General features: G+C 52.5%; 99 protein-coding genes and 1 pseudogene. 52 read left to right on the top strand and 48 right to left on the bottom strand.

Annotation, left to right across the window (positions count from 1 at the left end; genetic code table 11):
* Nucleotides 1-147 precede the first annotated feature (147 nt).
* Together OGV65_RS03955 and rpmE are read right to left on the bottom strand one after the other, a co-directional pair.
* The gene (locus OGV65_RS03955) at nt 148-1128 is read right to left on the bottom strand and encodes an IS5-like element ISKpn26 family transposase (RefSeq protein ID WP_000019445.1); all 981 of its coding nucleotides are present in this window, start codon (nt 1126-1128) and stop codon (nt 148-150) included.
* Between the two features lie 384 nt (nt 1129-1512).
* Entirely contained in the window at nt 1513-1725 is a 213-nt protein-coding gene (rpmE, locus tag OGV65_RS03950; RefSeq protein ID WP_008787040.1) for a 50S ribosomal protein L31, read from the bottom strand.
* A 257-nt stretch (nt 1726-1982) separates the two neighbouring features.
* On the opposite strand from rpmE, the gene priA reads away from it, so the two are divergent.
* From priA to rraA, 7 genes are all read left to right on the top strand, one after another.
* Nucleotides 1983-4181: a primosomal protein N' gene (priA, locus tag OGV65_RS03945; RefSeq protein WP_286454626.1), complete on the top strand. Its 2199-nt coding sequence runs from the start codon at nt 1983-1985 to the stop codon at nt 4179-4181.
* Between the two features lie 156 nt (nt 4182-4337).
* A complete protein-coding gene (cytR, locus tag OGV65_RS03940) occupies nt 4338-5363 on the top strand; it encodes a DNA-binding transcriptional regulator CytR (RefSeq protein WP_016157916.1) in 1026 nt (341 codons plus the stop codon).
* Nucleotides 5364-5456: 93 nt separating this feature from the next.
* A complete protein-coding gene (gene ftsN / locus OGV65_RS03935; protein ID WP_286454625.1) occupies nt 5457-6431 on the top strand; it encodes a cell division protein FtsN in 975 nt (324 codons plus the stop codon).
* 91 nt (nt 6432-6522) lie between these two features.
* Complete coding sequence (gene hslV / locus OGV65_RS03930) at nt 6523-7053, top strand: ATP-dependent protease subunit HslV (protein WP_003028805.1); 531 nt, start codon at nt 6523-6525, stop codon at nt 7051-7053.
* A gap of 9 nt (nt 7054-7062) precedes the next feature.
* A complete protein-coding gene (gene hslU / locus OGV65_RS03925) occupies nt 7063-8394 on the top strand; it encodes an ATP-dependent protease ATPase subunit HslU (protein ID WP_003028803.1) in 1332 nt (443 codons plus the stop codon).
* A 67-nt stretch (nt 8395-8461) separates the two neighbouring features.
* Nucleotides 8462-9391, top strand: coding sequence for a 1,4-dihydroxy-2-naphthoate polyprenyltransferase (menA, locus tag OGV65_RS03920; RefSeq protein WP_047497579.1), 930 nt, complete (start codon nt 8462-8464; stop codon nt 9389-9391).
* 92 nt (nt 9392-9483) lie between these two features.
* On the top strand, nt 9484-9969 hold the full coding sequence (rraA, locus tag OGV65_RS03915; protein WP_008787034.1) for a ribonuclease E activity regulator RraA: 486 nt from the start codon (nt 9484-9486) through the stop codon (nt 9967-9969).
* 221 nt (nt 9970-10190) lie between these two features.
* On the opposite strand, the gene zapB is transcribed toward rraA, so the two are convergent.
* Nucleotides 10191-10436 carry a septal ring assembly protein ZapB gene (zapB, locus tag OGV65_RS03910; RefSeq protein ID WP_019077914.1) on the bottom strand — a complete coding sequence of 82 codons (246 nt, stop codon included), beginning with the start codon at nt 10434-10436 and terminating at the stop codon, nt 10191-10193.
* Nucleotides 10437-10864: 428 nt separating this feature from the next.
* Between zapB and OGV65_RS03905 the strand changes: the two genes are divergently transcribed.
* The 4 genes from OGV65_RS03905 to fpr all read left to right on the top strand — a co-directional run bounded on the left by OGV65_RS03905 (nt 10865) and on the right by fpr (nt 15229).
* A complete protein-coding gene (locus tag OGV65_RS03905) occupies nt 10865-11710 on the top strand; it encodes an MIP/aquaporin family protein (RefSeq protein WP_016155255.1) in 846 nt (281 codons plus the stop codon).
* Nucleotides 11711-11732: 22 nt separating this feature from the next.
* Nucleotides 11733-13241, top strand: coding sequence for a glycerol kinase GlpK (gene glpK, locus OGV65_RS03900; protein WP_016155254.1), 1509 nt, complete (start codon nt 11733-11735; stop codon nt 13239-13241).
* Nucleotides 13242-13376: 135 nt separating this feature from the next.
* Nucleotides 13377-14387 (top strand): class II fructose-bisphosphatase, encoded by a 1011-nt coding sequence (glpX, locus tag OGV65_RS03895; RefSeq protein WP_016155253.1) that lies wholly within the window; start codon nt 13377-13379, stop codon nt 14385-14387.
* 95 nt (nt 14388-14482) lie between these two features.
* Nucleotides 14483-15229: a ferredoxin--NADP(+) reductase gene (gene fpr / locus OGV65_RS03890; protein ID WP_016157907.1), complete on the top strand. Its 747-nt coding sequence runs from the start codon at nt 14483-14485 to the stop codon at nt 15227-15229.
* A 38-nt stretch (nt 15230-15267) separates the two neighbouring features.
* On the opposite strand, the gene OGV65_RS03885 is transcribed toward fpr, so the two are convergent.
* Nucleotides 15268-15699 (bottom strand): DUF805 domain-containing protein, encoded by a 432-nt coding sequence (locus tag OGV65_RS03885; RefSeq protein ID WP_047497573.1) that lies wholly within the window; start codon nt 15697-15699, stop codon nt 15268-15270.
* A gap of 100 nt (nt 15700-15799) precedes the next feature.
* Here OGV65_RS03885 and OGV65_RS03880 point away from each other — a divergent pair, with 100 nt between their 5' ends.
* A complete protein-coding gene (locus OGV65_RS03880) occupies nt 15800-16396 on the top strand; it encodes a YiiQ family protein (RefSeq protein ID WP_016155250.1) in 597 nt (198 codons plus the stop codon).
* A 111-nt stretch (nt 16397-16507) separates the two neighbouring features.
* Complete coding sequence (tpiA, locus tag OGV65_RS03875; protein WP_003028783.1) at nt 16508-17275, top strand: triose-phosphate isomerase; 768 nt, start codon at nt 16508-16510, stop codon at nt 17273-17275.
* 81 nt (nt 17276-17356) lie between these two features.
* On the opposite strand, the gene OGV65_RS03870 is transcribed toward tpiA, so the two are convergent.
* From OGV65_RS03870 to cpxP, 6 genes are all read right to left on the bottom strand, one after another.
* A complete protein-coding gene (locus tag OGV65_RS03870) occupies nt 17357-18661 on the bottom strand; it encodes an SLC13 family permease (protein ID WP_141876152.1) in 1305 nt (434 codons plus the stop codon).
* Between the two features lie 73 nt (nt 18662-18734).
* Nucleotides 18735-19484, bottom strand: coding sequence for a CDP-diacylglycerol diphosphatase (locus tag OGV65_RS03865; protein WP_286454624.1), 750 nt, complete (start codon nt 19482-19484; stop codon nt 18735-18737).
* Between the two features lie 104 nt (nt 19485-19588).
* Complete coding sequence (gene sbp, locus OGV65_RS03860; RefSeq protein ID WP_016155247.1) at nt 19589-20578, bottom strand: sulfate/thiosulfate ABC transporter substrate-binding protein Sbp; 990 nt, start codon at nt 20576-20578, stop codon at nt 19589-19591.
* A 206-nt stretch (nt 20579-20784) separates the two neighbouring features.
* Nucleotides 20785-21747 (bottom strand): 6-phosphofructokinase, encoded by a 963-nt coding sequence (gene pfkA / locus OGV65_RS03855; RefSeq protein ID WP_003028778.1) that lies wholly within the window; start codon nt 21745-21747, stop codon nt 20785-20787.
* A gap of 185 nt (nt 21748-21932) precedes the next feature.
* Nucleotides 21933-22835 carry a CDF family cation-efflux transporter FieF gene (fieF, locus tag OGV65_RS03850; protein WP_016155246.1) on the bottom strand — a complete coding sequence of 301 codons (903 nt, stop codon included), beginning with the start codon at nt 22833-22835 and terminating at the stop codon, nt 21933-21935.
* A gap of 147 nt (nt 22836-22982) precedes the next feature.
* Nucleotides 22983-23483 carry a cell-envelope stress modulator CpxP gene (gene cpxP / locus OGV65_RS03845; RefSeq protein WP_016155211.1) on the bottom strand — a complete coding sequence of 167 codons (501 nt, stop codon included), beginning with the start codon at nt 23481-23483 and terminating at the stop codon, nt 22983-22985.
* Nucleotides 23484-23633: 150 nt separating this feature from the next.
* On the opposite strand from cpxP, the gene cpxR reads away from it, so the two are divergent.
* Nucleotides 23634-24332, top strand: coding sequence for an envelope stress response regulator transcription factor CpxR (gene cpxR, locus OGV65_RS03840; protein WP_006686193.1), 699 nt, complete (start codon nt 23634-23636; stop codon nt 24330-24332).
* Nucleotides 24329-25702, top strand: a complete 1374-nt coding sequence (gene cpxA / locus OGV65_RS03835) for an envelope stress sensor histidine kinase CpxA (RefSeq protein WP_016155210.1) — start codon at nt 24329-24331, stop codon at nt 25700-25702. Before cpxR ends, cpxA begins: the two co-directional genes overlap by 4 nt.
* 40 nt (nt 25703-25742) lie before the next feature.
* On the opposite strand, the gene OGV65_RS03830 is transcribed toward cpxA, so the two are convergent.
* From OGV65_RS03830 to yiiM, 4 genes are all read right to left on the bottom strand, one after another.
* Nucleotides 25743-26993: an MFS transporter gene (locus OGV65_RS03830; RefSeq protein ID WP_029139693.1), complete on the bottom strand. Its 1251-nt coding sequence runs from the start codon at nt 26991-26993 to the stop codon at nt 25743-25745.
* A 118-nt stretch (nt 26994-27111) separates the two neighbouring features.
* Nucleotides 27112-28068 (bottom strand): sugar phosphate isomerase/epimerase family protein, encoded by a 957-nt coding sequence (locus OGV65_RS03825; protein WP_141876150.1) that lies wholly within the window; start codon nt 28066-28068, stop codon nt 27112-27114.
* Between the two features lie 8 nt (nt 28069-28076).
* Complete coding sequence (locus OGV65_RS03820; RefSeq protein WP_019077919.1) at nt 28077-28781, bottom strand: GntR family transcriptional regulator; 705 nt, start codon at nt 28779-28781, stop codon at nt 28077-28079.
* Nucleotides 28782-29009: 228 nt separating this feature from the next.
* Nucleotides 29010-29684, bottom strand: coding sequence for a 6-hydroxyaminopurine reductase (yiiM, locus tag OGV65_RS03815; RefSeq protein ID WP_286454623.1), 675 nt, complete (start codon nt 29682-29684; stop codon nt 29010-29012).
* Nucleotides 29685-29836: 152 nt separating this feature from the next.
* Here yiiM and OGV65_RS03810 point away from each other — a divergent pair, with 152 nt between their 5' ends.
* Nucleotides 29837-30733: a dihydrodipicolinate synthase family protein gene (locus tag OGV65_RS03810; protein ID WP_016155205.1), complete on the top strand. Its 897-nt coding sequence runs from the start codon at nt 29837-29839 to the stop codon at nt 30731-30733.
* Between the two features lie 41 nt (nt 30734-30774).
* Here OGV65_RS03810 and kdgT read toward each other — a convergent pair whose 3' ends face one another.
* The gene (gene kdgT, locus OGV65_RS03805; RefSeq protein WP_016155204.1) at nt 30775-31758 is read right to left on the bottom strand and encodes a 2-keto-3-deoxygluconate transporter; all 984 of its coding nucleotides are present in this window, start codon (nt 31756-31758) and stop codon (nt 30775-30777) included.
* Nucleotides 31759-31993: 235 nt separating this feature from the next.
* Complete coding sequence (sodA, locus tag OGV65_RS03800; RefSeq protein WP_286454622.1) at nt 31994-32614, bottom strand: superoxide dismutase [Mn]; 621 nt, start codon at nt 32612-32614, stop codon at nt 31994-31996.
* Nucleotides 32615-32869: 255 nt separating this feature from the next.
* Between sodA and OGV65_RS03795 the strand changes: the two genes are divergently transcribed.
* Nucleotides 32870-34291: an L-fucose/L-arabinose isomerase family protein gene (locus OGV65_RS03795; RefSeq protein WP_019077921.1), complete on the top strand. Its 1422-nt coding sequence runs from the start codon at nt 32870-32872 to the stop codon at nt 34289-34291.
* 201 nt (nt 34292-34492) lie between these two features.
* Nucleotides 34493-35527, top strand: a complete 1035-nt coding sequence (gene rhaT / locus OGV65_RS03790; protein ID WP_016157897.1) for an L-rhamnose/proton symporter RhaT — start codon at nt 34493-34495, stop codon at nt 35525-35527.
* A 109-nt stretch (nt 35528-35636) separates the two neighbouring features.
* Here rhaT and OGV65_RS03785 read toward each other — a convergent pair whose 3' ends face one another.
* The 10 genes from OGV65_RS03785 to rhaS all read right to left on the bottom strand — a co-directional run bounded on the left by OGV65_RS03785 (nt 35637) and on the right by rhaS (nt 47504).
* Nucleotides 35637-36116: an Hcp family type VI secretion system effector gene (locus OGV65_RS03785; RefSeq protein WP_232585301.1), complete on the bottom strand. Its 480-nt coding sequence runs from the start codon at nt 36114-36116 to the stop codon at nt 35637-35639.
* A gap of 187 nt (nt 36117-36303) precedes the next feature.
* Complete coding sequence (locus OGV65_RS03780; RefSeq protein WP_286454621.1) at nt 36304-36993, bottom strand: hypothetical protein; 690 nt, start codon at nt 36991-36993, stop codon at nt 36304-36306.
* A gap of 317 nt (nt 36994-37310) precedes the next feature.
* Entirely contained in the window at nt 37311-38489 is a 1179-nt protein-coding gene (locus OGV65_RS03775; protein ID WP_286454620.1) for an MFS transporter, read from the bottom strand.
* Between the two features lie 3 nt (nt 38490-38492).
* A complete protein-coding gene (gene ptsP, locus OGV65_RS03770; protein ID WP_259688900.1) occupies nt 38493-40982 on the bottom strand; it encodes a phosphoenolpyruvate--protein phosphotransferase in 2490 nt (829 codons plus the stop codon).
* Between the two features lie 4 nt (nt 40983-40986).
* The gene (locus tag OGV65_RS03765) at nt 40987-43578 is read right to left on the bottom strand and encodes a glycoside hydrolase family 38 N-terminal domain-containing protein (RefSeq protein WP_286454619.1); all 2592 of its coding nucleotides are present in this window, start codon (nt 43576-43578) and stop codon (nt 40987-40989) included.
* Between the two features lie 87 nt (nt 43579-43665).
* On the bottom strand, nt 43666-44781 hold the full coding sequence (locus OGV65_RS03760; protein WP_047415600.1) for a PTS fructose transporter subunit IIC: 1116 nt from the start codon (nt 44779-44781) through the stop codon (nt 43666-43668).
* On the bottom strand, nt 44774-45088 hold the full coding sequence (locus OGV65_RS03755; protein ID WP_016157892.1) for a PTS fructose transporter subunit IIB: 315 nt from the start codon (nt 45086-45088) through the stop codon (nt 44774-44776). The genes OGV65_RS03760 and OGV65_RS03755 overlap by 8 nt, the downstream gene beginning before the upstream one ends.
* Complete coding sequence (locus OGV65_RS03750) at nt 45018-45479, bottom strand: hypothetical protein (protein WP_152607070.1); 462 nt, start codon at nt 45477-45479, stop codon at nt 45018-45020. Before OGV65_RS03750 ends, OGV65_RS03755 begins: the two co-directional genes overlap by 71 nt.
* A 222-nt stretch (nt 45480-45701) precedes the next feature.
* Complete coding sequence (rhaR, locus tag OGV65_RS03745) at nt 45702-46550, bottom strand: HTH-type transcriptional activator RhaR (RefSeq protein ID WP_049040553.1); 849 nt, start codon at nt 46548-46550, stop codon at nt 45702-45704.
* Between the two features lie 105 nt (nt 46551-46655).
* Complete coding sequence (gene rhaS / locus OGV65_RS03740; RefSeq protein WP_016157890.1) at nt 46656-47504, bottom strand: HTH-type transcriptional activator RhaS; 849 nt, start codon at nt 47502-47504, stop codon at nt 46656-46658.
* A gap of 300 nt (nt 47505-47804) precedes the next feature.
* Here rhaS and rhaB point away from each other — a divergent pair, with 300 nt between their 5' ends.
* The 5 genes from rhaB (at nt 47805) to rhaM (ending at nt 53087) form a co-directional block, all read left to right on the top strand.
* A complete protein-coding gene (rhaB, locus tag OGV65_RS03735; RefSeq protein ID WP_016155199.1) occupies nt 47805-49274 on the top strand; it encodes a rhamnulokinase in 1470 nt (489 codons plus the stop codon).
* A complete protein-coding gene (gene rhaA / locus OGV65_RS03730; protein ID WP_200014352.1) occupies nt 49271-50530 on the top strand; it encodes an L-rhamnose isomerase in 1260 nt (419 codons plus the stop codon). The genes rhaB and rhaA overlap by 4 nt, the downstream gene beginning before the upstream one ends.
* A gap of 143 nt (nt 50531-50673) precedes the next feature.
* Nucleotides 50674-51501, top strand: a complete 828-nt coding sequence (rhaD, locus tag OGV65_RS03725; RefSeq protein WP_016155197.1) for a rhamnulose-1-phosphate aldolase — start codon at nt 50674-50676, stop codon at nt 51499-51501.
* A gap of 126 nt (nt 51502-51627) precedes the next feature.
* The gene (gene fucO, locus OGV65_RS03720; protein WP_016155196.1) at nt 51628-52776 is read left to right on the top strand and encodes a lactaldehyde reductase; all 1149 of its coding nucleotides are present in this window, start codon (nt 51628-51630) and stop codon (nt 52774-52776) included.
* Entirely contained in the window at nt 52773-53087 is a 315-nt protein-coding gene (gene rhaM, locus OGV65_RS03715; protein WP_103767188.1) for an L-rhamnose mutarotase, read from the top strand. The genes fucO and rhaM overlap by 4 nt, the downstream gene beginning before the upstream one ends.
* Before the next feature lie 290 nt (nt 53088-53377).
* Here the strand turns inward: rhaM and OGV65_RS03710 are convergent, their stop codons facing one another.
* Complete coding sequence (locus OGV65_RS03710; protein ID WP_047497526.1) at nt 53378-54775, bottom strand: carbohydrate porin; 1398 nt, start codon at nt 54773-54775, stop codon at nt 53378-53380.
* Nucleotides 54776-55111: 336 nt separating this feature from the next.
* Nucleotides 55112-55660, bottom strand: a complete 549-nt coding sequence (locus tag OGV65_RS03705) for a helix-turn-helix domain-containing protein (RefSeq protein ID WP_016155192.1) — start codon at nt 55658-55660, stop codon at nt 55112-55114.
* A gap of 101 nt (nt 55661-55761) precedes the next feature.
* On the opposite strand from OGV65_RS03705, the gene OGV65_RS03700 reads away from it, so the two are divergent.
* The 6 genes from OGV65_RS03700 to OGV65_RS03675 all read left to right on the top strand — a co-directional run bounded on the left by OGV65_RS03700 (nt 55762) and on the right by OGV65_RS03675 (nt 61634).
* Nucleotides 55762-56421, top strand: a complete 660-nt coding sequence (locus OGV65_RS03700) for an AzlC family ABC transporter permease (protein ID WP_016155191.1) — start codon at nt 55762-55764, stop codon at nt 56419-56421.
* The gene (locus OGV65_RS03695) at nt 56421-56744 is read left to right on the top strand and encodes an AzlD domain-containing protein (protein ID WP_016157884.1); all 324 of its coding nucleotides are present in this window, start codon (nt 56421-56423) and stop codon (nt 56742-56744) included. The genes OGV65_RS03700 and OGV65_RS03695 overlap by 1 nt, the downstream gene beginning before the upstream one ends.
* A 182-nt stretch (nt 56745-56926) precedes the next feature.
* On the top strand, nt 56927-57373 hold the full coding sequence (locus OGV65_RS03690; RefSeq protein ID WP_286454618.1) for a PTS fructose transporter subunit IIA: 447 nt from the start codon (nt 56927-56929) through the stop codon (nt 57371-57373).
* Nucleotides 57374-57383: 10 nt separating this feature from the next.
* Nucleotides 57384-58829, top strand: coding sequence for a PTS fructose-like transporter subunit IIBC (locus tag OGV65_RS03685; RefSeq protein WP_049282349.1), 1446 nt, complete (start codon nt 57384-57386; stop codon nt 58827-58829).
* A complete protein-coding gene (locus OGV65_RS03680) occupies nt 58819-59889 on the top strand; it encodes an aminopeptidase (protein WP_049282348.1) in 1071 nt (356 codons plus the stop codon). Before OGV65_RS03685 ends, OGV65_RS03680 begins: the two co-directional genes overlap by 11 nt.
* Nucleotides 59889-61634 carry a putative frv operon regulatory protein gene (locus OGV65_RS03675; RefSeq protein ID WP_047497513.1) on the top strand — a complete coding sequence of 582 codons (1746 nt, stop codon included), beginning with the start codon at nt 59889-59891 and terminating at the stop codon, nt 61632-61634. Before OGV65_RS03680 ends, OGV65_RS03675 begins: the two co-directional genes overlap by 1 nt.
* Before the next feature lie 56 nt (nt 61635-61690).
* Here the strand turns inward: OGV65_RS03675 and OGV65_RS03670 are convergent, their stop codons facing one another.
* Both OGV65_RS03670 and fdhD read right to left on the bottom strand, forming a co-directional pair.
* On the bottom strand, nt 61691-61903 hold the full coding sequence (locus OGV65_RS03670; protein WP_275213070.1) for a YdgH/BhsA/McbA family protein: 213 nt from the start codon (nt 61901-61903) through the stop codon (nt 61691-61693).
* 128 nt (nt 61904-62031) lie between these two features.
* Entirely contained in the window at nt 62032-62868 is an 837-nt protein-coding gene (fdhD, locus tag OGV65_RS03665; RefSeq protein ID WP_049040549.1) for a formate dehydrogenase accessory sulfurtransferase FdhD, read from the bottom strand.
* A gap of 194 nt (nt 62869-63062) precedes the next feature.
* Between fdhD and fdnG the strand changes: the two genes are divergently transcribed.
* From fdnG to fdhE, 4 genes are read left to right on the top strand one after another with little or no spacing between them, the layout of a single operon-like run.
* Entirely contained in the window at nt 63063-66113 is a 3051-nt protein-coding gene (gene fdnG, locus OGV65_RS03660) for a formate dehydrogenase-N subunit alpha (protein ID WP_087121869.1), read from the top strand.
* Between the two features lie 12 nt (nt 66114-66125).
* Nucleotides 66126-67028 (top strand): formate dehydrogenase O subunit beta, encoded by a 903-nt coding sequence (gene fdoH / locus OGV65_RS03655; protein ID WP_016155183.1) that lies wholly within the window; start codon nt 66126-66128, stop codon nt 67026-67028.
* Nucleotides 67025-67660, top strand: coding sequence for a formate dehydrogenase cytochrome b556 subunit (gene fdoI / locus OGV65_RS03650; RefSeq protein WP_003028686.1), 636 nt, complete (start codon nt 67025-67027; stop codon nt 67658-67660). The genes fdoH and fdoI overlap by 4 nt, the downstream gene beginning before the upstream one ends.
* Nucleotides 67657-68586, top strand: a complete 930-nt coding sequence (fdhE, locus tag OGV65_RS03645) for a formate dehydrogenase accessory protein FdhE (RefSeq protein ID WP_003028685.1) — start codon at nt 67657-67659, stop codon at nt 68584-68586. The genes fdoI and fdhE overlap by 4 nt, the downstream gene beginning before the upstream one ends.
* A gap of 36 nt (nt 68587-68622) precedes the next feature.
* Here fdhE and OGV65_RS03640 read toward each other — a convergent pair whose 3' ends face one another.
* Together OGV65_RS03640 and OGV65_RS03635 are read right to left on the bottom strand one after the other, a co-directional pair.
* The gene (locus OGV65_RS03640; RefSeq protein ID WP_200080372.1) at nt 68623-68997 is read right to left on the bottom strand and encodes a type II toxin-antitoxin system VapC family toxin; all 375 of its coding nucleotides are present in this window, start codon (nt 68995-68997) and stop codon (nt 68623-68625) included.
* Nucleotides 68997-69239 (bottom strand): ribbon-helix-helix domain-containing protein, encoded by a 243-nt coding sequence (locus OGV65_RS03635; protein ID WP_016155181.1) that lies wholly within the window; start codon nt 69237-69239, stop codon nt 68997-68999. The genes OGV65_RS03640 and OGV65_RS03635 overlap by 1 nt, the downstream gene beginning before the upstream one ends.
* A 204-nt stretch (nt 69240-69443) precedes the next feature.
* Here OGV65_RS03635 and OGV65_RS03630 point away from each other — a divergent pair, with 204 nt between their 5' ends.
* From OGV65_RS03630 to OGV65_RS03620, 3 genes are all read left to right on the top strand, one after another.
* Entirely contained in the window at nt 69444-70373 is a 930-nt protein-coding gene (locus OGV65_RS03630; protein WP_286454617.1) for an alpha/beta hydrolase, read from the top strand.
* An 84-nt stretch (nt 70374-70457) separates the two neighbouring features.
* Nucleotides 70458-70769, top strand: a complete 312-nt coding sequence (locus OGV65_RS03625; RefSeq protein ID WP_019077936.1) for a type II toxin-antitoxin system HigB family toxin — start codon at nt 70458-70460, stop codon at nt 70767-70769.
* Entirely contained in the window at nt 70766-71218 is a 453-nt protein-coding gene (locus OGV65_RS03620) for a helix-turn-helix domain-containing protein (RefSeq protein WP_080859878.1), read from the top strand. The genes OGV65_RS03625 and OGV65_RS03620 overlap by 4 nt, the downstream gene beginning before the upstream one ends.
* A 17-nt stretch (nt 71219-71235) precedes the next feature.
* Here the strand turns inward: OGV65_RS03620 and fabY are convergent, their stop codons facing one another.
* The 6 genes from fabY to OGV65_RS03590 all read right to left on the bottom strand — a co-directional run bounded on the left by fabY (nt 71236) and on the right by OGV65_RS03590 (nt 75959).
* On the bottom strand, nt 71236-72177 hold the full coding sequence (fabY, locus tag OGV65_RS03615; protein ID WP_003825286.1) for a fatty acid biosynthesis protein FabY: 942 nt from the start codon (nt 72175-72177) through the stop codon (nt 71236-71238).
* 44 nt (nt 72178-72221) lie between these two features.
* Entirely contained in the window at nt 72222-72659 is a 438-nt protein-coding gene (gene dtd / locus OGV65_RS03610) for a D-aminoacyl-tRNA deacylase (protein ID WP_016157874.1), read from the bottom strand.
* Entirely contained in the window at nt 72656-73528 is an 873-nt protein-coding gene (locus tag OGV65_RS03605) for a virulence factor BrkB family protein (protein WP_019077938.1), read from the bottom strand. Before OGV65_RS03605 ends, dtd begins: the two co-directional genes overlap by 4 nt.
* A complete protein-coding gene (gene yihX / locus OGV65_RS03600) occupies nt 73522-74121 on the bottom strand; it encodes a glucose-1-phosphatase (protein ID WP_016155174.1) in 600 nt (199 codons plus the stop codon). Before yihX ends, OGV65_RS03605 begins: the two co-directional genes overlap by 7 nt.
* Before the next feature lie 104 nt (nt 74122-74225).
* Nucleotides 74226-75029 (bottom strand): DeoR/GlpR family DNA-binding transcription regulator, encoded by an 804-nt coding sequence (locus OGV65_RS03595; RefSeq protein ID WP_016155173.1) that lies wholly within the window; start codon nt 75027-75029, stop codon nt 74226-74228.
* Between the two features lie 33 nt (nt 75030-75062).
* The gene (locus OGV65_RS03590) at nt 75063-75959 is read right to left on the bottom strand and encodes a sugar kinase (protein ID WP_141876131.1); all 897 of its coding nucleotides are present in this window, start codon (nt 75957-75959) and stop codon (nt 75063-75065) included.
* Between the two features lie 166 nt (nt 75960-76125).
* Between OGV65_RS03590 and yihU the strand changes: the two genes are divergently transcribed.
* From yihU to ompL, 8 genes are all read left to right on the top strand, one after another.
* Nucleotides 76126-77016, top strand: coding sequence for a sulfolactaldehyde 3-reductase (gene yihU / locus OGV65_RS03585; protein ID WP_279266675.1), 891 nt, complete (start codon nt 76126-76128; stop codon nt 77014-77016).
* A gap of 19 nt (nt 77017-77035) precedes the next feature.
* Nucleotides 77036-77911, top strand: a complete 876-nt coding sequence (gene yihT / locus OGV65_RS03580) for a sulfofructosephosphate aldolase (RefSeq protein ID WP_286454616.1) — start codon at nt 77036-77038, stop codon at nt 77909-77911.
* 12 nt (nt 77912-77923) lie between these two features.
* Complete coding sequence (yihS, locus tag OGV65_RS03575) at nt 77924-79165, top strand: sulfoquinovose isomerase (protein WP_016155169.1); 1242 nt, start codon at nt 77924-77926, stop codon at nt 79163-79165.
* An 18-nt stretch (nt 79166-79183) separates the two neighbouring features.
* Nucleotides 79184-80026, top strand: coding sequence for an aldose-1-epimerase (locus OGV65_RS03570; RefSeq protein WP_286454615.1), 843 nt, complete (start codon nt 79184-79186; stop codon nt 80024-80026).
* A gap of 48 nt (nt 80027-80074) precedes the next feature.
* On the top strand, nt 80075-82111 hold the full coding sequence (locus OGV65_RS03565) for an alpha-glucosidase (protein WP_286454614.1): 2037 nt from the start codon (nt 80075-80077) through the stop codon (nt 82109-82111).
* Nucleotides 82112-82156: 45 nt separating this feature from the next.
* Nucleotides 82157-83539 carry an MFS transporter gene (locus tag OGV65_RS03560; protein ID WP_016155166.1) on the top strand — a complete coding sequence of 461 codons (1383 nt, stop codon included), beginning with the start codon at nt 82157-82159 and terminating at the stop codon, nt 83537-83539.
* A gap of 46 nt (nt 83540-83585) precedes the next feature.
* Nucleotides 83586-85007 carry an MFS transporter gene (locus OGV65_RS03555; RefSeq protein ID WP_016155165.1) on the top strand — a complete coding sequence of 474 codons (1422 nt, stop codon included), beginning with the start codon at nt 83586-83588 and terminating at the stop codon, nt 85005-85007.
* Between the two features lie 66 nt (nt 85008-85073).
* Entirely contained in the window at nt 85074-85766 is a 693-nt protein-coding gene (ompL, locus tag OGV65_RS03550; protein ID WP_286454613.1) for a porin OmpL, read from the top strand.
* A 69-nt stretch (nt 85767-85835) separates the two neighbouring features.
* On the opposite strand, the gene typA is transcribed toward ompL, so the two are convergent.
* A complete protein-coding gene (gene typA / locus OGV65_RS03545) occupies nt 85836-87659 on the bottom strand; it encodes a ribosome-dependent GTPase TypA (protein ID WP_008786988.1) in 1824 nt (607 codons plus the stop codon).
* A gap of 380 nt (nt 87660-88039) precedes the next feature.
* Between typA and glnA the strand changes: the two genes are divergently transcribed.
* The 4 genes from glnA (at nt 88040) to OGV65_RS03525 (ending at nt 92346) form a co-directional block, all read left to right on the top strand.
* Nucleotides 88040-89449, top strand: a complete 1410-nt coding sequence (gene glnA / locus OGV65_RS03540) for a glutamate--ammonia ligase (RefSeq protein WP_003028638.1) — start codon at nt 88040-88042, stop codon at nt 89447-89449.
* Nucleotides 89450-89652: 203 nt separating this feature from the next.
* Nucleotides 89653-90702, top strand: a complete 1050-nt coding sequence (glnL, locus tag OGV65_RS03535; protein ID WP_047497478.1) for a nitrogen regulation protein NR(II) — start codon at nt 89653-89655, stop codon at nt 90700-90702.
* Between the two features lie 11 nt (nt 90703-90713).
* Complete coding sequence (glnG, locus tag OGV65_RS03530; RefSeq protein ID WP_047357802.1) at nt 90714-92123, top strand: nitrogen regulation protein NR(I); 1410 nt, start codon at nt 90714-90716, stop codon at nt 92121-92123.
* A gap of 112 nt (nt 92124-92235) precedes the next feature.
* Complete coding sequence (locus OGV65_RS03525) at nt 92236-92346, top strand: YshB family small membrane protein (RefSeq protein WP_003028631.1); 111 nt, start codon at nt 92236-92238, stop codon at nt 92344-92346.
* An 87-nt stretch (nt 92347-92433) separates the two neighbouring features.
* On the opposite strand, the gene hemN is transcribed toward OGV65_RS03525, so the two are convergent.
* The 3 genes and pseudogenes from hemN to OGV65_RS03510 all read right to left on the bottom strand — a co-directional run bounded on the left by hemN (nt 92434) and on the right by OGV65_RS03510 (nt 94859).
* Complete coding sequence (gene hemN / locus OGV65_RS03520; RefSeq protein WP_049282322.1) at nt 92434-93807, bottom strand: oxygen-independent coproporphyrinogen III oxidase; 1374 nt, start codon at nt 93805-93807, stop codon at nt 92434-92436.
* 188 nt (nt 93808-93995) lie between these two features.
* The gene (yihI, locus tag OGV65_RS03515; RefSeq protein WP_019077947.1) at nt 93996-94505 is read right to left on the bottom strand and encodes a Der GTPase-activating protein YihI; all 510 of its coding nucleotides are present in this window, start codon (nt 94503-94505) and stop codon (nt 93996-93998) included.
* Between the two features lie 105 nt (nt 94506-94610).
* Nucleotides 94611-94859, bottom strand: a pseudogene (locus OGV65_RS03510) (hypothetical protein).
* Between the two features lie 209 nt (nt 94860-95068).
* On the opposite strand from OGV65_RS03510, the gene yihA reads away from it, so the two are divergent.
* Complete coding sequence (gene yihA / locus OGV65_RS03505; protein ID WP_005121851.1) at nt 95069-95701, top strand: ribosome biogenesis GTP-binding protein YihA/YsxC; 633 nt, start codon at nt 95069-95071, stop codon at nt 95699-95701.
* A gap of 119 nt (nt 95702-95820) precedes the next feature.
* Here yihA and spfP read toward each other — a convergent pair whose 3' ends face one another.
* The 3 genes from spfP to OGV65_RS03495 form a co-directional block, all read right to left on the bottom strand.
* A complete protein-coding gene (gene spfP, locus OGV65_RS25470; RefSeq protein ID WP_071892919.1) occupies nt 95821-95868 on the bottom strand; it encodes a small protein SpfP in 48 nt (15 codons plus the stop codon).
* A gap of 166 nt (nt 95869-96034) precedes the next feature.
* Nucleotides 96035-98821, bottom strand: a complete 2787-nt coding sequence (gene polA / locus OGV65_RS03500) for a DNA polymerase I (protein WP_235117420.1) — start codon at nt 98819-98821, stop codon at nt 96035-96037.
* A 215-nt stretch (nt 98822-99036) separates the two neighbouring features.
* Nucleotides 99037-99372 carry a hypothetical protein gene (locus OGV65_RS03495; protein ID WP_019077950.1) on the bottom strand — a complete coding sequence of 112 codons (336 nt, stop codon included), beginning with the start codon at nt 99370-99372 and terminating at the stop codon, nt 99037-99039.
* Between OGV65_RS03495 and yihG the strand changes: the two genes are divergently transcribed.
* The gene (gene yihG / locus OGV65_RS03490) at nt 99257-100126 is read left to right on the top strand and encodes a 1-acylglycerol-3-phosphate O-acyltransferase, YihG family (protein ID WP_235117441.1); all 870 of its coding nucleotides are present in this window, start codon (nt 99257-99259) and stop codon (nt 100124-100126) included. The two genes, OGV65_RS03495 and yihG, sit on opposite strands and share 116 nt — an antisense overlap.
* 13 nt (nt 100127-100139) lie before the next feature.
* On the opposite strand, the gene dsbA is transcribed toward yihG, so the two are convergent.
* From dsbA to OGV65_RS03475, 3 genes are all read right to left on the bottom strand, one after another.
* A complete protein-coding gene (dsbA, locus tag OGV65_RS03485; protein WP_016155156.1) occupies nt 100140-100763 on the bottom strand; it encodes a thiol:disulfide interchange protein DsbA in 624 nt (207 codons plus the stop codon).
* Nucleotides 100764-100779: 16 nt separating this feature from the next.
* Nucleotides 100780-101766 carry a serine/threonine protein kinase gene (locus tag OGV65_RS03480; RefSeq protein ID WP_235117419.1) on the bottom strand — a complete coding sequence of 329 codons (987 nt, stop codon included), beginning with the start codon at nt 101764-101766 and terminating at the stop codon, nt 100780-100782.
* 76 nt (nt 101767-101842) lie between these two features.
* The gene (locus OGV65_RS03475) at nt 101843-102112 is read right to left on the bottom strand and encodes a YihD family protein (protein ID WP_003028616.1); all 270 of its coding nucleotides are present in this window, start codon (nt 102110-102112) and stop codon (nt 101843-101845) included.
* A gap of 69 nt (nt 102113-102181) precedes the next feature.
* On the opposite strand from OGV65_RS03475, the gene mobA reads away from it, so the two are divergent.
* Complete coding sequence (mobA, locus tag OGV65_RS03470) at nt 102182-102766, top strand: molybdenum cofactor guanylyltransferase MobA (RefSeq protein WP_047357798.1); 585 nt, start codon at nt 102182-102184, stop codon at nt 102764-102766.
* Nucleotides 102748-103266 carry a molybdopterin-guanine dinucleotide biosynthesis protein MobB gene (mobB, locus tag OGV65_RS03465; protein ID WP_235117418.1) on the top strand — a complete coding sequence of 173 codons (519 nt, stop codon included), beginning with the start codon at nt 102748-102750 and terminating at the stop codon, nt 103264-103266. The genes mobA and mobB overlap by 19 nt, the downstream gene beginning before the upstream one ends.
* The last annotated feature ends 192 nt before the right edge of the window (nt 103267-103458 follow it).

Below are 103458 nucleotides of genomic sequence, written 5' to 3'. Positions count from 1 at the left end.
GGAAGGTGCGAATAAGCAGGTCATTTCTTCCCAAGCTGACTCGCTGATTAAAATTTCGCGGATCTGGGCCGATTTTTTTCCCGCAAACACATCGAATCAGCCTATTTAGGCTATTTTTTCCACCATTTCTGGCGTTATTTCCGGTTTTTACTGAGATCTCTCCCACTGACGTATCATTTGGTCCACCCGAAACAGGTTGGCCAGGGTGAATAACATCGCCAGTTGGTTATCGTTTTTCAGCAGCCCTTTGTATCTGGCTTTCACGAAGCCGAACTGCCGCTTGATGATGCGAAACGGGTGCTCCACCCTGGCACGGATGCTGGCTTTCATGTATTCGATGTTGATGGCCGTTTTGTTCTTGCGCGGATGCTGCTTCAAGGTTTTTACCTTGCCGGGACGCTCGGCGATCAGCCAGTCCACATCCACCTCGGCCAGCTCCTCGCGCTGTGGCGCTCCTTGGTAGCCGGCATCGGCTGAGACAAATTGCTCCTCTCCATGAAGCAGATTACCCAGCTGATTGAGGTCATGCTCGTTGGCCGCGGTGGTGACTAGGCTGTGGGTCAGGCCACTCTTGGCATCGACACCAATGTGGGCCTTCATGCCAAAGTGCCACTGATTGCCTTTCTTGGTCTGATGCATCTCCGGATCGCGTTGCTGCTCTTTGTTCTTGGTAGAGCTGGGGGCCTCAATGATGGTGGCATCCACCAAAGTGCCTTGGGTCATCATGACGCCTGCTTCGGCCAGCCAGCGATTGATGGTCTTGAACAATTGACGTGCCAGTTGATGCTGCTCGAGCAGGTGGCGGAAATTCATGATGGTGGTGCGATCCGGCAGGGCGCTATCCAGGGATAATCGGGCAAACAGGCGCATGGAGGCGATTTCGTACAGGGCATCTTCCATGGCACCGTCGCTCAGGTTGTACCAATGCTGCATGCAGTGAATACGCAGCATGGTCTCCAGCGGATAGGGCCGTCGGCCATTGCCCGCCTTGGGATAAAACGGCTCGATGACAGCGGTCATATTCTGCCATGGCAGAATCTGCTCCATGCGGGAGAGGAAAATCTCTTTTCGGGTCTGACGGCGCTTAGTGCTGAATTCACTATCGGCGAAGGTGAGTTGATGGCTCATGATGTCCCTCTGGGATGCGCTCCGGATGAATATGATGATCTCATATCAGGAACTTGTTCGCACCTTCCCTAGGAAATTGCCCATCTCGCTCCGTCCATAAATGAGGAAACGATGAAGGAATAAGAATAATTTTATATTTCCACGAAAGTGTATTTTAGAAAGAAGGAAGAAACCTTTGGTATTTTGCCAAAGATTGGCATAAGTGGCAAAAACAAGAAGATAAAAAGGACGCAGATCACCAGTTGAAACATTTTATCGTAAAAATAAAAACACTGTTTTATTTATTAAATAAAAGACATCATTCAATACATCAATACGAATTTCAGTCTGCAGGCACAGATACAAAAAAAGCGCCATAAGGCGCTTTTTTCTGACAGCTGAAACTTACTTGCTGCCTGGGATGCTGAAACGCTTGTTGAAGCGATCAACACGGCCACCGGTAGCAACATCACGCTGCTTGCCAGTATAGAACGGGTGGCACTGACCGCACACGTCCAGGTTCAGATCGTGACCGACGGTAGAGCGGATTTTCATGACGTTACCGCAAGAGCAGTTTGCAGTAATTTCTTCGTATTTCGGGTGAATATCTTTTTTCATGGGAAAACCTCGGTTTAAGGCCGCGTCGCTCTTCCAGCCCTAACGCCAGACACCACGCGATGTTAATTATTCCCCGTCACCTTTCACGCTGCATCAACAGCCTGAAACTCTCGGGTAATGGTCATTGTTTGACGCAATCAATTTGCATCAAAGGCGGCGAATCATACAGAAATTAACCTGCTCATGCAAACTGATCCGCATTCTACCCTTCACTAATGTGTATACTAACCCGCCAGATTTCAAGTCAGGATGATTCAATGCCCGTTGCGCACGTTGCCTTACCCGTTCCGCTACCTCGCACCTTTGACTACCTGCTGCCGGAAGGCATGAGCGCCAAAGCCGGGTGTCGTGTACGCGTGCCCTTTGGCAAGCAACAGGAGCGCGTGGGCATCGTTTTATCCGTCAGCGAGCACAGCGAACTGCCGCTGAGCGAATTGAAAGCCGTTCTCGAAGTGCTGGACAGCGAGCCGGTTTATTCGACCTCCGTCTGGCGTCTGCTGCTGTGGGCGGCTGACTATTATCACCATCCTATCGGCGACGTACTGTTTCACGCCATGCCGATTCTGCTGCGCCAGGGACGCCCGGCGACAAACGCGCCCATATGGTACTGGTTTGCCACTGAAGAAGGTCAGGTTATTGATCTCAACAGCCTTAAGCGCTCTCCCAAGCAACAGCAGGCGCTGGCTGCGCTACGCCAGGGAAAAATCTGGCGCGACCAGGTGGCTGAGCTCGAATTTAATGACGCCGCATTACAGGCGCTGCGGAAAAAAGGGCTGTGCGATCTGGCGAGCGAAACGCCTGGTTTTAGCGACTGGCGTACCCATTACGCGGTTTCCGGTGAGCGTCTTCGACTGAACACCGAGCAAGCCACCGCCGTCGGGGCGATTCACAGCGCCGCGGACAGTTTTAGCGCCTGGCTATTAGCGGGCGTGACGGGCTCAGGCAAAACAGAGGTCTATCTAAGCGTACTGGAAAATGTCCTGGCCCAGGGCAAGCAGGCGCTGGTGATGGTGCCGGAGATTGGCCTGACGCCGCAAACTATTGCCCGTTTTCGCGAACGCTTCAATGCGCCAGTCGAAGTCCTGCACTCCGGTTTGAACGACAGCGAACGTCTTTCGGCCTGGCTGAAAGCAAAAAATGGCGAAGCGGCGATTGTTATCGGCACACGCTCATCGCTGTTTACACCGTTTAAAAATCTCGGCGTGATTGTCATCGACGAAGAGCACGACAGCTCTTATAAACAGCAGGAAGGCTGGCGCTATCATGCGCGCGATCTCGCGGTTTATCGCGCCCACAGCGAGCAGATCCCGATTATTCTCGGCTCAGCCACTCCGGCTCTGGAAACGCTGTGCAACGTGCGACAGAAAAAATATCGCATGCTGCGCCTGACGCGTCGTGCCGGAAATGCGCGCCCCGCCACTCAGCACGTGCTGGATCTCAAAGGTCAGCAGGTGCAGGCCGGACTTGCCCCTGCGCTTATCACCCGTATGCGTCAGCACCTGCAGGCGGATAACCAGGTGATTCTGTTTTTGAACCGCCGGGGCTTTGCTCCTGCGCTGCTGTGCCATGACTGCGGCTGGATTGCCGAATGTCCGCGCTGCGATCACTACTACACGCTGCATCAGGCACAGCACCATTTACGCTGCCACCACTGCGACAGCCAGCGCCCAATACCACGTCAGTGCCCTTCCTGCGGCTCAACGCATATGGTTCCGGTTGGACTCGGCACCGAACAGCTTGAGCAGGCTCTGGCCCCTTTTTTCCCCGGTGTGCCAATCTCACGCATCGATCGCGACACCACCAGCCGTAAAGGGTCGCTGGAGCAGCATCTGGCGGAAGTACATCGCGGCGGCGCACGAATTCTGATCGGCACGCAAATGCTGGCCAAGGGCCACCACTTCCCGGACGTCACCCTGGTGGCGCTTCTGGACGTTGACGGCGCGCTGTTCTCTGCAGATTTCCGGTCGGCAGAACGCTTCGCCCAGCTTTACACGCAGGTCTCCGGGCGAGCAGGACGCGCCGGGAAACAGGGCGAAGTGGTGCTACAAACGCACCATCCTGAACATCCGCTGCTGCAAACTTTGCTGTACAAAGGTTATGACGCGTTTGCCGAGCAGGCGCTGGCCGAGCGACAAACGCTCCAGCTTCCACCGTGGACCAGCCATGTGATTGTGCGGGCAGAAGATCATAACAACCAGCATGCGCCTATGTTCTTACAACAGTTGCGAAATCTGATCCAGGCCAGTCCGCTTGCCGATGACAAACTGTGGGTGCTCGGCCCGGTTCCCGCCCTGGCCCCCAAGCGCGGCGGTCGCTATCGCTGGCAAATTTTGTTGCAACATCCGTCGCGAATTCGCCTGCAGCATATCGTCAGCGGCACACTGGCGCTGATCAATACGTTACCCGATGCACGTAAGGTTAAATGGGTGCTGGATGTCGATCCCATCGAGGGATAATCCCTCACGATGCGAGGCGGATCGTAAAATTAAAGATCCATCACACTTTTTATGAAAATTCTGTAACCGCTTCCATTAACTATCTGATAAAAATGTTTCAGATGAAGGCTATTCAAGGACGAGTCTGTGCCAGCAGCTCTCTGGCGAGGAGAAAGAGTGAAACCGAATAAGCAGGTTGCCGCCGCTACGATGAAAGATGTTGCTCTGAAGGCGAAAGTCTCAACGGCAACCGTATCCCGCGCGTTAATGAACCCGGACAAAGTCTCGCAGTCAACCCGTAACAAGGTTGAACAGGCTGCGCTGGAAGTGGGATATTTACCCCAATCAATGGGACGCAACGTTAAGCGTAATGAATCACGTACCATTCTGGTGATTGTCCCGGATATCTGCGATCCGTTTTTTAGCGAAGTGATTCGCGGCATAGAAGTGACCGCCGCTGAGCAGGGATATCTGGTGCTTATCGGCGACTGCGCCCACCAGAATCAGCAGGAAAAGACCTTCCTCAACCTCATTATCACCAAGCAGATCGATGGCATGGTGCTGCTCAGCTCGCGCCTGCCGTTTGATGCCAGCGTGGAAGAGCAGCGCAACTTGCCGCCGATGGTCATGTCCAACGAGTTCGCGCCAGAGCTGGAACTCCCCACCGTGCACATTGATAATCTCACCGCCGCCTTCAACGCGATGAACTATCTGCTGGAACTGGGGCATAAACGCATTGGCTGTATCGCCGGACCAGAGGATATGCCGCTGTGCCATTACCGTCTGCAAGGTTACGTTCAGGCATTGCGTCGCAGTGGAATTACGGTCGATCCGCATTTCATCGCGCGTGGTGACTTTACCTATGAAGCGGGAGCCAATGCGCTTAAGCAGCTCCTTGAGCTTCCACAGCCACCTACTGCGGTCTTTTGCCACAGCGATGTCATGGCGCTGGGGGCACTCTCTTACGCCAAACGTCAGGGTCTGAAGGTACCTGACGATTTATCCATCATTGGCTTTGATAATATTTCGCTCACGGAATTTTGTGATCCACCCCTGACAACCGTCGCACAGCCGCGTTTCGATATCGGACGTGAAGCTATGCTGTTACTGCTCGATCAACTACAAGGTCAGAACGTCAGCAGTGGCTCACGTTTACTGGACTGCGAGCTTATTATTCGGGGCACTACCCGGGCACTGACGTAAAGTAAAGTGCTTTCGGACTCCCCTGTCTGGTCAAAGGCCCGCCGCTTAAGTAACATGGCGGGCTGACGAACGAATAAATACAGCGAAACGATAGTGGCACAACGAGATTATGTACGTCGCGGCCAACCGGCACCTTCGCGGCGCAAGAAGAGCACATCACGGAAAAAACAACGCAATACGCCTGCGGTATCGCCCGCTATGGTTGCTATTGCTGCAGCCGTACTCGTGACCTTTATCGGTGGTCTGTACTTCATTACGCATCACAAGAAAGAAGAGTCCGAAACGCTGCAAAACCAGAAAGTCACCGGTAATGGCATCCCGCCAAAACCGGAAGAGCGCTGGCGATACATCAAAGAGCTGGAAAGCCGTCAGCCTGGCGTACGTGCGCCTACCGAACCGTCTGCAGGCGGCGAGGTACTGAACGCCGATCAGCTTACCAATGAGCAGCGCCAGTTGTTGGCGCAAATGCAGGCCGATATGCGCCAACAGCCAACGCAGCTCAACGAAGTACCGTGGAACGAACAAACTGCTGAACAACGCCAGCAAACGCTGCAGCGTCAACGTCAGGTGCAACAGCAGCAGTGGAATAACACCCAACAGCAGGCTCAACAGCCGCGCCAACGGGTAACAGAACAGCCGTACCAGCAGCAGCAAACGCGTACTGCGCAAGCCGCACCGGTACAGCAGCCGAAGGCGCAGCCAAAACCGGCGGCTCAACAGCCGTATCAGGATCTACTGCAAACACCTGCGCATACCACCGCCGCTCAACCGAAAACGCAGCCGGCCGTGCCGATAACAAATGAAACACAGCCACCAAAACAGACGGCGGAGAAAAAAGATGAACGCCGCTGGATGGTACAGTGCGGCTCATTTAAAGGCGCTGAGCAGGCAGAAACCGTGCGCGCGCAGTTGGCTTTTGAAGGCTTCAACTCACGTATTACCACCAATAACGGCTGGAATCGCGTGGTCATTGGTCCGGTCAAAGGCAAAGAGAATGCCGACAACACCATCAGCCGCCTGAAAGTTGCTGGTCACACAAACTGCATTCGACTCGCCACTGGGGGTTGAAACCCCCAAAATCCCCCCCATCTATACTTGCATTACGCCCCGCATACTGCGCGGGGCCTGTGTTTTGCATTTGTAACCAAGGGGTCTGCTCGTGACAACAATAGTAAGCGTACGCCGTAACGGCCATGTGGTAATCGCCGGTGATGGTCAGGCCACACTGGGTAACACCGTAATGAAAGGCAACGTGAAGAAAGTCCGCCGTCTGTACAACGACAAAGTCATCGCGGGCTTTGCGGGCGGTACTGCGGATGCATTCACGCTGTTTGAACTGTTTGAACGCAAGCTGGAAATGCACCAGGGTCACCTGGTGAAAGCTGCCGTTGAGCTGGCAAAAGACTGGCGTACCGACCGTATGCTGCGCAAACTCGAAGCGCTGCTGGCCGTTGCGGATGAAACTGCATCACTCATCATCACCGGTAACGGCGACGTCATCCAGCCAGAAAACGATCTGATTGCCATCGGCTCCGGCGGTCCCTACGCCCAGGCTGCTGCACGCGCTCTGCTGGAAAACACCGAGCTTGGCGCACGCGAGATTGCTGAGAAAGCGTTGGATATTGCAGGGGATATCTGCATTTATACCAACCACTTCCATACCATCGAAGAATTGAACTCCAAAGCGTAAGGATCCCCCATGTCTGAAATGACCCCACGCGAAATTGTCAGCGAACTGAACAAACACATCATCGGCCAGGATAACGCTAAACGTTCCGTGGCGATTGCCCTGCGTAACCGCTGGCGCCGCATGCAGCTCAACGAAGAGCTGCGCCATGAAGTTACGCCGAAAAACATTCTGATGATTGGCCCAACCGGCGTCGGTAAAACCGAAATCGCCCGTCGTCTGGCAAAACTGGCCAACGCGCCGTTCATCAAAGTTGAAGCAACGAAATTCACCGAAGTCGGCTATGTTGGTAAAGAAGTTGACTCTATCATCCGCGATCTGACCGATGCTGCCATCAAAATGGTCCGCGTTCAGGCCATCGAGAAAAACCGCTTCCGTGCCGAAGAGATGGCGGAAGAGCGCATTCTCGACGTGCTGATCCCACCAGCTAAAAATAACTGGGGACAGTCAGAGCAGCCGCAGGAACCTTCTGCAGCGCGTCAGGCGTTCCGTAAAAAACTGCGTGAAGGCCAGTTGGATGATAAAGAGATCGAAATCGATCTCGCGGCCGCACCGATGGGCGTTGAAATCATGGCGCCTCCGGGAATGGAAGAGATGACCAGCCAGCTACAGTCCATGTTCCAGAACCTGGGCGGTCAGAAGCAAAAACCGCGTAAGCTGAAAATCAAAGACGCGATGAAGCTGCTGATTGAAGAAGAAGCGGCCAAACTGGTGAATCCGGAAGAGCTGAAACAGGAAGCTATCGACGCCGTTGAGCAACACGGAATCGTGTTTATCGACGAAATCGACAAAATCTGTAAGCGCGGCGAATCCTCCGGCCCGGACGTGTCCCGTGAAGGCGTACAGCGCGACCTGCTGCCGCTGGTTGAAGGCTGCACGGTCTCCACTAAACACGGTATGGTGAAAACAGACCACATTCTGTTTATCGCCTCTGGCGCATTCCAGGTAGCGAAACCGTCTGACCTGATCCCGGAACTGCAGGGTCGTCTGCCGATTCGTGTCGAGCTGCAGGCGCTGACCACCAGCGATTTTGAGCGTATCCTTACCGAACCGAATGCCTCCATCACCGTCCAGTACAAAGCGCTGATGGCGACCGAAGGTGTGGACATCAACTTCACCGAATCGGGCATTAAACGCATTGCCGAAGCCGCCTGGCAGGTCAATGAAACCACCGAAAACATCGGTGCACGTCGTCTGCATACCGTTCTCGAGCGTCTGATGGAAGATATTTCCTATGATGCGAGCGATTTAAACGGCCAAAGCATCACAATTGATGCCGAATATGTGAGCAAACATCTGGATGCGCTGGTCGCAGATGAAGATCTGAGCCGTTTTATCCTATAATCGCGTTCAATGCATTTTCATCACTGTTGATGGGGCTGATAAAGCCCCATTTTTATTGGCGCTAAATATGACTGAACAACAAAAAATTAGCCGCTCACAAGCCTGGCTGGAAAGTTTACGACCTAAGACCTTACCGCTCGCCTTCGCGGCGATCATCGTCGGTACGGCATTAGCATGGTGGCAAGGATACTTCGATCCGCTGGTTGCTCTGTTGGCATTGATTACGGCAGGACTGCTGCAAATTCTGTCCAACCTCGCTAACGACTATGGCGATGCCGTCAAAGGCAGCGACAAGCCCGATCGCATTGGACCGCTGCGTGGTATGCAAAAAGGGGTTATCACCCAACAGCAGATGAAGCGTGCGCTGATCGTCACCGTGGTGTTGATTTGTCTGTCAGGTCTGGCCCTGGTTGCTGTGGCCTGCCACACGCTGGCGGATTTTGTCGGTTTCCTGGTACTTGGGGGCCTGTCGATTATCGCGGCGATCACCTACACCGTGGGTAATCGCCCTTACGGATATATCGGTCTGGGCGATATTTCCGTGCTGGTATTCTTTGGCTGGCTTAGCGTGATGGGAAGCTGGTATCTGCAGGCGCATACGCTGATTCCGGCGCTGATTCTGCCTGCCACCGCCTGTGGCCTGCTGGCAACTGCCGTGCTCAACGTCAACAACCTGCGCGATATCAACAGCGACAGAGAGAACGGCAAGAACACACTGGTAGTACGTTTAGGTGCCGTCAATGCCCGCCGCTACCATGCCTGCCTGCTGATGGGTACGCTGGTCTGCCTGGCGCTGTTTAACTTGTTTTCGCTACAAAGTCTGTGGGGATGGCTGTTTATCCTTGCCGCTCCGCTGCTTTTCAAACAGGCGCGTTACGTGATGCGCGAAATGGATCCTGCGGCAATGCGTCCGATGCTGGAACGCACCGTAAAAGCGGCGCTATTAACTAACTTGCTGTTTGTCGTTGGAATTTTCTTAAGTCAGTTGTCTCTTTAACTGACAAATATCAATTAACAATTGATGATTTTGCCAACAGTACACATAGCGCGATATACTAAAAATTCTCGCAGCAACTGAACGTTAAGCCTATGAAATACGATACATCCGAGCTTTGTGACATCTATCAGGAAGATGTCAACGTCGTGGAACCGCTGTTCTCTAACTTTGGAGGACGGTCGTCGTTTGGCGGACAAATCATCACGGTAAAATGTTTCGAGGACAACGGGTTGCTGTACGATCTGCTCGAACAAAATGGCCGTGGTCGCATTCTGCTGGTCGATGGCGGCGGTTCTGTCCGTCGTGCGCTGGTCGATGCCGAACTGGCGCGACTGGCCGTACAGAATGAATGGGAAGGTCTGGTCATCTACGGCTCAGTCCGCCAGGTAGACGATCTGGAAGAACTGGATATCGGCATTCAGGCGATTGCCGCAATTCCGGTAGGTGCGTCAGGAGAGGGTATTGGGGAAAGCGATGTGCGCGTCAACTTTGGCGGCGTGACATTCTTCTCCGGCGACCACCTGTACGCCGACAACACCGGGATAATCCTCTCCGAAGACCCGCTCGATATCGAGTAAGTGAAAAAGGCACCGCAAGGTGCCTTTTTTATGCGTTGTCACTGATTGCCAGTTGGCGGCTTACGCCTTATCCGGCCTACAGGCACTCGCAGTCTACATCCTCTATAGATTTCGCGTCAGGGCAAGGCGGCAAGTAAGTGAATCCCCAGGAGCATAGGCCACTATGTGACTGGGGTGAATGTACGCAGCCAACGCCGCCATAACGTGAAATATGACGAGGATTAGACTTCTTCCATACGCCCCAACAGGGCATGCAGACGATCCTGCCAGCCGTTCTGCTGTTCTTTCAGGTTGTTGTTCTCACGCTCCAGCTCTTCACGCTGCTGCTGTGCAGACTGAACTTCCTGCGACAGTGAGTTGTTCTTTTCTTTCAGCTCTTCGATTTCCATCTGTAACAGCGTGATGGTATCAATCGCCTGCTGTACTTTTGCTTCCAGTTTCTCAAACACTTCTAATGACATCGTCATACCTCTCCTGAATTGCAAGGCGTTGATGGATAAAAATCCTCGTCCCGATAACCGGCGACGCCTTAATAAAAACGAGCGCACTCTACTTAACACCGATTGTATGAAGCCGCGTCATCCCTGTCCAGCGGCATCCCGCGCAGATTGCGGTTTGCAACACTTTTCGTCTTTCTCCTGGTGACATTACTATCATAACTCTTAAGTGTTAACGAATTGATCATTGAAATGATTCAGCTCACACTATTTTTGTATAACAAATACCGCGAAATGGCGCGATAACGCTCATTTTGTTGATGGAGTACACACATTTTAATTTCGATATTTCTCGTTTTTGCGCGTTAACGATAAATTAACAGTGTGCCTACCGGCTCCGGGGATGTCAGTGACCTTCTCGCATACAATAAACATTAAACTCTCTTCAGGATCCGATTATGAGTCAAACATCAACCTTAAAAGGCCAGTGCATTGCTGAATTCCTCGGTACCGGGTTGTTGATTTTCTTCGGTGTGGGATGTGTCGCTGCACTCAAAGTTGCTGGGGCTACTTTTGGTCAGTGGGAAATCAGTATCATCTGGGGTCTGGGGGTAGCGATGGCTATTTATCTGACCGCAGGCGTTTCTGGTGCACACCTGAATCCAGCGGTAACCATCGCACTCTGGCTATTCGCCTGCTTTGATAAACGCAAAGTTGCTCCTTTTATTATTTCGCAAATTGCCGGCGCCTTTTGCGCAGCGGCACTGGTTTACGGGCTTTATTACAATCTTTTCATCGATTTCGAACAAACTAACCATATCGTGCGCGGCAGTACCGAGAGCCTGGGTCTGGCAGGTACTTTCTCGACCTATCCGAACCCGCATATCAATTTTGTGCAGGCCTTCGCGGTTGAAATGGTCATTACCGCTATTCTAATGGGGCTGATTCTGGCTCTGACCGACGATGGTAACGGTGTACCTCGTGGTCCGCTGGCACCACTGCTGATCGGCTTGTTGATTGCCGTTATTGGTGCTTCCATGGGTCCGCTAACAGGTTTTGCGATGAACCCAGCACGTGACTTCGGACCGAAACTCTTCGCCTGGATGGCCGGATGGGGTGAGATTGCCTTCACGGGTGGTCGTGATATCCCTTACTTCCTGGTCCCGGTGTTTGGCCCGATTACCGGCGCGATTTTAGGCGCATGGGCATATCGCAAACTGATTGGTCGCCATTTACCGTGCGATGTCTGCGCGATTGAAGAGAAAGACGTTGCGACCAACACTCAACAAAAAGCTTCGCAGTAATGTGACTACGGGACAAATAATCATGACTGAAAAAAAATATATCGTTGCGCTCGACCAGGGCACCACCAGCTCCCGCGCGGTCGTAATGGACCACGATGCGAATATCGTTAGCGTTTCACAGCGCGAATTCGAGCAAATCTACCCGAAAGCAGGTTGGGTAGAACATGACCCAATGGAAATTTGGGCGACCCAAAGCTCCACGCTGGTAGAAGTTCTGGCGAAAGCCGATATCAGTTCCGATGAAATTGCAGCGATCGGTATTACCAACCAGCGTGAAACCACCATCGTCTGGGAGCGTGAGACCGGTAAACCTATCTATAACGCAATTGTGTGGCAGTGTCGTCGTACCGCGGATATCTGCGAAAAGCTCAAGCGCGACGGAATGGAAGAGTACATCCGTAATAACACGGGTCTGGTAATTGACCCGTACTTTTCCGGCACTAAAGTGAAGTGGATCCTCGACCACGTGGAAGGCTCACGTGAGCGCGCTCGTCGCGGCGAACTGCTGTTCGGTACGGTAGACACCTGGCTTATCTGGAAAATGACGCAGGGACGTGTACACGTAACGGATTACACCAACGCCTCTCGTACCATGCTGTTCAACATCCACTCCCTGGACTGGGATGACACGATGCTGGATGCGCTGGATATTCCGCGTGCAATGCTGCCAGAAGTGCGTCGTTCTTCTGAAGTGTACGGCCAGACCAACATCGGTGGTAAAGGCGGCATTCGTATTCCTATCTCCGGTATTGCCGGTGACCAGCAGGCCGCTCTGTTTGGCCAACTGTGCGTGAAGGAAGGGATGGCGAAAAACACCTACGGTACCGGCTGCTTCATGCTGATGAACACTGGCGAGAAAGCCGTTAAGTCCGAAAATGGACTACTGACCACCATCGCCTGCGGACCGACCGGGGAAGTGAACTACGCGCTGGAAGGTGCGGTATTTATGGCTGGCGCATCCATCCAGTGGCTGCGCGATGAAATGAAACTCATCAGCGATGCATTCGACTCTGAATATTTCGCCACCAAAGTGAAAGATACCAACGGCGTGTACGTCGTTCCGGCATTCACAGGCCTTGGCGCACCGTACTGGGACCCGTATGCACGCGGAGCCATCTTCGGCCTGACCCGTGGCGTAAACTCCAACCACATCATCCGCGCAACGCTTGAGTCTATCGCTTACCAGACCCGTGACGTACTGGAAGCGATGCAGGCTGACTCCGGTATTCGCCTGCACGCCCTGCGCGTTGATGGCGGTGCGGTCGCCAACAACTTCCTGATGCAGTTCCAGTCCGATATTCTCGGCACGCGCGTTGAGCGCCCGGAAGTCCGCGAAGTCACCGCATTGGGTGCTGCGTACCTTGCCGGTCTGGCAGTAGGTTTCTGGCAGAATCTGGATGAACTGCAGGAGAAAGCGGTCATCGAGCGTGAATTCCGCCCGGGCATCGAAACCACCGAGCGTAATTTCCGTTACAGCGGCTGGAAAAAAGCGGTCAAACGCGCCATGGCGTGGGAAGATCACGACGAGTAATTCGTCATTGCCGGATGGCGACGTTACCTTGTCCGGCAATATCTTCGTGCGGGGGCAACCCCGCACACACATCAATAATCTAGTCCCCTCCCCTGTGCTACACTTCGCGCCATTCCTTTCAGCTACGAGTTTGCAATGAGACGAGAACTTGCCATTGAATTTTCACGCGTGACCGAAGCGGCCGCGCTGGCTGGCTATAAATGGCTGGGCCGCGGCGATAAAAATACCGCTGATGGCGCGGCGGTGAACGCCATGCGTATTATGCTCAACCAGGTCAACATCGACGGCACCATCGTGATTGGCGAGGGTGAGATTGATGAAGCGCCGATGCTGTTTATCGGCGAGAAAGTCGGAACCGGCCACGGTGATGCGGTCGACATCGCCGTCGATCCTATCGAAGGCACGCGTATGACGGCAATGGGCCAGGCGAATGCACTGGCGGTGCTGGCTGTAGGCGATAAAGGCTGTTTCCTGAACGCGCCAGACATGTACATGGAAAAGCTGATTGTCGGCCCTGGCGCAAAAGGGTCCATCGACCTGAACCTGTCGCTGGAAACCAACCTGCGAAACATTGCAGCCGCGCTGAACAAACCACTGAGTGACCTGACCGTCACCATCCTGGCAAAACCACGCCATGACGAGGTTATTGCAGAGATGGCGAAACTGGGCGTGCGCGTCTTCGCCATTCCTGACGGCGACGTTGCGGCCTCGATTCTGACCTGTATGCCTGACAGCGAAGTTGACGTGCTGTACGGTATTGGCGGCGCTCCGGAAGGCGTGGTTTCCGCGGCCGTCATCCGCGCGCTGGACGGCGACATGCAGGGCCGCCTGCTGGCGCGCCATGACGTCAAAGGCGATAGCGAAGAGAACCGTCGTATTGGCGAACAGGAACTGGCCCGCTGCACCGCGATGGGCATTGAAGCGGGCAAAGCGCTGCGTCTGGATGAAATGGCGCGCAGCGACAACGTCATTTTCTCCGCTACCGGCATCACCAAAGGCGATCTGCTGGAAGGGATTAGCCGTAAAGGCAACATCGCAACCACCGAAACGCTGTTGATCCGCGGCAAATCACGCACGATCCGCCGCATTCAGTCGATTCACTACCTCGATCGCAAAGATCCCGATGTGCAGGCGCACATCCTGTAATTGATTTGATCAATAGAGCCTTCCAGCCCATCCGGGCTGGAAATCTTTCGTCCAACGAACGAAGATAAGGCAATCAAAGCAGACAGGAGAAAACCATGGCAGATTGGGTAACAGGCAAAGTCACAAAGGTGCAGAACTGGACCGATGCCCTGTTTAGTTTGACCGTGCGAGCTCCGGTTCTTCCTTTCACTGCAGGTCAGTTCACCAAGCTTGGCCTTGAGATCGACGGTGAGCGCGTCCAGCGCGCCTATTCCTACGTGAATGCGCCCGATAACCCCGACTTAGAATTTTATCTGGTGACAGTTCCCGACGGCAAACTCAGCCCTCAACTGGCGGCGCTAAAGCCTGGCGATGAAGTTCAGGTGGTGAGTGAGGCCGCTGGATTCTTCGTGCTGGATGAAGTCCCTGATTGCGAAACGCTATGGATGCTGGCAACCGGCACGGCTATCGGCCCGTATTTGTCGATTCTGCAACTAGGCAAAGATCTGGGTCGCTTTAAAAATCTGGTGCTGGTCCACGCCGCACGCTATGCCGCCGATTTGAGCTACCTGCCATTGATGCAGGCGCTGGAAAAGCGCTACGAAGGTAAATTACGCATCCAGACGGTTGTTAGCCGTGAGACAGCCGTAGATTCGCTGACCGGGCGTGTACCGGCGCTGATTGAAAGCGGTGAACTGGAAAAGGCGGTAGGGCTGCCAATGGATAAAGAAACCAGCCATGTGATGTTGTGCGGAAATCCACAAATGGTACGCGACACGCAGCAACTGCTGAAAGAGACCCGGCAGATGACCAAACACCTGCGCCGTCGACCGGGCCATATGACTGCTGAGCACTACTGGTGAGGGTTGCCGGGCGGCGCTTGCGCTTCTCCGGTCGACAACTACTGGCGCTCGGCTTTGTACTTTACGTCCTGCGTATCCTTACCATATTTATTTTCGTCCTGGGTGCCAATGAACGCGCCCAGATCGATGAGCATGCCGACCAGAATGAGCGTCGGAACAAAGCGACCAACCGCCCATTGCCAGACGCCGGGTAACATCGTCCAATTTCCGGCCAGCAGCATCCACGCCAAAATCATCAGCAGCGCCCACGCTCCAGAACGTCCCCGATCGTGCAGGCGTTTTACCGTCACTGCCGCCGTCGGCCATAGCAGACAAACCAGACAAAATGCCGCAGTCTGAATATCGAGTAATTGCTTGCTCGCCAGCGAGAACAGAACCAGCATTCCGACGATCCACAGACCTATCCAAATCCAGAAATCACGGCGCCCGATGCGCCCTTTAAATGAGAATAACCACTGCTGTATGGTCATGTAAGTTCCTTTATTATTACCTTCCAGAACAGTTTACCCTTTTGACAAGCCCGACAGTTACCGTTTTAATCGTGAGCAGTCATAACGAAAGGTACGATTGATGAAGCAAGGATTTACACTGTTTTTATTATTGTTTTCAGCCTTCACCGCGAGCGTTGCGGCACGGGCGGAAGAGCCATCGACGGCAACCACGGCCCCCTATTTACTGGCGGGTGCGCCGACCTTTGACCTGTCGATTAGCCAGTTTCGCGAAAACTTTAATACGCAGAATCCGAAGCTTATCCTGAATGAGTTCCGCGCCATCGACAGCAGCCGCGATCGGGCAAACCTCACCCGCGCGGCCAGTAAAATCAATGAAAACCTGTATGCGTCCTCCGCCCTTGAGCGCGGTACGCTAAAAATCAAAAGTATGCAGATAACCTGGTTGCCGATTCAGGGACCAGAACAAAAGGCGGCCAAAGCGAAAGCGCTGGAATACATGACCGCCGTCATTCGTACCGTCGCGCCGCTACTGACGAAAGAGCAGAGCCAGAAAAAGCTGCAAAAACTGCTCGCTGCCGGCAAAGGTAAACACTATTACGCCGAAACAGAAGGCGCAATTCGCTATGTTGTGGCAGATAACGGTGAAAAAGGGCTGACCTTCGCTGTTGAACCGATTAAGCTGGCACTATCAGAAAGTCTTGAGAAGGCGAATTGATGACAAAAAGCAAAGCCTTTCCGCAGACGAATCTCTATACTGTTTCACAGACCATGCTGCCCTGACGGGCGGCCATATTCCTTAATTCGCTGACAAGCGTGGAGAAATGAAATGCGACATCCTTTAGTGATGGGTAACTGGAAACTGAACGGCAGCCGCCACATGGTAAACGAACTGGTTGCTAATCTGCGTAAAGAACTGGCTGGCGTTGCTGGCTGTGCAGTAGCAATCGCTCCGCCGGAAATGTATATCGACCTGGCGAAACACGCCGCTGCCGGTAGCCACATTATCCTGGGCGCGCAGAACGTTGACCTGAACCTGTCTGGCGCATTTACCGGTGAAACAAGTGCTGAAATGCTGAAAGATATCGGCGCGCAGTACATCATTATCGGTCACTCTGAACGTCGTACTTACCACAAAGAGTCTGACGAGCTGATCGCTAAAAAATTCGCCGTGCTGAAAGAACAAGGTCTGACTCCGGTTCTGTGCATCGGTGAAACCGAAGCAGAAAACGAAGCGGGCAAAACTGAAGAAGTCTGTGCACGTCAGATCGACGCCGTTCTGAAAACTCAGGGCGCGGCAGCATTCGAAGGCGTCGTTATCGCTTACGAACCAGTATGGGCTATCGGTACCGGTAAATCTGCAACTCCTGCTCAGGCTCAGGCTGTTCACAAATTCATTCGTGACCACATTGCTAAAGCTGACGCGAAAATCGCTGAACAAGTTATCATCCAGTACGGCGGTTCCGTAAACGCAGCGAACGCAGCAGAACTGTTCGCTCAGCCGGACATCGATGGCGCGCTGGTTGGCGGTGCTTCTCTGAAAGCAGATGCCTTCGCGGTCATCGTTAAAGCAGCAGAAGCGGCTAAACAGGCGTAATGCTGTTGAGGCGGGTAGCGCTTCGCTGACCCGTCCTTCAAGACTGTAGGCCCGGTAAGCGTTAGCGCTACCGGGCTTTTTTTACAACTTACCCAACACGCTAAACCACAGATAATCCAGCGGCAGAAGAAGCAGATATGTTGCCGTCGCCAGCGCGATACACAGCAGCATCCCCGCCCTCGCAGGCACTTTCCCAAGCGCCATCGCCACCACAATCGGCGAAGCCTGATACGGCAGTAGCGGTGTGGAATACCCCAATACCTGAATCATAATCACCGACAGCAGCGGGAACCCAGTCGCATCGGCAAAACTTTGCGCCAGAGTGGTATACAGCGCCGGAACGCCGTTCGCCGTCATAATAAAATTGAGTGCGGTGGTAATGCCGGTCAGCGCGAGAAAGCTGGTAAATGGTTTTTCCGCATCCAGCGGCATCACCTGTAACAGCGCCTCGCCCACTGCACTGCCAATGCCGGTCTGGGTAACGGTGATTGCCAACCCCAGAATCCCCGCCACGTAAATGCAGGTCCTGATATTTACCCCGGAGGAAAACTCGTCGCCATTGATAAAACCAATCCGTGGTAGCAGCGTGATAACCGCCGCCGCCAGCCCGGTCCACGCAGGCCCTATACCGTGCCAGCTTTCACTTACCCACAGCAGCAGCACCACTGCTAGCATCCATGCAAGACGTTTTTCATCCCGGCTCATTGGTTCCGCTGGCGTGAGATCGCGCGGTGCGTGGGGCTTGCCAGGGAACAGCCAGCAGATAAGCATGATGAGCACCGCGCCTTTAAGCCAGCCCAGAACCGGCGTATGCAGCAGCAAATAGGGAAGATAATTGAGGTGGATGCCGTAAGAGCCTTCCGCCGCGCCGCTCATTACCAGATTTGGCACGTTAGCGGGTAAAATGGTCGCGGAAAGCTGGAACGTCCCAAACCCGACGGCCAGCGCCAGACCATACCAGGCGCGCGTACCCTCGTTAATTCCGGCACGCTTCGCCATTGCGGCAACAATCGGCATCAGCAGCGCAATACGCCCCATATTGGACGGCATCACAAACGCCAGCGCGTAACTGAGCAGCACCACGCTCGCCACCATTAACGGCCAGGAATCGGTCAATCGCGATGACAGCGCTCTCGCCGCCCTGTCCGCCAGCCCCGTTTTGCGAATCGCGATACCCAGCACAAAACCACTAAAGACCAGCCAGAATGCCGAAGACGCAAATCCGCCAAAGATCACATCCGCAGGTGCGATTTTGGCGACCATTGCTACGGCAAAGAACAGCAGCGCCGTTATAAACTCCGGCAGTAGTGACGTCGCCCAGAGCAGGATGGTAATGCCAATCACCAGAGAGGGGATAAACAGAGGGTGTGTAAGCCAGAGCGACATGCCTGTCTCCTGTTGTTTTTTTCAACAAGAATACGGGGACAGACATGCGGAGTAAATGCCAGATTAGGTGGGGTTAACGCAGAATATCACATTGATGATCCTGAATTTCCTCAGCGGAGGCGAGATTGAGCGACAACAGATTGCGCTGGGTCGCCAGCAGGACAAAGGACTCATCGCTCTGACGCACCATCGCCAGCGCATAGCTGCCCATGTGCTCACGCGCATCCGGCACCTCTTCCGCCAGCATCATAAACGGGCTGCGTTGCGCCAGTTCATTTTCCGTGACGCGACGCGCCAGATATTCATTACCGCGCAGCCCACCCGGTAATGGCAGCCAACGGGTGCTGATTTTCGCCAGATTGTCATCCAGCTGTTTTCTGACATCGGTTCGCAGGCAGGAGATATGAATATGCAGATGATTTTGCGTACGCCCACTACGCGAGTTAATGGTCAGCGATACCGCTTTGTCAGGGATTTCCTGACCGTATTTTTGGCTCATAAAGCTGCGCGCCTGCCAGGCCAGCCAGAAAAAGTTCGGCGTACCTGATTTCAGCAGCAGCGGGCTTTCCGTTCCGTTGATGCGCCAGGTCGGCATCAACAGGTATTGCAGTGGGCCGTTACGATCCTTGAACACCACATATCCGGCATCCGGCTTCACTTCGGCGCACGGCGTGGGATCCTGCTGCTGCAACTGGTGCGGCAGGCATTGCTGAAGAACAATCTGGCGTAATGCGTCCGGGTTACCGGTGAATTTCCAGTACCCGATACCTGCAGCAGCGGCGACTACAATCACCGCCAGTAAAAGATAGCCTGCTTTTTTCATTACGCGTTCCCTGTATCTCATTGAAGGGCAAGAGTAACGCAAAACCATGACAAATAAAAAACCCAGTCGCGTTATGCCACCGGGTCGGTAAATCACAGACTTATTTAGCGCTTGCTGATCTGGTCAAACGTACCACCGTTTGAGAAGTGCTCTTTCTGCGCTTTCGTCCAGCCGCCAAACTCTTCGTCGATGGTGAACAGTTTCAGCTTCGGAAATGCATTTTCGTATTTCTTCGCAACGTCTGCATCACGCGGACGATAGTAGTTTTTCGCTGCAATTTCCTGACCTTCCGGTGAGTAGAGATATTTCAGGTAGGCTTCCGCCACCGTTTTGGTGTCTTTCTTTTCCACTACTTTGTCGACCACGGAAACGGTCGGTTCCGCGAGGATAGATTCACTCGGCGTCACTATCTCGAATTTGTCTTTGCCCAGCTCGTTTGTCGCCAGCAGGGCCTCGTTTTCCCAGGCGATCAGCACATCACCGATACCGCGTTCAACGAAGGTATTGGTTGAGCCACGCGCACCGGAGTCCAGCACTTCAACATTCTTATACAGGGCCTTCACGAAGTCTTGTGCCTTGGCCTGATCGTTGTTGTTGTGGTGCAAGGCGTAGCCCCATGCCGCCAGATAGTTCCATCGTGCGCCGCCTGAGCTTTTCGGGTTTGGCGTAATGACCGACACGCCTGGTTTGATCAAATCGTTCCAGTCATGAATTTGTTTGGGGTTGCCTTTGCGGACCAGGAAAACGATGGTGGAGGTGTATGGCGCGGAGTTATCCGGCAGACGCTTAATCCAGTTTTTATCGATACGACCACGTTCAGCAATGGCATCCACATCGTAAGCCAGCGCCAGCGTCACGACATCGGCTTCAATGCCGTTAATGACGGAGGTCGCTTGTTTACCCGAACCGCCGTGCGACTGGCGGATCACGACGTTGTCGCCCGTTTCCTGCTTCCAGTGCGCGCTGAAGGCCTTATTGTACTGCTCGTACAGTTCACGCGTTGGATCGTACGATACGTTAAGTAACTGAATATCCTTTGCCAGAACGCTGGTCGATGCCAGCAATAATGTTAACCCTACGCCCCATTTGTTCATCGCCCAGCTCTCTTATGTGGTGTTGTGATGAGCAAAGCGTGCCAGAAAGGTATCCAAACATTAAAGAATAAAAAAAGATTTGCTATAACTTGGGGGAATAAATGCGGGGAATTGTGCCGAATGGTGGTTAGCGGCTCATCAGGCCTACAAGTCTTTACAACCTGTAGGCCTGATGCGCTTAGCGCCATCAGGCGCGGAAAAAACAATCAGTACAGTTTTTTCGCGCAGTCCAGCCAGTCACCTTTGAACGGACGCTTCATGTTTTCAATCGCGTCGATGATGTCGTGGTGAACCAGTTGCTCGTTCTGAATACCTACACAGCGACCGCCGTGACCGGCCAACAGCAGTTCAATGGCATATGCGCCCATACGGGACGCCAGGATACGGTCGTAAGGCACCGGAGAACCACCACGCTGGATGTGACCCAGTACGGTTGAGCGCGTTTCACGACCCGTTTCTTTCTCGATGTAATGCGCCAGTTCGTCAACGTCACACATGTGCTCAGTGATCGCCACAATCGCGTGTTTTTTACCTTTCGCGATGCCTGCTTTGATTTCAGCAACCAGATCGTCACGGCTGAATTCCACTTCCGGAACCACCACGAACTCACAGCCGCCAGCAATGGCAGCAGCCAGAGTCAGATCGCCACAGTAGCGGCCCATCACTTCAACGATGGAAATACGCTGGTGAGAAGAAGAGGTATCACGCAGACGGTCAATCGCTTCGACTACGGTACCCAGAGCGGTGAAATAACCGATGGTGTAGTCGGTGCCTTTGATATCGTTGTCGATAGTGCCCGGCAGACCGATGCATGGGAAGCCCATTTCAGTTAGGCGTTTTGCCCCCATGTATGAACCGTCACCACCGATAACAACCAGCGCGTCAATGCCACGCTTTTTCAGGTTTTCGATAGCCACGGCACGCACGTTTTCGTCGCGGAATTCCGGGAAGCGGGCAGAACCGAGGAATGTACCGCCACGGTTGATCATGTCGGACACGCTGTAGCGGTCAAGTTGAACCATACGGTCTTCATACAAACCCAGGTAGCCATCATGGATCCCCATGACTTCCAGCCCTTCCGTCAACGCTGCACGTACAACACCACGGATTGCTGCGTTCATGCCCGGCGCATCACCGCCGCTTGTCAACACACCGATTTTCTTAATCATGACTACCTCTGAACTTTGGAATGCAAAATGAAATCTGCTGCCGGAAGTCGATTCCGCATATCGAAACGATCCAACGAATATGCAGATAGTATAACAATCACTTCCTGCTGAATTGATTCAGGTCAGGCCAAATGGTGGTAATTTATACACAAAATGCTGGCCCGGTTCACTTTTTTTACAACGAATTATAAAAGCTCAAACATCTTGCCTTCCTTGGGTACGACCGAACAGGGATCCTGATGAATGATGACATCCGATCCCGGGAAACGCCGTAAAATTGCCTGCTCTACCTGTTCAGCCACTAAATGCGCCTGAACGAGCGGCAGATTATCTTCCATTTCCAAATGAATCTGAATAAAGCGGGTCGGCCCTGACTGCCGCGTGCGAAGATCGTGAGCGCCGCTGACTCCAGGCCAGGACGTCACAATATCAATAATTTCCTGACGTTCTTCATCGGGTAAAGCGCGATCCAGCAAAGACTGTACCGCCTCATAACCCATGCGTAATGCACTATATAAAATATAGATGCCAATCCCGAGCGCAAACAAGGCATCTGCGCGATGCCAGCCGTACCATGCCAGCCCAAGCGCCACGAGAATCGCACCGTTCATCATAACATCAGACTGATAATGAAGCATATCCGCCCTAACGGCCTGACTTTGCGTGCGCTTCACCACCCAGCGCTGAAACGAGACCAGAATGATTGTACACACTAACGCAATGATGGTGACAACCACCCCGACGCCAGGATCTTTCATTGGCGTGGGTTGGATGAGATGCTGAATCCCGGTCAGGAATAAAAACAGCGCCGAACCGGAAATAAACATGCTTTGCGCCAGCGCCGCCAGCGATTCCGCTTTTCCGTGTCCGAACGTATGTTCATCATCGGCCGGTTGCAAAGAATAGCGCACCACCAACAGGTTGGTTAACGACGCGGCGATGTCCACCAAAGAATCCACCAGCGCTGCCAGAATACTGACCGATCCGGTGTACCACCACGCAAAAATCTTGATCAAAAGTAACAGCGATGCCATCACGGTCGCCGCGATAGCCGCCCGGCTAACCAGCCGCCCATAGGTTTGATTCATAAACACTCCTGCCATGATATGCCGCTAGTATAACGGATGAAGTAAAACAGTCAGGCAATAACCGAGTGACAAATTTTGGGCAAAAAAAACCCCCACATCATGTGGGGGAAGACAGGGATGGTGTCTATGGCAAGGAAAACAGGGTTACTACTGGGAACGTGAGTTGCTACTACTCAATAAATTCAACGATGAGCTTTTTTTCCAGTGCGCTACGTCGCGCAGTTGCTCCATTCGTTGTTCATGTCTCTCATTTAAAACCGCTTGCTGCTCGGGCGTTAACAGGCGATACATCTGGTTGCGAACCTTGGCTATTTCAACCTGGCGGGCAACCTGTTCTTGCGCCATTCTTTCTGCCTGAGCGCGCACAGCGCGTTCATCAAATTTCTCTGCGGTGACAAGGCGATGCATTGTCTCCATTTCGCTAACATTAACAGGAGGCTGTTCGTGTCTTGCCTGCTGCATTAAATCTCGCATCTGTTGACGTTGATGTTCGGTTAAACTGATACCGTCGAACATGTGGCTCTGAACGCTGCGTTGCGCGGAGCCTTCACCCAGGTGCCAGTGATCGCCTGTGACGACTTCAGCTGCATGGCTTAAAGTACTCAGTGCCAGCGTTGAGGCCATGACGGCAGCGGTAACTTTGCCCATCACTTGCTCCCAAAATCTTTTCTGTCGCGATTCAACGAGAGACAGTTTACGATTCGGGCTGCAAACATGCGTCAGGGGGTGTAAAACAACGTAAAGTCATAGATTAGCGACGCCTGATGACGTAATTTCTGCCTCGGAGGTACGTAAACAATGAATAAAATCCTGTTAGTTGATGATGACCGAGAGCTGACTTCCCTGTTAAAGGAGTTGCTCGAAATGGAAGGTTTCGATGTGCTGGTTGCCTATGATGGGGAACAGGCACTTGAGCTTCTGGATGACAGCATCGATTTACTTTTGCTCGACGTCATGATGCCGAAGAAAAATGGCATTGATACGCTGAAAGCACTTCGTCAGACACACCAGACACCCGTAATCATGCTGACCGCTCGCGGCAGCGAATTGGATCGCGTACTTGGCCTTGAGCTGGGCGCGGACGACTATTTACCCAAACCGTTTAACGACCGTGAACTGGTCGCGCGCATCCGCGCTATTTTGCGTCGCTCACACTGGAGCGAACAGCAGCAGAACAGCGACAACGGTTCGCCGACTCTGGAAGTGGATGCGTTAAGCCTTAATCCGGGTCGCCAGGAAGCCAGCTTTGACGGGCAAACCCTGGAATTAACCGGCACCGAATTCACCCTGCTCTATTTGCTGGCACAGCATCTCGGTCAGGTGGTTTCGCGTGAACACCTGAGCCAGGAAGTGCTGGGCAAACGCCTGACGCCTTTTGATCGCGCGATCGACATGCATATCTCGAACCTGCGTCGTAAGCTGCCAGAACGTAAAGACGGACACCCGTGGTTTAAAACCCTGCGCGGTCGCGGCTACCTGATGGTCTCCGCTTCATGATAGGGAGCTTAACCGCACGCATCTTTGCCATCTTCTGGTTGACGCTGGCACTGGTGTTGATGTTGGTACTGATGTTACCCAAGCTTGATTCACGCCAGATGACCGAGCTACTGGACAGCGAGCAGCGCCAGGGGTTGATGATTGAGCAACACGTTGAAGCTGAACTGGCGAACGATCCACCCAACGATTTGATGTGGTGGCGTCGCTTGTTTCGGGCGATAGACAAGTGGGCGCCGCCAGGACAGCGGTTATTGCTTGTTACGACGGAAGGACGCGTGATCGGCGCAGAACGCAACGAAATGCAGATCATTCGTAACTTTATTGGTCAGGCTGATAACGCCGACCATCCGCAAAAGAAAAAATACGGTCGCGTTGAGATGGTCGGGCCTTTCTCCGTCAGAGACGGCGAAGATAACTACCAGCTGTATCTCATTCGACCTGCCAGCAGCTCACAATCTGACTTTATCAATCTGTTGTTCGACCGACCGCTGTTGTTGCTGATTGTCACCATGTTAGTCAGCTCTCCGCTACTGCTCTGGCTTGCCTGGAGTCTGGCGAAACCGGCGCGTAAGTTGAAAAACGCGGCAGATGAAGTGGCCCAGGGCAACCTGCGTCAGCATCCGGAACTGGAAGCCGGTCCGCAGGAGTTTCTGGCGGCAGGCGCCAGCTTTAACCAGATGGTGACGGCGCTGGAGCGAATGATGACCTCGCAGCAACGCCTGCTGTCGGACATCTCCCACGAGTTGAGAACGCCGTTGACGCGTCTGCAGTTGGGCACCGCGCTGCTGCGCCGTCGTAGCGGTGAGAGCAAAGAGCTGGAACGTATTGAAACAGAAGCGCATCGGCTGGACAGCATGATCAACGACCTGCTGGTGATGTCACGCAATCAGCAGAAAAACGCGCTGGTCAGTGAAACGGTGAAAGCCAATCAGCTGTGGGGCGAAGTGCTGGATAACGCCGCCTTTGAAGCCGAGCAGATGGGTAAATCACTCACGGTGAATTTCCCGCCGGGCCCGTGGCCGCTGTACGGCAACCCAAATGCGCTGGAAAGCGCGCTGGAAAACATTGTGCGCAACGCCCTGCGTTATTCACACACGCAGATTGAAGTTGGCTTCGCGGTGGATATCGATGGGATTACCATCACTGTCGACGACGATGGCCCGGGCGTTAGCCCTGAAGACCGAGAACAGATTTTCCGTCCGTTCTATCGTACCGATGAGGCGCGCGATCGCGAGTCTGGCGGAACAGGTCTGGGTCTGGCGATTGTTGAAACCGCAATCCAACAGCATCGTGGCTGGGTGAAAGCCGAAGACAGCCCGCTGGGTGGTTTACGGCTGGTAATTTGGTTGCCGCTGTATAAACGCGCTTAACAGGCTTCCCCGGTAACGTCGTACCGGGGAAGTTCTCACATTATGCTGCCACAGTCGCAGCCGCTAGCTTTTGCTTTTTAATCCGCTTCACCAGAATGGTCGAACAGATAAAGCCCATTAAGCTGAATGCAATCATCACGCTAAAGACATAGTTATAGCCAGTGATGCCGCTATTGGTATCCAGTAAATAGCCGTATAACGTATACGCAAACATGGCGGGCATATAACCGATGATACAGCCAAATGCCATCGCCGAACCGGCATATTCACGCGGGGTACCAATCTCATCCATTGGTGCAAAGAAAATGGCGCGCTGTGAGAAAATAATCGCCCCAAATCCTAGCGTCGCCGCCATACCGATATACACATTCATCGTTTGATGTGGCAACAGCATAAAAACAACCATAGCAGCAGCAGAGATCAGAAACGTCCACTTCAGGTAAACCGTAGGTGATTTAGCAACCTTATCCGCCAGCAGCCCACCAATCGGCCCTCCCACCATTTTCAATGCATACTGGTTGATGATGCCGTACGCGCCGACGAGCGCTACCGGCAGCATGTAGATATCTTTTAAGAATGGGATGAAGTAAGTCAGGCCACAGTACGCGGCGTAAACAAAGAAAATCCCTAAAGAAGCCAGCCAGACGTTAGGGCAGGACAACACATGTTTGATACCCTTTAAGACTTCCATGTTGGCACTGGTTTTCTCGCCGCCTTTCACTTTGTCATCATCGACAATAAAGTAAGTGAGAACGCCCGCAGCCAGCGTAATTAGCGTATAAAACAGCAGTCCAGCCTGCATCCCCGCTTTACCTTCACCAAACTGGACGAAAACAAACAGAGCGCCAGAAGCGACGATAACATCCACCACGCCGCGTCCGGCTTCTAAAAAGCCAAACATGCGCCCTTGTTCTTCTTGCGTACCTAGCAGACGCACAGCTTTCAATAACACCGGCCAATAAACCACATCGGCAAAAAACGCCATTGCGGCAAAGCAAATAAGATAACCGGTAAATGACGGTAGCGTCGCCAAATATAAACCGCATAGCCCAACGCCGATCAGACCAAATGGTAATAATATTTTTTTGGAATAACGGTCTGCGATATAGAGCGACAGAAAAAGCCCGGTTGTCTGAACAATCGTATAAACAGTAAAACTTAAACCAATTTGCGTATTGGTTAAACCCCAGTCACTTTGCATTGGCACATAGAAAACATCTTTCATACTTGAAAGTTTGAATATTGTGCCGCCGCCTAAAATTAAAAAACAGAGCCTTGCCCATTTATTCATGAACATAGTTAAACCCTCATTGCTTGTTGAGAGAAATATTTAAATTAAATCATGCAGTTAATAAATTAAGAGAGTTATTTTCATAACCCTTTTCGCATTTAATAATATTTAAAGAAGTTTATTTATTACTTGTAAACTTATCGCATAAATCACGGATATACTTTATTTGAGCAAGAGCATGTTCTTTTTCCTGCGCCAGTCGCGCATCAATCATGTCACTGTCGGGCAGCGGCGTATAGCTTGCATCGCGCCATGGGATCCAGGGATTATCACCTTCATCATCGAAACGAAATGCCGGAGCATAATATTCAACTTCCTCTTCCAGACCAAAAGCATTTACTTGCGGTTTATCCTCACCTAAAAGTAATAATGCCTTAAGCATATCTTCCATTGGTAAGTCACCGTATCCTGAACGACAAGCCTCATGCCCCCAGCCTTTACCTTCTTTAATAATTTTTGCGTCTTTGATATGCACCTGAGTGATTAGAGGGGACATAACTTCTAACGCAGAAAGCGGCTGCTCATTGGCGTTAATCATGTTGCCAAAATCAAACAGAATAGAGAGATTCTTCATTCCACTATTATTAACCAGCGTCACCAGTTCATGGCCTTGCAGATCTTCATGCTGTTCGATAGTAAAGCTTAGTCCGCAATCGTCATACTGAGACAACCACGCAATATCATTGGCAATCTTTGCCATGACATCGTTGAGATGTCCTTCATAGCGCGGGTAAAAACGTACTGAAGTTGCGCCAGTTGCCACAGCAATACGGATCGCATCCGTCAATGTCGCCTTGTCCGATGCGCTCGTTTCAATATGTACATCGAGGTTATATTTTTTTGCCTTTTCTTTAAAATCGTGCAACTGCCGATCGTTTAGTTTCTGCAGTGATTGGGACTCACCATCCTCAACATGTATTTTCACTCCCTTTAATTGTTGCTGATGCGCAATATCCAGAAGATCGCCCGGAAGGACTCTCTCATAGCGCATATTCAGATGAAAGGCATAAGCATGTAGGTACAGTGGTATATTTCTCGCACGTTCAGCGAGAAGTTCTTGGTTGCATTTTCCCATTATTTTTCTCATTCATCACGAATAACAAGTTCCACAGATTCAAGTCGCCAGTATTCAAAATCAACCTGAACCACTTTTTTATCTCGGGTAGCCCGATGTTTTTCAACTAAAATTCCATAGGTATTAGGCGCAACGCCCAACTCTTTGCAGGCCACTTCTGGCATATTGACCGGTTTAAAAATCATTTCTTTGATATTTAAAGCATGACCAAACGCATCTTCCCAGACGCTGGCAAAAGACTGATTGCCCAATTTGTTAATGAATCCTGGCGCAACATCAGCATCAATATAGGACTCATGGTAAAACACTTTATGCGAATCAAGACCACACCAACCGGTAACTAAATAGCGATCACCGGAGGAGAGAAAAACATCATCAACATGGTGCGGAACCGTCGCAATCGTTTCTTTGGTTAAATAACCCCAAAAAGGCTTGCGCCCCTGAGCACAGGCTTCAGCATTAAAGCTGGAAAGTGATTTGGGATTATAAATAAATCGCTTCGATGAAATAAACCAACCACTGCGGTTCTTTCGGAAGATACGCGCATCGATCTCAAGCTCAATCAGAACCTGACGTAAGGTCATGCGCTTCGCATCCAGCAACTCACATAACTCTCTCTCCGAAGGCAATTTAGAGCCCGCTGGCAAATTATTCTCGTTTAACCAGCTTTCAAAGCGCTCTCTAAGCACATCAACATTGTTTTTCTTTTTCATCTTGCTCATCTGGTTTAAACCAATTTAAAGCTAAGATATTTGAGTGCAGGAAATACTCAAGTTTTTTTTCAACACAGAGTTTCTTTTTGTGGGCCAGGTATCAAGAATGGACTGAAAACATGGCGTGACAGGCAGGTTTTTTAACCCACCTTAGTATGCAGAGATAAGAACCACGAGAGAGGCAAATCAGGTGTTACCACCTGATTTAATTGCATGGCCAGAATGGCTTTATTTTCCCCACAAACGGCGGGAATTGTCTTCGATCTTGCAGCTTAAACGACGCTTTTGCATCGTTCTGGTCCAGCTTTTCGATAACCCGGCAGCCGAGAGTAAACGGTGATATTGTGAGTCATCAAACGGCATATGCCAGGCAATGGCAATCGCCTCCCGCACGCTGACGTCGCTGACGCGTGAAGCCAGGATCAACGGCGCGTCCGCCGACACCTGACCTGGAGCGATGACGCTGCACAACCAGCCCGTCTTGCCTGCGTCCTGCATCTGGCTGGCCATATCGCTGATGCCAAAATGGAAATTCAGCTTAAAGCACGGCGAGCGCGGCTGCGTGACCTGAATCAGCGCATCTCCCCACTGGAAAATGTCGCCAATAAATACATTCTCTTCCGTTAGCCCCTCAGTAGAGAGATTCTCGCCAAACGCGGGCGCGACAAAGCGCTCTGCCTGCTCCGGAAACTCTTGTCTCCAGTGCTGATAGTGTTCACGCGGATAGTGGCACAGCGCGCGATCCGGCCCACCGTGAATTTTCGTTTCCGCCTGTTCATCACCCGTCAGCCCCAGTTCGGTCAGCATCAGCTCGCCGTCAACCTGGACCTTAGCAATCGCGCTGGGACGGCTTCCCATGTAGTCCCGAACCTTGCCTGTAAAAACATCGACCGGATATCGCATCTGTTCCCTCTCCCGATAAATTTCCCCCATTACACCACATTTATTTTACCCCAGTCGCTCAAAATGAGAGCACGGTTCACATGAAACTTAGGGACACATGCTATCAATGTAATCTGGTTTTGAAACATCATTTCAAATAAGGAATCAACAACGTGACTGGTCAATCGCAATTTGCTGGCGTCTGGTGTCCTTCCATTACGCCAATGGATAATGACGGCAAGATCGATCTTAACGGTCTGAGCCAGCATCTCAAACGCCTTACCGAGGCCAAAATCGACGTGATTTTGCTGATGGGTAGCATCGGGGAATTTGCCTCCTTTACGCTCGAAGAAAAGCTGTTACTGATCCGCGAGGCCCGCGCTATGAGCTCGCTGAAGATGGTCGCCAACGTCTCATCCACCTGCCAGAATGATGTGCTGTTGATGGCGCAGGAAGCGTATCGCGCCGATTACGACGCCGTGATGATCCTGCCGCCTTACTACTATGGGCAAACGGCAAAACAGCTGCTGAGCTACTTCCGTCAGTTGGGGCAGAAGCTCAGCGGTAAATGGTTTGCCTATAACTTTCCGGCGCGCACTGGTTGCGATTTAACGCCCGAACTGGTTGCCACCCTCGCCGCCGAGTTCCCCAACTTCGCAGGCATTAAAGATACCGTCGACTGCCAGTCCCATACTCGCAGTATGATCCAGACCACCCGCGCCGTACGGGAGGATTTTGCCGTGTTGTCCGGCTATGACGAATACTACATTCCTAACCTGCTGGCAGGCGGCGCGGGGGTGATTTCAGGATTAAACAACGTCATGCCTGAACTGTTTGTCAGCGCACGGGAAGCATTTAAACAGGGCGACCTGACAGCACTTCGCGACATTCAGGACCAGATTGGCACCTACATGTCCATCTACGCCATCGGCGAAGATTTCGTCACCACCATCAAAACCGTGGTATCGCGTAAGTTTGGCTATTGCACCGGCGTGTCACGAAATGCCGGCGGAGAGTTGAACGAGGGTGAGTGTCGGACCATCGATGAGGTATTTGTCGTCAAAGCGTAAATCGTTAAGCCGGATGGAACAGACCATCCGGCAAAAGAGACTTACTTCACGGCGCTACGAATATCAATTTCCGCCGCCCTGGCTTTAACTCTTTTCGACCAGATGGAAGTGATAATCGGCACCAGAATGGAGGTCACAATCACCGACGTGGCGACAAGGGAAGTTGCTGCCGGCGCCATCGGTTTAAATGCCGGAACCATTTCAGCAATCAGCACTGGCGTAGCGACCGCCGCACCGGCTGAGCTGGAGGCCGCAATCCCCGCTGTGCCATCGCCGCCACCAATCAGTTTATCGGCGATAATCAATGGAATACCGGTAATGATAATTACCGCCACGCCCAGCAAAATACCCAGTACACCGGTCTGCGCAATCACGCTCAAATCAATGGTGTTACCAAGCGCGAAGGCAAAGAAAGGAATCAATGTCTGCACCGCTTTGCTGAAGAACTCCCGCAGCTCAGGGTCCAGATTCCCCAGCGCAAAGCCAATCAGGAACGGTAATACGGCCCCGACAAACACGTGTGGTTCAAACGAAGCGATCCCGGCGGTTCCCAGAATCACCATAGTCATCAGCGGGCCAGACTCCAGCGACATTAGGACAAACGCCCCGGCCTCTTCTTTGGTGCCGTACTGCTGCATAATCGAGGCATACAGCCCGCCGTTGGTCATATCCATGGCGGCCACCAGCGCCAGCGTAGACAAGCCGGCGAAGAAACCAACTTCTACACCATGTTCCGGCAGAATACGTGAAGCAATCGCCGCGACCACCCACGCTACCAGGATCTTGGTTATGACCAGCGTACCCGATTTACGCAGTACGGTACCGGTAGCGCTTAGCTTGATCGACGCCCCCATACAAAAGAACCAGACCGCCAGAATAGGCACCGTACCGGTGATCATACCGTTGGTAAAGGAGCCGAAGTATTTCCCGGCGCCGGGGGAAAAGGTGTGACACAACGCGCCCAGAAAAAGCGGCACCAGCATCATGCCGCCTGGGATTTTCTCTATCGTTCGTTTGATCTGCATTTCCATCACCTGTAGACATAAAAATGGGGCAATTTTTATGGGCGATTGCATCTTGCTTATGAGATGCGCCCGTCTTGATGAAACGAAGATAGACATTCATAGAGACTATAAAAGTGATCCCACCCGCATAATAAAACCTTGTTTCAATTTAAGTGGATCATTGTTTTTATATTGATTTTGATCACAAAAAAACCCCCACAAGCATCGCTTGCAGGGGCTTACTAAAGCGTAGAACTTATTTTTTCGCTGCGAAACGCGCGGCAGCTTCGTCCCAGTTCACCACGTTCCAGAACTCTTTGATGTAGTCCGGGCGGCGGTTCTGGAATTTCAGGTAGTAAGCGTGTTCCCAAACATCCAGGCCCACGATCGGGAAGCCGGAAGCGCCAGAGATAGCTTCACCCATCAGCGGGGAATCCTGGTTAGCAGTGGAAACAACAGCCAGTTTGTCACCTTTCAGAACCAGCCACGCCCAGCCGGAACCAAAACGGGTTGCCGCAGCTTTTTCAAATTCAGCTTTGAAGTTGTCCACGGATCCGAAGTCACGTTCGATAGCCGCTTTCAGGTCGCCCTGCAGCGTAGTACCGGTTTTCAGACCTTTCCAGAACAGGCTGTGGTTAGCGTGGCCGCCCGCGTTGTTACGCAGTACGGTTTTCTTGTCTGCTGGCAGTTGATCCAGTTTGGTGATCAGCTCTTCAAGAGGCAGGCTCGCGAATTCAGGCAAGCTTTCCAGCGCAGCGTTAGCGTTGTTTACGTAAGCCTGGTGGTGTTTGGTATGGTGGATTTCCATCGTCTGCTTATCGAAGTGCGGTTCAAGGGCATCATAAGCGTACGGCAGGGATGGCAGTGTATAACTCATAATCATCTCCAGTATTGTCGGGCGGCCAGTGTTAACGCCGCGTAAGCAGTTGGGTCATTATAGTTAATTAAATGATATTGAAAATGATTATCAATGCCGTACTTTTTACATGGCTATTATGAGGTAAAAGTGTGAGCATCACTGGGAAAATCAGGCTGATTTTGCCAATCTGAGTATAAAATAGGCAGCGACATGAAGGACATGGGAGATAAAGCACGACATAGTCTGAAAATTATCTCACAAGGAAATATTGCTATGTCTGTCAACATCGCCCTTTTTGGTATCGGCCTCGACACATACTGGCCCCAGTTTACAGGCCTGGAGTCACGTCTTCAGGGCTATCTGCAATCAATTGATGAGCGCCTGACGGCGCAACAAGCCAGCGTGATTAATGGCGGCCTGATTGATAACGTCGATAAAGCCGATGCCCTTATCAGACGGTTGCAGCAACAGCCGGTCGATGCTGTCTGTCTTTACATCAGCACCTATGCGCTCAGCTCAACGGTGCTACCGCTTGTGCAGAGTATCAATAAACCGGTCATTATTCTGGCCCTACAGCCAGAGCCAGGGCTGCCTTATTCAACAATCCGTCAAATTCCCGATCGGGGAGGTCGTACTGGAGAGTGGCTGGCGCACTGTCAGGCCTGCAGCGCCCCCGAACTGGCAAACGTGTTTAACCGTGCGAATATCCGCTTTCAGTTGATTGTTGGCGCATTACAGGGCGATGAGTATGTCTGGCAACAAACGGCGCAGTGGCTACAGGCACTTAACGCTCGTCAAATGCTGGCAAATTGTCAGGTTGGCGTCCTCGGGCACTATTATGACGGCATGGTAGACGTTTACAGCAATATGACGAACTTGTCCGCCAAAATGGGCGTACGCTTTAAACCATTGGAAATGTGTGAGTTGGCGGAATATCGCGAGCAGGTCAGCGAGGCAGACCTCAACGCCAAACGACAGGAAATGCACCGTGTACTTCAGTTGGATGCGGCATGCGAACCTGCAGAGCTCAACCGCGCACTCACCACTGCCTGCGCCATGGATAAACTAATTGCCCAGAATAAACTCGGTGCACTAGCCTATTACTATGAAGGCCGTAACGGCAACGCTTACGAGAACATCATCACCTCAATCATTCTCGGCAACACGCTGCTTACCCACCGTGGTATTCCCGTAGCGGGAGAATATGAAATCAAAAATGTGCTGGCGATGAAAATTCAGCAACTTCTGGGGGCTGGCGGTTCATTCTCAGAACCATATGGCATTGAATTTAATGATGATGCTGTTTTGTGGGGACATGACGGTCCGGCACACCCGCTGATGGCGGATGGTCCGGTGAGTCTGGTGCCGCTGCCGGTTTATCATGGTAAACCCGGTAAAGGTGTATCTATCCAGATGACCGTAAAATCAGGTCCGGTGACCTTTCTTTCGGTAATTGAAGATGCCGAAAACGGGGTGCGTTTACAGTATGCCGAGGGTGAAGCTGTACCAGGTGAAGTCCTGGATATTGGCAACACCAATAGCCGCTATCGCTTCCCGTTATCAGCTCGCGAGTTCACCACGCAATGGTGCATGGGCGGCCCAGCTCATCATTGCAGCATTGGCCTGGGACACCATGGCGAGGCACTGGAAAAACTCGCCTGGCTACTGGGTATTCAGGCAGTAAGAATTTGCTAATCCTCTATATTTCCGCCCTTCTCAAAAAAGAGGGGCGGAGCCGCATTTGTGATCAATATCCCTTTCATCCCCTGAATTTTGCCAGCATTACTGATCACACGGCAGCATGCTGAAGGTTAATCTATTGCTCACTCTTTAGACTTTTGAACATCAAAACGGGTGTTTTCATCCTGCCAAATCGATAATTCAAAAGGAAACAGAATGGGTAACGCAATTACGATGGGGATAATATGGCATCTAATCGGTGCCGCTAGTGCCGCTTGTTTCTATGCCCCTTTTAAAAAGGTACAACACTGGTCCTGGGAAACCATGTGGTCTATAGGTGGTTTTGTTTCATGGCTGATCCTTCCCTGGCTCGTCAGCGCGATCCTTCTGCCGGACTTCTGGGCCTATTACAGTTCATTCAGTGCGTCCACCCTGCTGCCGGTATTTTTATTCGGTGCCATGTGGGGGATTGGTAATATCAACTATGGCCTGACTATGCGCTATCTCGGTATGTCGATGGGGATCGGGATCGCTATCGGCATTACGCTAATTGTTGGTACCTTAATGACGCCAATCATTGCCGGTAAATTTGACGTACTCATTGGCACACCAGGCGGACGTATGACCCTGCTCGGCGTGCTGGTCGCCCTGATCGGAGTGGCGATTGTCACCCGCGCCGGACAGTTAAAAGAGCGCAAGATGGGCATCAAGGCCGAAGAGTTCAATCTGAAAAAAGGTCTGATACTGGCGGTGATGTGCGGCTTTTTCTCCGCGGGGATGTCCTTTGCCATGGATGCGGCTAAACCAATGCACGAAGCCGCTGCAACACTCGGTATCGATCCGCTGTATGTCGCCCTGCCAAGCTACGTAGTCATCATGGGCGGTGGTGCGGTGATCAATCTGGGATACTGCTTCATTCGTCTGGCAAAAATGAAAAACCTGTCAGTAAAGGCCGACTTCTCTTTAGCAAAACCGCTGATTATCAGCAATATCCTGTTTTCGGCGCTTGCTGGCCTGATGTGGTATCTCCAGTTCTTCTTTTACGCCTGGGGCCATGCCAAAATTCCAGCACAGTATGACTACATGAGCTGGATGCTGCACATGAGCTTCTACGTCCTGTGCGGCGGTATCGTGGGCCTGATCATGAAAGAGTGGAGCAATGCAGGGAGACGTCCGGTCAGCGTGCTAAGTCTTGGCTGCGTAGTGATCATTGTCGCAGCAAACATTGTTGGTCTGGGAATGGCCAGCTAATCATGTTGGGTACTGAGATGACGCCACTGGCTCGGCGTCATCTATCCACCAGTTCCCATCATTAGTAAATAATTCCTCACACCCATTTTCACGTTGCCCAAACGCTGACTTAATAGGTTGTACGTTGATTCCATTCATCGGTATAAATGATATTACCGTCACAATGTTTCCAGGTAATTTTCTCGTAGCGCAGCAGAACAGTCTCAAGATGTGTGCCTGTTGCTGCGCCAGGATATAAATCAGGCGTGATTGAAGTGAGCTTCACGTTGTGAAGAATTATGTTGAAATACTCCTTTTCCATCCCTGCTTCATTAATTGAGTACATTTTAATCATCGCGGATTTAAGCGTAGCTCCGGTACTTAAGGCCCTGTACAAAAATGGTGTAACTCGGTCGAATTCTTTTTGGAACATGATGGGTGCATGAATTCGCGTACCGGTTAGGCGCCCTGTATTACTATCAACCGGAATATTGACGTTATGAGTTAGTGACTTTATTTCAATAGCTCCAACGCGACCTACGGCCTGACATGAGCCGGGCATAGGAGAACCATTCTCATCGGTTAGCCACAAATAAGCTGGATTAGACATGAAATACTCCTTTTATTTAAACCTAGTGAATAGTGAAGTCAACCGGGGGAATAACCACATCAAAACAATAAGCGTTATTAATGTTAGTAAAAGACAATATTCAGGAAATAGATGAAGCCATAACAGACCAAAGCCTATTACCAGCGCTGGAAACACTACACTTTCTAATAAAAGTGTGATCAAAGTATTAAACACCAAAATCCCTCTGCAAAAAATCCGCTAAATTATCAAGATTTGAGAAGCGCTTTGACTTTACTCTACTAATCATATTGGAAATAGCTGGTTCAACAAAATAATAGAGCATTTCAAGCTTTGCCTGATATAAAGCCCAATAATAATCTGGATCAATTCCTTTTAGCTGCCGCGCAGCAAGAGCGCACTTTTGTTGAACTCCGAAAAATTGCAGCAAAAATACCGCTTGCGGCAGTTTTGCAGATAAACGCTCAACGATGATTTTCGACATGAAGCCAGACTGAGACAACGCAATAGAAGCCGCGGAAGCAAAAGCATACCGAGTCCCTCCCGCAATATTCATATGAGTAGCCAGTGCGGACATTTTTCTGATAAATTGACGAGCAGAGCCTTCGGGATTACCTTCATCAACATCATCACTTATTGTTATGAAATACAAATAAAGCATATATGAAATTACATCACGATATCTATATATTGACTCAATGGAATAGAGCATCCTTATTTCTTCAGATTTTAACTCCTGACAAATATCATTGTATTGAGGTATAAAACATGATGAATACCAACTAGCTCGCTCAATACCAGAATATATATCTGAAGCGACACCTCTGGCTGATTGAAAAACTCCACCAACAGCATTCTGAGTGGTTAGAGCCAGCCGTCTATCATTTTGAAACTTCATCCTTAAATAGTCAGACGCCTACATTACTTAGCTCTCAGTCATTTATGATGATAAATTATAATATACGTTCACCCCCCCCCATGATAATGGGCGTTATTCCTATTTTACTCTTTATTTACAGCAATAAACCATCGTGGATATTTTATTTTGTGGGAGTATTCGCTGTCAGGTTTTATCACCCTAATATGCGACATTATTATGATTCCTCACTCAGCCAGATGACGCCACTGGCTCGGCGTCATCCCAACTTTACGGTTAAATACCACCGAGAATCAGTTTCCGTTGAACTATCTTAAATTAACCAAATAATGATGACGTTACTCACAAAATACCTCCTTTCGAGCGTATAGCTTAAATCCGTTCAGCAATAAAAACAGATACCCGATAACCGACACCCAAAAGCTCAAACGCAGGCCAATAGCATCAATAACCATCCCCTGGATAAAAGGCAGCACCCCGCCGCCAATGCCCGCCATAATCAAGCAAGCAGAAATAGATGCCGCATAGCGATCAAGGCCGGAGAGCGTGCGAGAGAAAATAATGGGATACATCACCGAGTTCATGAGTCCCGTCGCCAGCAGACAATAGCCGCCAAAACGGTTAGCGAAAACTATCGCGGCAACGGTTAGTAGTACCGCTCCCGAAGAACACAGGCAAAACAACAACTGAGGTCGGCAACAGTGAGCCAGCAAGCCATACAAAAACCGCCCCGCCAATGCACCGCCCCAGTACAACGCGATAAAGGAGGTCGCTTGTGCAAGCGAAAACCCGCCCAAAGATGGGTCGTGAAGATAGCTGAGAGCCGTAGTACCAATGCTGACTTCAACGCCAACGTAAACAAGAATGCCACTCACCCCAGTACGAAACTGCGCATAGCGCCTGAGCGCACGAATCGCAGAAAAAATATTCTCGTGCGCGTCACGAAAATCAGCAATTGAAAAACGGTATAACGCAACCAGCAGTATGCCTCCCACCAGCATCAAACCGAGATACATCCCTGGAACTGAAATGACAGAGCCAGCCAGAACAACCGCCAGGACGACAGGCGCCAGCGCCGCCCCGAGGGAGTTGATGGACGACGCCAGGCTGAGGCGTCCAGCCGCACTTTGCGCCTCGCCAAGCCGATTAACATAAGGGTTTGCGACCACCTGCATCGCCGCAACCCCCATCGCCACAATGAAAATCCCCACCAGGCAACCGGCAAATGACGCCAGCCAGAGCGATACGGCAATCACCACCGAACCACTTGCGGCAAGTATCAACGCCAGTAAGAGTGCGCTGCGATACCCTAAACGCGCCATCCAGCCTGAACACGGTAAACAAATCACAAACGGTGCGAGATAAAACGCCACATTTACCAACATCGAGTCTCGCCATGAAAGCGAAAAAACTTGCCGGAAAAAGGGAATCGTGGCGCTATTAATTGCCGTCAGGACGCCCCAGTAAAAAAAGACAGCCGACAGCAGAATGAACGCTCGGCGAGGATTCTGTACCATGATTTATCCCGCCATTTCCTGTGCCAGATGCACGGCGACATCCTGCGGCGACGTGCTGCCAAGCAACTGCTCACGGAAATCCACATGCATCAACTTACGCGCCAGACGGGAGAAGATTTTCATATGATCGCCCTTCTCCTGCTCACTCACCGTCAGCATGATAACCAGCGAGACATCCACCCCGTCGCTCCACGCAAGCGGCTCACTCAAACGCATCACCGACACGCTACTGTGCGCGACCGCCGCCGATTTGCAGTGCGGAAGCGCAATTGCAAATCCTAATGCGGTAGAGAAAATCGCCTCACGCTGCCAAATAGCCTCTTCAACGGCTGAGCCGGAAAAGACCCGCTGTTCGACCTCCAGATTATCGGTGAGCACCTTAATCGCCTCCGCTTTACGGGTAATCGCCCGATCGAGCAGGATCAGGGCGGGATCAAACACGGGTTTTGCTTGCGCCGCCACCTGTTGTGAAAGTAGTAGCGCCACGTCCTGACCACTTTCACAAGCTAATGCCCGTTCCAGCGTCTGCTCGCTGTGCGCGAGGGTTAAGGTCATTAAGCGCGCCTTGGCTGGCGCAATACGGCTTGAGGACATGCTGATCTGTCGTAAACCAACGCCCAACAGTAGCGCCAGCGCCGACGGGTCGCCGCCCATCTCGCCGCACAGGCTGATCTCAATACCGGCCCGCTGCGCGCGCGCCGTCATCTCCTTCAGTAGCTGTAAAAACGCGGGGTCAAAATAGTTGTAGAGATGTCGAACCTGCGCGTTGCCCCGGTCACAGGCCAGGAAGTATTGCGTCAGGTCGTTGCTGCCAATCGAAACAAAGTCGATATACGCAGCGGCTTTCTCCAGCAGATAAAGCACTGATGGCACTTCCGCCATAATACCCAGCGACCACTGCCCAACCGCCGCCCCCTCGGCCAGCAGTTGCGCCGCCGTTTGCTGGAACTGTTCACGCAGCCACTTCACCTCAGCAAGCGTAGTCACCATCGGCGCCATAATGTGCAACGGTCCGGCGGCGCTGGCACGCAGTAGCGCACGTATCTGAGGACGGAAAATCGACATAAATTCGGGATACAGGCGGATGCCGCGCCAGCCAAGAAAGGGGTTTTCCTCCGGCGGCATCGCCAGATAGTCACAGGGTTTATCACCACCAATATCCAGCGTACGGATCACCACTTTACGCCCCCGCGCCTGTTCCAGCACATGACGATAGGCCTGGTATTGCTCCTCCTCGTCAGGCGGCGCGGCTCGTTCGCAGAACAGCATTTCAGTGCGGAACAGACCAATCCCCTCCGCCCCGGCGGCAAATGCCGCTTCCGCTTCCGCCGCCAGCGCGATATTCGCCAGCACCGTCACCCGTTCGCCCTCTTGCGTCGCCCCAGGGCGTTGAATAAGCGGCTGTAAACGCGCCTCAAGGCGCTGACGTTTGTCCTCTTCCAGTTGATACCACCGCAGAGCCTGCTCATCCGGTGACACCACCACCACCCCGTGGCGAGCGTCGAGCAGCAGCGCTTCACCACCGCGAATATGCCCCGCTTCCGCCGCCTCTACGCTCAGTAGCGGAACCCCAAACGATCGCGCCAGAATGACGGTATGTGATGTTTCCCCGCCCGCGCCCATCACCACACCTTTCAGATGCGGGCCGCGCAGCGCCAGAAACTGGCCTGGCGTTATGGGAACCGGACTGATAACGATGGTGTCTTGCGACAATGCCGTTTGCGGCATCAGCGGCTGCGCGGTGAGATGCGCCGCCAGACGCAGGCCCAAATCCTGTAAATCCAGCACCCGCTGTTGTAGGTAGACGCTGCGACTTTCGCGCAGCGGCGCGCTCAGTTCATCCAGCGCCAGCGCCAATGCTGCCAGCGCATTGCGCGCTGTACGGTCGGTAAGTAGCGAGGTTTCGAAGAGCGCATCGTCCAGCAGTTTGACATGAGCCTGTAGCACCGCTGCGGCTTCTCCCTGTGTATGCGGTAATGCGTCGTGCAGCTCGCGGCGTACATGCTCAAGTGCCGCCGTCAGCGCGACTCGCTGTACAGCCGGCGCCGCCACCGCCTCTTGTTCTGCCAATTGATACAGATCCGGCACGCCCAGATGCATTGCCACCCCTTGCGCCAGCCCAGCGCTCACCCCGTTACCGCGTACCCACTCCGCGCGGGTCTGCGCCAGAAAAACCGGCAGAGGTTGCTCCACCCGTTCCGGCGTCTGGGCAACGGGTTCGTCACACGCGGCAAACTCTTGCCTCACAAACTGAGTCAGCGCCTGATGCGCGGCAGATTCATCCTCGCCCTCAATCACCAGTTCACACGGGTCCTGATACAAAATATCGGTCCCAATCATCGCCAACACGCTACGGGCATCGGCCTGACGCTGGTTACGCAGATTGCCTATTTGAACGCGAGCCTGAAATGCGCTGACGCGCTGCTCTAACGCACTGGCGGGGCGGGCATGTAGACCATTTGGCAACGGGCAGGTAAAACGAATGTTTAACACAATATTATCCTCTGGCTGCAGGCGTAATACGCCATGAGATCGGCGTGCAGGCCGGTATCGTTTCATGCGATGAGTTCAGCGATTTTTCCGCCAGCGTAACTTCGCGCACTGTCGCATCAGCAACCGGCGTTGAGCTGATCTGCGGCTGCGAGCCGGGGTTCCAGCCGCGTAAAATCAGCGCATCTTCACGTTGCGCTTTTTTCAAGGTGCTGAAATGGAGTGGTGTCTCCCAGTGCAGCAGGCTGTAGGCTGTCGGGAATGTCAGCGCGTGTGGATTAGTTTTAAAACGCGCCCAGCCGGAATCCAGCCAGCCAACTGGCGGTGTGCGCCAGGCTTCGACTTCACGCCAGAAGTTCGGGCTTTCACCATCGCACAACGGGATGAGCGCGAAGCGGGCGCTAAATTCGCCTGGGATCTGTGAGTCTGGGGAAGGCAACGCCATACCGGATGCGCGTCCCGGACGCCACGGCATACCGGCACGTCCCAGCCAACCCACGCTACGCAGTAGCGTAATGGCGATAACCGATGGGCGTTCTGCGGGAATTTCATATTCTCGCAGCCCATCCGTCACCACACTGATGCCCTGCTTGCCATCATGCATCATTACCAGACTTTGCATTGGCCACAGCGATGCCGGGGCTTCACCCCAATTTTCCTGCTGCCAGACATCCAGCGTGGCCGGTCGGTTGGCGCGACGAATGAGACCAAACGGTTGATCGGCAAAATGGACATCGGTAAAGACATCAGCAGGAATTTCCACCTGTAAACGATGATCGTGCAAGGTGTTGTTGACGCTAACCTGGAGGTCCAGCGTCGGGCGCTGGTGATCCAGCATGACCACCATGCTGACATCCAGTCGTGCATTACAACGGTGCTCCTGCCTGTCGGCCAGCGTGTGCGGTGCTGCGATAGACCAGCTTAGCGACAACGTGTCCACCAGCGCGCCGCGCTGCCAGTCGGCGTGAAGCAGCGCCCCTGCGCCGGTAACGCGCCAGTCATCCTCTGGTGGAGAATAGTTATAGGTGTCACCGGCATCGCCGCCGTCCACCAGTTGAATAAGGTTATCCCAGCGCTTACCGCTGCGCTTATCGACCAGAACGACCTGTTCACCTTCCAGCGTCAGGCGTAACCACGGGTTCTCCAGCGCCTCTTCTGTCGAGGACGGCACAGCAAATCCGGGGGCGCACTCATCTTGCAGATACAGGGTGGTATAGCCGCAGGCGGGGAGCGATGCGACCTCCAGTAAAATATCGCACCGCCGATAGAAGACCGGATCGGGGCTATTGGACAGTTCCTGAACAATGACGGACATATCTTGCGATGTCTCACGCATAATCTGCCAGCGGCAGGGTTGTCCCTGATCGTCAACAATGCGGAACGCCTCACCGGGTAGGTAGAGCGTCAGCGCCACCAGGCCATCGCGCACCGACGGCAGCGCGTTAAAGACGATGATTTTTTTACCCTGTTGCTGCGCCGTAATGCCGTTTGCCAACATCTGCATATTCAGCTCGTACAGGCGCTCGGCTTTTTCCTGACCCGAGAGCAAACGCGCCTTAACCATTGCATTCACGCGATCGGCGTTACACCCACCGATACTATCGTGAGCGTGGGATTTCATCGCCTCGCGCCATATTGTCTCAACGGCTCGCTGCGGATAGGGCAACCCCAGCGTCCAGGCCACACTCAGCAACGGTTCTAGCTGACGGCTGACGAAGTTCTCCAGCCGGACGTTGGCCTGTTTAATATCCATGCGGGTAGAAAAAATACCGCGATGGATACGCATATATTTCGGGCTTAGCAGTTCGCCCTCAAAGATCGCCAGCGGCGTATCCGCCAGTGCGGCAAAGTAACGGCTAAAGTCGCTGCGAATAAAGCGGTACGCCGTTTGTTCCTGATTCAGCGTGTCGAGCATTGCCGGAACGCCGTACTCAAACGGTGACTGATCGTTACCGTTCGGCAGTAGTAGCTGCGTACTGCGGCTAAATGCCGCCTGCTTTTCCATAACCGCAGAGAGGCGCGGCCAGGCCTGGCTGGCATCCGTCGGCAACCACTTAGCGCACCCATAACCCTGCGGTAATACCGCCGTCGTCACCACGCTGCCCCCCTGGCTTCGCCAGCGGAACTCGGTAAACGGCGTGTCGTACTCGCTCCAGCCGCGCCAGATAACCGCGTGGTCGATGGCAAACTGATTAAGGAACATGGGCAACTGTGCGCTTTGGCCAAAGGAGTCCGGTACATAACCGACCGCCATTCTCGGCCCTATCTCGTCACAGTCTGCCTGCCCCAGCAGCAGATTGCGGGTGATGGACTCAGCGCCAACCACCAAAAAATCGGTCTGTGTATACCAGGGACCGATTAACAAACGTCCGGCTTTCACCAGCGCCTGCACGCGTTCGCGGCTTTCTGGTGCCAGTTGGAAATAATCTTCCAGCACCACCGTTTGGCCATCAAGCATAAATGGACCTAATGATTCATCCGCTTCAAGATGTTGGATAAGATCTGCCATAAAATAATAAAGCAGAGCCTGGGAATCATTCTCCGTAAAATACCATTCACGATCCCAGTGCGTATGCTGAATTAAATGAACCGTTTTCATTTCGTTTATTCCTGTTTTAAGGCGTAGGTAACCCGCACGGATATTTACCCGCGCTAAACATAGGGAAATATTAATTCAGTAGTACGTCTAACGGCTGGCTTTAAATTTCGGCGCCACCGTCTCTTTTCTCACCTCAGGCGTGGCTGTCGGGCCACGGAATATCAACAGTGAGCCGCAGGCGATAATCGCCGAGCCGCAGACAATCGAGAGCACATAAATCGGCCATTTTTCTACCGCCAGCCAGCCGTAAAAACCGGAGATCGGCGCATGGTTTACCGCCCCTAATCCTACCGCCATCGCCGCCCCCACCGCCGAGCCAATCACGTTGACGACAATAATTCTTGGATTTGACAGCGCAAACGGAATGGCGCCTTCAGAAACACCAATCAGCCCCATCAACGTAGAGGCTTTACCCGCCTCACGCAGGGATTCCGGGAAGCGTGACGACCACAGCAGCGTAGCGACACCCAGACCAATTGGCGGCACGATAATCGCCACCTGCGCGGCGGTGTTTGGGTCATAAATACCGGAGGCCAGTAACGCCATTGCCGTCGTCACCGCCGCCTTGTTAATCGGGCCGCCGAGATCAAACCCAACCATGCCGCCAATGACCGCCGCCAGCAGCACTTTGTTCGTGCCGGACATGGATAACAGCCAGCTTTCCATGCCGTGATTCAACGCCGCCAGCGGCGTACCGATAATAAATGCCATCACCACGCAGGTCAGCAGCGTACCACCGACTGGCAGAATGAAAATAGGCACAGCAGAGGAGAGCGCCTTCGGCAATTTGATGTAGCGGTTCAGGGCGCGAACGATATAGCCCGCGACAAAACCGGCCGCCAGCGCGCCGAGAAAACCCGTTCCCAGGTTACTCGCCAGCAGTCCGCCAATCATCCCCGGCGCAAGACCCGGTTTGTTCGCCAGCGCAAAGCTGATATAGCCGGCCACCACCGGCAACATCAGGGACAGCGCCAGCCCGCCGAAACCATCAAATTTGTGCAGCAACTGCACCACCATGCCGGCCTGCTCGTAGCTGGCATCCCAGATGTTATCAATACCGTAGAGAGAAGCGCCGATACGGGCGATCCCCATTAGCACAGCTCCAGCAATGACAAACGGCAGCATCCATGAAACGCCGGTCATAATGGCGTTCTTGACCTCTATCCCGGTAGACGGTTTGTCTCCCCCCTGAAACTTAGCCATTTGCAACCTCCTGCTCTACTGCTTCAAACACCGCATCGCCAAATTTGATGGGATCAGAGACGCTGCATTCGAGCTTCACCATGCCATCGAAACGCTCTTTCCCGCTAATCGCAACGTCGGCAGCAATGATGACCGCGTCAGCGCGCGCCAGATCCTCTGGCGTAATTTCATTCTCAGCGCCAATGCTCCCCTGCGTTTCCACTTTAACTTCATGCCCACGGTTTTTCCCCGTGATTTCAAGCGATTCCGCAGCCATGTAGGTATGAGCAACGCCGGTCGGACAAGCTGCAACACAAACAATGTACATAATGATTCCTCATAGATTCAGGCAATAAAAAAAGCACAATGGCGAAAGTGCGCATTGTGCTTTGTGTAGGACTAACAAATTGATAAACCTGGCTTTCACCGTCAGCGCCGCTGGCATGGCGGCAAACTAACAGTTGGTGCAGGCTGGAGTTACGGAAACTGAAGGCCAGCTCATCACGTTTGCGACGGCACAACAGCGCCTGTGGGAAATGCAGGCCAAAACGGGCAGGACGATGACAGCGTTGACGTACGCTCGCGCCGATAGCTTCGCTGGCGCAGTCCCACAGGCTGGACCATTCGCGCGCCATTTGCGTATCCATACACTCCTGCTCGGCGATATCATTTTCAGCCAGATCGTTAACGGAATTAAACCAGCAAAAATAATCAAGCATACGTTTAATTTTGCGATCGCAAGATAGCAAAATTAAAAGCAGACTTTTGATGATTATAGAGTTGGTCAACACAAACGTTACTCCGATAAATAAGTTTGCTGAGAATAAAACAAAAATAAAAGAGCAACTGTGATTTATTGCACAGAGCATTCACTCATTATGTCTAATTTAGTCTGAATATGTATCAAAACGCCACTGCAATATATAAACCAGATTTATATATTATGGTGTCACCCGACTACGATGGCGCCATTGCCCTGGCGTCATCCCGACTTCGCGGTTAAATACCACCGAAAAATAGTTACTGTCTTCAAAACCGCACTGCATAGCAACTTCACCAATCAGCTTTTCAGTATGCGATAACAGATACTGAGCATGGCAAATGCGCAGTTGCCGCAGGTAATGGTTGATAGTCATCCCGGTCTGGCTGCGGAACTGCTGGCGCAAAACGCGTTCGCTGCACCGTTCACGCTCGCAAAACGTATCCAGTTCGAACGCATGCTCATGGCTACCAGCTAACGCGGTGATCAGTTTATCCAGCAGCGTTTCACTTGACGTCGCCGGGAGCGTATCCGTGGCATAACGATGACGTTTAAGGTGAGTTACCAGTTGACCAAACAGCAGCTCAGCCATGGTAAAGGCCTGCGCATCGCGCTGATTACTTTCATGCTCAAGCTGGCTTATCACCTGTCTGGCCTGGGTCATGCCAACGCTGCCAAGTCGCCAGTGCGGCTGCCTCGGCGTACCGTCAAATCCGGGGATCGCCCCTTGCCAGTCAACATTCAGCGTTAACCGCTCCGGGCAGTAGATGATATTTTGCAACACAAGGTCGTTAACGGAGGTGTAGGAGTGTTTATCTTCGGCGCGAATGTAAAACAGATCGCCACGGGTTATCCGGTACGGACGATCGTTAAGGACATGCAGACCATTGCCGCGCCAGACCAAAACCAGCTCGCAAAACTCGTGGGTATGCTCAGCAAAGACATCCTGCGGATAACGATCGGCCACGGCGACAGCCTGCTGCTCATGCGCAAAAAAGTCTGATTTCAAAAGAACCAGATGATTCGCCATCACATCACCTCAACCTGTACGCTTGCCGGATAAGCGCAGCGCATCCGGCATGAAAGGGTATGATTATCAGCAAACGGACGGTAAAAAACGTTGATAGCTTTCGCGTTACTGAAGGCTGCTTCCCGCTATAAGGTCACGCCCCTGACGAATATCGCGTGGCGACCACTCGAACTCACGGCGAAAAAGCGTCGAAAAGTGGTTACTGTCACCGAAACCGCAGAGATAAGCGATATCAGTCACGCTGTCATCACTGTGGCGGAGCAGATGTCGGGCTTTAATCAGTCGCAGACGGTTAAGGTAGCGCTGCGGCGTCAATCCTGTTTGCTGTTTAAGCTGGCGATGCAGAGTGCGTAAAGAGAGCGAAAACTTCTCGGCCAGCGCCTCCCAACACACCTCTTCGGCAAAGTTATCCTCCAGCCATGCCATCAAAAGGTTAAGCCGTGCATCGTTATCGGTCGCCGCTTCCATCAGGCTGCTTTTACGTAGCAGTACCAGCAACTGCATAAACAAGATCTCGCGATTTGCCGCCGTGGGCGTATCCATCTCCTCGCCGAGCGTCTCCATCTGCCCCACCAGGTGACGAACCTGCTGCAGTACGCCCTGGTTTACGCGCCAGTGGGAGGGATACTGCCCATTTTGTTCCTGAGGCAAAAGCTGATTCAGCCCGGCCAGAAATTGAAACGCATCCGGAGAGCGATACAACACATTGGTCAGACACAGATTGTCAGTATGTTCATATAAATGCCTGTCATGATCGCGAACGAAACACACCGTACCACCGCTGATGGTGTAAGGCTGTCCGTTGAACACATGGATCCCCGTTCCATGTTCGACCACCACAATTTCATGAAAATCATGATGATGTTCAGGAAACGCGGGCTGAGGAAGCCGCGGTTCAATAGCCACAGGTGCTTTACCTGTCGGAAAAAAATCCACGCAATGCAGTACGGTCATGACGGCTCCCCCTGATTAACGAATATGGCTGAATAGTAATTAAGGGTTCCTACCCTCACCTTAATTTTTTGACGCCAAAGTGCGTAAACACGGTTAATTCTTCAAGAAATGGCGGGAAAGATCGGGAAATGCGGAAGGCGTCACATCCGCCAAAACCCGCGCTATTAGTGGAAACTGTGAACAACATCACGTTCACCTTTGCCATGTTGCCAGCCGCTAATTGGGGCTGTCACTGTCAAGAAGGTACGCTTTATTCGGGGTTCTTAGACTGAGTGCAATAAAACTCAGAAGGACCTCGCCATGACTTTTCGCCATTGTGTCGCTGTCGATCTCGGCGCATCCAGTGGGCGCGTAATGCTCGCACGTTACGACAGTAAACACCGCACCCTGACGCTGCGTGAAATTCACCGCTTCGTTAACTGTCTGCAAAAAACGGACGGTTTTGACACCTGGGACATCGACAGCCTGGAAAACGACATTCGCCTTGGCCTGAAAAAAGTCTGTGATGAAGGCATTCGGATAGACAGCATTGGCATTGATACCTGGGGCGTGGATTACGTATTGATCGATAACGCCGGCCAACGTGTTGGTCTGCCGGTCTCTTACCGTGACAGCCGCACGACCGGCATTATGTCACAGGCGATGGCGCAGCCAGGTAAAGGTGAAATCTACCGCCGTAGCGGCATTCAGTTTCTGCCGTTTAACACCTTGTATCAGCTACGTGCGCTGGTTGAACAGCAGCCAGAACTGCTTGCGCAGGTGGCACATGCCCTGCTGATCCCCGACTACTTCAGCTTTCGCCTGACCGGCAAATTGAACTGGGAATACACCAACGCCACCACCACCCAGTTAGTCAATATCAACACCGACGACTGGGATGACACGCTGCTGGCGTGGACCGGGGCAGACAAAGCCTGGTTTGGTCGCCCGACGCATCCGGGGAACGTCATTGGTCACTGGATTTGCCCGCAGAAAAACCAAATTCCGGTTGTGGCCGTCGCCAGTCACGACACCGCCAGTGCGGTCATCGCTTCACCGCTGGCCGATAAAAATAGTGCGTATCTCTCTTCCGGTACCTGGTCGCTGATGGGCTTTGAGAGCAGAACGCCGTATACCAACGATGCGGCGCTGGCAGCGAACATCACCAACGAAGGGGGCGCGGAAGGGCGCTACCGCGTACTGAAAAACATCATGGGACTGTGGCTGCTCCAGCGCGTTTTAAAAGAGCGCCAGATTACCGACCTGCCAACGCTTATTGCCCAAACGCAAGCGCTGCCGGCCTGCCAATTCCTGATAAACCCGAACGACGATCGCTTTATCAACCCCGACGATATGAGCGCGGAAATTCAGGCGGCCTGTCGTGAATCGGGTCAACCCGTTCCCCAGCAAAACGCCGAACTGGCGCGCTGTATCTTCGACAGCCTGGCATTGCTATACGCTGACATTCTGCAAGAACTGGCACAACTGCGTGGTGCAGCATTTAGCCAACTGCACATCGTTGGCGGCGGCTGCCAGAACGCCCTACTGAACCAGCTGTGCGCGGATGCCTGCGGTATTCGCGTGATGTCCGGGCCGATTGAGGCCTCCACGCTCGGCAATATCGGCATCCAGTTGATGACGCTGGACGAGCTTAACAACGTCGATGATTTCCGTCAGGTGGTGCGTGCCAACTACGACCTGACCACCTTCATTCCAAATCCTGAAAGTGAAATTGCCCGCTACCAGGCGCAGTTTCCATCACTACGACAGACAAAGGAGCTTTGCGCATGACCACTCAACTTGAACAAGCCTGGGAACTGGCAAAACTGCGTTTCGCCGCGGTAGGCATTGATGTCGAGGCGGCCTTACGCCAGCTCGATCGTCTGCCGGTCTCCATGCACTGCTGGCAGGGCGATGATGTCGCCGGTTTCGAGAATCCGGAGGGCTCGCTCACAGGCGGTATTCAGGCTACCGGCAACTATCCGGGCAAAGCGCGTAACGCCACCGAACTTCGCGCCGATCTGGAGCAGGCGCTGAGCCTGATCCCAGGTCCAAAACGTCTGAATTTGCACGCGATCTATCTGGAGTCCGATACGCCGGTTGCACGCGACCAAATCAAACCTGAACACTTTAAAAACTGGGTTGAGTGGGCGAAAGCAAACCAGTTAGGGCTGGATTTCAACCCATCCTGCTTCTCTCACCCGCTGAGCGCCGACGGCTTCACGCTGGCCCACGCCGATGACACCATTCGCCAGTTTTGGATTGACCACTGCAAAGCCAGCCGTCGCGTCTCAGCGTATTTTGGCGAGCAGTTGGGTACGCCGTCAGTGATGAATATCTGGATCCCGGATGGCATGAAAGACATTACCGTTGACCGGTTAGCGCCGCGCCAACGTCTGCTTGAAGCACTGGATGAAGTGATCAGCGAAAAACTCGACCCGGCGCACCATATCGACGCCGTCGAGAGCAAGCTGTTTGGCATCGGCGCCGAAAGCTACACCGTGGGCTCCAACGAGTTCTATATGGGTTACGCCACCAGCCGTCAGACCGCGCTGTGCCTGGATGCGGGTCACTTCCATCCGACTGAAGTGATTTCCGACAAAATCTCCGCCACCATGCTGTACGTACCGCGTCTGCTGCTGCACGTCAGCCGTCCGGTGCGCTGGGACAGCGATCACGTGGTGCTGCTGGATGACGAAACGCAGGCGATTGCCAGCGAGATCGTCCGCCACAACCTGTTTGACCGCGTACACATCGGCCTCGACTTCTTCGACGCCTCTATTAACCGCATCGCCGCGTGGGTTATCGGCACTCGCAATATGAAAAAAGCCCTGCTGCGCGCGCTGTTAGAACCGACCGAACAACTGCGTCAGCTGGAAGCCAGCGGCGACTACACCGCTCGTCTGGCCCTGCTGGAAGAGCAAAAATCGCTGCCGTGGCAGGCCGTCTGGGAGATGTATTGCCAGCGTCACGACACGCCAGCAGGAAGCCAGTGGCTGGACAGCGTGCGCGCCTATGAGAAAGAGATTTTGAGCAAACGTAGCTAACCGTGACACCAGGCTTACAGGCCGGATAAGACGCCCCACGTCGCTATCCGGCAATGAATGAAAGACGATTGCCGGATGGATCTTCACTTATCCGGCCTACGTAAGACCCGATAACGATCGGGCAATCAACAGGATCACCGAATATGCAAAACATGACTAATTCCTGGTTCGTCCAGGGGATGATCAAAGCCACTTCCGACGCGTGGCTGAAAGGCTGGGACGAACGTAACGGCGGCAATCTGACGCTGCGTCTGGATGAGGCTGACATTGCGCCATTTAGCGCCGATTTCCACGAAAAACCGCGCTATATCGCGCTAAGTCAGCCAATGCCTTTGCTGGCGAACACACCGTTTATCGTCACCGGCTCCGGTAAATTTTTCCGTAACGTTCAGCTCGATCCCGCGGCAAATTTGGGCGTGGTGAAAGTAGACAGCGACGGCGCGGGCTACCACATCCTTTGGGGCCTGACCCACGAAGCGGTGCCAACCTCTGAGTTGCCGGCTCACTTCCTCTCCCATTGCGAGCGTATTAAAGCGACGAACGGCAAAGACCGCGTGATCATGCACTGCCATGCTACCAACCTGATCGCCCTGACCTACGTGCTGGAAAACAACACCCCGCTGATTACCCGCAAACTGTGGGAAGGCAGCACCGAGTGTCTGGTGGTGTTCCCGGATGGCGTCGGCATTCTGCCGTGGATGGTGCCGGGTACGGATGAAATCGGCCAGGCAACCGCCGAGGAAATGCAGAAACACTCGCTGGTACTGTGGCCGTTCCACGGCGTGTTCGGCAGCGGCCCCTCCCTCGACGAAGCATTTGGCTTGATAGATACCGCAGAAAAATCCGCCGAAGTTTTAGTCAAAATCTATTCGATGGGCGGTATGAAGCAGACCATCACGCGTGAAGAGCTGGTAGCACTGGCTAAACGCTTTGGCGTGACTCCGCTGGCAAGCGCCGTAGAGCTGTACTGATACCTGCCAACTCAACGCCGGATGCGGCTTCGCTTTATCCGGCCTACATGACGATGCACGTTTCACCGTCGGCCCGATAAGCGTAATGCCATCGGGCACCAGGGATTTTTTTTAAGGAGAATAGTGATGAGCTTTATGTTGGCACTGCCAAAAATTAGCCTGCATGGCGCCGGCGCGATTGCCGATATGGTGAATCTCGTGGCGAATAAACAATGGGGCAAAGCGCTGATCGTCACCGATGGTCAACTGGTGAAGCTGGGCCTGCTGGATAGCCTGTTTGCCGCACTGGATGAACATCAAATGTCTTACCACCTGTTTGATGAGGTGTTCCCGAATCCGACAGAAGAGCTGGTACAGAAAGGTTTTACGGCATATCAGGGGGCAGAATGTGACTACATTATCGCTTTCGGCGGCGGCAGCCCGATCGATACCGCCAAAGCGGTGAAGATCCTGACCGCCAACCCAGGCCCTTCTACCGCTTACTCCGGCGTAGGCAAAGTGAAAAATGCGGGCGTGCCGCTGGTTGCCATCAATACCACTGCTGGTACAGCAGCAGAGATGACCAGCAACGCGGTCATTATCGACTCTGCCCGCAAGGTCAAAGAGGTGATCATCGACCCGAACATCATCCCGGATATCGCCGTGGATGACGCCAGCGTGATGCTGGAAATCCCAGCCTCCGTTACCGCCGCAACCGGCATGGACGCCCTGACTCACGCGGTGGAAGCCTATGTTTCCGTTGGCGCACATCCGCTCACCGACGCCAACGCGCTGGAAGCAATTCGCCTGATCAACCTGTGGCTGCCGAAAGCGGTCGACGATGGTCATAACCTCGAGGCCCGTGAGCAAATGGCGTTTGGTCAGTATCTGGCGGGTATGGCATTCAACAGTGCTGGTCTGGGTCTGGTGCATGCGCTGGCACACCAGCCAGGCGCGACCCATAATCTGCCGCACGGCGTCTGCAATGCCATCCTGCTGCCGATCATCGAAAACTTTAACCGCCCTAACGCCGTGGCGCGTTTTGCCCGAGTGGCGCAGGCGATGGGAGTGGACACCCGCGGGATGAGCGACGAAGCGGCAAGCATGGAGGCCATCACCGCGATTCGTGCCCTGAGCAAGCGTGTAGGTATTCCGGCTGGTTTTAGTTCCCTTGGCGTGACGAAAGAGGATATTGAAGGCTGGCTGGATAAAGCCCTCGCCGATCCATGTGCGCCGTGTAACCCACGCACCGCCAGCCGCGACGAGGTCCGCGAGCTGTATCTGGAGGCGTTATGATCCGCAAGGCCTTTGTGATGCAGGTGAATGCCGACGCGCACGTTGAGTATCAACGTCGGCACAATCCCATCTGGCCAGAACTGGAAGCGGTGCTGAAAGAGCACGGTGCCCATCACTACGCGATTTATCTCGATCAGGAACGCAACCTGCTGTTCGCCACCGTCGAGATTGAGTCAGAAGAGCGCTGGAACGCCGTTGCCAACACCGATGTTTGCCAGCGTTGGTGGAAACATATGCGTGACGTAATGCCGGCAAACCCGGACAACAGCCCGGTCAGCGCTGAGCTAAAAGAAGTGTTTTATCTGCCTTAACCGCTCTGTTTCCTCCCCTGACGGGGGAGGAAACTTTTTCTCCCGTCAGCAGCATTGCGTTCGTTTTGTCATCCACGCCTTTTCCCCACAACCCGGCACCTGCTCAGGCATACCGATGCTGAAAGTCTCCGGCGTCACCAAACTGGAAGATGGGACGGCATTTAACTACTCGTGTAGCTACAACCGCGCCGACAAGTTCAAAATCAAAAATAACTGGGTGGGGAAATAAAAGCCTGATGACCCGGCTCTAAGAAAAAAGCGCCTGAATCCAGGCGCCTGAGAACGGAAAATCAGAAGAAGTATTTGAAACGGAGACGCGCGCCGTAACGGTCGTCGTCGTCGGTATAATTCTCTGGATTGCTGTTATCGCTGTTAATCATCGAATAATAAGCGCCGAGATAAATATTAAAGTTCTGCATATCCATCACATTCGGAATTAAATAAGACGCGTGAATGGTATGAATATCGTAAGTGCCCTCATTGTAGAACCAGTCATTATCATCGTGATCGATCAGACCGTTAAATTCGTCGATCTTGTTATGAGCATAGATATAGCCCAGTTCAAAGCGCTTCCACAGAGCGTTGGCCGCCGCCGTAAAATCTTTTTCGTTATCCGCATCGAGATAAGCGGTGTTCAGGTTAAACACCAGGCCATTTTCCGGATCGGCTTTCAGACCGTTCCAGGTCATCGTCATACCGTAACCGGTACGATCGGACTGATCGACAAAGTTGCCCTGAGCATCGGTATATCCATAGGCGTTATTGATAACGTTCGATTCCATGGCCGCAGAAATCGTCAGCGCATCCACCGGCGTCCAGGCGACGACCGGGCGCAGATAAGCCACGTTTTTCTCCTGCTCCATTTCACGACCATGATAGCTGCTATCCTGATAAAGCGAGGTACCATCTTCCAGCAGGGTATTTAACTCGAAATACCAGTTATCGAGCTGTTTGCTCATCAGGAAGCTGCCGCCGGAATCAGAACGGCCACGACCTTCTTTCATCATGTAGATGTAGCCGCTACCGTCATCATACAAATCGTTGGCGGTATGCCCTGAATGCTCAACAAAGGTATCCTGATTCAGCGGGAACATATCGTAAGCTTCGAAACGACCGACTTTTACTTTCCAGTCATTTTCCTGACCGAAGAAGAAAGCGGCGTCATCAAGATTGACCGAACCCGTCATGTCAGCCAGCGGTTGCGCTGAGAAACCGGCGAAATAGCCGTTATCCAGCTTACGCATACCGTCAAAGCCCAGCAGGATACGTCCGTTCAGATCCCAGCGTTCATTGGTTGGGTCGCCCACATTCGAATTGGTTGCCGCCAGCACGCCTTTGTTGCTTTCCGCATCCATGTTGAATTCCACGTCGCCGTAGATTTTCAGATCGCCATAGCCGGAGAGCACCAGGTTAGGGGTGGTGGCGTTCTTTTTGGTCTCTTGTGCGGGCGTAGTGCCGTTGACTGGCGTATTCCCCTGAGCAACTTTAATTTCCTGGATCTCCGCAGCCTGCTGTACCTGCAATTGCTGCACCTGATTTTCCGCTTTTGCCGCGCGGTTTTCCGCAGCTTCCAGCCGAGCCTCCAGTTGTTCGAGCCGCTGTTCCAGAGTCATTTTTTGCGTTTTAGCAAAGCCATTATTTGCCACTAATAATAGACCTATTGCTAAAGCTAACGTCGATTTCTTCATTATTTGCTTTCCTTGAAATAAAGATCGTCCAACGTCTTCCGACCGGAAGACGCGCAACATGCAAATCCAAAAAATATTTTTATAGGTAATACGATACCGATGACTGAAATAAATTCAGAACATTAAAACGTGGCACCAGTGCAGGCTAATATTTATTATCATACTGATTTTATTATGTGTAACGTAGATATAAGTAAGAATGTGAGGGATATAACAATAGTGCTGAAATTAACTAAAAATAATAAAAGCAATTTTATATGAATAACAATAAAACATAATTAAAAATAATAAAGGCGCGAACGATAATCGCCGCACCTTTATTTAATAAGCGTTCAATTAACTCTGCTCAGAAACCAGAATCGCCTGAGTGTCAGGCTCCAGTGCTTTAAAGATATGCGCTTGATCGGCGGGGTAACAAATATAATCCCCCTCACCTAACTCTTCCGGCGCTTCCGTCAATCCCACCATCGCCTTACCCTGCGTTACGATAATATGTTCAACCGATCCCGGTGGATGCGGTTGTGAAATACGATCCGCGCCCGGCTGCGTCAGCAGCAGATAGATATCCCGCCGCGCACCCGGTGGGCAGGCGGCCAGTAAAATGGCCTGATAGTGGGCCTGCTCAGCCACGACTTTTGTCCCTTCGCCGCGGCGAATCACCTGCGTTTTTTGCTCCTGCGGTTCCAGCAAGCGCGCAAAGGGAATATCTAACGCCACACACAGCGACCAGAGCGTTTCCAGGCTAGGATTTCCATTGCCCGCTTCCAATTGCGAGAGTGTCGATTTTGCAATCCCTGCGCGACGGGCAATCTCCGCCAGCGACAAACCGGTGCGCTGACGTTCACGCACCAGACTTTTCGCGATCATACTGATGGGCTGGGTCATTCACGACTCCATGTTTTTTATATCGAACGAATTGTTCGACTTGTAAAGCCAATTAGTCACGTTCATTATAATGGAAACTCGTTCGATATGGCTAAAACGGTATGAAACATTATTTTTCCAGTCTCAAAGGCGACACGATAAAAGCAATATTTTTAGTCTGTCTGGCCGTCGGTGTAGTCGGCATGTCATACGGCTCGCTGGCGATGGCCTACGGCTTCCCGCTGTGGGTACCGTTTGTACTCTCTATTACAGTGCTGGCGGGCGCGTCCGAGTTTATGTTTATCGGCATTATCGCCAGCGGTGGTAATCCACTGGCGGCTGCGGCTGCGGGTTTACTGGTTAACGCCCGACACGTGCCGTTCGGCGTCACCGTGCGCGATCTGGTAGGCACCCGGGCTGCCAGTTTCCTCGGCTGTCATATTATGAACGACGAAAGCGTGGTCTTTGGCCTGTCGCAAAAAACGCCTGAGCAACGTAAAGCCGCCTACTGGCTGTGTGGTCTGGGCGTCGCAATTTTCTGGCCTGTTGGCACCCTGATCGGCGCAGGCGTCGGCAAACTGCTCCCTGCCCCGGAAACCATCGGTCTGGATGCCGTCTTCCCTGCCATTCTGCTGGCTCTGGTCGTCCCGGCATTCAAAAACCGCACTACGCTGATTCGTGCCTGTAGCGGCGCCACGTTGTCGCTTGCCGCCATTCCCTTTGCGCCGGTCGGTTTACCGGTTTTGCTCTCACTCTTTGGCTTACTGACGAGGAAAAAATAATGGGCAATATGACGCTGTTTATCGTCGGTATCGCCATGTTATCTGTGGGAACGTATTTAATGCGTTTAGGGGGAGCTAAGCTTGGAAGCCGTTTAGCGTTCTCAGAACGCTCGCAGGCGCTGCTTTCCGACGCCGCAACGGTATTACTGTTCTCCGTTGCGCTGGCGACCACCTTTTACGAAGGCGAACACTTTGCCGGGATGGCGCGCGTACTCGGCGTGGCTTTTGCGGTATTTCTCGCCTGGCGTAAGATGCCGCTGATCGTGGTGATCGTTGCCGCCGCAGTGGTAACCGCGCTGTTACGAATGGTGGGTATACACTAACTATATAATTACCCTGGCGAAATATTCATCAGGGTAATCACCTGTAGCGTTATGTGTTTTACCCCACAAAACCAGGCGCTAACTCTGCCTCAAATTGTCACTTCCCGCTGACATATTGCTGCTCATCTCTTCACCATCTCACCGTTAAAATCAAATCAAACAGTTTTTAACGGAGTCCCACCATGACAGCCCTTACAGCTAACTGCATTGACCTGAATATTCAGGGGAATAGCGTTTATGCCATCCTCAAGCAACTGGCGAATATGGCGCTTCAAAATGGCTACGTCTCTGACCGCAGCGCCTTCCTGCAAACGCTGCTGATACGCGAAAAGCTGCATTCCACCGGCTTTGGTTCGGGCATTGCCGTCCCACACGGTAAAAGCGCCTGTATCACACGCCCCTTCGTCTTGTTCGCGCGCAAATCAAAAAAAGTGGACTGGAAAGCCAGCGACGGCGAGGACGTTAACTGCTGGATCTGCCTCGGCGTGCCACAAACGGGCGAGGACGATCAGGTCAAAATTATCGGCACCCTGTGCCGCAAAATTATCCATCAAGATTTCATCAACCAACTGAAGCAAGGCGACACCGACCAGGTACTCGCCCTGCTCAATCAGACCTTAACCTCATAAGGAAGCGGCTATGGAGTCATCCTTGCGTTTAGTGGCGATTACCAACTGTCCGGCGGGTATCGCCCACACTTATATGGTGGCAGAAGCGCTGGAGCAAAAAGCGCGCTCGCTCGGCCATACGATTAAAGTCGAAACCCAGGGCTCAAGCGGCATCGAAAACCGACTGACCAGTGAAGAAATTGCCGCTGCCGATTACGTTATTCTGGCTACAGGTCGCGGCCTGAGCGGTGAAGACCGGGCGCGTTTCGCCGGGAAAAAAGTCTATGAAATAGCCATTTCCCAGGCGCTGAAAAATATCGACCTGATTTTTACGCAGTTACCGACTCATTCACAACTTTTTGCCACTGATAGCAGCGTGAAGCTGGGAAAACAGGAGGTCCAGCACGGTAGCGTGATGAGCCACCTGATGGCTGGCGTTTCCGCCGCGCTGCCGTTTGTTATTGGCGGCGGTATTCTGGTTGCCATCGCTAATATGCTGGTACAGTTCGGTTTGCCCTATGCCGATATGTCGAAAGGTGCGCCGTCGTTCACCTGGGTTGTTGAATCCATCGGCTATCTGGGTTTCACCTTTATGATCCCCATTATGGGGGCATACATCGCGTGGTCGATTGCCGATAAGCCCGCTTTTGCCCCGGCGTTTCTGGTGTGTTACCTGGCGAACGATAAAGGTCTTCTCGGCACCCAGTCCGGCGCGGGGTTTCTCGGCGCGGTCGTACTCGGGCTGGCAATTGGCTACTTTGTGCTTTGGTTTCGCAAGGTTCGACTCGGCAAAGCGTTGCAGCCGCTGCTCGGCTCCATGCTGATCCCGTTTGTCACTTTGCTGGTGTTTGGCGTCCTGACTTATTACGTCATCGGCCCGGTGATGTCCGACATCATGGGGGGTCTGCTGCACTTCCTGAACACCATTCCGCCATCAATGAAAATGGGCGCAGCCTTCCTCGTTGGCGCAATGCTGGCATTTGATATGGGCGGGCCAATCAATAAAACGGCCTGGTTCTTCTGCTTCTCACTGCTGGAAAAACATATCTATGACTGGTACGCCATCGTCGGCGTGGTGGCGCTGATGCCGCCCGTCGCGGCAGGTATCGCTACCTATTTAGCGCCGAAACTGTTTACCCAGCAGGAGAAGGCCGCCGCCAGCAGTGCGATTGTGGTGGGTGCCACCGTCGCCACCGAACCGGCAATCCCCTATGCGCTGGCCGCGCCGCTGCCGATGATTACCGCCAATACACTCTCCGGTGGTATTACCGGCATGCTGGTCATCGCCTTTGGAATCAAACGTCTCGCGCCGGGTTTAGGTATCTTTGATCCGCTGATTGGCCTGATGTCTCCGGTGGGGTCATTTTACCTGGTGCTGGCTATCGGTCTGGCGCTGAACATTTCGTTAATTATCATCCTGAAAGGATTGTGGCTGAAACGTAAAGCCGCGCAGCAGGAGCTTGCCCATGAACATTGAGTTACTTCAGCAGTTATGCGAAGCCAGCGCCGTCAGCGGTGATGAGCAGGAAGTTCGCACTCTTCTCATTAATGCGCTGGATTCCAGCGTCGATGAAATCACTTTTGACGGCCTCGGCAGCTTTGTCGCACGCAAAGGCAACCGTGGGCCGAAGGTTGCCATCGTCGGCCACATGGATGAAGTGGGCTTTATGGTCACGCATATCGACGGAAGCGGCTTTTTGCGCTTCACCACCATTGGCGGTTGGTGGAGCCAGTCGATGCTGAACCACCGGGTCGCCATCCGCACCCGCAAGGGCGTTAAAATCCCTGGCATAATCGGCTCCGTGGCACCGCACGCCTTAACGGAAAAGCAGAAACAGCAACCTCTGACATTTGACGAAATGTTCATCGATATTGGCGCCAACAGCCGCGAAGAAGTAGAAAACCGCGGTATTGCGATCGGTGATTTCGTGAGCCCGGAAGCCAATTTCGCTCGCTGGGGCGAAGATAAGATCGTCGGCAAAGCGCTGGATAATCGCGTCGGCTGCGCCCTGATGACCGAGCTTTTACAAACCGTGGATAACCCTGAAATTACCCTGTACGGCGTGGGCAGCGTGGAAGAAGAAGTGGGTTTACGCGGGGCGCAAACCTCAGCGGAGCATATCAAGCCCGATGTGGTGATCGTGCTGGATACTGCGGTTGCGGGCGATGTGCCCGGAATCGACAGCATTAAATACCCACTCAAGCTTGGCGAGGGCCCAGGGCTGATGCTGTTCGATAAGCGCTATTTCCCTAATCAGCAGTTGGTTGCCACATTAAAAGCGTGTGCAGAAAACAGCGGTGCGTCATTGCAGTTTTGCACCATGAAAACCGGGGCGACGGACGGTGGACGCTATAACGTTATGGGCGGCGGTCGTCCGGTGGCGGCGCTATGCCTGCCGACTCGCTATCTCCACGCCAACAGCGGCATGATTTCCGCATCGGATTACGACGCGCTGTTTACGCTGGTGCGCGAACTGCTCACCTCGCTGTCGACCGAAAAGGTCCGCGCGCTTACTGACTTTCGCCGGGAGAGTTAATGCTTTCGGAACGCCAGTTAAAATTGGTGGATCTTCTTGAACAGCAGCCGTGTTTGCTGGGCGACCTGGCGCGGCAAACTGGCGTTTCAGGCAGAACCATCCTGCGCGATATTGACTACCTCAATTTTACCCTCAGCGGTAAGGCCCGCATTCAGCCCGGTGGCAGTGCGGGCTATCAGTTGGAAATTGTCGACAGACGCGGTTATTTTCAGCTTCTGCAACGCCATGATAATGATGACCGGTTGCTGGCCTTTCTTCTGCTCAATACCTTTACACCGCGTGTACAGCTGGCTTCGGCGCTCAATTTACCTGAAACCTGGGTGGCCGATCGTCTCCCACGGTTGAAGCAGCGCTATGAGCGGGCCTTTTGTCTTGCCAGCCGCCCGGGCGTCGGTCATTTCATTGATGAACCAGAAGAAAAGCGCATTATCCTGTTGGCGAATCTGCTTAAAAAAGATCCCCTCTTAATTCCACTGCCGGGTATTACCCGGGACAATATCGACAGGCTCAATGCAGCATGTGAAAAACTTAATGAATTCCCGCTCATCTCGGGAGAGTACCTGGCAAGTCTGGTGCTGGCCGTCTATGCCCTGCGTAACCAGCTCTCCGGGTCATGGCCGGAGTGTCGGTATGTATCACTGAAAAACGCGGTGGAACAAGGAGGAGTCTACCTGGGCGAGAACGCCTTCAGAACACTGATCGGCCTTCTGGAAATCAGACAACGGCAGGCAATGACAATTTCTGCCGATGCGGTGACCTTGTTGTTAAAAAGCGTTCCCGGCATCGCTGCGTTGAACGTTATCGATACCCAACTGGTTGATAATATTACCGGCCACCTGCTGAGATGCGTCTCTGCCCCAGTTTGGGTACCAGAACATCGCCAGAGCAGTATGCACAACCTGAAGTCGACCTGGCCTGCCGCCTTCGATTTGAGTCTGCGTTTTATTGCCCTGTTGCGTGAAAAACTGGATATCCCACTGTTCGATAGCGACCTCATCGGGCTTTACTTCGCCTGCGCACTGGAGCGCCATCAAAACGAGCGCCAGCCGGTCATTTTGTTATCCGACCAGAATGCTATCGCCACCATCAACCAACAGGCCATTGAGCGAGATGTTCTGAATTGTCGGGTGATCATTGCGCGAAATACGAGTGAAGTCAGCGCCATCAGTGAAGAAATCACCCCACTGTTAATCATCAACAATAGTCACTATTTACTTGATGAATCTATAAAAAACACCTTAACCATCAAGAATATCATCACCGCTGCAGGTACCGAGCAGATTAAACACTTCCTCGCGACGGCCTTTATCCGCCAGCAGCCCGAACGTTTCTTTTTACAGCCGGGCAGCTTCCATTACGCCAATATGAAGGCCGAAAGCTGGCAGAGTATCATCGGCCGGATCTGCGGCCAGCTTGTGGCACAGAGCCATATCACCGAGGACGAAGCGCTGCGCATTTGCGCCCGGGAGCATGAAGGTGAAAACCTGATCGTGAATCGCCTGGCGATTCCTCATTGCTGGAGCGAACAGGAGCGCCGCTTTCGTGGTTTCTTTATTACCCTCGCACACCCTATTCTGGTGAATAACGAACCGGTCAGCCATGTCCTGATCGCCTGTGCCGCCGCCGAGGCGCGGCATGAGCTAAAAATCTTCAGTTATTTATCCAGCGTGCTGAGCAGCCATCCGGCAGAAACTATTGCGGGATTGAAAGACTATAACGCGTTTATCGAATTGCTCAGGCAGTGAATACCGGAAATGAAAAAAGCGCCTCAAGGGCGCTCTTTCGACAGTACTGAGGTATCTTATTTCAGCAGTTCAGCGGTCATGTGCACGCGGTTGCCGGTGTATGCCTGAGTGATTTTATAATCGCTGGCACCTGCACGTTCAGCCTGAGCGGCAATTTTTGCTTCAGCGCTTTCCAGTGTAGAACCGGTTGCGGTAACTGTCTGAGCAGCGAAAGAACCGAAAGAAGTAGCCAGAGCGATAACTGCGACAAAAGTTTTGATTCTTTTCATGATATAAACCCTTTAACTTAGTTGCTTGATTAAGGCACCGTGCCTTGATGTGATAAATAATAGCCATCTCATCGCACAACTAAAAGCGGAAGGATTTGCCAGTCTTATTCAAATTAATTGAACACTGGTTACTCAGTTATCAGACGCTCGGGATGTGTATAAATCGTCGCCCGGCCCGGTTTGCAAAAACCCACCAGCGTCAGGTTACAGCGTTCGGCAACTTCCACAGCGAGCGTTGTCGCCGCAGAAACAGCAAACAGGATTTCCACGCCGCACATTGCCGACTTCTGCACCATCTCGTAGCTGGCGCGGCTGGAGACTAATACCGCGCCCTGCTGCCAGGTTTCCCCTTCGATCGCACGTCGTCCCAGCAGTTTATCCAGCGCAACATGACGTCCAACATCTTCATGCCCGCCCGCCAGATGACCTGACGGCTGTACCCAGGCAGCCGCGTGCGTGCAGCCTGTCAGTTGCCCAACAGGCTGGAAATCAGGGAGATGCCTTAAGGCGTTATCGAGATGCGCCAGATTGAATGTCTGGGTAAACGGCAGCGGCTGGACCGGTTTGCCAATATCATTAAGTTGTTCCACGCCACAAACACCGCAGCCAGTCCGACCGGCCAGTGCGCGACGACGCTCTTTCAGCCCCATAAAGCGCCGGCTGGACAGCTCAACCTGCACTTCTAATCCGTTGCAGGAAGGCACCACGTCCATCCCGTAAATATCTTGCGAGGACTCAATAATGCCTTCAGAAAGTGAAAAACCCATCGCGAAGTGCTCAAGATCTTTCGGTGATGCCATCATCACCACGTGTGAAATCCCGTTGTATACCAGCGCCACAGGCACTTCTTCAGCTACCTCATCTGGCTGAGGATGTTGCAAGTCCTCGCGCTTCCAGAGGGTCAACTGACGAGATCCTGTCGGAGATGTCACATTCTTGATGTTTTCTTGAATAATCTTATTCACTTTCTTTTAACCGTATTGGAACACGCATACCAACATTGTGGTATTCTTTACAAATCCCTCCTGGACGGAGGGAAATTCACCCAATTCTGGACCTTTGCGGTCCCGTCCGCAAAGAAAAATAACAACCACTTCCCTCGCGTTCGCGTTATAGGAAAACGAAGGGAACGTGACAATGTCGAAACAAGGAGCGAACCATGCAGGTCAGCAGAAGGCAGTTCTTTAAGATCTGCGCTGGCGGTATGGCAGGCACCACGGCAGCGGCACTGGGCTTTGCACCCGGCGTAGCGCTAGCGGAAACACGGCAATATAAATTGCTGCGCACCCGCGAAACCCGTAACACCTGCACTTACTGTTCCGTTGGCTGTGGACTGTTAATGTACAGTCTCGGTGACGGAGCAAAAAACGCCAAAGCATCCATCTTCCATATCGAAGGGGACCCGGATCACCCGGTGAACCGTGGCGCACTGTGCCCGAAAGGGGCAGGACTTGTGGACTTCATCCACTCTGAAAGCCGCCTGAAATTCCCGGAATACCGCGCACCTGGCTCTGATAAGTGGCAACAGATTAGCTGGGATGAGGCATTTGACCGCATCGCTAAGCTGATGAAAGAAGATCGCGACGCTAACTACGTTGCACAAAACGCCGAAGGCGTAACCGTTAACCGCTGGCTTTCCACCGGGATGCTGTGTGCTTCCGCTTCCAGTAACGAAACCGGCTATTTAACACAAAAATTCTCCCGCGCGCTTGGTATGCTCGCGGTCGACAACCAGGCACGCGTCTGACACGGACCAACGGTAGCAAGTCTTGCTCCAACATTTGGTCGCGGTGCGATGACCAACCACTGGGTCGACATTAAAAACGCCAACCTCGTTGTGGTAATGGGCGGTAACGCCGCTGAAGCTCACCCGGTCGGGTTCCGCTGGGCGATGGAAGCCAAAATTCACAACGGCGCGAAGCTGATTGTTATCGATCCGCGCTTTACGCGAACCGCGGCGGTGGCTGATTTCTATGCTCCGATTCGTTCCGGTACTGACATTGCTTTCCTGTCAGGCGTTTTGCTGTACCTGCTGAACAACGAAAAATTCAACCGCGAATACACTGAAGCCTATACCAACGCAAGCCTGATCGTGCGTGAGGATTACGGTTTCGAAGATGGCCTGTTTACCGGCTACGACGCGGACAAACGCAAGTATGACAAAACCAGTTGGAACTACGAACTGGATGAAAAAGGCTTCGCCAAACGCGATGTCACCCTGCAACACCCGCGCTGCGTATGGAACCTGCTGAAACAGCACGTCTCCCGCTACACGCCGGACGTCGTAGAAAATATCTGCGGTACGCCAAAGGCCGACTTCCTGAAGGTCTGTGAGTACATCGCAGAAACAAGCCGCCCAGATAAAACCGCGTCGTTCCTGTACGCACTGGGCTGGACGCAACACTCCGTTGGTGCGCAGAACATCCGTACCATGGCGATGATCCAGTTGCTGCTGGGTAATATGGGGATGGCAGGCGGCGGCGTTAACGCCCTGCGCGGACACTCTAACATTCAGGGTCTGACCGACTTAGGTCTGCTGTCACAAAGCCTGCCGGGCTATATGACGCTGCCAAGCGAGAAGCAAACTGACCTGCAAACTTACCTTGCCGCCAACACGCCAAAACCGTTGCTGGAAGGCCAGGTGAACTACTGGGGCAACTACCCGAAATTCTTCGTTTCGATGATGAAAGCCTTCTTTGGCGATAAAGCGACAGCGGAAAACAGCTGGGGCTTCGACTGGCTGCCGAAGTGGGATAAAGGGTACGACGTCCTGCAGTACTTCGAGATGATGAACCAGGGCAAAGTGAATGGCTATATCTGCCAGGGCTTTAACCCGGTCGCATCATTCCCGAATAAAAACAAGGTGGTGGCTTCGCTATCCAAACTGAAGTTCCTGGTCACCATCGACCCGCTCAACACAGAGACCTCCACCTTCTGGCAGAACCACGGTGAGTCGAACGATGTTGACCCGTCGAAAATCCAGACCGAAGTATTCCGTCTGCCGTCCACCTGCTTCGCCGAAGAGAACGGTTCTATCGTCAACTCCGGTCGCTGGCTGCAGTGGCACTGGAAAGGTGCGGATGCCCCGGGGATTGCCGTTACCGATGGTGAAATCCTCGCCGGTATCTTCCTGCGTCTGCGCAAGATGTATGCCGAACAGGGTGGCGCGAACCCGGAACAGGTACTGAGCATGACCTGGAACTACTCCACCCCACACGAACCGGCTTCGGAAGAAGTGGCGATGGAGAGCAACGGTAAAGCCCTGGCCGACATTACCGACCCGGCCACCGGTGCCGTTATCGTCAAGAAAGGCCAACAGCTTAGCTCGTTCGCCCAACTGCGTGACGACGGTACCACCTCCAGCGGCTGCTGGATTTTTGCCGGTAGCTGGACGCCGGAAGGCAACCAAATGGCACGTCGCGATAACGCCGATCCGTCAGGCCTTGGCAATACGCTGGGCTGGGCATGGGCGTGGCCGCTCAACCGCCGCATTCTGTATAACCGCGCCTCCGCTGACCCGCAGGGGAATCCGTGGGATCCAAAACGTCAGATCCTGAAATGGGACGGGGCGAAATGGAGCGGGATGGATATTCCAGACTACAGTGCCGCCGCGCCGGGCAGCAACGTTGGGCCGTTCATCATGCAGCCGGAAGGGATGGGACGCCTGTTTGCTATCGATAAGATGGCAGAAGGTCCGTTCCCGGAACACTACGAGCCGTTTGAAACGCCGCTGGGGACTAACCCGCTGCACCCGAACGTTATCTCTAACCCTGCCGCACGTATCTTTAAAGGTGACGCGGAAGCACTGGGTAAAGCGGATAAGTTCCCGTACGTCGGTACGACCTACCGTCTGACCGAGCACTTCCACTACTGGACTAAGCATGCGCTGCTTAACGCTATCGCCCAGCCGGAGCAGTTTGTGGAAATTGGCGAGAAGCTGGCGAATAAGCTCGGTATCTCTCATGGCGATACCGTCAAAGTCTCCTCTAACCGTGGCTACATTAAAGCCAAAGCGGTGGTGACTAAACGTATTCGCACGTTGAAGGCCAACGGTCAGGATATCGACACTATCGGTATTCCGATTCACTGGGGCTACGAAGGTGTGGCGAAAAAAGGCTTTATCGCTAACACGTTAACGCCATTCGTCGGTGATGCGAACACGCAGACGCCGGAATTTAAGTCCTTCCTCGTGAACGTGGAAAAGGTGTAACGGAGACGACCTATGGCTTATCAATCGCAAGACATCATTCGTCGTTCCGCCACTAACGGTTTCACCCCCGCGCCTCAGGCGCGGGACCATCAGGAAGAGGTGGCGAAGCTTATCGACGTCACCACCTGTATCGGCTGTAAAGCGTGTCAGGTGGCGTGTTCAGAATGGAACGACATCCGTGATGAAGTGGGCAACAACGTTGGGGTGTACGACAACCCGGCTGATTTGACCGCTAAATCCTGGACGGTAATGCGCTTCTCGGAAGTGGAACAAAACGACAAACTGGAGTGGCTTATCCGCAAGGATGGCTGTATGCACTGCGCCGATCCGGGCTGCCTGAAGGCGTGTCCGGCCGAAGGAGCAATCATTCAGTATGCCAACGGTATCGTCGACTTCCAGTCCGAGCAGTGCATCGGCTGTGGCTACTGTATCGCGGGCTGCCCGTTCGACGTGCCGCGCCTCAACCCGGAAGACAACCGCGTTTACAAATGTACGCTGTGCGTTGACCGTGTAGTGGTCGGACAAGAACCAGCCTGCGTGAAAACGTGTCCAACCGGCGCTATTCATTTCGGCACTAAAGAGTCGATGAAAACGCTGGCCGGTGAGCGCGTGGCGGAGCTGAAAACGCGTGGTTACGAAAACGCGGGTCTGTACGATCCGGCAGGCGTTGGCGGTACGCACGTGATGTACGTATTGCACCATGCGGACAAGCCGAGTCTGTACCACGGCCTGCCGGAGAACCCGGAAATCAGCGCCACCGTGAAGTTCTGGAAAGGCATCTGGAAACCTCTCGCTGCCGTCGGCTTTGCAGCGACATTTGCGGCCAGTATCTTCCACTACGTCGGCGTAGGCCCGAACCGTGCGGAAGAGGAAGAAGACAATCTGCATGAAGAAAAAGACGAGGTGCGCAAATGAAACGACGTGACACCATCGTGCGCTACACGGCGCCGGAACGCATCAACCACTGGATCACCGCCTTCTGTTTCATTCTGGCGGCAGTGAGCGGGATGGGTTTTCTCTTCCCGTCTTTTAACTGGCTGATGCACATCATGGGCACGCCGCAACTGGCGCGAATTGTGCACCCGTTTGTCGGCGTGATCATGTTTGCCTCGTTTATCATCATGTTTTTCCGTTACTGGCACCACAATCTAATCAATCGGGATGATATCTTTTGGGCGAAGAATATTCGTAAGATTGTCGTCAACGAGGAAGTAGGTGACACGGGACGTTATAACTTCGGCCAGAAATGCGTATTCTGGGCGGCGATTATCTTCCTGGTCCTGTTGCTGGTGAGCGGAGTGGTCATCTGGCGTCCGTATTTTGCGCCTGCTTTCTCAATCCCGGTGATCCGATTCGCGTTAATGCTGCATTCATTTGCCGCAGTAGCGTTAATTGTGGTTATCATGGTGCACATTTACGCCGCCCTTTGGGTGAAAGGCACCATTACCGCGATGGTGGAAGGATGGGTTACCAGCTCATGGGCGAAGAAACATCACCCGCGCTGGTACCGTGAAGTCCGCCAGAAACAGGAAAAGTCATCTGAATGAGTATTCGCATAATCCCGCAAGATGAGCTGGAGAAGAGCGAGAAACGCACGGCGGATATGATTCCGCCGTTATTATTCCCCAGACTCAAAAATTTGTATAACCGCCGCGCTGAACGTCTGCGCGAGCTGGCCGAGAACAACCCGCTGGGTGATTACCTGCGTTTTGCCGCGCTGATCGCTCACGCGCAGGAAGTGGTGTTGTACGACCATCCGCTGCAGATGGATCTGACCGCTCGCATCAAAGAAGCGAACGATCAGGGCAAACCGCCACTGGATATCCACGTTCTGCCACGCGACAAGCACTGGCAAAAACTGCTGCAATCGCTAATTGCTGAGCTGAAGCCGGAAATGAGCGGCCCTGCGCTGGCCGTGATCGAGAATCTGGAAAAAGCCTCGGAGCAGGAGCTGGAACTGATGGCCAGCGCGCTGTTTGCCTCCGATTTCGCCTCCGTCAGCAGCGACAAAGCACCGTTCATTTGGGCTGCCCTGTCGCTCTACTGGGCGCAGATGGCGAGCCTGATCCCCGGCAAAGCCCGTGCGGAATACGGCGAACAGCGTCAGTACTGCCCGGTGTGTGGTTCAATGCCGGTCTCCAGCATGGTGCAAATCGGTACCACTCAGGGGCTGCGCTATTTGCACTGCAACCTGTGCGAAACCGAGTGGCACGTGGTGCGCGTGAAGTGCAGCAACTGCGAGCAGAGCCGTGATTTGAACTACTGGTCGTTGGATAACGAACAGGCGGCCATTAAAGCTGAAAGCTGCGGCGATTGCGGGACTTACCTGAAGATTCTCTATCAGGAAAAAGACCCAAAAGTCGAGGCCGTAGCCGACGATCTCGCTTCACTGATGCTGGACGCACACATGGAGCAAGAGGGCTTTGCCCGCAGCTCCATCAACCCGTTCCTGTTCCCGGGTGAAGGGGAGTAAGTTCTTCGCACTACCGGGCGGCGCAGGTCGCCCGGGTTATAACGTATACGGTGTGACCACGCCGGATATGCCTGCAAAATCCCTGGTATTACACGTAACCAGTGTAAGACGATGAATCTGCGCAGTGGCCAAAATGATGGCATCCGGCAATTTCATCCCATATTCCTGCCTGATACTCACGCTTCGTTCAGCAATATCCTGTGAAACACCGATCACATTAAAAGCGCCTAGCGCAACGCGTGTGCGAGATTCCTGATGATATTTTTTTGCGCCCACCATCAACTCCATCCATGTAATGAGGCTGATTGCGTTCTGCGGCGGCCATGTTTCTATCGCTAGTTTTGCTTCACTTCGCCCGCTAAACAGGTCGATGAGGATGTTGGTATCAAAAAGCGCAGATCCTGTGACCATTACCATTCCTCACGGAGTTTACGCTGATAATCAACGCCATCTTCCTCACAACCTTGCCATAGCCCAAGAGCACGTGAAATTGTCGTTTCAGCTTGATCCTGCCTCTCAAGATACTGTTCAACAGCCTCCCGCAAAAGCTCGGCCCGCGGCAGATTACGCTGCACCTTGAGATCATCAAGACGTTTGATCACTTCGTCTGATAAATCGAGTAAAATTCTGCCCATATCCATCCCAGCCATCATACTCACATATACCTCCAGTATATCATTGGCGATTAATTTCCACACAACATACACCCGAGAAAAGCGAGAAAATAGCCTTCACGCGAACGATTTTTACTTTTGCGAGCCGCTTTCCAGAATCGTACACCCGTCACTTTTCCCATTCTCATTCGTGGCTATCCAGGTTATAAAACTGTATATCCATACAGATAAGGAAAATAATAAATGGCACTGGAAAGCGGGATTGCACAGCTGGTTGAGGCATTTATCGCAGCGGGACGCCCTTCTTCGCGCGAGCAAAATATTGATGAACGGAGAGCAGGCTACATTGCCAGCACGGTACTGGCAGGAGAAACTGAAACCCGCGTACAGGTTGAAGATATTGAACTCGATGCAATGACATTTCGCGTTGTTTCGCCGCGGGACGCCACGGAAAATCGACCCTGCGTTATCTATTATCACGGCGGCTGCTTTGTCAGTGGTGGATTCGCGACGCATGATAACCAGCTAAGGCAGCTCGCCTGGTACAGCGGCTGTCGGGTCATTGCGGTGCAGTATCGCCTTGCACCAGAGCATACTTTCCCGGCTGCACATAACGACGCTGAAACGGGAGCCAATATTATCTGGAAGTATGCCCAGAAACTGGGTGTCGATCGCGGCAGGATTACGCTTGCTGGCGACAGTGCGGGCGGGCATCTGGCGCTGATCACTGCACTGCGCCTGAAAGCTGCCAATCAATGGCAACCTGCGCAGCTAATGCTGATTTACCCGATGCTGGACGCGACCGCCAGGTTTGAGAGCTACGACCGAAATGGGCAGGATTACATTATCACACGTGACACGTTGCTTTCGGGCTACGAGATGTATTTGCCGCAAACCGATCTGCGGCATCCCGAAGCCAGCCCAGTCTGGCGTGAAGACTTCAACGGTCTGCCGCCCACGCACATCATTACAGCCGAATTCGATCCACTGCGCGATGAGGGCGAGGCCCTGTATCAACGGTGCCTGGAGCAGGGCGTGGAGTGCACCTGTCAACGCTATCTTGGCGTTATCCACGGATTTTTCCAGCTGGCAGGAGTGAGCCAGGCGGCACGAAATGTTATGCGAGATGTGGCCTGGCGCGTCGTAAATCCTGTATCAGGAAGACATGCTTGATTAATATTTTGCTTTCATCTTGAAAACTTAATTACCTTGCGTTATTTTGTTTTCAGGTTGAAAACCTTGTAATGGAACTACACCATGCATGTTATCAGCCGAAAACCTTTCAACGAGGCAATACTCCGTTTTCCAAACCACATGGCAGCACTCGTTGATTTGCTGAATATTTTAGAGAAAAAAATGTTCCACACTCCTGAAGAGATGAAGCAGTACATACCTTCACTGGATAATTTTAAATACAGAAATAAATGGTGGGTGATTAATGTTTCAGGTAACTGCTTGAGACTTATTGCCTATATTGATTTCAAACTGCAAAAGGTATTTGTGAAGCATATCGTTCACCATGCCGAGTATGACAGACTAACCACATACTATCGGGGTCACAAAGAATGAGAACGCATGAAAGCCATCAGATAGACACAGCCAGTGTAAAATTGATGATCGATACCTTTACCGATGCAGTGAAAAAAATCCCCCTGTTAGGCAAAGAACAAAATGAGGCAGAGTACCGAAAAGCACTCGCTTTGGTGGAGTTTCTGGTTGATCGTAACGACCTGGAAAACCCGTTGTTTGAGCTGCTTTCAGCTCGGATCCGCGACTACGAAAAACATGCGCCTGAGTTCAGTGCCCTCAACCAACAACTGGAACATACTCCTCATGGCGTTGCGTTACTGCGTACGCTCATGGATCAATATGGTCTCAAAGCAGCAGATCTTGCCAACGAACTTGGTTCAAAATCCAATGTCAGCAACATCTTGAATGGTCGCAGAGCACTGACTGTAAGTCATATTAAAATGCTCGCAGAACGCTTTAACCTTCCGGCAGACGCATTCATCGAGTAAAGAGGATCCCCTCTGACCTACTCTTCCTCATTCCCGCCCTCTTCATATGCGCCAAACGGTTTCGCGGGTAGCACAATGTAGGTACCTTCAAACACGACGCCCGGCGTGTCATCGCCAAACACCCCGACCTGCATCTGAACGCGCGCCTTGCGGCCTCTTGCCAGACGGTCCAGGTCACCGCTCAGCGAGCCCAGATCGGCAATAGCGGTAGGTTTCCCGGTAATTGGCCTGCTGTATCGGATATGCGCGTCGGCGAGGATTATCGTCCCCCCCAGATGACGCTCGCGCAGCATCAGCCAGATAAGCCCCCAGCCCGTTAACGTCGCCAGTGAAAACAGGCTTCCGGCAAACAGCGTATGGTGCGGGTTCTGATTGCCAGTCTCTGGCATCGTAGTAATAAATTTCTGCCCGGTGTACTGCTGAATGCGCACGCCCATTTTCTCACTCAATGGAATATGTTCGTACCAGGCTTGCTGTAGCTGTCCGCACCAGTCCCCGCGATGGAGAATGTCATCCAGCGTTGCGATGGGTTTAATCATCAAAAAATGGCGCACCGGCGTGGTTTGTGGCGTGGTAATTTCGCCCTGACTCACAAACCCCAGTTTGGCGAAAAATTCGACCGCATCTTCACGGGCGCTACAGGTTACGCGCTTTACCCCTTCCTGACGCGCCACAGACTCCAGGGTCATCGCCATCAGCGTGCCCAGCCCTTTCTCCTGCACAGAGGGGTCAACGGCCATAAAGCGTATGGAGGCTTCATTATCCGCATTGATATACAGACGCCCGACCGCGACCAGATTTCCCTCTTCGTCCACCACCATCTGGTGATGCGCCATCGCGTCCCAGGCATCCCGTTCGGAGCCTTTGGGCTGGTGCAACGGTTTACGCAACATCTCCCAGCGAAACTGGTAGTAACGCTCCAACTCTTCTTCTGTTTGCGGTACTCGAAGGTGATACATAGTCGTATTCTCTCTTGTTGCCCGCGGCCACACCGGTAGCTGGTTCATACTTGTAACCAGAACGTCACGGGGCCATCATTAACCAGTGAAACCTGCATATCCGCAGCGAATCGACCGGTTTGCGTATTCATTTCCTGTTGGCGGCAACGCTCAACAAAGTATTCATACAGCGCTTCTGCCCGCTCGGGCGAAGCGCCTTTCGAAAACCCCGGGCGCATGCCACGTTCGGTATCTGCCGCCAGCGTGAACTGTGAAACCACCAGCACACTGCCACCTGATTGCTGCACGTTGAGGTTCATTTTTCCTTCGGCATCGCTAAAGATTCGATAGCCGAGTACGCGCTCGCACAGACGGTTTGCTTTCTGTTCGTCATCATCCCTTTCGACACCTAACAGGACCAAAAGTCCTGGGCCAATTTCACCCGTCACCTCGCCCTCCACGGTGACGCTGGCACGGGTTACGCGCTGAATTAATGCAATCATGGTTGATCTGCTTCTTCTTGTTCTGCGGCTTGTTTAAGTTTGCGGTATTCCCCGAGAGTGACAGTTATTTCCGCGCCAAGCAAGACGATACACCACGTCCAGTATACCCAGACAAATAAAATAGGGATCACCGCCAGGACACCGTAAATGAGCTGATACGACGGGAACATCGTGATGTAGAGCGCAAATCCTTTCTTTCCGGCCTCGAACAACACGGCGGCCACAAAGGCGCCAATAACCGCATCACGATTGGGCACACGCGTAGTCGGTACAATGCTGTAAAGCAGCCAGAACGAGAGCCAGGAAAGCACCAGAGGGAAAATACGCAAGACGTCATCAATCACCGAGTTGAGATCGCTGGCCCAGCGCAATGACAACAAATAAGAGCTGATCGCCAGACTGGCCCCCGCCAGCAGCGGCCCCAGCGTTAAGATCATCCAGTAGACGGCGAAAGAGTAAACTTTGGGACGAGTGCGCTTACTGCGCCAGATAGTATTCAGAGCATTATCAATGGCATACATCAGCAATAACGCCGTGACAATCAGCCCACATGCCCCAACGGCCGTCATTTTGTTCGAGTTGGCGACAAACTGTTCGATATAACGCTGGATGACGTCTCCCGTCGCCGGGATAAAATTTGCGAAAATAAAATGACGTAGCTGGGCACTGACGTCGGAAAACATCGGAAATGCGGCGAAAAGAGCAAACACAACGGCGATAAGCGGCACTAATGAGAGCAGTGAAACGTAGGCAAGATTCCCTGCCAGCGTCGTCATGTTGTCCTCATCAATCCGCTGCCATAGTAGCTTCAGCCAGGCCCGTACAGGACGCGTATGGTGCCTGGCTTGTTGCTGAACATTTTTTAGCATAACAACTTCGCGAAATAGTCAGGAATGGTCGTTTTATCGACGACCTGGATACTGGTAATCCCTAACCGGTTAGCTCCTTCAATATTATCGGCGTTGTCGTCAAAAAAGACCGCATCTTCCGCAGAAAAACCTTCAGACTGCAGGACATGCTGGTAAATCCGCGCTTCCGGTTTTCGCATGCCCAGATCCTGGGAAAGATAAATATGGTCAGCAGCCTGACGAATTTCAGGATATTCATCCGGCCAAAATGTTGTGTGCAGACGGTTAGTATTCGACAAGACGACCACCCGATGCCCCTGCTCACGCAGCTTATGCATGATGTCGATGACTTCAGGGCGCAATGCCACAAAAACGGCCTGCCAGCCGTGAGAGAACTGCTCGTAACTTAGCGGCAGCGCCATGTCATGACATAGCGCCTCGGCAAAGGCTTCATCCGTTATTTCACCTCGCTCGTGCTGGTGAAAAGCCTCCCCCATGGTGAAACTTTGCTTCAGCGAGGCCAGCGGTACACGGCTCAGATCGCTCCATGTGCCCAACACGCGGTTGAAGTCGATATCGACAATCACATTACCTAAATCAAAGATATAGAGCATGCCCTTCTCCTTATTCGCCGTGGATGAATAACTGTAGCGGGAAAGGAGAAGTTTGACTATGTGAGAGTGATGGCTTCGAACTTATCGAGCCATCATCTGAGGAATTACACGGCCAAAGCATCATCTTGTGAAGGACTCACCTGCACAATTTCAACCTGTTGTGACTGGAGTAAATTATGCAATGCGGGACCTGGGTATTCATCGGTAAACAGCGCGGTCACCTGAGAGACGTTACCAATTTCTACCGCGGCAGAAGCCGTATATTTCGTATGATCCGCTGCCAGCAGAATGTGTCTTGAGTGCGACATCATCGTTTTCACTACGCTGGCTTCATTGACATCAAACTCCAGCAGCGCGCCATCACTTTCGATCGCGCCAACGCTGGTTACCAGGTAGTCGGCCCGAAAATCAGCGACAAATGCCGAGGCAGAAGGACCAATGATGCCACTGTTGTGCGGGCGTAACGTTCCCCCCGGCACCATGACTTCAAAACGTGGATTGTTATAAAGAATGTGCGCCACGCGCAGACTGTTGGTGATAATGCGCAAATGATTATGGTTTAACAGCGAGCGGGCCACCTGCTCAACGGTGGTGCCAATGGTAATAAACACCGTTGACCCATCGGGAATGTAGTCCGCCACCGCTTCCGCGATGGCTTTTTTCTCCTCCGTCCAGGAGACTTCACGCTGCTCAAACGCCGTATTCACCACGCTGGAGGCTCTACCCGCGCCACCATGATGACGCGTAATTAATCCCTGCTCGCTGAGTTTACGAATATCACGACGCACGGTCTGCGTGGACACATCCAGCAGGCTGGCCAGCTCGTCGATATTCATATAACCGCGCTCGCTAATCAGCATAAGCAGTTGATCGTGTCGCGGGTTACCGGTCAGTTCGGTAAGACTCATGAAATTTCCTCGAAAAACCATTGCCCTGGCATTTTATACAAAAAGTGACAGAAAAGATCGGGTTTGATCACAGTCAGGGATTCCGGCCCTTCCTCCCGGACGCGTACATTTTAGCGCAGCAACCCCGCTGGCGAACCTGACGGCCTCTTCCGGGAGGTCGCCACCGGCCAGGCTAAACGCGAGCGCACCATGGAAAACATCCCCCGCCCCCGTAGTGTCAACAACGTCGACTTTAAATCCAGATTGATGCTGCAACGTATTATTTTTTATCCAGTCACAGCCTTCACTGCCCCGCGTTACATAAACGTGACCATTTGTGAGCGTTTGTGCTTGTTTCAGTCCGGCTTCAGGATCGTTTATCCCGGTTAAACGCGCCAGACCGGGTTCAGAAAACGCAGCATGATCGCTTAACGCCACCAGCTCGCGGATATCTTGTGGCGTTACGTCACCATCCAGTACCGTCATCACTCCCGCCCGACGTGCCAATGTGAACGCCTGCCTGGCCCCTTCGTGCCAGCGAACATCCGCCAACACCACATCCCACTGGGTAAAATCGATCTCATTGAGCCAGTCAGCATCATGCAGTAAATCCGGGCTGGGATAGTTAACGATAATCCGTTCCCCTTGCGCATCAACCATAATTGCCGATTGTGAAGACTTCGCCCCCGCGTAGCGCCGGGAATAGCGGGTATTTACCCCCAGGGACTCCAGCTCCGCCAGCAAGCTATTTCCGGTGTCGTCATCGCCCACACGGCCAATAAAGTCCACCTTAGCGCCCAGCTTCGCTGCAGCCACTGCGGCCGTTGCAGCAGGCCCGCCGCCCACTTCCGTATAACGCTTCGCCACATACTTACCTCCTTCAGTCGGTAAACCTTCCACGTAATAGATGCGATCCATCACGGCAATACCTACACAAGCAATACGAATCATGGTCGTTCCTTAGGCGTTTCAAGATGGGATCATTTTAATTTCACAAAATGTTTAAAAAGTGACGGCTGTCAATTTTTTGACCATAAATTACAAATACGATCAAAAACAGACAGAAACAAACGACCTTAAATGACAAAAAATGACATCCACGTCTCAGGAGAACGTTATGGCAGTTATAGCATTTATCGGATTAGGTCAGATGGGTTCACCCATGGCGAGCAACTTGCTGAAGCAGGGTCATCAACTCAGCGTCTTTGACGTTAACCCGGATGCCGTTCAGCGCCTGGTGGAAAAAGGAGCACAGCCTGCCAGTAGCCCAGCTCAGGCAGCACAAGGTGCAGAATTTGTCATCACCATGCTGCCAAACGGCGATCTGGTGCGCAGCGTATTGTTCGGCGAGCAGGGTATTTGCGAAAGCCTCTCCCAGCAGGCGTTAGTAATTGATATGTCGACTATTCACCCACTGCAAACCGATAAACTCATCGCCGATATGCGTGCCAAAGGCTTCGATATGATGGATTGCCCGGTTGGACGCACCTCCGATCACGCCATAGCGGGAACGCTGTTGCTGCTGGCAGGTGGAACGGCACAGCAGGTAGAACGCGCCACACCGGTTCTGATGGCGATGGGTAATGAATTGATCAATGCAGGTGGTCCCGGTATGGGGATCCGCGTGAAGCTCATCAACAACTACATGAGTATCGCGCTAAACGCCCTCTCTGCCGAAGCCGCCGTGTTGTGCGAGGCACTTGGTCTCTCCTTCGATGTGGCTTTGCAAGTCATGAGCGGCACCCCCGCCGGAAAAGGCCACTTTACTACCTCCTGGCCGAACAAAGTGCTGAAAGGCGATCTTTCCCCGGCTTTCATGATCGATTTAGCTCACAAGGATCTTGGCATCGCCCTGGACGTTGCCAACCAATTGCACGTGCCGATGCCGCTCGGCGCCGCCTCCCGCGAAGTCTATAACCAGGCACGGGCCGCTGGCCGTGGCCGGGAAGACTGGACCGCAATACTCGAGCAGGTTCGGGCATCTGCCGGACTGAATTCCCAACTTTGATAAGTAAAAGGACTGAACAATGACCAAGTACACCCTGAAAGATATCACCCGAGCTTCCGGCGGATTTGCCATGCTGGCGGTCGATCAGCGCGAAGCCATGCGCTTAATGTTTGCCGCCGCGGGTGCAAAATCCCCGGTCAATGACAGCGTGCTGACTGATTTCAAAGTCAATGCGGCGAAGATCCTTTCCCCCTATGCCTCCGCCATTCTGGTCGATCAGCAGTTCTGCTACCGCCAGGTTGTAGAGCAAAACGCGGTCGCCAAAAGCTGCGCCATGATTGTGGCCGCTGATGAGTTCATTCCGGGTAACGGTATTCCGGTCGATAGCGTGGTGATTGATAAAAAAATCGACCCGCAGACCGTGAAGCAAGATGGTGCCAAGGCCCTCAAACTGCTGGTGCTGTGGCGTAGCGATGAAGATGCCCAACAACGTCTTGATATGGTGGGAGAATTCAATGAACTGTGCCATTCCAATGGCCTGCTGAGCATCATCGAGCCGGTTGTTCGCCCACCACGTCGTGGCGATAAGTTCGATCGTGAACAGGCCATTATCGATGCCGCGAAAGAACTGGGTGATAGCGGTGCCGATCTCTACAAGGTCGAAATGCCTCTGTACGGCAAAGGAACCCAACAAGAGCTGCTTAGCGCCTCTCAGCGCCTGAATGAAAACATCAACATGCCGTGGGTCATTCTCTCCTCCGGTGTGGATGAAAAACTGTTCCCACGCGCGGTCAGCGTAGCAATGACCGCTGGCGCATCCGGCTTCCTGGCCGGACGTGCGGTCTGGTCATCCGTGGTTGGCCTGCCGGATACCGAACTGATGCTGCGTGATGTTTCCGCACCTAAGTTGCAGCGTCTGGGCGATATCGTCGATGAAATGATGGCCCGGCGCTAAGAGGATCTCAGAATGAAATGGTTTAACACCCTAAGCCACAACCGCTGGCTGGAGCAGGAAACAGACCGCATCTTTAACTTTGGGAAGAACGCTGCGGTACCTACCGGATTTGGCTGGCTGGGAAACAGTGGTCAGGTCAGAGCAGATATGGGGACACATCTGTGGATCACCGCCCGCATGCTGCACGTCTACTCCGTTGCCGCGTCAATGGGTCGGCCTGGCGCATACCAACTCGTCGATCACGGCATTAAAGCGCTGAACGGTGCGCTGCGCGACACACGCTACGGCGGTTGGTACGCCTGCGTAAATGACGAAGGCGTGATGGACGCCTCCAAGCAGGGTTATCAGCATTTCTTCGTTTTGCTCGGCGCGGCAAGCGCGGTCACTACCGGTCATCCACAGGCCAGACAATTGTTGGATGATGCCATCGAGGTGATTGAAAAGTACTTCTGGAGCGAAGACGAGCAGATGTGCCTGGAGTCCTGGGACGAAGCCTTCAGCCAGACGGAAGATTACCGTGGCGGTAACGCCAACATGCACGCGGTCGAGGCTTTCCTGATCGTTTATGACGTTACCCATGACCGTAAATGGCTCGATCGCGCACTGCGAATTGCTTCGGTGATTATTCACGACGTGGCCCGCAGCGGGGAGTATCGCGTCAACGAGCACTTCGATTCACAGTGGAACCCAATCCGCGATTACAACAAGGATAACCCTGCTCACCGTTTCCGCGCATACGGCGGCACGCCGGGCCACTGGATCGAATGGGGCCGTCTGATGCTGCATCTGCATGCCGCGTTGGAAGCCCGCTTCGAAACGCCTCCCGCCTGGCTGCTGGAAGATGCCAAAGGCTTGTTCCACGCCACCATCCGTGATGCCTGGGCACCGGACGGTGCGGATGGTTTTGTCTATTCGGTGGACTGGGACGGTAAACCAATCGTTCGCGAAAGAGTGCGTTGGCCGATAGTCGAAGCCATGGGTACCGCCTATGCCTTGTATACCCTCACCGGCGACAGCCAGTACGAAGCCTGGTACCAGAAGTGGTGGGATTACTGCATCACCTATCTGATGGACTACGAGACCGGTTCATGGTGGCAGGAGTTGGACACCGATAACAAAGTGACCACCAAAGTCTGGGACGGTAAGCAGGACATTTATCACCTGCTGCACTGCCTGGTAATCCCGCGTCTACCGCTGGCTCCGGGCCTTGCTCCGGCGGTTGCTGCCGGTCTTCTGGATATCAACGCCAAATAAGTCACAAGGATAGCAGCCATGCATAGTGGTGGAAAAACCATTCATCTTCAGGCCGGACACTACCAGGCGAAAATCGTCACGGTTGGCGCTGGGCTAGCAGAATTGATGCATCGTGGGCGTCACATCGTTATTCCACATAAGCCGGAAGAGATGCCGCAGGCGCATTTAGGAAAAGTGTTAGTCCCATGGCCAAACCGCGTTGCAGACGGCTGCTATCAACATAACGGCAAGACCTTCCAGCTTGCCGTTAACGACCCTATTTCGCATACCGCCATTCACGGGCTGTTGGCCTGGCGGGACTGGCAGATTAACCAGCAGTCGGCATCGGAAGTGTCGCTGATGATTTTTCTGCCGCCCTCTTATGGTTATCCCTTTGCGCTGGTTTCAGAGGTGATTTACCGACTCGGGGCAGACTGTGGATTGCACGTGTTTATTCGTACACAGAATGTGGGTGATGAAATCGCACCGTATGGCGCGGGAGCACATCCTTACTTGACCTGCAATCTACACCCCATCGATGGCTGTGAATTAACGCTTCCGGCGAGTGAAGAAACATGTGGTGAACGGGATTTCACCACGCCGCGACTCATTGCGCAGACCACTATCGATCATACGTTCAGGACGTTGCCACCTGATGCAGAGTGGGAAGTCAGGATGACCAGTCAATCGCAAAACATGTCCACCTTTTTACGCAGCCACCAGCCCTGGCTGCAGATATATACCGGCGAGAAATTAGCAAGGCGCGGCCTGGCAGTTGAACCGATGACCTGCCCGCCAGACGCCTTTAACTCCGGAATTAGCCTGATTCATCTCGCGCCCGGAGAAGCGCATCAGATGCATTTTTTAATCGGCAGTGAATAACAGTTTTCCGACAAATTACCGAATTACCCTATTTTTACGGAGACGATAATGAATTCGCTACAACAACGGTCAACCGCTTTAGAACTAACGACGTTACAGAATGGCTTTACGCTGACATACCACCAGCGCCTGATTTTACGTCACAGCACAGAAACCCCCTGCCTGTGGATCGGCGCTGGCGTTGCCGATATTGATATGTTCCGCGGCAACTTCAGCATTAAAGACAAGCTCAATGAGAAGATTGCCCTGACCGACGCCACGGTCAGCGAGTCGCCTGACGGCTGGCAGGTGCATTTCAGTCGCGGTAACACCATCAACGCCACGCTGCACATCTCCATCGATGAACAGGGTCGCCTGAAGCTGGATCTGCACAACGATGACCTCAGCCATAACCGCATCTGGCTGCGTCTGGCTGCCAACCCGGACGATCATATTTACGGCTGCGGTGAACAGTTCTCTTATTTCGACTTACGCGGTAAACCGTTCCCACTGTGGACCAGCGAACAGGGCGTGGGCCGTAACAAAAATAGCTATGTCACTTGGCAGGCAGACTGCAAAGAAAATGCCGGTGGTGACTACTACTGGACCTTTTTCCCGCAGCCGACCTTCGTCAGCACGCAGAAGTACTACTGCCACGTTGATAACAGCTGCTATATGAATTTCGACTTCAGCGCGCCGGAGTATCACGAACTGGCATTGTGGGAGGACAAAACCACCCTACGATTTGAATGCGCTGACACCTACATCTCTTTACTGGAAAAACTGACCGCGCTGTTAGGACGCCAGCCGGAGCTGCCGGACTGGATCTACGATGGCGTCACGCTCGGTATTCAAGGCGGTACTGAGGTTTGCCAGAACAAACTGGACACCATGCGTAACGCAGGCGTGAAAGTAAACGGCATCTGGGCGCAGGACTGGTCCGGGATCCGCATGACCTCCTTTGGCAAACGCGTGATGTGGAACTGGAAGTGGAACAGCGACAACTATCCTCAGTTGGATAGCCGTATTAAGCAGTGGAAAGAAGAAGGTGTGCAATTCCTCTCCTACATCAACCCGTACGTCGCCAGCGATAAAGATCTCTGCGCCGAAGCGGCTGCGCACGGTTATCTGGCGAAAGATGCCTCTGGCGCTGACTATCTGGTTGAGTTTGGCGAGTTTTACGGCGGCGTGGTGGACCTGACCAACCCTGAAGCCTACGCCTGGTTCAAAGAAGTCATCAAAAAGAACATGATTGAGCTGGGATGCGGCGGTTGGATGGCCGACTTTGGCGAATACCTGCCAACCGACACTTACCTGCACAATGGCATTAGCGCTGAAATTATGCATAACGCCTGGCCTGCGCTGTGGGCGAAATGTAACTACGAAGCGTTACAGGAGACTGGCAAGCTCGGCGAGATCCTGTTCTTTATGCGTGCGGGTTACACCGGCAGCCAGAAATACTCCACCATGATGTGGGCAGGCGATCAGAACGTTGACTGGAGCCTTGACGACGGTCTGGCTTCCGTCGTTCCTGCTGCGCTGTCACTGGCGATGAGCGGTCATGGTCTGCACCACAGCGATATCGGCGGCTACACCACCCTATTTGAAATGAAACGCAGCAAAGAGCTGCTGCTGCGCTGGTGTGACTTTAGCACCTTCACACCGATGATGCGCACCCACGAAGGTAACCGCCCTGGCGATAACTGGCAGTTTGATGGTGATGCTGAAACCATCGCCCACTTTGCTCGTATGACCACCGTCTTTACCACCCTTAAACCGTATCTGAAACAGGCGGTCGCGCAAAACAGCGCCACCGGTCTGCCAGTGATGCGTCCGCTATTCCTACATTACGAAGACGATGCACGGACCTACACCCTGAAATATCAGTACCTGCTGGGACAGGATGTGTTGGTTGCGCCGGTTCACGAACAAGGCCAGCAAAACTGGACGCTGTACCTGCCGGAGGATAGCTGGGTCAACATCTGGACCGGGGAAACTTACCAGGGCGGTGAAATTACCGTGGATGCGCCTATTGGCAAGCCTCCGGTGTTTTATCGCGCGAAGAGTGAATGGGCGTCACTGTTTGCCACTTTACGCAACATCTAATGCGGCTCGCCCGTGGGGAAACTCGCGGGCACATGGAGAATAATAATGAGTCAGACTTCCTCTAATCCGGCAACCCTACGCTTGCCGTTCAAAGAAAAACTCGCCTATGGGATGGGTGATTTAGGCTCCAATATCCTGCTGGATATTGGTACGCTCTATTTACTCAAGTTTTATACCGATGTCCTTGGCTTACCTGGAACTTATGGCGGTATCATTTTCCTCATCGCCAAGTTTTTTACCGCGTTTACCGATATGGGCACCGGGATTATGCTTGATTCCCGCCGCAAAATCGGCCCGAAGGGAAAATTCCGTCCGTTCGTTCTTTATGCCGCATTTCCGGTTACCTTGCTGGCGATTGCAAACTTTGTCGGTACACCGTTTGAAGTAACCGGTAAAACGGTCATGGCAACAGTGCTGTTTATGCTGTACGGATTGTTTTTCAGCATGATGAACTGCTCTTATGGTGCGATGGTTCCCGCGATTACGAAAAATCCTGACGAACGCGCGTCGCTTGCCGCCTGGCGGCAAGGTGGCGCAACCCTGGGTCTGTTGCTGTGTACCGTCGGTTTTGTTCCCGTAATGAACCTGATCGAAGGCAACTCGCAGCTGGGTTATATCTTCGCCGCCACGTTGTTTTCTCTGTTTGGCCTGCTGTTTATGTGGCTCTGCTATGCCGGGGTAAAAGAACGTTACGTGGAAGTGAAACCCGTTGATGCCGCGCAAAAACCGGGATTGCTGCAATCCTTTCGCGCCATCGCCGGTAACCGCCCGCTGTTTATTCTGTGCATTGCCAACCTTTGCACGCTTGGCGCGTTTAACGTCAAGCTGGCGATTCAGGTCTACTACACCCAGTACGTTCTTAATGACCCGATCCTCCTTTCCTGGATGGGCTTTTTTAGCATGGGTTGTATCTTCATCGGCGTCTTCTTGATGCCTGGCATGGTCAGACGTTTCGGCAAGAAAAAAGTCTACATCGGCGGTTTGCTGATTTGGGTGGCGGGCGATCTGCTTAACTACTTCTTTGGCGGCGGCTCCGTCAGTTTTGTCGCGTTCTCTTGTCTGGCGTTCTTCGGCTCGGCATTCGTCAACAGCCTGAACTGGGCGCTGGTCTCCGATACCGTGGAATATGGCGAATGGCGTACCGGCGTACGCTCTGAAGGTACGGTATACACCGGTTTCACCTTCTTCCGTAAAGTGTCACAAGCGCTGGCAGGATTCTTCCCGGGCTGGATGCTGACGCAAATCGGCTACGTCCCCAATGTGGTGCAATCTGCAAGTACGGTCGAAGGATTGCGTCAGTTGATCTTTATTTATCCTTGCGCCTTGGCGGTGATCACCATTGTAGCTATGGGCTGTTTCTACAACCTTAACGAGAAGATGTATGTCCGCATCGTTGAAGAGATAGAAGCGCGTAAACAACCCGTTTGATAATAATAATGAATAGCGCTCTACGGGGCGCTATTGAGGAGCGATTATGTCTTTTCATGATCCGCTAACGCTAAAACTGAGCCTGCGTGAAAAATTCGCCTACGGAGTGGGTGACTTCGGCTCAAATTTGATGCTGTGTATCGGTACGCTGTATCTGCTTAAATTTTATACCGATGAACTAGGGATGCCGGCGTATTACGGTGGGATTATCTTTTTGGTGGCGAAGTTCTTCACCGCTTTCACTGATATGTTGACCGGTGTGTTGCTGGACTCAAGGCGTAATATTGGCGCAAAAGGGAAATTCAGGCCCTTTATTTTGTATGCATCATTTCCTGTTGCTGTCGTTGCCAGCGCGCAGTTTTTAGCGACAGATTTTACGCTAACGGTGAAAACCGGGCTAGCGACAGTGTTGTTTATGCTGTTCGGGCTGTTCTATAGCCTGATGAACTGCTCCTACGGCGCGATGGTGCCCGCGATCACGAAAAACCCGCATGAACGAGCTCAGCTCGCCGCCTGGCGTCAGGGCGGCGCTACCGTAGGCCTGTTACTGTGTACTGTTGGCTTTATGCCTATTCAGGCGCTATTTGTTAGTTCACCTTCGCTGGGTTATCTGATTGCCGCACTGATCTTCTCCGTCTGCGGACTGTTCAGCATGTGGTGGTGCTTTAGCGGTGTGAAGGAACGCTATATCGAAATCGTGCCGGATCACCATAAGCCCAGCATTCTCAAGTCGTTCTGCGCCATTTTCCGTAACCCTCCACTGCTGGTGCTGTGTGTCGCCAATCTGTGCACGTTGGCGGCATTCAACATCAAGCTGGCGATCCAGGTGTATTACACCCAGTACGTGCTCAACGATATTCATCTGCTGTCGTGGATGGGTTTCTTCAGCATGGGATGCATTCTGGTTGGGGTACTGCTGGTTCCCACAGCTGTAAAACGCTTCGGTAAAAAGCAGGTTTACCTCGGTGGCCTGGCGCTATGGGCTATCGGTGATGTGCTGAACTTTTTCTGGGGCAGTACGTCATTTTTATTCGTCACGTTCTCTTGCATGGCCTTCTTCGGAACCGCTTTTGTTAACAGTCTAAACTGGGCACTGGTTCCGGATACGGTCGATTATGGCGAATGGAAAACGGGGATCCGTGCGGAAGGTTCGGTGTATACGGGTTATACCTTTTCTCGCAAAATTTCTGCTGCGCTCGCAGGCTTCCTGCCGGGCATCATGCTGACGCAAATCGGTTATATCCCCAATATAGTCCAGAGCGATGCCACACTGCTCGGTTTACGTCAGCTTATTTTCCTCTGGCCTTGCGGACTTGCAATTATTGCAGCACTCACGATGGGCTTCTTTTATAAGCTCAACGAAACTCGTTTTGCTTTTATTATTGAGGAAATCAGCCAACGGAAGAAAAACAACATCCAACCGGACCCTATTACTAATAAAAAGAACACCTCTGCTGTAAACGTATAAAAATAATTGCCGCCTATTCCATCCCAATGGATGGCGGCCTCCCTACGCGTAAAAAATGGATTTATCATGAAAAAATTAACGACAATAATTCTCTTAACCTCTGTAGTATCAACCTCTGCTTTCGCTGGAGCCTATGTAGAAAACCGCGAAGCATATAACCTGGCCTCCGACCAAATGGAGGTCATGCTGCGCGTTGGCTATAACTCCGATATGGGCGCAGGTATCATGCTCACGAATACCTACACTATGCAGCGCAAGGATGAGTTAAAACACGGCTATAACGAAATAGAGGGTTGGTACCCGTTATTTAAACCGACAGATAAATTAACAATCCAGCCTGGAGGGTTAATAAACGATAAGAGTATTGGCTCAGGTGGTGCTGTTTATCTGGATGTTAACTATAAATTTACTCCGTGGTTTAATCTTACCGTGCGTAATCGATATAACCATAATAACTACAGTTCAACCGACCTAAACGGTGAGCTGGATAATAATGATACCTATGAAATAGGCAACTACTGGAACTTTACCATTACCGATAAATTTTCCTATACCTTTGAACCGCACTATTTTATGCGAGTCAATGACTTCAATAGCAGCAACGGAAAAGATCATCACTGGGAAATTACCAATACCTTTAAGTATCGTATCAATGAGCACTGGTTACCCTACCTTGAATTACGCTGGTTAGATCGCAATGTTAAACCCTATCATCGCGAACAAAACCAGATTCGTGTTGGGGCAAAGTATTTCTTCTAATTCTCCTGATGATAAAAAAAGCCGCTGAAATCAGCGGCTTTTTTATGCTTACCTGAGAAAGAGCGTTAATTACTCTTCTTTCGCGCCACGCATTGCACGGCGACGATCGTTTTCAGTCAGGTGACGCTTACGGATACGGATAGAGGTTGGGGTAACTTCTACCAGTTCGTCGTCATCGATGAATTCCAGAGCCTGCTCCAGAGTCATCTTAACCGGCGGAACCAGAACCGTTGCTTCGTCAGTACCGGACGCACGCATGTTGGTCAGTTTCTTACCGGTCAGGCAGTTTACAGTCAGGTCGTTAGAGCGGCTGTGAATACCGATGATCTGGCCTTCGTAAACTTCAGCACCGTGACCCAGGAACAGCTTACCGCGGTCCTGCAGGCTGAACAGTGCGAACGCAACTGCTTTACCCTGGCCATTGGAGATCAGTACGCCGTTCTGACGCTGACCCACATCACCCGCGCGAACATCGTCGTAGTGGCTGAAGGTGGAGTACAGCAGACCGGTACCGGAAGTCATGGTCATGAATTCTGAACGGAAGCCGATCAGACCACGGCTTGGGATCACGTAGTCAAGACGTACGCGGCCTTTGCCATCTGGATTCATGTTTTTCAGGTCGCCTTTACGCTCACCCAGAGCCTGCATGACAGAACCCTGATGCTGCTCTTCTACGTCCAGCGTTACGTTTTCGAACGGCTCTTGTTTACGGCCGTCGATTTCGCGGAAGATTACTTTCGGACGGGAAACCGCCATTTCGAAACCTTCACGACGCATGTTCTCGATCAGAACAGACAGGTGCAGCTCACCACGACCGGATACACGGAACGCATCCGCATCTTCGGTTTCTTCGACGCGCAGCGCAACGTTGTGCACCAGCTCTTTGTTCAGGCGGTCAAGGATCTGACGAGAGGTAACATATTTACCTTCTTTACCACAGAACGGGGAGGTGTTTACGCAGAAGAACATGGTTACGGTCGGTTCATCAACGGACAGAGCCGGCAGCGCTTCGACGTTCTGCGGGTCGCAGATGGTGTCGGAGATGTTCAGTTCGCCCAAACCGGTGATCGCGATGATATCGCCCGCTTCGGCAATATCACTCTCGATACGTTCCAGACCCAGATGGGTCAGAACTTTACCGACTTTACCGTTACGGGTTTTGCCTTCGCTATCAATGATAGTGATCTGCTGGTTCGGTTTAACTTTACCGCGTTTGATACGGCCGATGCCGATTACGCCAACGTAGTTGTTGTAGTCCAGCTGAGAGATTTGCATCTGCAGCGGGCCATCAAGGTCTACGCTTGGAGCCGGAACACGATCAACGATGGTCTGATACAGCGGAGTCATGTCTTCAGCCATATCTTCGTGATCCAGACCTGCGATACCGTTCAGCGCGGAAGCGTAAACGATCGGGAAGTCCAGCTGCTCGTCGGTAGCGTCGAGGTTAACGAACAGGTCAAATACCTGATCAACAACCCAGTCAGGACGCGCGCCAGGGCGGTCAACTTTGTTGATAACAACAATTGGCTTCAGGCCATGGGCAAAGGCTTTTTTGGTCACGAAGCGCGTCTGCGGCATCGGACCATCCATTGCATCCACCACCAGCAGCACGGAGTCGACCATGGACATTACACGTTCAACTTCACCACCGAAGTCGGCGTGCCCTGGGGTATCAACGATGTTGATACGGTAGTCATTCCATTTGATAGCGGTGTTTTTAGCGAGGATGGTAATCCCACGCTCTTTCTCCAAATCGTTGGAGTCCATCACGCGCTCTTGGGTTTCAGCACGTGCATCGAACGTACCGGATTGTTGGAGCAGCTTGTCTACCAGGGTCGTTTTACCATGGTCTACGTGCGCGATGATGGCGATGTTACGCAAATTTTCGATCACAACTTTGCCTCAGGCATTTTAGAAATAGCGCGTTATTGTACACGGATTAATCGCAGTACAAAACAGGATCACAAACATCCTCCGCAAACAAGTATTGCAGAGTTTCTTTGTGATCACATTCACGGAGCGTTAAAAGGGGTAATCTGACATGCTTTGCACCAATATGGTGCTTAATGTTCACATTAAAGCACTATAATGGTGCAATACAACCTTCATGGTGCAGCCCCTTTGCACGATAGTGCGCATGATAACGCCTTTTAGGGGCAATTTAAAAGTTGGCACAGATTTCGCTTTATATTTTTTACGGCGACACGGCCAATTTTTTGCAGAATTGAAGACTTCGTTACCACGACGACCATGACCAATCCGGGAGAGTAAGTATGTCCGCTGAACACGTTTTGACGATGCTGAACGAACACGAAGTGAAGTTTGTTGATTTACGCTTCACTGATACCAAAGGTAAAGAACAGCACGTCACTATTCCTGCTCATCAGGTAAATGCCGAATTCTTCGAAGAAGGCAAAATGTTTGACGGCTCCTCAATCGGTGGCTGGAAAGGCATTAACGAATCAGACATGGTTCTGATGCCAGATGCGTCTACTGCACTCATCGACCCGTTCTATGAAGAGTCCACCCTGATCATCCGTTGCGATATCCTGGAACCAGGTACGCTGCAGGGCTACGACCGCGACCCGCGCTCCATCGCTAAACGCGCTGAAGAGTATCTGCGTTCTACCGGCATCGCAGACACCGTTCTGTTCGGGCCTGAGCCAGAGTTCTTCCTGTTTGACGACATCCGTTTCGGCGCGTCCATTTCCGGTTCCCACGTGGCTATCGATGACATCGAAGGCGCATGGAACTCCTCCACCAAATACGAAGGTGGTAACAAAGGTCACCGTCCTGGCGTGAAAGGCGGTTACTTCCCGGTTCCTCCGGTAGATTCTTCTCAGGACATCCGTTCTACCATGTGTCTGATCATGGAAGAAATGGGCCTGGTTGTTGAAGCGCATCACCACGAAGTGGCGACCGCAGGTCAGAACGAAATCGCGACCCGCTTTAACACCATGACCAAAAAAGCGGACGAAATTCAGATCTACAAATATGTGGTTCACAACGTCGCTCACCGTTTCGGTAAAACCGCGACCTTTATGCCAAAACCTATGTTTGGCGATAACGGTTCCGGTATGCACTGCCACATGTCCCTGTCCAAGAACGGCGTAAACCTGTTCTCTGGCGACAAATATGCGGGTCTGTCTGAGCAGGCGCTGTTCTACATCGGCGGCGTAATCAAACACGCTAAAGCGATCAACGCCCTGGCTAACCCAACCACCAACTCTTACAAGCGTCTGGTCCCAGGCTACGAAGCGCCGGTAATGCTGGCTTACTCTGCCCGTAACCGTTCTGCTTCTATCCGTATTCCGGTAGTGGCTTCTCCGAAAGCGCGTCGTATCGAAGTGCGTTTCCCGGACCCGGCTGCTAACCCGTACCTGTGCTTCGCAGCACTGCTGATGGCTGGCCTTGACGGTATTAAGAACAAGATCCACCCAGGCGAAGCCATGGACAAAAACCTGTACGACCTGCCGCCGGAAGAAGCGAAAGAGATCCCACAGGTTGCTGGTTCTCTGGAAGAAGCACTGAAAGAACTGGATCTGGACCGCGAGTTCCTGACTGCAGGCGGCGTGTTCACCAATGAAGCGATCGATGCGTACATTACGCTGCGTCGCGAAGAAGATGACCGCGTGCGTATGACTCCGCACCCGGTAGAGTTTGAGCTGTACTACAGCGTTTAATTAGTACCAATACTCCGTAGATTTCTTGTTGCGACCCACGCGGCTGTAGCAAGAAAAATATAGAGTCTTTAAGTTGCCGTGGAACTTTTAGCCCATCCCAGGATGGGCTTTTTTCTCCACTAACAACCTGCTTCCTCGCGCTTTTTTGATGTAAAAAGCTATAATGCACTAAATTGGTGCAACACTTTTCAGGAGACTGCTGAATGGCAACCGGCACGCTGCCCGATGCTGGGCAGATCCTCAATTCTTTAATCAACAGCATCTTACTCGTCGACGATGAGCTGGCGGTACATTACGCCAACCCGGCGGCACAACAGCTGCTCGCCCAAAGCTCCCGCAAACTGTTTGGTACCCCACTTCCCGATCTGTTGAGTTATTTCTCCTTAAACATCGGGCTGATGCGAGAGAGCCTGGATGCAGGCCAGGGCTTTACGGATAACGAAGTGACGCTGGTGATAGATAGCCACTCACATATCCTCTCTGTGACCGCTCAGAGGCTGCCTGATGGCCTTATCCTGCTGGAGATGGCGCCAATGGATAACCAGCGCCGTCTGAGCCAGGAACAGCTCCAGCACGCCCAGCAGATTGCTGCCCGCGATCTGGTGCGCGGCCTGGCGCACGAAATTAAAAACCCGCTGGGTGGATTACGCGGCGCGGCGCAACTGCTCAGTAAAGCGCTTCCGGACCCGGCGCTGACCGAATATACCAAAGTCATTATTGAGCAGGCCGACCGCCTGCGTAATCTGGTCGACCGTCTGCTGGGACCACAACAGCCGGGAATGCACGTCACGGAAAGTATTCACAAAGTGGCGGAGCGCGTGGTAGCGCTGGTCTCGATGGAGCTGCCGGAAAACGTCACGCTGATTCGTGATTACGACCCGAGTCTGCCTGAATTACTGCACGACCCGGACCAGATCGAGCAGGTTTTGCTGAACATCGTGCGCAATGCTTTGCAGGCGCTGGGACCGGAAGGCGGCGAGATTATTCTGCGTACCCGCACCGCGTTTCAGCTCACGCTGCACGGTATGCGTTATCGTCTGGCGGCGCGGATTGATGTTGAGGATAACGGCCCGGGAATTCCCTCGCATTTGCAGGACACGCTGTTCTACCCAATGGTCAGCGGTCGCGAAGGAGGTACCGGCCTTGGATTATCCATCGCCCGTAATTTGATTGATCAACATTCCGGCAAAATTGAATTTACCAGTTGGCCGGGTCATACCGAGTTCTCGGTTTACCTGCCTATCAGGAAATAAAGGTGACGTTTATGCAACGAGGAATAGTCTGGGTAGTTGATGACGATAGTTCCATCCGTTGGGTGCTTGAACGTGCGCTCGCAGGGGCAGGACTAAGCTGCACTACATTTGAGAGTGGTAAAGAGGTACTGGACGCGCTGGCCAGCAAAACGCCGGACGTACTGCTGTCGGATATCCGCATGCCGGGCATGGACGGCCTGACGCTGTTAAAACAGATCAAACAGCGGCATCCGATGCTTCCGGTCATCATAATGACCGCACACTCCGATCTGGATGCTGCCGTCAGCGCCTACCAGCAAGGGGCGTTTGATTATCTGCCCAAACCTTTTGATATTGATGAAGCCGTGGCGCTGGTCGAACGCGCCATCAGCCATTATCAGGAACAGCAGCAGCCGCGTAATATTCAAATCAACGGCCCAACAACCGACATCATCGGCGAAGCACCGGCAATGCAAGACGTCTTTCGCATTATTGGTCGCCTGTCCCGTTCTTCAATCAGCGTATTGATTAACGGAGAGTCCGGGACCGGTAAAGAGCTGGTCGCCCATGCGTTGCACCGTCATAGCCCGCGCGTCAAAGCACCGTTTATCGCGCTGAACATGGCTGCTATTCCGAAAGATTTGATCGAGTCTGAGCTGTTTGGCCATGAAAAAGGGGCGTTTACCGGGGCGAATACGATTCGTCAGGGGCGCTTTGAACAGGCAGACGGCGGTACGCTGTTCCTCGATGAAATTGGCGATATGCCGCTGGACGTGCAGACACGCTTATTGCGCGTATTAGCCGATGGACAGTTTTACCGCGTTGGCGGTTATGCGCCTGTGAAGGTGGACGTACGTATTATCGCCGCCACGCACCAGAACCTGGAACTGCGGGTGCAGGAAGGCAAATTCCGTGAGGACTTATTCCATCGCCTGAACGTCATCCGGGTACATCTGCCGCCACTGCGCGAACGTCGGGAAGATATCCCACGCCTGGCGCGTCATTTCCTGCAGGAGGCCGCCCGCGAACTGGGAGTAGAAGCCAAGCAATTACACACTGAAACCGAGGCGGCGCTCACCCGTCTGTCATGGCCGGGAAACGTGCGTCAGCTTGAGAATACCTGTCGCTGGTTAACCGTAATGGCCGCCGGACAGGAAGTACTCATTCAGGACTTACCGACCGAACTGTTTGAAACCACCGTGCCTGATGCACCGTCCCATATGCAGCCAGACAGCTGGGCAACCCTGTTGGCACAGTGGGCGGATCGGGCATTACGTTCCGGTCATCAAAACCTGCTTTCAGAGGCTCAACCGGAGATGGAGCGCACGCTGCTGACCACCGCGCTACGTCATACCCAGGGGCACAAACAGGAAGCCGCACGCCTGCTTGGATGGGGCCGTAATACCTTGACGCGTAAGTTAAAAGAACTCGGAATGGAGTGACGATCGGTCACTGTGTAAAGATTGATAATTGAGCGCAAATTGCTGCTATTTTGCGCTTTACTGTTCCGATGAGTTAAGTATGATCGTGCCCGGCAAACGGGGGGAAGTCATCATGCTGGAATCAATGATAAATCTGCTATCGAGCGGTGCGGTTGAAAGCCATACGCCACAAACTGCGGTTGCCGCCGTGCTGTGTGCGGCGCTGGTTGGGCTGTTCAGCTAGCGGGTTTGTCGGGTGGCGCTTCGCTTACCCGACCTACGTATTGAGATTTCGTAGGCCCGGTAAGCGAAGCGCCACCGGGCAACCCGGCTAAATAACGCGCGAGAACTGCTGCAAACGCGCTTTCTGGCGCAGATATGCATCGAAGCACATGCAAATATTACGAATCAGCAGACGCCCCTTCGGCGTAACCTGAATCCCCTTCTCATCCACATCCACCAGCCCATCTTTCGCCAGCGGTGCCAGCAGTTTCAGGTCTTCGGCAAAATAGTCAGCGAAGTTCAGATCCCATTGTTGTTCCACGGCGGCATAGTCGAGGCGGAAATTGCAGATCAGGAGCTTAATAACATCCCGACGAATGCAGTCGTCGCGGGTCAGGGCAATTCCGCGCCACAGCGCATTCCCCTGCTCGTCTACCTGCTGGTAATAGTGCTTCAGCTCTTTCTGATTCTGCGCGTAGTTGTCGCCAATCATACTGATGGCCGATACGCCCATCCCCAGCAGATCGGTATCCCCCTGGGTGGTATAGCCCTGGAAATTGCGATGCAAAACGCCCTCGCGTTGAGCAATGGCCAGTTCGTCATCCGGGCGGGCAAAGTGATCCATGCCAATGAACTGATAGCCAGTTTCGGTCAGTGAAGAGATGGTCTCCTGCAGGATATCCAGCTTCTGCTGCGCGCTGGGCAGGTCGGCATCTTTAATCTTGCGCTGGGCAGCAAACAGCGTCGGCAGGTGCGCGTAGTTAAAGACGCTCAGACGGTCTGGATTCAGCTCAGCCACGCGTTTCAGGGTAAAGGCGAAGCTCTCTGGCGTCTGTTTTGGCAGGCCATAAATCAGATCGATATTCGTTGAGGTAAAGCCAATCTCCCGCGCATGATTCAGCAGCTTAAAGATAAACTCTTCATCCTGCTCACGGTTCACCAGGCGCTGAACTTCTTTGTTGAAGTCCTGCACTCCCATGCTCAAACGGTTAAAACCTTCAGCGCGTAAATGATCAAGGACATCCAGCTCGATTTCACGCGGATCCACTTCGATCGAGATTTCGGCATCGTCGTTAAAGTTGAAATTGCCACGCAGCAGTGACATCAAACGGCTGATTTGCGCTTTATTCAGATACGTTGGCGTGCCGCCGCCCCAGTGCAGCTGGCTGACATGGCGTCCGGCGAACAGCGGTGCGCGATGGATAATTTCTTGTTCCAGGGCATCGAGATATTGATCTGCTTTATGCTGCTGGCGAGTCACAATCTTGTTGCAGCCACAGAAGTAGCACAGTTTGTGGCAAAACGGGATGTGAACGTACAGCGAGAGCGGACGCTCAGGATAACGCGCCACGGCCTTTAGAAATGCTTCTGTGCCGTAGTCTTCAGAAAACTCCAGCGCGGTCGGGTACGAGGTATATCGTGGCCCGGAATAGTTATATTTCTGGATCAGGGCCAGGTCCCAGTCTATTAACTGCTCTGACATGCTCACTCCTTCCGATGGCGTCTCTGGCGGGTACGGCGTACCGGCTTAACCCCAGTGCGGGTGATAAGCCGGTTGCGCAGCCACTTCTGTCGCCGCGACAACCGCTGTAGTTTAACGAATAACCACACCAGATAACATATAACCGGAAGGGTTATAAGCAGGACGGGAAGACCCACGGTGTAAAACCGTTAGTTGCCGCCTTTCAGCAGACGCATCATGTCTTCCTGCTTTTCTTCCTCTTCCTCTTCTTCCTCGTCATCGTAAGAAAGACCCAGCTTTTGCATCAGCTCATCAATGCGGTCCAGCTTGGCATCAACCCAGGTCTGATCTTCCGCGCTCAGGGTTTCTCCTGCTTCAAGACGCTCCAGCAGCGCATCCAGGCGCTCATCCGTTTCCAGTAAATCCAACTCAGCCTGTGGTGAAAGCATAGGTTTCTCACTCTTCGGTTTGTGCTGTTTGGTGACTTTTTCGGTCACGCCCAATGGAATGGGGTTTTTGCTGCCAATACGAGGATCTTTTTGCTTATTTTGGTTTCCGCCACCAGATGCGCCTTCGCTACCGGACGCACGGCTACCCGCCGCATGACCACGGTGTTTTTTCTGGCGCTTACGGTCGCGAGCTTCCTGATTAATTTCTTCGCGTGTTTTACGACGCGCTTTTGCAGGACCTTTACCGCGTGGTGTAGAAGTTGGTTTCATCATGATTCGTCTTTGGCTGTTTTATTCAGTATATAATTGCGCCGGAATCTAGCAGAAATAAAGAAAAAAGGCGACAGAGTAATCTGTCGCCTTTTTTCCTGACTCTCAACCCTTACGGGCTCTACAATCCCTGTTGGCTATCAACACACCCTGTTTTTCCCTTAGCCTGAAACATTCCGTGTTGTTTCCATTTCCTTTTACTAACGTCTCCAGACGTTTGTCTCCCTGACAATCCTGTGTCTTCGCCTCCTGGCGCTCCTGACCCTCATCCTGAGTCGACTATCCTGTCAGCTTCCTCGCTATGGGCGTTACTTTACCGCTTTGGTTTAAACGTACAAGTAACCTGGGTAACAATTTCGGACTTTAAGAATAGTGCCTTATCTTAACTATATGATTTATTTTAGTTACGTCATTTTTTACTCTGTCATCTCGTATAGAAACTATCGGCAATGTCTCACAAAGTGCGAGGTTTTTACTTACATAGCCTACGCGCCGAAAAACCAGCCTTTTGCTGGGGTTCAGGTATAATCGCTGCAAAGCCCTGATTGATGGAGAGGACTGCTTTGACTAACTTGAATTATCAACAGACGCACTTTGTGATGAGTGCGCCTGATATTCGCCACCTACCTTCCGATACCGGTATCGAAGTGGCTTTTGCTGGCCGTTCCAACGCAGGCAAATCCAGTGCGCTAAATACCCTGACGAATCAAAAGAGTCTGGCGCGTACATCGAAAACGCCGGGTCGTACTCAGCTCATCAACTTGTTTGAAGTCGTTGACGGCAAACGCCTGGTCGATTTGCCAGGATACGGTTATGCCGAAGTTCCGGAAGAGATGAAACGCAAATGGCAGCGCGCGCTGGCTGAATATCTGGAAAAACGTCAGAGCCTGCAAGGTCTGGTGGTACTGATGGATATTCGTCACCCGCTAAAAGACCTCGACCAGCAGATGATCCTGTGGGCGGTTGAGAGCAACGTTCAGGTTCTGGTACTGCTGACTAAAGCAGACAAGCTGGCCAGCGGTGCGCGCAAAGCCCAGTTGAATATGGTACGTGAAGCCGTACTGGCATTTAACGGTGATGTACAGGTAGAAGCATTTTCATCACTGAAAAAACTGGGCGTGGACAAACTTCGGCAGAAGCTGGATAGCTGGTTTAGTGAACTGGCGCCGATTGAAGAGATGCAGGACGGGGAATAACCCACCGATATGCCGGATAGCGCCGCTGCGCGTCTTATCCGGCCTACAGCCTGTACGAAACTTTTCTTTCGCACAATAAAAAACGCCCCAGTCATTACTGACTGGGGCGGCTAAAATATTCAGCCAAATCCGATTACGTGAAGTAAAAGGTCTGAAAGATAGAACATCTTACCTCTGTACCCTACGTGAATAACTTTACTCTTTTTTGAGCAGCTCAGAAAGCACTTTTTGTAATTTTTTTTCATTCCTTACATAGGGAATTCTAATGGACATCACAAAAAGTTCTATCTTATGTTGCTTAGTTACGAAAAAGGGGCGTTATTCAGTAAACCCTTAGTGCGCCTGATCCCAGTTTTCGCCACTACCGACTTCCACCAGCAACGGCACATCAATCTGGGTCTCGTTTTCCATCAGTTGATGGATCTTTTTAGAGACGCTTTCGAGGTCATCTTTATGCACTTCAAACACCAGTTCATCGTGTACCTGCATGATCATGCGCACACGTGGTTGCTCGGTTTGCAGCCATCCGTCCACCGCAATCATGGCTCGTTTGATAATGTCTGCGGCAGTACCCTGCATCGGGGCGTTAATTGCCGCGCGCTCTGCACCAGCGCGACGAGCGCCATTACTGGATTTAATATCCGGTAAATAGAGACGACGCCCTTCCAGCGTTTCGACATAACCTTGCTCTTTTGCCTGTGCACGGGTACGTTCCATATATTCCAGCACGCCAGGGTAGCGTTCGAAGTAGAGGTCCATGTACTTCTGTGCTTCTTTACGCGGAATATTCAACTGGCGCGCCAAACCAAAGGCACTCATCCCGTAGATCAAACCGAAGTTGATGGCTTTCGCGCTGCGGCGTTGTTCACCAGTCACGGAATCCAGCGGTAAGCCGAAGACTTCCGCAGCCGTTGCGCGGTGAATATCTTTCCCTTCGGCAAACGCTGTAAGCAGACCTTTATCACGCGAGAGATGCGCCATGATACGCAGTTCAATCTGTGAGTAGTCTGCGGAGACAATCACGTAGTCTTCTGGCGCAATAAACGCCTGACGAATACGACGACCTTCGTCATTACGTACCGGGATGTTCTGCAGGTTTGGATCCGTAGATGACAAGCGCCCGGTAGCGGTCACCGCCTGGTGATAGGAGGTGTGCACGCGCCCGGTTTTCTTGTTAATCATCAACGGAAGCTTATCCGTATAGGTCGACTTCAGTTTTGCTAAGCCGCGATATTCCAGGATCACTTTCGGCAATGGGTAATCGAGCGCGAGCTCTTCCAGTACCTCTTCCGACGTTGATGGCGCGCCGCCAGGGGTTTTCTTCAGCGGCTTAATACCCTGCTTTTCAAACAGGATAGTTTGCAGTTGCTTGGTGGAAGAGAGGTTAAACGCTTCTCCGGCGATCTCGTGCGCTTTTTGCTCCAGCTCGTTCAAACGCAGCGTCAACTCTTCTGAATGTTTGTGCAGAACAGCCGGATCGATTTTCACACCGTTGCGCTCAACGCGAGACAAAACAGGAACCAGCGGCATATCGATATTTTCAAAGACGTTCAACGGTCCTTTATGCTGCTGCAATTCTGGCCACATTTTGAGATGGAGCTGTAGCGTAACGTCGGCGTCTTCCGCAGCGTAACGTCCGGCTTCTTCCAGCGCTATCTGGTTAAAGGTCAGCTGGTTTTTGCCCTTTCCGGCGATCTCTTCAAAGGTGATGGTTTTATGTTTCAGCCAGCGGTCCGAGAGGCTGTCCATATCGTGTCGGCCAGCGACGCTGTTAAGAATGTAGGATTCGAGCATGGTGTCAAAGGCGATACCACGCAGTTCGATGCCATAGTTCGCCAGGATACCGCGATCATACTTCAGGTTTTGCCCGACTTTATGCGCGTTCTCATCTTCCAGCAGCGGCTTCAGCAATGCCAGCGCGCGGTCGCGAGCGATCTGATCGGGGGCGTCCAGGTAATCGTGGGCAACAGGAACATATGCAGCCACACCCGGTTCAATGGCAAAAGACAGGCCAACCAGATTCGCGGAGATGTTGTCCAGGCTGTCAGTTTCAGTATCGAAGGCAAAGACAGGCGCTTTTTTCAGCTTCGCAATCCACTCTTCCAGCGTCGCTTCATCCAGAATTGTCACATAGTTATCATACGAGAGAACCGTGGCCGGCCCCTCAGGCGTTTCATCGACGGCGATAGTTTCCTGTGGTTTTGCCGCCGGCTTCGTTCCTTTCGCCTGTAGCCATTTACCCGCTTCAACGTCAGTAACCCAACGCTTGAATTCGTACTGTTTAAACAGGCCAAGTAGTTCATCCGCTGCCGGCTGACGTACTTCCAACTGCTCGCAGGTCAACTCCAGTTCAACATCCGTTTTGATGGTAGCTAATTGATAAGAGAGGTACGCTACCTCTTTATTCTGCTCAAGCTTGCCCGCCATAGTTTTCGCACCACGGAAAGTCAGCCCCGCGATTTTGTCTGATTCAGCATAGAGGGTATCCAGCCCCCCCAGCCCCTGCAGCAGAGCCTGCGCGGTTTTTTCACCTACGCCAGGAACGCCAGGGATGTTATCTGAGGAATCCCCCATCAGCGCCAGGAAATCGATGATCAGTTCTGGTGGAACACCATATTTATTCACCACTTCATCCGGGCCGAGGATCGTATTGGTCATGGTGTTGATCAGGGTGATATTCGGCGTCACCAACTGAGCCATATCTTTATCACCGGTACTAATCAGCACCGGACGACCCACCTTCTCTGCTTCCCGCGCCAGCGTACCAATGACATCGTCTGCTTCCACGCCCGAAACAGCCAGCAGTGGCAACCCCATCGCTTTTACCATCGCATGCAGAGGCTCAATCTGCGCACGCAGATCGTCCGGCATGGGTGGGCGGTGTGACTTGTAGTGTTCGAATAACTCATCACGGAAGGTTTTACCCTTAGCGTCGAATACCACCGCAGCATGGGTCGGCTGATATTGCAGAATCAAGCTACGCAGCATGTTGAGGACACCATACATCGCGCCAGTAGGTTCTCCTGCACTGTTAGTCAGCGGCGGGAACGCATGGTATGCGCGATACAGGTAAGAGGAGCCATCTACAAGGATAAGTGGGTTTTCTGGGATCTGAACCATAATGTCCGTGCCTGTTTATCAGATTATGGGTAAAGGATGCCACAGACAGGATGAAAACATGAGTTTTTCGCCGCATTTGTCGAAAAACTTTTGTAGATCTTCTGCTTTGCTCGCAAAGAAGACTGTGGATAACTTTGTGAATAAATAATTTTCAGCTCTTTAAATATAGCAATAAAATTAACACATCATTTTATTTATACATATATTTCAGAAGCTTAAATAAATGCGTAGCATTTTATTCCATTTATACAGCTTATATCCTGATGTGGATAGATATTCCCTTTTTTTCTATTCAGGGAAGATCCATCATTTGGTTCGTTTTCTGATAAAATCAGCCCCTTGCGCCTCTTTAGCGCACTATCTATGGCTAACCTTTTGAATAATTTAATTATGACGAGAATACTCGCTGCGATAACGCTGTTGCTGAGTATCGTATTGACCATATTGGTCACGATTTTTTGTTCTGTGCCGATCATCCTTGCCGGAGTTGTAAAACTCCTTTTGCCCGTTCCCGTTGTCTGGCGCAAGGTTTCTGTCTTCTGTAATTTCATGATGTACTGCTGGTGTGAAGGTCTGGCGCTACTGCTACACCTCAATCCGCGACTGAAGTGGGATGTCGAGGGACTGGAAGGTCTTAGCAAGAAAAATTGGTATCTGCTCATTTGTAACCATTACAGCTGGGCTGACATCGTTGTGCTTTGCGTTCTGTTCCGTAAGCACATCCCCATGAATAAATATTTCCTCAAGCAACAACTGGCCTGGGTGCCCTTTATTGGCCTGGCCTGCTGGGCGCTGGATATGCCGTTTATGAAACGCTATTCGCGTGGCTACCTACTCCGTCATCCAGAGCGGCGCGGTAAAGATGTCGAAACAACGCGTCGTTCCTGCGAGAAGTTTCGCGTACACCCGACAACTATTGTGAATTTTGTCGAAGGTTCACGCTTTACCAAAGAGAAATGTGAGCAAACCCGCTCTCCTTATCAAAACTTGCTTCCTCCAAAGGCGGCAGGTATTGCGATGGCATTGAACGTACTGGGGTCACAGTTCGATAAAATGTTGAACGTCACGTTGTGCTATCCGGAAAATAGCAGCCGACCGTTCTACGATATGCTGAGCGGTAAGCTAACGCGTATTGTCGTGCGGGTAAATCTGGAGCCAATTCATGAAGAGTTACACGGTGATTACGTGAACGATAAGGGATTCAAGCGTCGGTTTCAGCTATGGCTTAATACGCTGTGGAGTGAGAAAGACGCGCAGCTCGACGCGATTAAAGCCTCAAATAAAAAAGCCGGTCAGCACAAGTGACCGGCTTTTGCTTTTACTTCTGACCAACCAGATACTTCACGGTATCCGCATACTGTTGTACAAAGATATCCATGCTGCTGGTATCCATGCCCTGCGGATTTACCTGATATTTGCCATTTACGAACATTGCCGGAACGCCCTGCAACTGTAAATCAGCCGCCGCTTTTTCCTGCTGCGCCACGAGTGATTTCACCACAAAGCTGTTCCATGCCGCATCATAGTCTTCACCTTTAATACCCGCGTCGACAAACACTTTACGGATATCAGCTACAGACTGAACGGTCTGGGTTTTCTGAACCCCTTCAAACAACGGAACGGTTACTTGATCTTCAACGCCCAGCGCCATAGCAACGGCCCAAGCTTGCGTCAGATCTTTGCCCAAAGGCCCCAGAAACTCGACGTGGTACTTGGTCATCTTGGTGCCTTCAGGCAGTTTTTTCTTCACGTTATCAGAGACGTGAAGAACTTCTTCAAACTGATAGCAGTGCGGGCAGTAGAAGGAGAAGAACTCCAACACTTGCGGTTCACCTGCAACAGGTTTTTCCAGAGTGATGTATTGTTTGCCATCCTGGAACTGCGCTGCAGATGCGCTAAAAGCTAAAACCATACCAGCCAGCGCCAGCCATAATTTTTTCATGTTCAAATTTCTCCGATTAATACATTGGCGTTAATTGTAAGGGGGGCTCTTGCAGAATTTTTGCCTGCTCAATAAAGGTCGCGGTCTGACGATGCCAGTAATCTTCCCCGGTTAACCACGGGAAGTTTTGTGGAAACGCAGGGTCAGCCCAACGTCGAATTAGCCAGGCAAGATAATAAACTAAACGCATAGCGCGTAAAGGTTCTATCAGTCCGATTTCAGAGGTGTCGAACTCACTAAACTCTTCATACGCCTCGATAATGGTTTCAAGCTGCATGCGTTGTTCAGCTTTATCGCCATTGAGGAGCATCCATAAATCCTGAACAGCCGGGCCATTGCGGGCATCATCTAAGTCGACAAACATCGGACCATCGCGCCACAGAATATTACCGGCATGACAATCACCGTGCAGACGTAACGTGGTAAAACGTGCATGCCAGCGTTCGGTAACGACCGCGATAAGCGCATCCGTTGCCTTCAGGAAAGCCGCTTTTTGCCCTGATGGGATCAACTGTGCGTGTTCAAAAAGCTTACGCGGCTCAGTCAGGTATTCTTCAAGGCCAATCGTCGGGCGAAAGGCAAAAGTACGCTTGCATCCGGTCTGATGCATACGCCCCAGATAGCGCCCCACCGCCTCCATCTGATCGATATTGTCGGCCTCAAACTGCCGCCCGCCGACGCTGGGGAAGATCGCATAATGGAAACCCTGATGGCTTAACAGCGTTTGGCCGCTTAGTACCAGCGGTGCAGCTACCGGGACTTCATCGCTTACCAGTTCCAGAGCAAACTGGTGCTCTTCCTGGATCTGCTCGACAGACCAACGTTCAGGGCGATAAAACTTAACGACAAAGCGTCGACGGTCTTCGTCCTGGAATTGATAGACACGGTTTTCATAGCTGTTAAGCGGGGTAAGCCCGGAGTCCACCCGGATCCCCTGCTCAAACAGTGCATCCATGATGGTATCCGGGTGTAGCGTCTGGAAATTAAAAGCGTTGTCGTTCATCCCATCATCCGGAAAATACTACGAATGATTCAGGATATCATTTCGCAGCGCTTTCGGTGGTGGCGATTACAAGCTTTTACTCTTTAATTACGCCACGTGCGCGGAGTAGTGCGGTTTTAAAATCTTCTTCATAATCTTTCTGAATACCTGGGATGACGGCGTCTTTCGCCGAGTCACGCATTTTCAGGTGATAGATCAGAATGTCATCAGTTAAATCCGCCAGTTCGCCGTCAAAACCTGACTCTTGCGCCAGTTTCTGTAAAAATTGCATCAGGTTAAGATCGGGTTCCTTCTGCCAGGCCGGCTGGAGGAGTTCAATAACTTCATTCAGACGTTTACATTTCATGGTTGTGCTCCTTAGGCTCAATACAGATACGTTAGCAGGGTCAATCCCACATTAAAAGAGGCGATATCAGTGATTCTGGATAGTGCAATAACAGGGGTTGTGCTGGCAGGCGGTAAGGCCAGACGGATGGGCGGAACCGATAAAGGTCTGCTTGAGTTGGACGGTAAACCTCTTTGGCGGCACGTAGCCGATACCCTCGCTTTACAGGTCGAAACCGTGGTGGTTAATGCCAATCGCCACCGGGATATTTACCAACAAAGCGGCCTAAAAGTTATCCCTGATTCATTGGCCGATTTCCCTGGCCCACTGGCCGGGATGCTATCGGTATTCCTGCAGCAAGCGGGGGAGTGGTTTCTGTTCTGCCCATGCGATATGCCCTATATTCCTCGCGATCTGGTCAAACGTTTGAAGGAACAGCGCAAAGCTGCACCGGTTGTCTGGGTGCATGATGGGGAAAGAGATCATCCGACCATTGCGCTAATGCACCGCACCATGCAACCCTTGCTACAGGATTATCTTCAGTCCGGTGAAAGACGCGTCATGGTCTTTATGCGCCAGGCTGGCGGTCATGCTGTCGATTTCAGCGATCATAAAGATGCGTTCGTGAACGTGAACACCCCTGAAGAACTTGCAAAATGGCAGGACAAACCATGATCCCATTACTCGCTATAGCAGCATGGAGCGGAACGGGAAAAACTACGCTGCTTAAAAAATTGATCCCGGAGCTACGTGCCAGAGGCATTCGTCCCGGATTGATTAAGCATACTCATCACAATATGGATGTTGATAAGCCCGGCAAAGATAGCTATGAGCTACGCAAAGCCGGTGCAGCACAAACCCTGGTCGCCAGCCAGCAGCGCTGGGCATTAATGGTAGAGACCCCGGAAGAGCCCGAACTGGATTTAGCGTACCTGGTAAGCAGGATGGATGCTTCTACATTGGATATGGTGTTGGTTGAAGGCTTTAAGCATGAACCTGTTGCTAAGATCGTTCTTTTTCGCGACGGTTGCGGGCACAGTCCAGAGGACCTGGCGATAGACAACTATGTTATCGCGGTTGCCAGTGATATTCCGCTTGCGGTGGATGTTCCATTGTTAGATATCAACGATATACAGCAAGTTGCCGATTTTGTTACGCAATGGATAAGAAGATAGCTGCTGTGTCGTGATACGCCTTTGTAGGCCGGATAAGGCGGGAGGTCACCTCCGGCAGTTTTTATTCCCTGCAGACGCAAAAAAGCCCATCCGGCAGGATGGGCTTCTTCACTTATTTGATGCCTGGCAGTTCCCTACTCTCGCATGGGGAGACCCCACACTACCATCGGCGCTACGGCGTTTCACTTCTGA

The sequence above is a fragment of the Citrobacter sp. Cb004 genome (assembly GCF_030337065.1).
Classification (GTDB): domain Bacteria; phylum Pseudomonadota; class Gammaproteobacteria; order Enterobacterales; family Enterobacteriaceae; genus Citrobacter; species Citrobacter braakii.
Note: the sequence above shows the minus strand (reverse complement) of the source record. Positions and strands in the feature narration are given on the sequence as shown.

Bases quoted from the DNA above. Each gene is read 5' to 3' on its own strand.
- fpr (WP_016157907.1), top strand. From the start codon at position 14,483: ATGGCAGATTGGGTAACAGGCAAAGTCACAAAGGTGCAGAACTGGACC.
- fieF (WP_016155246.1), bottom strand. From the start codon at position 22,835: ATGAATCAAACCTATGGGCGGCTGGTTAGCCGGGCGGCTATCGCGGCG.
- menA (WP_047497579.1), top strand. From the start codon at position 8,462: ATGACTGAACAACAAAAAATTAGCCGCTCACAAGCCTGGCTGGAAAGT.
- OGV65_RS03705 (WP_016155192.1), bottom strand. From the start codon at position 55,660: ATGACCCAGCCCATCAGTATGATCGCGAAAAGTCTGGTGCGTGAACGT.
- hemN (WP_049282322.1), bottom strand. From the start codon at position 93,807: ATGTCAGAGCAGTTAATAGACTGGGACCTGGCCCTGATCCAGAAATAT.
- OGV65_RS03775 (WP_286454620.1), bottom strand. From the start codon at position 38,489: ATGGTACAGAATCCTCGCCGAGCGTTCATTCTGCTGTCGGCTGTCTTT.
- cpxA (WP_016155210.1), top strand. From the start codon at position 24,329: ATGATAGGGAGCTTAACCGCACGCATCTTTGCCATCTTCTGGTTGACG.
- rhaT (WP_016157897.1), top strand. From the start codon at position 34,493: ATGGGTAACGCAATTACGATGGGGATAATATGGCATCTAATCGGTGCC.
- yihT (WP_286454616.1), top strand. From the start codon at position 77,036: ATGACCAAGTACACCCTGAAAGATATCACCCGAGCTTCCGGCGGATTT.
- rhaM (WP_103767188.1), top strand. From the start codon at position 52,773: ATGATCCGCAAGGCCTTTGTGATGCAGGTGAATGCCGACGCGCACGTT.
- OGV65_RS03695 (WP_016157884.1), top strand. From the start codon at position 56,421: ATGGGCAATATGACGCTGTTTATCGTCGGTATCGCCATGTTATCTGTG.
- OGV65_RS03880 (WP_016155250.1), top strand. From the start codon at position 15,800: ATGAAGCAAGGATTTACACTGTTTTTATTATTGTTTTCAGCCTTCACC.
- rhaR (WP_049040553.1), bottom strand. From the start codon at position 46,550: ATGGCGAATCATCTGGTTCTTTTGAAATCAGACTTTTTTGCGCATGAG.
- glnG (WP_047357802.1), top strand. From the start codon at position 90,714: ATGCAACGAGGAATAGTCTGGGTAGTTGATGACGATAGTTCCATCCGT.
- rhaA (WP_200014352.1), top strand. From the start codon at position 49,271: ATGACCACTCAACTTGAACAAGCCTGGGAACTGGCAAAACTGCGTTTC.
- OGV65_RS03675 (WP_047497513.1), top strand. From the start codon at position 59,889: ATGCTTTCGGAACGCCAGTTAAAATTGGTGGATCTTCTTGAACAGCAG.
- OGV65_RS03525 (WP_003028631.1), top strand. From the start codon at position 92,236: ATGCTGGAATCAATGATAAATCTGCTATCGAGCGGTGCGGTTGAAAGC.
- sbp (WP_016155247.1), bottom strand. From the start codon at position 20,578: ATGAACAAATGGGGCGTAGGGTTAACATTATTGCTGGCATCGACCAGC.
- OGV65_RS03480 (WP_235117419.1), bottom strand. From the start codon at position 101,766: ATGAACGACAACGCTTTTAATTTCCAGACGCTACACCCGGATACCATC.
- OGV65_RS03670 (WP_275213070.1), bottom strand. From the start codon at position 61,903: ATGAAAAGAATCAAAACTTTTGTCGCAGTTATCGCTCTGGCTACTTCT.
- fucO (WP_016155196.1), top strand. From the start codon at position 51,628: ATGAGCTTTATGTTGGCACTGCCAAAAATTAGCCTGCATGGCGCCGGC.
- glpX (WP_016155253.1), top strand. From the start codon at position 13,377: ATGAGACGAGAACTTGCCATTGAATTTTCACGCGTGACCGAAGCGGCC.
- rhaD (WP_016155197.1), top strand. From the start codon at position 50,674: ATGCAAAACATGACTAATTCCTGGTTCGTCCAGGGGATGATCAAAGCC.
- priA (WP_286454626.1), top strand. From the start codon at position 1,983: ATGCCCGTTGCGCACGTTGCCTTACCCGTTCCGCTACCTCGCACCTTT.
- rraA (WP_008787034.1), top strand. From the start codon at position 9,484: ATGAAATACGATACATCCGAGCTTTGTGACATCTATCAGGAAGATGTC.
- OGV65_RS03905 (WP_016155255.1), top strand. From the start codon at position 10,865: ATGAGTCAAACATCAACCTTAAAAGGCCAGTGCATTGCTGAATTCCTC.
- OGV65_RS03590 (WP_141876131.1), bottom strand. From the start codon at position 75,959: ATGATTCGTATTGCTTGTGTAGGTATTGCCGTGATGGATCGCATCTAT.
- OGV65_RS03620 (WP_080859878.1), top strand. From the start codon at position 70,766: ATGAGAACGCATGAAAGCCATCAGATAGACACAGCCAGTGTAAAATTG.
- OGV65_RS03825 (WP_141876150.1), bottom strand. From the start codon at position 28,068: ATGGGAAAATGCAACCAAGAACTTCTCGCTGAACGTGCGAGAAATATA.
- OGV65_RS03625 (WP_019077936.1), top strand. From the start codon at position 70,458: ATGCATGTTATCAGCCGAAAACCTTTCAACGAGGCAATACTCCGTTTT.
- OGV65_RS03640 (WP_200080372.1), bottom strand. From the start codon at position 68,997: ATGGTCACAGGATCTGCGCTTTTTGATACCAACATCCTCATCGACCTG.
- glnL (WP_047497478.1), top strand. From the start codon at position 89,653: ATGGCAACCGGCACGCTGCCCGATGCTGGGCAGATCCTCAATTCTTTA.
- OGV65_RS03765 (WP_286454619.1), bottom strand. From the start codon at position 43,578: ATGAAAACGGTTCATTTAATTCAGCATACGCACTGGGATCGTGAATGG.
- OGV65_RS03630 (WP_286454617.1), top strand. From the start codon at position 69,444: ATGGCACTGGAAAGCGGGATTGCACAGCTGGTTGAGGCATTTATCGCA.
- OGV65_RS03830 (WP_029139693.1), bottom strand. From the start codon at position 26,993: ATGAATAAATGGGCAAGGCTCTGTTTTTTAATTTTAGGCGGCGGCACA.
- OGV65_RS03750 (WP_152607070.1), bottom strand. From the start codon at position 45,479: ATGCTTGATTATTTTTGCTGGTTTAATTCCGTTAACGATCTGGCTGAA.
- fdoH (WP_016155183.1), top strand. From the start codon at position 66,126: ATGGCTTATCAATCGCAAGACATCATTCGTCGTTCCGCCACTAACGGT.
- OGV65_RS03690 (WP_286454618.1), top strand. From the start codon at position 56,927: ATGACAGCCCTTACAGCTAACTGCATTGACCTGAATATTCAGGGGAAT.
- yiiM (WP_286454623.1), bottom strand. From the start codon at position 29,684: ATGCGATATCCGGTCGATGTTTTTACAGGCAAGGTTCGGGACTACATG.
- fabY (WP_003825286.1), bottom strand. From the start codon at position 72,177: ATGTATCACCTTCGAGTACCGCAAACAGAAGAAGAGTTGGAGCGTTAC.
- OGV65_RS03755 (WP_016157892.1), bottom strand. From the start codon at position 45,088: ATGTACATTGTTTGTGTTGCAGCTTGTCCGACCGGCGTTGCTCATACC.
- dsbA (WP_016155156.1), bottom strand. From the start codon at position 100,763: ATGAAAAAATTATGGCTGGCGCTGGCTGGTATGGTTTTAGCTTTTAGC.
- glpK (WP_016155254.1), top strand. From the start codon at position 11,733: ATGACTGAAAAAAAATATATCGTTGCGCTCGACCAGGGCACCACCAGC.
- fdoI (WP_003028686.1), top strand. From the start codon at position 67,025: ATGAAACGACGTGACACCATCGTGCGCTACACGGCGCCGGAACGCATC.
- rpmE (WP_008787040.1), bottom strand. From the start codon at position 1,725: ATGAAAAAAGATATTCACCCGAAATACGAAGAAATTACTGCAAACTGC.
- rhaS (WP_016157890.1), bottom strand. From the start codon at position 47,504: ATGACCGTACTGCATTGCGTGGATTTTTTTCCGACAGGTAAAGCACCT.
- yihU (WP_279266675.1), top strand. From the start codon at position 76,126: ATGGCAGTTATAGCATTTATCGGATTAGGTCAGATGGGTTCACCCATG.
- OGV65_RS03475 (WP_003028616.1), bottom strand. From the start codon at position 102,112: ATGAAATGTAAACGTCTGAATGAAGTTATTGAACTCCTCCAGCCGGCC.
- OGV65_RS03570 (WP_286454615.1), top strand. From the start codon at position 79,184: ATGCATAGTGGTGGAAAAACCATTCATCTTCAGGCCGGACACTACCAG.
- OGV65_RS03495 (WP_019077950.1), bottom strand. From the start codon at position 99,372: ATGAAATTACAGAAGACAGAAACCTTGCGCCAGACAACGGGAACGGGC.
- fdhE (WP_003028685.1), top strand. From the start codon at position 67,657: ATGAGTATTCGCATAATCCCGCAAGATGAGCTGGAGAAGAGCGAGAAA.
- OGV65_RS03680 (WP_049282348.1), top strand. From the start codon at position 58,819: ATGAACATTGAGTTACTTCAGCAGTTATGCGAAGCCAGCGCCGTCAGC.
- yihX (WP_016155174.1), bottom strand. From the start codon at position 74,121: ATGCTCTATATCTTTGATTTAGGTAATGTGATTGTCGATATCGACTTC.
- OGV65_RS03795 (WP_019077921.1), top strand. From the start codon at position 32,870: ATGTCTGTCAACATCGCCCTTTTTGGTATCGGCCTCGACACATACTGG.
- cpxR (WP_006686193.1), top strand. From the start codon at position 23,634: ATGAATAAAATCCTGTTAGTTGATGATGACCGAGAGCTGACTTCCCTG.
- OGV65_RS03760 (WP_047415600.1), bottom strand. From the start codon at position 44,781: ATGGCTAAGTTTCAGGGGGGAGACAAACCGTCTACCGGGATAGAGGTC.
- OGV65_RS03710 (WP_047497526.1), bottom strand. From the start codon at position 54,775: ATGAAGAAATCGACGTTAGCTTTAGCAATAGGTCTATTATTAGTGGCA.
- rhaB (WP_016155199.1), top strand. From the start codon at position 47,805: ATGACTTTTCGCCATTGTGTCGCTGTCGATCTCGGCGCATCCAGTGGG.
- yihS (WP_016155169.1), top strand. From the start codon at position 77,924: ATGAAATGGTTTAACACCCTAAGCCACAACCGCTGGCTGGAGCAGGAA.
- OGV65_RS03870 (WP_141876152.1), bottom strand. From the start codon at position 18,661: ATGTCGCTCTGGCTTACACACCCTCTGTTTATCCCCTCTCTGGTGATT.
- OGV65_RS03595 (WP_016155173.1), bottom strand. From the start codon at position 75,029: ATGAGTCTTACCGAACTGACCGGTAACCCGCGACACGATCAACTGCTT.
- polA (WP_235117420.1), bottom strand. From the start codon at position 98,821: ATGGTTCAGATCCCAGAAAACCCACTTATCCTTGTAGATGGCTCCTCT.
- OGV65_RS03785 (WP_232585301.1), bottom strand. From the start codon at position 36,116: ATGTCTAATCCAGCTTATTTGTGGCTAACCGATGAGAATGGTTCTCCT.
- OGV65_RS03780 (WP_286454621.1), bottom strand. From the start codon at position 36,993: ATGAAGTTTCAAAATGATAGACGGCTGGCTCTAACCACTCAGAATGCT.
- OGV65_RS03885 (WP_047497573.1), bottom strand. From the start codon at position 15,699: ATGACCATACAGCAGTGGTTATTCTCATTTAAAGGGCGCATCGGGCGC.
- OGV65_RS03560 (WP_016155166.1), top strand. From the start codon at position 82,157: ATGAGTCAGACTTCCTCTAATCCGGCAACCCTACGCTTGCCGTTCAAA.
- glnA (WP_003028638.1), top strand. From the start codon at position 88,040: ATGTCCGCTGAACACGTTTTGACGATGCTGAACGAACACGAAGTGAAG.
- dtd (WP_016157874.1), bottom strand. From the start codon at position 72,659: ATGATTGCATTAATTCAGCGCGTAACCCGTGCCAGCGTCACCGTGGAG.
- OGV65_RS03685 (WP_049282349.1), top strand. From the start codon at position 57,384: ATGGAGTCATCCTTGCGTTTAGTGGCGATTACCAACTGTCCGGCGGGT.
- yihI (WP_019077947.1), bottom strand. From the start codon at position 94,505: ATGAAACCAACTTCTACACCACGCGGTAAAGGTCCTGCAAAAGCGCGT.
- kdgT (WP_016155204.1), bottom strand. From the start codon at position 31,758: ATGCAGATCAAACGAACGATAGAGAAAATCCCAGGCGGCATGATGCTG.
- ompL (WP_286454613.1), top strand. From the start codon at position 85,074: ATGAAAAAATTAACGACAATAATTCTCTTAACCTCTGTAGTATCAACC.
- mobB (WP_235117418.1), top strand. From the start codon at position 102,748: ATGGCAGGACAAACCATGATCCCATTACTCGCTATAGCAGCATGGAGC.
- pfkA (WP_003028778.1), bottom strand. From the start codon at position 21,747: ATGATTAAGAAAATCGGTGTGTTGACAAGCGGCGGTGATGCGCCGGGC.
- cpxP (WP_016155211.1), bottom strand. From the start codon at position 23,483: ATGGGCAAAGTTACCGCTGCCGTCATGGCCTCAACGCTGGCACTGAGT.
- OGV65_RS03955 (WP_000019445.1), bottom strand. From the start codon at position 1,128: ATGAGCCATCAACTCACCTTCGCCGATAGTGAATTCAGCACTAAGCGC.
- OGV65_RS03865 (WP_286454624.1), bottom strand. From the start codon at position 19,484: ATGAAAAAAGCAGGCTATCTTTTACTGGCGGTGATTGTAGTCGCCGCT.
- OGV65_RS03635 (WP_016155181.1), bottom strand. From the start codon at position 69,239: ATGATGGCTGGGATGGATATGGGCAGAATTTTACTCGATTTATCAGAC.
- zapB (WP_019077914.1), bottom strand. From the start codon at position 10,436: ATGACGATGTCATTAGAAGTGTTTGAGAAACTGGAAGCAAAAGTACAG.
- OGV65_RS03820 (WP_019077919.1), bottom strand. From the start codon at position 28,781: ATGAAAAAGAAAAACAATGTTGATGTGCTTAGAGAGCGCTTTGAAAGC.
- hslU (WP_003028803.1), top strand. From the start codon at position 7,063: ATGTCTGAAATGACCCCACGCGAAATTGTCAGCGAACTGAACAAACAC.
- sodA (WP_286454622.1), bottom strand. From the start codon at position 32,614: ATGAGTTATACACTGCCATCCCTGCCGTACGCTTATGATGCCCTTGAA.
- OGV65_RS03700 (WP_016155191.1), top strand. From the start codon at position 55,762: ATGAAACATTATTTTTCCAGTCTCAAAGGCGACACGATAAAAGCAATA.
- OGV65_RS03555 (WP_016155165.1), top strand. From the start codon at position 83,586: ATGTCTTTTCATGATCCGCTAACGCTAAAACTGAGCCTGCGTGAAAAA.
- OGV65_RS03565 (WP_286454614.1), top strand. From the start codon at position 80,075: ATGAATTCGCTACAACAACGGTCAACCGCTTTAGAACTAACGACGTTA.
- OGV65_RS03605 (WP_019077938.1), bottom strand. From the start codon at position 73,528: ATGCTAAAAAATGTTCAGCAACAAGCCAGGCACCATACGCGTCCTGTA.
- tpiA (WP_003028783.1), top strand. From the start codon at position 16,508: ATGCGACATCCTTTAGTGATGGGTAACTGGAAACTGAACGGCAGCCGC.